110 protein-coding genes, 5 tRNA genes and 7 pseudogenes (2 of these 122 only partly in view) are annotated in these 112,955 nt (G+C 50.4%); 74 read left to right on the top strand and 48 right to left on the bottom strand.

The features are described from left to right. Window positions 1-1,090: the 3' portion of a prolyl oligopeptidase family serine peptidase gene (locus ACTHR2_RS04040; RefSeq protein ID WP_263340004.1), read on the top strand. 926 nt of this gene lie to the left of the window's left edge; the window shows 1,090 of its 2,016 coding nt (coding positions 927-2,016); its start codon lies beyond the left edge, outside the window; it ends in the stop codon at window positions 1,088-1,090. Window positions 1,091-1,338: 248 nt separating this feature from the next. Here the strand turns inward: ACTHR2_RS04040 and ACTHR2_RS04045 are convergent, their stop codons facing one another. After that, window positions 1,339-1,512, bottom strand: a complete 174-nt coding sequence (locus ACTHR2_RS04045) for a DNA topoisomerase (protein ID WP_219089302.1) — start codon at window positions 1,510-1,512, stop codon at window positions 1,339-1,341. Window positions 1,513-1,534: 22 nt separating this feature from the next. Here ACTHR2_RS04045 and ACTHR2_RS04050 point away from each other — a divergent pair. Further along, window positions 1,535-1,726, top strand: a pseudogene (locus tag ACTHR2_RS04050) (aminotransferase class IV); the annotation flags it as partial. 44 nt (window positions 1,727-1,770) lie between these two features. Here the strand turns inward: ACTHR2_RS04050 and ACTHR2_RS04055 are convergent. Both ACTHR2_RS04055 and ACTHR2_RS04060 read right to left on the bottom strand, forming a co-directional pair. Continuing rightward, the gene (locus ACTHR2_RS04055; RefSeq protein ID WP_440375378.1) at window positions 1,771-3,228 is read right to left on the bottom strand and encodes a DUF389 domain-containing protein; all 1,458 of its coding nucleotides are present in this window, start codon (window positions 3,226-3,228) and stop codon (window positions 1,771-1,773) included. 183 nt (window positions 3,229-3,411) lie between these two features. Continuing rightward, window positions 3,412-3,938, bottom strand: a pseudogene (locus ACTHR2_RS04060) (IS1595 family transposase); the annotation flags it as partial. A 254-nt stretch (window positions 3,939-4,192) separates the two neighbouring features. Between ACTHR2_RS04060 and acpP the strand changes: the two are divergent. The 5 genes from acpP to ACTHR2_RS04085 all read left to right on the top strand — a co-directional run bounded on the left by acpP (window position 4,193) and on the right by ACTHR2_RS04085 (window position 9,271). Next, window positions 4,193-4,429, top strand: coding sequence for an acyl carrier protein (acpP, locus tag ACTHR2_RS04065; RefSeq protein ID WP_003679644.1), 237 nt, complete (start codon window positions 4,193-4,195; stop codon window positions 4,427-4,429). A 162-nt stretch (window positions 4,430-4,591) separates the two neighbouring features. Then, window positions 4,592-5,839: a beta-ketoacyl-ACP synthase II gene (gene fabF, locus ACTHR2_RS04070; protein ID WP_440375379.1), complete on the top strand. Its 1,248-nt coding sequence runs from the start codon at window positions 4,592-4,594 to the stop codon at window positions 5,837-5,839. Window positions 5,840-6,020: 181 nt separating this feature from the next. Then, the gene (locus ACTHR2_RS04075) at window positions 6,021-6,713 is read left to right on the top strand and encodes a hypothetical protein (protein WP_440375380.1); all 693 of its coding nucleotides are present in this window, start codon (window positions 6,021-6,023) and stop codon (window positions 6,711-6,713) included. Window positions 6,714-6,854: 141 nt separating this feature from the next. Further along, window positions 6,855-7,742, top strand: coding sequence for a homocysteine S-methyltransferase family protein (locus ACTHR2_RS04080; RefSeq protein ID WP_440375381.1), 888 nt, complete (start codon window positions 6,855-6,857; stop codon window positions 7,740-7,742). A gap of 98 nt (window positions 7,743-7,840) precedes the next feature. Continuing rightward, on the top strand, window positions 7,841-9,271 hold the full coding sequence (locus ACTHR2_RS04085; protein WP_440375382.1) for a basic amino acid/polyamine antiporter: 1,431 nt from the start codon (window positions 7,841-7,843) through the stop codon (window positions 9,269-9,271). Between the two features lie 67 nt (window positions 9,272-9,338). Here ACTHR2_RS04085 and ACTHR2_RS04090 read toward each other — a convergent pair whose 3' ends face one another. After that, the gene (locus ACTHR2_RS04090) at window positions 9,339-9,668 is read right to left on the bottom strand and encodes a rhodanese-like domain-containing protein (RefSeq protein ID WP_003679997.1); all 330 of its coding nucleotides are present in this window, start codon (window positions 9,666-9,668) and stop codon (window positions 9,339-9,341) included. Between the two features lie 52 nt (window positions 9,669-9,720). Continuing rightward, window positions 9,721-10,377, bottom strand: a complete 657-nt coding sequence (locus ACTHR2_RS04095; RefSeq protein WP_440375383.1) for a protein-L-isoaspartate O-methyltransferase family protein — start codon at window positions 10,375-10,377, stop codon at window positions 9,721-9,723. Between the two features lie 182 nt (window positions 10,378-10,559). Between ACTHR2_RS04095 and tpiA the strand changes: the two genes are divergently transcribed. From tpiA to ACTHR2_RS04120, 5 genes are all read left to right on the top strand, one after another. Beyond that, entirely contained in the window at window positions 10,560-11,333 is a 774-nt protein-coding gene (gene tpiA / locus ACTHR2_RS04100) for a triose-phosphate isomerase (RefSeq protein ID WP_049331716.1), read from the top strand. 7 nt (window positions 11,334-11,340) lie between these two features. Continuing rightward, window positions 11,341-11,700 (top strand): preprotein translocase subunit SecG, encoded by a 360-nt coding sequence (gene secG, locus ACTHR2_RS04105; RefSeq protein WP_036492092.1) that lies wholly within the window; start codon window positions 11,341-11,343, stop codon window positions 11,698-11,700. Between the two features lie 15 nt (window positions 11,701-11,715). Next, window positions 11,716-11,801: transfer RNA gene (locus ACTHR2_RS04110), tRNA-Leu, on the top strand. A gap of 90 nt (window positions 11,802-11,891) precedes the next feature. After that, window positions 11,892-12,449, top strand: a complete 558-nt coding sequence (locus tag ACTHR2_RS04115; RefSeq protein ID WP_049331714.1) for a UbiX family flavin prenyltransferase — start codon at window positions 11,892-11,894, stop codon at window positions 12,447-12,449. 54 nt (window positions 12,450-12,503) lie between these two features. Continuing rightward, window positions 12,504-12,938 (top strand): pyridoxamine 5'-phosphate oxidase family protein, encoded by a 435-nt coding sequence (locus tag ACTHR2_RS04120; RefSeq protein ID WP_263340060.1) that lies wholly within the window; start codon window positions 12,504-12,506, stop codon window positions 12,936-12,938. A 53-nt stretch (window positions 12,939-12,991) separates the two neighbouring features. On the opposite strand, the gene ppk2 is transcribed toward ACTHR2_RS04120, so the two are convergent. Then, the gene (gene ppk2, locus ACTHR2_RS04125) at window positions 12,992-13,921 is read right to left on the bottom strand and encodes a polyphosphate kinase 2 (protein ID WP_004519010.1); all 930 of its coding nucleotides are present in this window, start codon (window positions 13,919-13,921) and stop codon (window positions 12,992-12,994) included. A 167-nt stretch (window positions 13,922-14,088) separates the two neighbouring features. On the opposite strand from ppk2, the gene ACTHR2_RS04130 reads away from it, so the two are divergent. The 11 genes from ACTHR2_RS04130 (at window position 14,089) to ACTHR2_RS04180 (ending at window position 24,033) form a co-directional block, all read left to right on the top strand. Then, entirely contained in the window at window positions 14,089-15,873 is a 1,785-nt protein-coding gene (locus ACTHR2_RS04130) for a chorismate-binding protein (protein WP_440375384.1), read from the top strand. Between the two features lie 101 nt (window positions 15,874-15,974). Beyond that, complete coding sequence (locus ACTHR2_RS04135) at window positions 15,975-16,835, top strand: ParB/RepB/Spo0J family partition protein (RefSeq protein ID WP_440375385.1); 861 nt, start codon at window positions 15,975-15,977, stop codon at window positions 16,833-16,835. A 275-nt stretch (window positions 16,836-17,110) separates the two neighbouring features. Beyond that, on the top strand, window positions 17,111-17,464 hold the full coding sequence (locus ACTHR2_RS04140) for an ATP synthase subunit I (protein ID WP_049331704.1): 354 nt from the start codon (window positions 17,111-17,113) through the stop codon (window positions 17,462-17,464). Next, a complete protein-coding gene (gene atpB / locus ACTHR2_RS04145; protein WP_003748099.1) occupies window positions 17,454-18,320 on the top strand; it encodes a F0F1 ATP synthase subunit A in 867 nt (288 codons plus the stop codon). The genes ACTHR2_RS04140 and atpB overlap by 11 nt, the downstream gene beginning before the upstream one ends. Before the next feature lie 64 nt (window positions 18,321-18,384). Beyond that, window positions 18,385-18,621, top strand: a complete 237-nt coding sequence (gene atpE, locus ACTHR2_RS04150; RefSeq protein WP_003748101.1) for a F0F1 ATP synthase subunit C — start codon at window positions 18,385-18,387, stop codon at window positions 18,619-18,621. A gap of 73 nt (window positions 18,622-18,694) precedes the next feature. Further along, window positions 18,695-19,165: a F0F1 ATP synthase subunit B gene (locus tag ACTHR2_RS04155; protein WP_004464459.1), complete on the top strand. Its 471-nt coding sequence runs from the start codon at window positions 18,695-18,697 to the stop codon at window positions 19,163-19,165. A 4-nt stretch (window positions 19,166-19,169) separates the two neighbouring features. Beyond that, window positions 19,170-19,703, top strand: coding sequence for a F0F1 ATP synthase subunit delta (locus ACTHR2_RS04160; RefSeq protein ID WP_049328782.1), 534 nt, complete (start codon window positions 19,170-19,172; stop codon window positions 19,701-19,703). A gap of 10 nt (window positions 19,704-19,713) precedes the next feature. Further along, window positions 19,714-21,261: a F0F1 ATP synthase subunit alpha gene (atpA, locus tag ACTHR2_RS04165; RefSeq protein ID WP_263340097.1), complete on the top strand. Its 1,548-nt coding sequence runs from the start codon at window positions 19,714-19,716 to the stop codon at window positions 21,259-21,261. A 24-nt stretch (window positions 21,262-21,285) separates the two neighbouring features. Continuing rightward, window positions 21,286-22,161 carry a F0F1 ATP synthase subunit gamma gene (gene atpG / locus ACTHR2_RS04170; protein ID WP_263340100.1) on the top strand — a complete coding sequence of 292 codons (876 nt, stop codon included), beginning with the start codon at window positions 21,286-21,288 and terminating at the stop codon, window positions 22,159-22,161. 38 nt (window positions 22,162-22,199) lie between these two features. Next, the gene (gene atpD / locus ACTHR2_RS04175) at window positions 22,200-23,597 is read left to right on the top strand and encodes a F0F1 ATP synthase subunit beta (protein WP_003683789.1); all 1,398 of its coding nucleotides are present in this window, start codon (window positions 22,200-22,202) and stop codon (window positions 23,595-23,597) included. Window positions 23,598-23,607: 10 nt separating this feature from the next. Further along, window positions 23,608-24,033, top strand: a complete 426-nt coding sequence (locus tag ACTHR2_RS04180; RefSeq protein ID WP_049331696.1) for a F0F1 ATP synthase subunit epsilon — start codon at window positions 23,608-23,610, stop codon at window positions 24,031-24,033. A 372-nt stretch (window positions 24,034-24,405) separates the two neighbouring features. Here ACTHR2_RS04180 and ACTHR2_RS04185 read toward each other — a convergent pair whose 3' ends face one another. The 4 genes from ACTHR2_RS04185 to ACTHR2_RS04200 all read right to left on the bottom strand — a co-directional run bounded on the left by ACTHR2_RS04185 (window position 24,406) and on the right by ACTHR2_RS04200 (window position 28,423). Continuing rightward, the gene (locus ACTHR2_RS04185; protein ID WP_263340105.1) at window positions 24,406-26,118 is read right to left on the bottom strand and encodes a flotillin family protein; all 1,713 of its coding nucleotides are present in this window, start codon (window positions 26,116-26,118) and stop codon (window positions 24,406-24,408) included. A 204-nt stretch (window positions 26,119-26,322) separates the two neighbouring features. Further along, entirely contained in the window at window positions 26,323-26,988 is a 666-nt protein-coding gene (locus ACTHR2_RS04190; protein WP_263340108.1) for a YqiJ family protein, read from the bottom strand. A 212-nt stretch (window positions 26,989-27,200) separates the two neighbouring features. Next, the gene (locus tag ACTHR2_RS04195) at window positions 27,201-27,869 is read right to left on the bottom strand and encodes a PspA/IM30 family protein (RefSeq protein WP_263340111.1); all 669 of its coding nucleotides are present in this window, start codon (window positions 27,867-27,869) and stop codon (window positions 27,201-27,203) included. Between the two features lie 53 nt (window positions 27,870-27,922). Continuing rightward, on the bottom strand, window positions 27,923-28,423 hold the full coding sequence (locus ACTHR2_RS04200) for a hypothetical protein (RefSeq protein ID WP_004518995.1): 501 nt from the start codon (window positions 28,421-28,423) through the stop codon (window positions 27,923-27,925). A gap of 181 nt (window positions 28,424-28,604) precedes the next feature. On the opposite strand from ACTHR2_RS04200, the gene polA reads away from it, so the two are divergent. The 5 genes from polA to ACTHR2_RS04225 all read left to right on the top strand — a co-directional run bounded on the left by polA (window position 28,605) and on the right by ACTHR2_RS04225 (window position 36,917). Further along, the gene (gene polA / locus ACTHR2_RS04205) at window positions 28,605-31,400 is read left to right on the top strand and encodes a DNA polymerase I (protein ID WP_440375386.1); all 2,796 of its coding nucleotides are present in this window, start codon (window positions 28,605-28,607) and stop codon (window positions 31,398-31,400) included. Between the two features lie 68 nt (window positions 31,401-31,468). Beyond that, a complete protein-coding gene (locus ACTHR2_RS04210; protein WP_070649826.1) occupies window positions 31,469-31,987 on the top strand; it encodes a hypothetical protein in 519 nt (172 codons plus the stop codon). A gap of 247 nt (window positions 31,988-32,234) precedes the next feature. After that, window positions 32,235-32,729: a GlcG/HbpS family heme-binding protein gene (locus ACTHR2_RS04215; RefSeq protein WP_263340118.1), complete on the top strand. Its 495-nt coding sequence runs from the start codon at window positions 32,235-32,237 to the stop codon at window positions 32,727-32,729. A gap of 187 nt (window positions 32,730-32,916) precedes the next feature. Then, on the top strand, window positions 32,917-36,264 hold the full coding sequence (locus tag ACTHR2_RS04220; protein WP_440375387.1) for a DUF2339 domain-containing protein: 3,348 nt from the start codon (window positions 32,917-32,919) through the stop codon (window positions 36,262-36,264). A 272-nt stretch (window positions 36,265-36,536) separates the two neighbouring features. Then, window positions 36,537-36,917, top strand: a complete 381-nt coding sequence (locus ACTHR2_RS04225) for a putative zinc-binding protein (RefSeq protein ID WP_107860439.1) — start codon at window positions 36,537-36,539, stop codon at window positions 36,915-36,917. 142 nt (window positions 36,918-37,059) lie between these two features. Here ACTHR2_RS04225 and uvrD read toward each other — a convergent pair whose 3' ends face one another. Next, window positions 37,060-39,267, bottom strand: a complete 2,208-nt coding sequence (gene uvrD / locus ACTHR2_RS04230) for a DNA helicase II (protein ID WP_440375388.1) — start codon at window positions 39,265-39,267, stop codon at window positions 37,060-37,062. 100 nt (window positions 39,268-39,367) lie between these two features. Beyond that, on the bottom strand, window positions 39,368-40,396 hold the full coding sequence (gap, locus tag ACTHR2_RS04235; RefSeq protein WP_003748138.1) for a type I glyceraldehyde-3-phosphate dehydrogenase: 1,029 nt from the start codon (window positions 40,394-40,396) through the stop codon (window positions 39,368-39,370). 776 nt (window positions 40,397-41,172) lie between these two features. Between gap and ACTHR2_RS04240 the strand changes: the two genes are divergently transcribed. The 3 genes from ACTHR2_RS04240 to ACTHR2_RS04250 all read left to right on the top strand — a co-directional run bounded on the left by ACTHR2_RS04240 (window position 41,173) and on the right by ACTHR2_RS04250 (window position 43,641). Beyond that, complete coding sequence (locus tag ACTHR2_RS04240; RefSeq protein ID WP_263340132.1) at window positions 41,173-42,708, top strand: sodium-dependent transporter; 1,536 nt, start codon at window positions 41,173-41,175, stop codon at window positions 42,706-42,708. Continuing rightward, window positions 42,708-42,800, top strand: a complete 93-nt coding sequence (locus ACTHR2_RS04245; RefSeq protein WP_036472778.1) for a methionine/alanine import family NSS transporter small subunit — start codon at window positions 42,708-42,710, stop codon at window positions 42,798-42,800. Before ACTHR2_RS04240 ends, ACTHR2_RS04245 begins: the two co-directional genes overlap by 1 nt. Window positions 42,801-43,107: 307 nt before the next feature. Next, on the top strand, window positions 43,108-43,641 hold the full coding sequence (locus ACTHR2_RS04250) for a hypothetical protein (protein WP_263340140.1): 534 nt from the start codon (window positions 43,108-43,110) through the stop codon (window positions 43,639-43,641). An 80-nt stretch (window positions 43,642-43,721) separates the two neighbouring features. Here ACTHR2_RS04250 and ACTHR2_RS04255 read toward each other — a convergent pair whose 3' ends face one another. After that, complete coding sequence (locus tag ACTHR2_RS04255; RefSeq protein WP_039861867.1) at window positions 43,722-44,417, bottom strand: LrgB family protein; 696 nt, start codon at window positions 44,415-44,417, stop codon at window positions 43,722-43,724. A gap of 15 nt (window positions 44,418-44,432) precedes the next feature. Further along, window positions 44,433-44,906 carry a CidA/LrgA family protein gene (locus ACTHR2_RS04260; protein ID WP_003748145.1) on the bottom strand — a complete coding sequence of 158 codons (474 nt, stop codon included), beginning with the start codon at window positions 44,904-44,906 and terminating at the stop codon, window positions 44,433-44,435. Between the two features lie 14 nt (window positions 44,907-44,920). Between ACTHR2_RS04260 and ACTHR2_RS04265 the strand changes: the two genes are divergently transcribed. Next, a complete protein-coding gene (locus ACTHR2_RS04265) occupies window positions 44,921-45,814 on the top strand; it encodes a LysR family transcriptional regulator (RefSeq protein ID WP_263340149.1) in 894 nt (297 codons plus the stop codon). A 242-nt stretch (window positions 45,815-46,056) separates the two neighbouring features. Beyond that, entirely contained in the window at window positions 46,057-47,529 is a 1,473-nt protein-coding gene (gene mgtE, locus ACTHR2_RS04270; RefSeq protein ID WP_440375389.1) for a magnesium transporter, read from the top strand. Between the two features lie 149 nt (window positions 47,530-47,678). Here the strand turns inward: mgtE and ACTHR2_RS04275 are convergent, their stop codons facing one another. Then, a complete protein-coding gene (locus tag ACTHR2_RS04275) occupies window positions 47,679-47,945 on the bottom strand; it encodes a SemiSWEET family transporter (protein ID WP_004518970.1) in 267 nt (88 codons plus the stop codon). 218 nt (window positions 47,946-48,163) lie between these two features. Here ACTHR2_RS04275 and ACTHR2_RS04280 point away from each other — a divergent pair. Further along, window positions 48,164-48,693 (top strand): annotated as a pseudogene (locus ACTHR2_RS04280) (IS1595 family transposase); the annotation flags it as partial. Between the two features lie 20 nt (window positions 48,694-48,713). Here ACTHR2_RS04280 and ACTHR2_RS04285 read toward each other — a convergent pair. After that, window positions 48,714-49,097 carry a hypothetical protein gene (locus ACTHR2_RS04285; protein WP_004518967.1) on the bottom strand — a complete coding sequence of 128 codons (384 nt, stop codon included), beginning with the start codon at window positions 49,095-49,097 and terminating at the stop codon, window positions 48,714-48,716. Window positions 49,098-49,304: 207 nt separating this feature from the next. Here ACTHR2_RS04285 and thiE point away from each other — a divergent pair, with 207 nt between their 5' ends. The 3 genes from thiE to ACTHR2_RS04300 all read left to right on the top strand — a co-directional run bounded on the left by thiE (window position 49,305) and on the right by ACTHR2_RS04300 (window position 51,066). After that, window positions 49,305-49,922 carry a thiamine phosphate synthase gene (thiE, locus tag ACTHR2_RS04290; protein ID WP_440375390.1) on the top strand — a complete coding sequence of 206 codons (618 nt, stop codon included), beginning with the start codon at window positions 49,305-49,307 and terminating at the stop codon, window positions 49,920-49,922. 42 nt (window positions 49,923-49,964) lie between these two features. After that, on the top strand, window positions 49,965-50,159 hold the full coding sequence (gene thiS, locus ACTHR2_RS04295) for a sulfur carrier protein ThiS (protein ID WP_440375391.1): 195 nt from the start codon (window positions 49,965-49,967) through the stop codon (window positions 50,157-50,159). 118 nt (window positions 50,160-50,277) lie between these two features. Then, the gene (locus ACTHR2_RS04300; RefSeq protein ID WP_440375392.1) at window positions 50,278-51,066 is read left to right on the top strand and encodes a thiazole synthase; all 789 of its coding nucleotides are present in this window, start codon (window positions 50,278-50,280) and stop codon (window positions 51,064-51,066) included. A gap of 71 nt (window positions 51,067-51,137) precedes the next feature. Here ACTHR2_RS04300 and ACTHR2_RS04305 read toward each other — a convergent pair whose 3' ends face one another. The 9 genes from ACTHR2_RS04305 to ACTHR2_RS04345 all read right to left on the bottom strand — a co-directional run bounded on the left by ACTHR2_RS04305 (window position 51,138) and on the right by ACTHR2_RS04345 (window position 57,021). Beyond that, the gene (locus ACTHR2_RS04305) at window positions 51,138-51,914 is read right to left on the bottom strand and encodes a uracil-DNA glycosylase family protein (protein WP_440375393.1); all 777 of its coding nucleotides are present in this window, start codon (window positions 51,912-51,914) and stop codon (window positions 51,138-51,140) included. Further along, window positions 51,908-52,351, bottom strand: a complete 444-nt coding sequence (rimI, locus tag ACTHR2_RS04310) for a ribosomal protein S18-alanine N-acetyltransferase (RefSeq protein WP_440375394.1) — start codon at window positions 52,349-52,351, stop codon at window positions 51,908-51,910. The genes ACTHR2_RS04305 and rimI overlap by 7 nt, the downstream gene beginning before the upstream one ends. Further along, window positions 52,348-53,022, bottom strand: coding sequence for a tRNA (adenosine(37)-N6)-threonylcarbamoyltransferase complex dimerization subunit type 1 TsaB (tsaB, locus tag ACTHR2_RS04315; RefSeq protein ID WP_440375395.1), 675 nt, complete (start codon window positions 53,020-53,022; stop codon window positions 52,348-52,350). The genes rimI and tsaB overlap by 4 nt, the downstream gene beginning before the upstream one ends. Before the next feature lie 161 nt (window positions 53,023-53,183). Then, the gene (locus tag ACTHR2_RS04320) at window positions 53,184-53,858 is read right to left on the bottom strand and encodes a glutathione S-transferase family protein (protein WP_440375396.1); all 675 of its coding nucleotides are present in this window, start codon (window positions 53,856-53,858) and stop codon (window positions 53,184-53,186) included. Between the two features lie 8 nt (window positions 53,859-53,866). Continuing rightward, window positions 53,867-54,262, bottom strand: a complete 396-nt coding sequence (locus ACTHR2_RS04325) for a hypothetical protein (RefSeq protein ID WP_440375397.1) — start codon at window positions 54,260-54,262, stop codon at window positions 53,867-53,869. Next, entirely contained in the window at window positions 54,263-55,429 is a 1,167-nt protein-coding gene (locus ACTHR2_RS04330; protein ID WP_440375398.1) for a beta-ketoacyl-ACP synthase III, read from the bottom strand. A gap of 19 nt (window positions 55,430-55,448) precedes the next feature. Further along, entirely contained in the window at window positions 55,449-55,694 is a 246-nt protein-coding gene (locus ACTHR2_RS04335) for a GNAT family N-acetyltransferase (RefSeq protein ID WP_049332250.1), read from the bottom strand. 34 nt (window positions 55,695-55,728) lie between these two features. Further along, a complete protein-coding gene (locus ACTHR2_RS04340; RefSeq protein WP_440375399.1) occupies window positions 55,729-56,637 on the bottom strand; it encodes a dialkylrecorsinol condensing enzyme in 909 nt (302 codons plus the stop codon). A 308-nt stretch (window positions 56,638-56,945) separates the two neighbouring features. After that, a tRNA-Phe gene (locus ACTHR2_RS04345) sits at window positions 56,946-57,021 on the bottom strand. A gap of 204 nt (window positions 57,022-57,225) precedes the next feature. Between ACTHR2_RS04345 and ACTHR2_RS04350 the strand changes: the two genes are divergently transcribed. Next, window positions 57,226-57,786, top strand: coding sequence for a hypothetical protein (locus ACTHR2_RS04350; protein ID WP_070646579.1), 561 nt, complete (start codon window positions 57,226-57,228; stop codon window positions 57,784-57,786). A 47-nt stretch (window positions 57,787-57,833) separates the two neighbouring features. Here ACTHR2_RS04350 and coaD read toward each other — a convergent pair whose 3' ends face one another. From coaD to ACTHR2_RS04365, 3 genes are all read right to left on the bottom strand, one after another. Next, window positions 57,834-58,346: a pantetheine-phosphate adenylyltransferase gene (gene coaD / locus ACTHR2_RS04355; RefSeq protein WP_263340189.1), complete on the bottom strand. Its 513-nt coding sequence runs from the start codon at window positions 58,344-58,346 to the stop codon at window positions 57,834-57,836. A 107-nt stretch (window positions 58,347-58,453) separates the two neighbouring features. After that, window positions 58,454-59,140 (bottom strand): Bax inhibitor-1 family protein, encoded by a 687-nt coding sequence (locus ACTHR2_RS04360; RefSeq protein ID WP_263340192.1) that lies wholly within the window; start codon window positions 59,138-59,140, stop codon window positions 58,454-58,456. A 163-nt stretch (window positions 59,141-59,303) separates the two neighbouring features. Further along, the gene (locus ACTHR2_RS04365) at window positions 59,304-59,579 is read right to left on the bottom strand and encodes an oxidative damage protection protein (RefSeq protein ID WP_003682648.1); all 276 of its coding nucleotides are present in this window, start codon (window positions 59,577-59,579) and stop codon (window positions 59,304-59,306) included. A 127-nt stretch (window positions 59,580-59,706) separates the two neighbouring features. On the opposite strand from ACTHR2_RS04365, the gene glnE reads away from it, so the two are divergent. After that, window positions 59,707-62,391: a bifunctional [glutamate--ammonia ligase]-adenylyl-L-tyrosine phosphorylase/[glutamate--ammonia-ligase] adenylyltransferase gene (gene glnE / locus ACTHR2_RS04370; RefSeq protein WP_440375400.1), complete on the top strand. Its 2,685-nt coding sequence runs from the start codon at window positions 59,707-59,709 to the stop codon at window positions 62,389-62,391. A gap of 161 nt (window positions 62,392-62,552) precedes the next feature. Here glnE and ACTHR2_RS04375 read toward each other — a convergent pair whose 3' ends face one another. After that, on the bottom strand, window positions 62,553-62,783 hold the full coding sequence (locus ACTHR2_RS04375; protein ID WP_263340204.1) for a cell division protein: 231 nt from the start codon (window positions 62,781-62,783) through the stop codon (window positions 62,553-62,555). 309 nt (window positions 62,784-63,092) lie between these two features. Between ACTHR2_RS04375 and ACTHR2_RS04380 the strand changes: the two genes are divergently transcribed. The 4 genes from ACTHR2_RS04380 to ACTHR2_RS04395 all read left to right on the top strand — a co-directional run bounded on the left by ACTHR2_RS04380 (window position 63,093) and on the right by ACTHR2_RS04395 (window position 67,798). Beyond that, window positions 63,093-64,187, top strand: a complete 1,095-nt coding sequence (locus tag ACTHR2_RS04380) for an FAD-binding oxidoreductase (RefSeq protein ID WP_263340207.1) — start codon at window positions 63,093-63,095, stop codon at window positions 64,185-64,187. Window positions 64,188-64,355: 168 nt separating this feature from the next. Further along, a complete protein-coding gene (gene glyS, locus ACTHR2_RS04385; protein ID WP_263340210.1) occupies window positions 64,356-66,419 on the top strand; it encodes a glycine--tRNA ligase subunit beta in 2,064 nt (687 codons plus the stop codon). A 164-nt stretch (window positions 66,420-66,583) separates the two neighbouring features. After that, a complete protein-coding gene (apbC, locus tag ACTHR2_RS04390; RefSeq protein WP_263340213.1) occupies window positions 66,584-67,663 on the top strand; it encodes an iron-sulfur cluster carrier protein ApbC in 1,080 nt (359 codons plus the stop codon). A gap of 59 nt (window positions 67,664-67,722) precedes the next feature. Next, window positions 67,723-67,798 (top strand) — tRNA-Lys (locus ACTHR2_RS04395). A gap of 189 nt (window positions 67,799-67,987) precedes the next feature. On the opposite strand, the gene ACTHR2_RS04400 is transcribed toward ACTHR2_RS04395, so the two are convergent. From ACTHR2_RS04400 to ACTHR2_RS04420, 5 genes are all read right to left on the bottom strand, one after another. Next, complete coding sequence (locus tag ACTHR2_RS04400; RefSeq protein ID WP_263340225.1) at window positions 67,988-69,241, bottom strand: ABC transporter permease; 1,254 nt, start codon at window positions 69,239-69,241, stop codon at window positions 67,988-67,990. Then, complete coding sequence (locus ACTHR2_RS04405; RefSeq protein WP_440375401.1) at window positions 69,238-70,152, bottom strand: ABC transporter ATP-binding protein; 915 nt, start codon at window positions 70,150-70,152, stop codon at window positions 69,238-69,240. The genes ACTHR2_RS04400 and ACTHR2_RS04405 overlap by 4 nt, the downstream gene beginning before the upstream one ends. 27 nt (window positions 70,153-70,179) lie before the next feature. Next, on the bottom strand, window positions 70,180-70,923 hold the full coding sequence (locus tag ACTHR2_RS04410; RefSeq protein ID WP_440375402.1) for an SH3 domain-containing protein: 744 nt from the start codon (window positions 70,921-70,923) through the stop codon (window positions 70,180-70,182). A gap of 80 nt (window positions 70,924-71,003) precedes the next feature. Further along, window positions 71,004-72,002 (bottom strand): BtrH N-terminal domain-containing protein, encoded by a 999-nt coding sequence (locus tag ACTHR2_RS04415; RefSeq protein WP_371460354.1) that lies wholly within the window; start codon window positions 72,000-72,002, stop codon window positions 71,004-71,006. 71 nt (window positions 72,003-72,073) lie between these two features. Further along, window positions 72,074-72,922, bottom strand: a complete 849-nt coding sequence (locus tag ACTHR2_RS04420) for an RnfABCDGE type electron transport complex subunit B (RefSeq protein WP_440375436.1) — start codon at window positions 72,920-72,922, stop codon at window positions 72,074-72,076. Between the two features lie 186 nt (window positions 72,923-73,108). On the opposite strand from ACTHR2_RS04420, the gene ACTHR2_RS04425 reads away from it, so the two are divergent. Then, window positions 73,109-73,576, top strand: coding sequence for a YchJ family protein (locus tag ACTHR2_RS04425; protein WP_440375403.1), 468 nt, complete (start codon window positions 73,109-73,111; stop codon window positions 73,574-73,576). A gap of 264 nt (window positions 73,577-73,840) precedes the next feature. On the opposite strand, the gene ACTHR2_RS04430 is transcribed toward ACTHR2_RS04425, so the two are convergent. Next, window positions 73,841-74,629, bottom strand: a complete 789-nt coding sequence (locus tag ACTHR2_RS04430; protein WP_003684681.1) for an inositol monophosphatase family protein — start codon at window positions 74,627-74,629, stop codon at window positions 73,841-73,843. Between the two features lie 163 nt (window positions 74,630-74,792). On the opposite strand from ACTHR2_RS04430, the gene ACTHR2_RS04435 reads away from it, so the two are divergent. The 4 genes from ACTHR2_RS04435 (at window position 74,793) to ACTHR2_RS04450 (ending at window position 77,636) form a co-directional block, all read left to right on the top strand. Further along, window positions 74,793-75,518, top strand: a complete 726-nt coding sequence (locus ACTHR2_RS04435; RefSeq protein ID WP_263340246.1) for a 16S rRNA (uracil(1498)-N(3))-methyltransferase — start codon at window positions 74,793-74,795, stop codon at window positions 75,516-75,518. A gap of 83 nt (window positions 75,519-75,601) precedes the next feature. Further along, window positions 75,602-75,892 carry a phosphopantetheine-binding protein gene (locus ACTHR2_RS04440; RefSeq protein WP_263340251.1) on the top strand — a complete coding sequence of 97 codons (291 nt, stop codon included), beginning with the start codon at window positions 75,602-75,604 and terminating at the stop codon, window positions 75,890-75,892. After that, on the top strand, window positions 75,889-76,947 hold the full coding sequence (locus tag ACTHR2_RS04445) for a beta-ketoacyl synthase N-terminal-like domain-containing protein (RefSeq protein WP_263341875.1): 1,059 nt from the start codon (window positions 75,889-75,891) through the stop codon (window positions 76,945-76,947). Before ACTHR2_RS04440 ends, ACTHR2_RS04445 begins: the two co-directional genes overlap by 4 nt. Continuing rightward, the gene (locus ACTHR2_RS04450) at window positions 76,929-77,636 is read left to right on the top strand and encodes a hypothetical protein (protein ID WP_440375404.1); all 708 of its coding nucleotides are present in this window, start codon (window positions 76,929-76,931) and stop codon (window positions 77,634-77,636) included. The genes ACTHR2_RS04445 and ACTHR2_RS04450 overlap by 19 nt, the downstream gene beginning before the upstream one ends. Before the next feature lie 110 nt (window positions 77,637-77,746). Here the strand turns inward: ACTHR2_RS04450 and ACTHR2_RS04455 are convergent, their stop codons facing one another. The 3 genes from ACTHR2_RS04455 to cyaY all read right to left on the bottom strand — a co-directional run bounded on the left by ACTHR2_RS04455 (window position 77,747) and on the right by cyaY (window position 80,203). Then, window positions 77,747-79,135 (bottom strand): hypothetical protein, encoded by a 1,389-nt coding sequence (locus ACTHR2_RS04455; protein WP_263340257.1) that lies wholly within the window; start codon window positions 79,133-79,135, stop codon window positions 77,747-77,749. Between the two features lie 184 nt (window positions 79,136-79,319). Then, window positions 79,320-79,826, bottom strand: coding sequence for an S-ribosylhomocysteine lyase (gene luxS / locus ACTHR2_RS04460; protein WP_263340260.1), 507 nt, complete (start codon window positions 79,824-79,826; stop codon window positions 79,320-79,322). Window positions 79,827-79,879: 53 nt separating this feature from the next. Continuing rightward, window positions 79,880-80,203: an iron donor protein CyaY gene (cyaY, locus tag ACTHR2_RS04465; protein ID WP_003748229.1), complete on the bottom strand. Its 324-nt coding sequence runs from the start codon at window positions 80,201-80,203 to the stop codon at window positions 79,880-79,882. Between the two features lie 50 nt (window positions 80,204-80,253). Between cyaY and lptM the strand changes: the two genes are divergently transcribed. Beyond that, complete coding sequence (lptM, locus tag ACTHR2_RS04470; RefSeq protein WP_003684659.1) at window positions 80,254-80,445, top strand: LPS translocon maturation chaperone LptM; 192 nt, start codon at window positions 80,254-80,256, stop codon at window positions 80,443-80,445. A gap of 17 nt (window positions 80,446-80,462) precedes the next feature. Beyond that, window positions 80,463-81,683, top strand: coding sequence for a diaminopimelate decarboxylase (lysA, locus tag ACTHR2_RS04475; RefSeq protein ID WP_263340266.1), 1,221 nt, complete (start codon window positions 80,463-80,465; stop codon window positions 81,681-81,683). 102 nt (window positions 81,684-81,785) lie between these two features. Here lysA and ACTHR2_RS04480 read toward each other — a convergent pair whose 3' ends face one another. Next, window positions 81,786-82,013: a SlyX family protein gene (locus ACTHR2_RS04480; protein WP_049348560.1), complete on the bottom strand. Its 228-nt coding sequence runs from the start codon at window positions 82,011-82,013 to the stop codon at window positions 81,786-81,788. A 1-nt stretch (window position 82,014) separates the two neighbouring features. Then, entirely contained in the window at window positions 82,015-83,388 is a 1,374-nt protein-coding gene (locus tag ACTHR2_RS04485; RefSeq protein WP_440375405.1) for a Na+/H+ antiporter family protein, read from the bottom strand. Between the two features lie 363 nt (window positions 83,389-83,751). Here ACTHR2_RS04485 and ACTHR2_RS04490 point away from each other — a divergent pair, with 363 nt between their 5' ends. From ACTHR2_RS04490 to ACTHR2_RS04500, 3 genes and pseudogenes are all read left to right on the top strand, one after another. Further along, window positions 83,752-85,071 carry an MFS transporter gene (locus ACTHR2_RS04490; protein WP_440375406.1) on the top strand — a complete coding sequence of 440 codons (1,320 nt, stop codon included), beginning with the start codon at window positions 83,752-83,754 and terminating at the stop codon, window positions 85,069-85,071. Window positions 85,072-85,388: 317 nt separating this feature from the next. Beyond that, window positions 85,389-88,004, top strand: a complete 2,616-nt coding sequence (gene adhE, locus ACTHR2_RS04495) for a bifunctional acetaldehyde-CoA/alcohol dehydrogenase (RefSeq protein ID WP_070734898.1) — start codon at window positions 85,389-85,391, stop codon at window positions 88,002-88,004. Window positions 88,005-88,129: 125 nt separating this feature from the next. After that, window positions 88,130-88,720, top strand: a pseudogene (locus tag ACTHR2_RS04500) (helix-turn-helix domain-containing protein); the annotation flags it as partial. Between the two features lie 30 nt (window positions 88,721-88,750). Here the strand turns inward: ACTHR2_RS04500 and ACTHR2_RS04505 are convergent. Then, window positions 88,751-88,840: pseudogene (locus ACTHR2_RS04505) on the bottom strand (DNA adenine methylase); the annotation flags it as partial. After that, window positions 88,813-89,603 (bottom strand): annotated as a pseudogene (locus ACTHR2_RS04510) (DpnI domain-containing protein). The pseudogenes ACTHR2_RS04510 and ACTHR2_RS04505, both read right to left, overlap by 28 nt. Before the next feature lie 23 nt (window positions 89,604-89,626). On the opposite strand from ACTHR2_RS04510, the pseudogene ACTHR2_RS04515 reads away from it, so the two are divergent. Further along, window positions 89,627-89,740 (top strand): annotated as a pseudogene (locus ACTHR2_RS04515) (IS5/IS1182 family transposase); the annotation flags it as partial. Window positions 89,741-89,847: 107 nt separating this feature from the next. Here the strand turns inward: ACTHR2_RS04515 and leuS are convergent. Continuing rightward, on the bottom strand, window positions 89,848-92,478 hold the full coding sequence (leuS, locus tag ACTHR2_RS04520; protein WP_440375407.1) for a leucine--tRNA ligase: 2,631 nt from the start codon (window positions 92,476-92,478) through the stop codon (window positions 89,848-89,850). A gap of 268 nt (window positions 92,479-92,746) precedes the next feature. Between leuS and dnaJ the strand changes: the two genes are divergently transcribed. After that, window positions 92,747-93,916 (top strand): molecular chaperone DnaJ, encoded by a 1,170-nt coding sequence (dnaJ, locus tag ACTHR2_RS04525; protein WP_154953871.1) that lies wholly within the window; start codon window positions 92,747-92,749, stop codon window positions 93,914-93,916. Window positions 93,917-93,981: 65 nt separating this feature from the next. Here dnaJ and ACTHR2_RS04530 read toward each other — a convergent pair whose 3' ends face one another. Further along, the gene (locus ACTHR2_RS04530; protein WP_263341883.1) at window positions 93,982-94,386 is read right to left on the bottom strand and encodes a MarR family winged helix-turn-helix transcriptional regulator; all 405 of its coding nucleotides are present in this window, start codon (window positions 94,384-94,386) and stop codon (window positions 93,982-93,984) included. 188 nt (window positions 94,387-94,574) lie between these two features. Between ACTHR2_RS04530 and ACTHR2_RS04535 the strand changes: the two genes are divergently transcribed. From ACTHR2_RS04535 to ACTHR2_RS04555, 5 genes are all read left to right on the top strand, one after another. Then, window positions 94,575-95,030, top strand: coding sequence for a hypothetical protein (locus ACTHR2_RS04535; protein WP_263340293.1), 456 nt, complete (start codon window positions 94,575-94,577; stop codon window positions 95,028-95,030). A gap of 23 nt (window positions 95,031-95,053) precedes the next feature. Then, window positions 95,054-95,491, top strand: a complete 438-nt coding sequence (locus ACTHR2_RS04540) for a cytochrome b (RefSeq protein ID WP_263340299.1) — start codon at window positions 95,054-95,056, stop codon at window positions 95,489-95,491. Window positions 95,492-95,530: 39 nt separating this feature from the next. Beyond that, entirely contained in the window at window positions 95,531-96,001 is a 471-nt protein-coding gene (locus tag ACTHR2_RS04545; protein ID WP_263340302.1) for an antibiotic biosynthesis monooxygenase family protein, read from the top strand. 289 nt (window positions 96,002-96,290) lie between these two features. Further along, entirely contained in the window at window positions 96,291-96,869 is a 579-nt protein-coding gene (locus ACTHR2_RS04550; protein WP_070645607.1) for a TMEM165/GDT1 family protein, read from the top strand. Window position 96,870: 1 nt separating this feature from the next. After that, complete coding sequence (locus tag ACTHR2_RS04555; protein WP_440375408.1) at window positions 96,871-97,521, top strand: TIGR01621 family pseudouridine synthase; 651 nt, start codon at window positions 96,871-96,873, stop codon at window positions 97,519-97,521. 72 nt (window positions 97,522-97,593) lie between these two features. Here the strand turns inward: ACTHR2_RS04555 and ACTHR2_RS04560 are convergent, their stop codons facing one another. Continuing rightward, window positions 97,594-98,520, bottom strand: coding sequence for a LysR family transcriptional regulator (locus ACTHR2_RS04560; RefSeq protein WP_070504237.1), 927 nt, complete (start codon window positions 98,518-98,520; stop codon window positions 97,594-97,596). Window positions 98,521-98,695: 175 nt separating this feature from the next. On the opposite strand from ACTHR2_RS04560, the gene ACTHR2_RS04565 reads away from it, so the two are divergent. The 6 genes from ACTHR2_RS04565 to ACTHR2_RS04590 all read left to right on the top strand — a co-directional run bounded on the left by ACTHR2_RS04565 (window position 98,696) and on the right by ACTHR2_RS04590 (window position 103,557). Next, entirely contained in the window at window positions 98,696-99,445 is a 750-nt protein-coding gene (locus tag ACTHR2_RS04565) for a Nif3-like dinuclear metal center hexameric protein (protein WP_440375409.1), read from the top strand. A 123-nt stretch (window positions 99,446-99,568) separates the two neighbouring features. Next, window positions 99,569-100,150 (top strand): ubiquinol-cytochrome c reductase iron-sulfur subunit, encoded by a 582-nt coding sequence (gene petA, locus ACTHR2_RS04570; protein WP_440375410.1) that lies wholly within the window; start codon window positions 99,569-99,571, stop codon window positions 100,148-100,150. 18 nt (window positions 100,151-100,168) lie between these two features. Beyond that, window positions 100,169-101,518, top strand: a complete 1,350-nt coding sequence (locus tag ACTHR2_RS04575; protein WP_003681866.1) for a cytochrome b — start codon at window positions 100,169-100,171, stop codon at window positions 101,516-101,518. A gap of 14 nt (window positions 101,519-101,532) precedes the next feature. After that, window positions 101,533-102,321 carry a cytochrome c1 gene (locus ACTHR2_RS04580; protein WP_254345296.1) on the top strand — a complete coding sequence of 263 codons (789 nt, stop codon included), beginning with the start codon at window positions 101,533-101,535 and terminating at the stop codon, window positions 102,319-102,321. 214 nt (window positions 102,322-102,535) lie between these two features. Then, the gene (locus tag ACTHR2_RS04585; RefSeq protein ID WP_039861850.1) at window positions 102,536-103,141 is read left to right on the top strand and encodes a glutathione S-transferase N-terminal domain-containing protein; all 606 of its coding nucleotides are present in this window, start codon (window positions 102,536-102,538) and stop codon (window positions 103,139-103,141) included. Window positions 103,142-103,152: 11 nt separating this feature from the next. Next, window positions 103,153-103,557 (top strand): ClpXP protease specificity-enhancing factor, encoded by a 405-nt coding sequence (locus tag ACTHR2_RS04590; protein WP_440375411.1) that lies wholly within the window; start codon window positions 103,153-103,155, stop codon window positions 103,555-103,557. Window positions 103,558-103,697: 140 nt separating this feature from the next. Here ACTHR2_RS04590 and ACTHR2_RS04595 read toward each other — a convergent pair. From ACTHR2_RS04595 to ACTHR2_RS04605, 3 genes are all read right to left on the bottom strand, one after another. Beyond that, window positions 103,698-103,773 (bottom strand) — tRNA-Ala (locus ACTHR2_RS04595). Between the two features lie 6 nt (window positions 103,774-103,779). Next, window positions 103,780-103,856, bottom strand: a tRNA-Met gene (locus ACTHR2_RS04600). 106 nt (window positions 103,857-103,962) lie between these two features. Next, on the bottom strand, window positions 103,963-105,114 hold the full coding sequence (locus tag ACTHR2_RS04605) for a class I SAM-dependent methyltransferase (protein WP_440375412.1): 1,152 nt from the start codon (window positions 105,112-105,114) through the stop codon (window positions 103,963-103,965). A gap of 401 nt (window positions 105,115-105,515) precedes the next feature. Here ACTHR2_RS04605 and mraZ point away from each other — a divergent pair, with 401 nt between their 5' ends. The 8 genes from mraZ to ACTHR2_RS04645 form a co-directional block, all read left to right on the top strand. Then, window positions 105,516-105,971 (top strand): division/cell wall cluster transcriptional repressor MraZ, encoded by a 456-nt coding sequence (gene mraZ / locus ACTHR2_RS04610; protein WP_003748265.1) that lies wholly within the window; start codon window positions 105,516-105,518, stop codon window positions 105,969-105,971. Further along, complete coding sequence (rsmH, locus tag ACTHR2_RS04615) at window positions 105,968-106,930, top strand: 16S rRNA (cytosine(1402)-N(4))-methyltransferase RsmH (RefSeq protein WP_263340337.1); 963 nt, start codon at window positions 105,968-105,970, stop codon at window positions 106,928-106,930. The genes mraZ and rsmH overlap by 4 nt, the downstream gene beginning before the upstream one ends. Before the next feature lie 62 nt (window positions 106,931-106,992). After that, window positions 106,993-107,256 (top strand): cell division protein FtsL, encoded by a 264-nt coding sequence (gene ftsL / locus ACTHR2_RS04620; RefSeq protein WP_003681879.1) that lies wholly within the window; start codon window positions 106,993-106,995, stop codon window positions 107,254-107,256. 74 nt (window positions 107,257-107,330) lie between these two features. Beyond that, window positions 107,331-109,079, top strand: a complete 1,749-nt coding sequence (locus ACTHR2_RS04625) for a peptidoglycan D,D-transpeptidase FtsI family protein (protein WP_263340349.1) — start codon at window positions 107,331-107,333, stop codon at window positions 109,077-109,079. A gap of 26 nt (window positions 109,080-109,105) precedes the next feature. Next, the gene (locus ACTHR2_RS04630) at window positions 109,106-110,584 is read left to right on the top strand and encodes a UDP-N-acetylmuramoyl-L-alanyl-D-glutamate--2,6-diaminopimelate ligase (RefSeq protein ID WP_263340352.1); all 1,479 of its coding nucleotides are present in this window, start codon (window positions 109,106-109,108) and stop codon (window positions 110,582-110,584) included. 180 nt (window positions 110,585-110,764) lie between these two features. Continuing rightward, complete coding sequence (locus ACTHR2_RS04635) at window positions 110,765-111,286, top strand: M23 family metallopeptidase (protein ID WP_263341885.1); 522 nt, start codon at window positions 110,765-110,767, stop codon at window positions 111,284-111,286. 191 nt (window positions 111,287-111,477) lie between these two features. Next, window positions 111,478-112,209, top strand: a complete 732-nt coding sequence (locus ACTHR2_RS04640; protein ID WP_263340355.1) for a hypothetical protein — start codon at window positions 111,478-111,480, stop codon at window positions 112,207-112,209. Window positions 112,210-112,259: 50 nt separating this feature from the next. Further along, window positions 112,260-112,955, top strand: the 5' portion of a protein-coding gene (locus ACTHR2_RS04645; protein ID WP_263340358.1) for a UDP-N-acetylmuramoyl-tripeptide--D-alanyl-D-alanine ligase. It continues 669 nt past the right edge of the window; 696 of the gene's 1,365 nt are visible here — the first part of the coding sequence; it begins with the start codon at window positions 112,260-112,262; its stop codon lies beyond the right edge, outside the window.

Consider the following 112,955-nt stretch of genomic DNA (forward strand, 5'->3'; position numbering starts at 1 on the left):
TTTGTTTGCGCCCGATGAAACGCAGGCATTGGAAAGCGTGGAAACGACCAAGCATTTTGTCGTGGCGAGCCTGCTGGAAAACGTACAAGGCCGTCTGAAAGCATGGCGCTTTACCGACGGTAAATGGCAGGAAGTCGAACTGCCGCGCCTGCCTTCGGGCGCGTTGGAAATGACCGACCAACCGTGGGGCGGCGACGTGGTTTACCTTGCCGCCAGCGATTTTACCACGCCGCTGACACTGTTTGCATTGGATTTGAATGTGATGGAACTGACCGTCATGCGCCGTCAGCCGCAGCAGTTCGATTCAGACGGCATCAACGTGCAGCAGTTTTGGACGACTTCGGCCGATGGCGAGCGCATTCCTTATTTCCACGTCGGCAAAAACGCCACGCCCGACACGCCGACCTTGGTTTATGCTTACGGCGGTTTCGGCATTCCCGAATTGCCGCATTATCTGGGCAGCGTCGGCAAATATTGGCTGGAAGAGGGCAATGCCTTTGTATTGGCGAACATCCGCGGCGGCGGTGAATTCGGCCCGCGCTGGCATCAGGCGGCGCAGGGAATCAGCAAACATAAAAGCGTCGATGATTTATTGGCAGTCGTGCGCGATTTGTCCGAACGCGGCATGAGTTCGCCCAAACACATCGGTTTGCAGGGCGGCAGCAACGGCGGCCTGATTACCGCCGCCGCCTTCGTGTGCGAACCGCAAAGCATCGGCGCGCTGGTGTGCGAAGTACCGCTGACCGACATGATCCGTTATCCGCTGCTCTCCGCCGGTTCAAGTTGGACGGACGAATACGGCAATCCGCAAAAATACGAAGTCTGCAAACGCTGGCTGGGCGAATTGTCTCCGTATCACAATCTTTCAGACGGCATCAATTATCCGCCTGCGCTCATTACCACCAGTCTCAGCGACGACCGCGTCCATCCCGCCCACGCACTCAAGTTCTACGCCAAACTGCGCGAAACCTCGCCGCAATCTTGGCTCTACTCGCCCGACGGCGGCGGCCATACCGGCAACGGCACGCAACGCGAATCCGCCGACGAACTTACCTGCGTATTGCTGTTTTTGAAAGAGTTTTTGGGGTAGAAGCAAGCAGCAGGATTGACCGTTTTGTAAAGTTGAGAAACAAAATACTCTTGTTTCGGCAAGCGAAAAGAAGGCCGTCTGAAAAACGAATATTAAAGTTTTTCAGACGGCCTTCTTTTCTTTTAACTTTCAACATATCCCGATAAAATGGACACTTTGTAAGTGATCATTGACGGAAGACGCAATTATGGCAACCGAGCCGAGAAATTATACACGATTTAGAAAATAATTTCAAACAAAACAATATATTAAAACTCAAACAAATCTTTCCCGAAGTCTTTTGCAAAGACCAAATCGACTTTGAGAAACTCAAACTCGTCCTTGGTGCAGAAAACCTTGCCGGTGTGGGCGAACGTTATCAACTCGATGCTGTAGAAACTAGTAGCGTTGTTTACAGTATTTCCAGGAGAATACTGAAACATGAACATGCACAAAAACACCCGTCTCACCCCGTCTCTGGATTTGAATATCCTCAACGGCATCATGCGCCAAGCCGTGTTGCAGCAGCTGTAAACCTACTTGGGCGCGGACGCAGTCATCGAAACGCACATCACCCGCGATATGCTCGAACGCGCAGAAAAAATCCGCTTCTCCAACGCCTTGAGAGGCGTGTTTGAGGCGGATTTGGTGTACTAGGAACAATCAATGATTTCTCGGAAATGGATAAAGCCTGAAGGAGATTATTCGTTAGACGGTTTATCTGTCTGAGACTTGTGCGTTAATAATATGCGCACGACCTTACCCTCATAACGCTGGCTTAACCACGCCTGTATCCGCGCGTGATCTTTGGCAGGCAATGGCTGCTCCAATTCGAGAGAGACAACGACGATATCGTCATATGTATCTGTCTTCGGTTCTGCGTTTTTTTGGCTTTCAGACTGTTCGGAAACAGGCGTTATTTGCGCTTTATCCCAAGCCAAGCCACGTCCGACAACGATTTTTTCCGCTTCCGGATATTGGGCTTTTAATTCCTTGAGTACCGCTGCATCGTCGATATCGGAGGCTTTGCCTGCCAGTATGGTATCGATATAGGCCTGCTGCTCTTTCAGCTCATTTTGCTGCTGAACCGGGTTGTTTCGGCTTGCCAGCAATTCTTCGATTTTGGCATCGTTCCCTCCCGCATAGACCACGTTGACCTTCGGCTCTTTCACCCCCGACGCCTCAAGGCTTTTCACCAGCAAGGCGGAAATTTTCTCGGCATTGCCCGTTCCATTGACAATCAGACTGACTTTATTTTCTCTGTGGTTCAACATCTTACGCAGCACGAAAAAACCTTCCTGTTGCTGCGCAGTGGCAATGGCGGCATTGGCTCTGGTGTTGAAGATCTCCTGACGCACCAGTCCTGATGCCATATAGCCGCTCGGAATCATCACAGCCAACACGACGGCAGTAATAATGATGCTTTGCAACCGGCGTTTGGATTCCGTTACCAACCCCCTGCGCGGCAGCTTGAGCAGTTTGGAAAACAACAAGGTCGAAAAAGCGATGAACACGCAGTTGATGGCAAAAAGATATGAAGCACCGAGAAAGTAGTGCCAGTTGCCATGTGCTAGTCCGTAGCCCGCAGTACACAGGGGTGGCATCAATGCGGTAGCAATCGCCACACCCGGTATGGCATTGCCTCCTTCTTTTCGAGTCAGCGCCACAATACCCGCACTACCGCCGAAGAAGGCAATCAACACATCCCAAAGGGTCGGCTGAGTACGCGCCAAAAGCTCGCTTTGCGCCTCTTTAAGCGGGGTTAACAGGAAATACAACGTAGCGGTAATCAAGCTGATGACGACGAATATAATAATATTGCGCACGGCTTGACGGATCAGCGCAGTATCCCCTACCGCCAAACCGTAACCCATACCTACAATCGGCCCCATCAACGGCGAAATCAACATCGCGCCGATCACTACCGCCGTGCTGTTTACATTCAGACCGATACTCGCCACGGCAATGGCAAACATCAATACCCACATATTGGTTCCGGACACCCGAGTATTGGCGCGGATGACGGCATCAATTTTATCGGGATGGGCCTGATCATGCGCAAGATTGAACACATCTTGCAACTTGGTCATGGCACCATTGTCTTCTTTTGGCTGATTTTCTTGTTCTTCTTGGTTTTTAATGTTTTCTTGGTCTTGCATTTTCATCCTTAAATCAATCTTAACGATTGTCTCTGAATATTTAATTAACTGGAATTTCGGATACTGATAATTATGCTTTAATACTGATTTCAAATATGATTAAGCAGATACCTTGCAGAAGGTTAGCATACACATGAAAACGCTGACAACGCTGATCCTGCGTAGGCCTTCACGAAACCAGCAGACACGTTTTGCCTGATTCCAAAAATTCTCAATGCCATTAATGTGGTTCTGACGGTCGGCAAATTCCTTGGAATGGTTGATGCGGTAATGGATGAAACCGCTCACGTCCAACTTGCCGTAGCTGTTCAGGCTATCCGTGTAAACAATGCTGTCCGGCATGATTTTCTTTTTGATGACAGGGAGTAACGTTTCAGACTTGGCATTATCCACCACAACGGTATAGACCCGTCCGTTGCGTTTCAGAATGCCGAAGACAACCACTTTTCCTGCCGCACCGCGACCACGTCTGCCTTTACGCCGTCCGCCGAAATAGCTTTCGTCCAGTTCGACTGAGCCCTCAAAAACCTCATCGGCAGCCAAGGCCAAATGATAGTTGATAACCGTGCGGATTTTACGGTAGAACAGTGCTGCTGAATTGGGATGGATACCCAAAATATCGGCCGCAGAACGGGCGGTAACTTCTAGTACAAAAAACGGAGCAGTTCTTTCTGTACTTTTTTCTTTAATTTGCAGTGCGTTATCTTCATATTTCGAGGGTAACATATCTGCTAATCTAGTATAGCCCCTTGTTTTTAATAATGTTAATGTTAATACGTAACAAAAACAAATTCCTGCTTGTAGGTTAAAATCAGCATATGCTAATATGCGCAACAACAGGTTTTTCCAGAATAATCTGTGCTAAAATGCAGGATTAGATGGAAAACTCTATCCGAATTCGGTACAATACCGACGAATTATTTCCCTTAAACAACCTGCCGCAAGGCGAAAAGGAACGACTGACATGTCAAACATCGAACAACAAGTTAAAAAAATTGTTGCTGAACAACTGGGCGTAAACGAAGCCGAAGTGAAAAACGAATCTTCTTTCCAAGACGATTTGGGTGCTGACTCTCTGGACACCGTAGAACTGGTGATGGCTTTAGAAGAGGCTTTCGGCTGCGAAATCCCTGACGAAGACGCTGAAAAAATCACTACCGTACAATTGGCTATCGACTACATCAACGCCCACCAAGGCTAATCGGTCGCACCAAACATCCAGCCTCTGCTGCGCCATCGCAATAGAGGCTTTTACCTTATTATTAAACCCCTGAAATTTCAGACGGCATGAGTTTTGCCCGTTTTTACGAAGAAAAAGAGCAAGACTGCCGCGAAAATCCCGACAACCAACAGCGAGATTATCATGAGTCAGAGAAGAGTAGTCATCACAGGTCTTGGCCAAGTATCACCGGTCGGCAACGACGTCGCCACCGCATGGAGCAATCTGCTCGCAGGCAAAAGCGGCATCGGACGGATTACCCGCTTTGACGCATCCGACATCAACAGCCAAATCGCCGGCGAAGTGCGCGATTTCGACATCGGCCAATACATCAGCGCGAAAGAAGCGCGCCGTATGGACGTGTTCATCCACTACGGTATTGCCGCCGCCCTGCAAGCCATCAATGATTCAGGCTTGGACGATTTGGAAACCCTCGACAAAGACCGCGTCGGTGTCAACATCGGCTCCGGTATCGGCGGCCTACCCAGCATCGAAGCGACCGGCAAAGCCGTTATCGAAGGCGGAGCGCGCAAAATCAATCCTTTCTTTATTCCAGGCTCGCTGATTAACCTGATCTCCGGCCATGTAACCATCCTCAAAGGCTACCGCGGCCCGAGCTACGGCATGGTGTCTGCCTGTACGACCGGCGCGCATTCTATCGGCGACTCTGCACGACTGATTAAATACGGCGACGCAGACGTGATGATTGCCGGCGGTGCAGAAGGCGCGATCAGCACTTTGGGCGTTGGCGGTTTCGCTGCCATGAAGGCACTTTCCACCCGCAACGATGATCCTGCCACCGCTTCCCGTCCGTGGGACAAAGGCCGTGACGGTTTCGTTATCGGCGAAGGCGCTGGCGTGCTGGTGTTGGAAGAATTGGAACACGCGAAAAAACGCGGTGCGAAAATTTACGCCGAAATCGTCGGCTTCGGTATGAGCTCCGATGCTTACCACATTACCGCGCCTAACGAAGAAGGCCCTGCATTGGCGGTTACCCGTGCGCTGAAAGATGCTGGCCTGAACCCTGAAGACGTTAATTACGTCAATGCACACGGTACATCGACTCCTTTGGGTGATGCCAACGAAACCAAAGCCCTCAAACGCGCTTTGGGCGATCATGCGCGCAAAGTCATCGTCAATTCCACCAAATCCATGACCGGCCACTTGCTCGGCGCGGCCGGCGGCGTGGAAGCGTTGTACAGTGTATTGGCAGTACACGAGCAAAAATCTCCACCAACCATCAACATCTTTGAACAAGACGTTGAAGCCGGTTGCGATTTAGACTACTGTGCCAACGAAGCGCGTGACGCGAAAATCGACGTTGCCATTTCCAATTCCTTCGGCTTTGGCGGTACCAACGGCACATTGGTATTCAAACGCTTCAAAGACTGATAGAAGGTTTTAAGTAGATTAAAAGGCCGTCTGAAACTTGGTTTTCAGACGGCCTTTTTTATTTTAAAATCCAAATATTCTTGATAATCTGTATCATTTGTATAAAAATACCAATTCCTATCAATATCGCCCGGATTTTATCGGGTAATCAACCCAATTACATTTTTATCAGGAGTCTGCAATGAAAACCATCCGTATTCTAGCATTGGCCGCTGCACTGGCCGCCGTGCCTGCATTTGCGTCTGATTTCGGCCATGAACAGGCATTGACCATAGACGGCAAGCCTGCCCATTTGGCAGAAACTTCAGCCCGTATTTTGGCAAACGAAACCCTGACTGCGCCGCAACTGGTCGAAGATATCACTGATGGATTCGGTTCGAAAAAAATTCCAGGTTATAAATTGATGATTATGGGCCGCACTTATTCGGTGGCGGCGGAAACCAAACCGCCGAAAGAGGGCCAAACTCAGTGGCGGGACAATACGTTCATTCATCGCGGCGTAAAACTGTTTGTCGGTATTCCGGTCAAAAACGGCAAGATGGATTTGGCGTCTGCCCGGTTGATTAATATCGGCGTGGTTGACGATAACGGTGGTGTTGCGCCTCATGATGAGGGTGAAAAAATCCGTCCGGTCGGCAAACAGCTGATGTCTCCCGATACCAAAGTGGAAAATGCGAAACTCAATATTGCCAAACTGACGTTGCCAAATATGAAATTGGGTGAAACCAGTGGCGGTGGTGTGAAATTGGAAGCATCAGCAACATTGGATGGTAAGCCGATACAGACCAAAATCGACAGCACTTTCTCCCGCTTCTATTCCGCCAAACCAGCCGCTACACGGCCGTTTATGGCAGATGCACGGTTTGTGAAATAATCGCAAAGGCCGTCTGAAATCCAGTTTCAGACGGCCTTTTATATAACGAAACTGCATAAGTTTAGTTCTGTATAAATTAAAGGTAAGGAGTTAAAAAAGCGTAGAATGGCGATTTTAAAAATTCATCATTGGAGGTTGATCATGACGGTAACGATTTTAGACGGCGGAATGGGGCGTGAACTGCATCGGCGCGGCGCACCGTTTCGTCAGCCGGAATGGTCTGCTTTGGCTTTGATGGAAGCGCCGGATATTGTACGCGAAACGCATTTGGACTTTCTTCGCGCAGGCGCACAGGTGATTACGACCAACAGCTATGCGCTTGTACCGTTTCATATCGGGCAGGAGCGCTTTGATGCTCAAGCTGCCGAATGGGCAAGGCAGGCCGGCCGTTTGGCGCGTGAAGCAGTGGAACAAAGCGGGACTTCTGCAAAAGTGGCCGCAAGCCTGCCGCCGTTATTCGGTTCTTACCGCCCTGACTTGTTTGACAAACAAGTCGCACCTGCTTTGGCTCGCCCTTTAATATCGGGTTTGATGCCGTTTGCTGATATTTGGTTGGCAGAAACCGTATCCAGCTTGGAAGAAGCGCGTTTCTGGCGCAGCAGTCTGCCTGATGACGGTACGCCGTTTTGGGTATCGTTTACTTTGGAAGATACGATGCCGCATGATGTACCGGTGTTGCGTTCGGGGGAAAACGTGCACGAGGCGGCGGATTTCGCGGTAGAAATAGGTGCGGCGGCAATGTTGTTCAATTGCAGTCAGCCTGAAGTAATGGCAGAAGCTTTGAAAGTGGCACATGAAGCTCAAGGCAGTCTGAAACTGGGTGTTTACGCCAATGCATTTGAACCGGTAAAAGGACAGATGAACGAGGCCAACGACGGTTTGGACCCGATTCGCGCCGATGCCACGCCGGAAAATTATTTGGCATGGGCGAGACAATGGGCGGATTTGGGCGCGGAAATCATCGGCGGGTGCTGCGGTATCGCACCTGAACATATCCGTGCGTTGGCGCAAGGATTTAAGGCCGTCTGAAAGCGGCTGCATAATATTTTGATACGGTTAGAACAGGCTAAAAAAGCCGGTAATGCCGTCGCTTCACAAACACATAATGATAAAAATCAGGAATAAACATGTCGCAAAAATCTCAAATCGGCTTGGTTGCACTGACGGCCTTGGTTATCAGTTCCATGATTGGTTCGGGTATTTTCAGCCTGCCGCAGAATATGGCTGCCGTTGCAGGTTCGCAGGCTTTGCTGTTGGGTTGGCTGATTACCGGTGTGGGCATTATCTTTCTCGGCCTGTCATTTTCGGCCTTGTCCAAACTTAAGCCCGAATTGGACGGCGGTATTTATACGTACGCCCGCGACGGCTTCGGCGATTTGATGGGTTTTTTCTCGGCGTGGGGCTATTGGCTTTGCACCACGGTCGGTATTGTCGGCTATTTGGTGGTTGCGTTTGAAGCAGTAGGCGGATTTGTCGATACGCCGGGCAACGTGATTTTCGGTAAAGGCAACACATTTGCTGCTTTTGTTGGAGAATCAGTAATTGTGTGGCTGATTTACTGGTTGGTAGTGCGCGGTATTAAAGAAGCGGCAGGAGTGAACCTGATTGCGACGGCAGTCAAAGTATTTCCGCTGATTTTATTTATCGCTATGGCAGCCTATTTCTTTCAAACCGAAGTGTTTATGTCCGATTGGACAGGGGCGAGCCTTGCTACGCCTGAAAATCCTGATGTCAGCCTGATGACGCAGGTGAAAAACACAATGCTGATTACGTTGTGGGTGTTTACCGGTATTGAGGGTGCGGCGGTTTTGTCTAAGCATGCGCGAAGTCGTGCTGATGTCGGTCGAGCAACCATTATCGGAGTCAGCTTGACGCTGGCAATGTATGTGGCAATTACCGTCTTGGCTCAAGGCATTTTGCCTCGTGCGGATATTGCTGCAATGGCTAATCCGTCTATGGCGGGTGTGTTGGCGCACATGGTCGGCTCTTGGGGTAAAGTGTTGATTTCTTCCTGCCTGATTGTGTCTGTGCTGTCGTCTTATTTAAGCTGGACGCTGTATGCGACCGAGATTCCGCACATGGGTGCGAGAAACGGCGCATTTCCAAAATCGTTTATCCCGTTGAATAAAAACGAAGTGCCGCAGGGTTCGTTGATGTTTACCACCTTGACCGTGCAGTTTTGCCTATTGCTGGTGTGGTTAAAAGGTGAGGATTATTCTGCCTTGCTGATGGTATCGACTTCCATGATTTTGATACCGTATCTGTTAATTGGTGCATATCTGCTCAAATTATCGCTGACACAAAAGGCTGCGGCAAAATACCGCCTTATCGGTGCGGCAGCAACGCTTTATGCGGCTTGGATTGTCTATGCGGCAGGCACGGAATATTTGCTGCTGTCAGTCTTGCTCTATTTGCCTGGCGTATTGCTGTTTCTCTATTCACAAAAGAAACACTACGGAAGTTGTCAGTTCAACCGTATGGAAAAAGCCGTATTGGTATTGCTGTTGATTTTGGCTGTGCCGGCCGTACAGCAGTTTGTCGCTAGCTTGCAAGCGTAAGCAGAAAGGTTTGAAAAAAGGCCGTCTGAAACCCAGTTTCAGACGGCCTTTTATTGATAAAACCGATTCAATACCGCATCATTTTGCTGTCCACCTGCATTGCCCAAGCATCAATACCGCCTTGCAGGTTGTAGAGGTTTTCAAATCCGGCGTCTTCCAAATACATTGCCGTGTGCAGGCTGCGGATGCCGTGGTGGCAATAGACGACGATGGGTAAATCGTCGTCGGGCAGCTCGTTTTGGCGCAGGGGGATGAGGTTCATCGGAATATGAATGGCAGCGGGCAGGGTGCAGATGGCGCGTTCTTCATCAGTGCGGACGTCGAGCAGATGAAATGCGCGGCCTTCGTCCTGCCATTGTTTCAATTCGGTGGGCGAGAGTTGGATGATGTCGGTCATAGGGTCGGGTATAAAAGTATGAGGCCGTCTGAACTTTCAGACGGCCTATTATTTAAAAATCGAAATCGCCGAACGGATTGGCCGATTTGTCTTCCAAGTGTGCCACGACGGTGTCGAACAATACCTTTTCGGAAAACTCATTGCCGTTACGCGTCAGCAAAAGCGCGCGTTGTACCGGTTTGCGGCCGACGATGACCACCATACGGCCGCCGTCTTTCAGTTGCTCTTTCAGAATTTCAGGTACGCTGTCTACTGCGCCGCCTACATAAATCGCATCAAAAGGAGCGCCTTGCGACGCTTCGATCAGGCCGTTGTTTTGCACATAATCGACGTTGGCAAAGCCCAATTCGTCCAAAACTTTTTTGGCGCGTTGCTGCTGCTCGGCGTCGATGTCGTCGGTCACGACTTTGCCGGCCAGTTTGGACAGCAGGGCGGTTGCATAGCCTGAGCCTGTACCGATTTCTAAGACGGTTTCGTCTTTTTTCGGTTTCAAACCTTGAGCCAGGCGGGCAACGACTTTGGGTTCCAACATCTTATGGCCGTTGGCCAGCGGCAGCTCCATATCCGCATAGGCCAAGCCTTGAAAAGCCTCGCCGACGAAATGTTCGCGCCCGATCTCCTCCAAAGCATCCAAAATGTCGAAATCCAAGACATCCCACGGACGAATCTGCTGTTCAACCATATTGAAACGCGCTTTTTCAAAGTCCATATTTGTGCTCCGTTCAATTCTTAATTTTATCGAAACATATATTATAAATCCTTGTCGGAGAGTGTGCCATCTTTCAGACGGCCTCGAGGCTTGTTAATAATTGCCAAGCGCACATATATCCACTAAACTTTCACATTACACCACGCTACAACAAGCAACAACCAACACACGGAGCAATAAAGATGTATCACCAAATCGGAATGTGGGACCAAAAATGGGTTATCGGCAACTGGAAAATGAACGGCCGACTCCAAAACAACAATGCGCTTATGCACCGCTTCCGTGTCATGCCAACCGCAGAACGCGTGTTAATCGGCCTGGCCGCTCCGACCGTTTATCTGTTGCAACTGCACAACGCCATGCAGATTGTTTTGAACAACCGCATCTTGACCTGTGCGCAAGACGTGAGCCGTTTCCCAAATAATGGCGCGTACACCGGCGAAGTGTCCGCCGAAATGCTTGCCGACATCGGTACAGACATCGTCCTCATCGGCCACTCCGAGCGCAGCCTTTATTTCGGCGAGAAAAACGAAATCCAACGCCGCAAAATGGAAAACGTCCTCAACGTCGGCCTGATTCCATTGTTGTGTGTCGGCGAAAGCTTGGAAGAACGCGAAGCCGGTAAAGAACACGAAGTCATTGCCCACCAGCTTTCCATCCTGCAAGGTTTGGACACCAAAAACATCGCCGTTGCCTACGAGCCGGTTTGGGCGATCGGTACAGGCAAAGTCGCTACCGTCGAACAAATCGCCGACATGCACGCATTTATCTACAAAGAAATCTTGTCTTTGTGCGGAAGCGATGTTAAAATCCGCGTTCTTTACGGCGGAAGTGTGAAAGCGGATAACGCAGCCGACATCTTCGCAGTACCTCATGTAGACGGCGCATTGGTTGGTGGCGCGTCATTATCATATGACTCCTTTACCGCCATCATCAACGCAGCACAAGCCTCGTAGAAAACATATGGAAGCCTTTAAAACCCTTATCTGGATTATTAATATTATTTCCGCTCTATTTGTAATCGTGTTAGTATTGCTGCAACACGGTAAAGGTGCGGATGCCGGCGCAACATTCGGTTCCGGCAGCGGTAGCGCGCAAGGTGTATTCGGTTCTGCAGGTAATGCCAACTTCCTCAGCCGCTCGACTGCCGTTGCTGCAACATTTTTCTTTGCGACCTGCATGGCAATGGTGTATATTCACACCCACTCCAATAAGCACGGTTTAGACTTCAGCGATGTGAAGCAGACCCAGCAAGCTCCTAAGCCTGCAACGCCTGCACAAAACAATACAACTCCTGTTGCTCCGAATCCTCAGCAGCAGTAAGACAATTTGATTTATGCCGACATGGTGGAATTGGTAGACACGCTATCTTGAGGGGGTAGTGGCCGTAGGCTGTGCGAGTTCAAATCTCGCTGTCGGCACCACATTAGAAAATCTAACCGCTTTTTAGCGGTTATTTTTTCGTCTTGAGAATCTGCCTTTCATTTATCTTTAGGCCGAGACAGGGAAAAACAATGAAGCGTTTGGTTGTCGGCATCAGCGGTGCCAGCGGTTTTCAGTATGGCGTGAAGGCTTTGCAGCTTTTGCGTGCACATCAGGTAGAAACGCATTTGGTGGTTTCACAAGGGGCGGAGATGACCCGCGCTTTGGAAACGGATTACACTAAAGAAGACGTTTATGCTTTGGCGGATGTCGTGCATTCTATCCGTAATGTCGGGGCAAGTATTGCCAGCGGTTCGTTTTTGACGGATGGAATGTTGATTGCGCCGTGTTCAATGAAGACCTTGGCTTCGGTTGCTCATGGATTTGCCGATAATTTGCTCAGCCGTGCGGCGGATGTAACATTGAAAGAGCGGCGCAAGCTGGTGTTGATGGTGCGTGAAGCGCCGTTAAACTTGGCGCACATTGAAAATATGCGCCGTGTGACAGAGATGGGCGGTATCGTGTTTCCTCCCGTTCCGGCTTTATATCAGAAGCCTGAATCCATCGAAGATATGATTACACACAGCGTCTCTCACGCTTTGGACTTGTTCGGTATTATTCAAAACGATGTGCCGCGCTGGCAGGGCTGATATTTCAGACGGCCTGAAAATAAATTTAATACACTGAGAAAGAGGATAAAAATCATGCAAGCGATTCCTACCAATATCGTTAAATTTTTGAGCAATCATCATGTCGTCAGTATTGCCACTGCGGCAGAGGGCGAAGTTTGGGCGGCTTGTTGTTTTTATGTGTTTGATGAAGCCAATGCCCGCCTAATTGTGCTGACTTCTTTGAAAACAAAGCATGGCGGACTGATGAGCCGTTCTGCCAAAGTAGCCGGCACCATCGCCGGTCAGCCTGACAGTATCACGAAAATCAGCGGTGTTCAGTTTGCGGCGACTGCCGCTTTGATTGAAGATGAAGCGGATTTGAAAGCGGCGCAGTCTTTATTTTACAAAGCACATCCTGCTGCTCGAGTGATGAAAAGTGATGTCTGGGCGTTGAATTTGGATAATGTAAAATTCACTGACAATAAATTGGTATTCGCACAAAAAACGTATTGGAATCGTGAGGATTAAGAAAAGGCCATCTGAAAGATGAAATTTCAGACGGCCTTTGGTAATGTTACAAATTAATCGTGTCCGAGCTCGACAGTTTTGTCTTTGTAACGTGTATCAGGAACCAAAACGATTTTCTCGTCCACTTTGCCGATGGCTTTCACGTCTTTGCCCGGATAGTCCAGCTGATGCAGGAAGTAGCGGATACAGTTCAAACGTGCACGTTTTTTGTCGTCGGAACGGATGATGACCCAAGGCGCGTCGCCGGTGTGGGTGTGGAAGAACATGGCGTTTTTGGCTTCGGTGTAGTCGTCCCAGCGGTCGAGCGACTGGATATCCACAGGAGACAGTTTCCAGTGTTTCAGCGGGTCGTCACGGCGGGAGATGAAGCGACGGAGTTGTTCTTCACGGGATACGGAGAACCAGAATTTGAACAGATGGATGCCGCTGGCAACCAGCATACGTTCCAATTCAGGGGTTTGACGCATGAAGAGCAGGTATTCGTTAGGTTCGCAGAAGCCCATTACGCGTTCTACGCCGGCACGGTTGTACCATGAGCGGTCGAAGAATACCATTTCGCCTGCGGTCGGCAGGTTTTGGATGTAGCGTTGGAAATACCATTGGCCGCGTTCGGTAGTGGTTGGTTTTTCCAAAGCAACCACGCGCGCGCCACGCGGATTCAGGTGTTCCATAAAGCGTTTGATGGTACCGCCTTTACCGGCTGCGTCGCGGCCTTCAAACAGGCTGACGATACGCTGACCGGAATCTTTAACCCAGCTTTGTACTTTCAACAATTCGATTTGCAGCTTCTGTTTTTCTTTTTCGTAAACAGAGCGGCGCATACGTTGTTTGTACGGGTAGTTGGCAGGAAGCGGTGCGCTGCTGGAATCTTCGTCAGTGCCGCGTCCTTCGTGTTCCAAAACAGCCTTTTCGAATACTTGCAGCTGGTCTTGTTTCTCGCCCAGTTCAACATTCTCGAACGGTTCTAATTGGTGGTCTGCCATAAAGTCTCCTTATCGATTAAGTTTTAAATGATATGGTGTGGTATGACTTGATTTTACCTCTTTATGCTGTGTTAGCCTACATAAAATTACACATAAGCGATTTTTTCCGGCTTGTTTGATAATTTTTGTAAAAACAGCGTATAATCAGCCTATTTGTATCATACATCATGCCTTATTTCGCCCTGTTCGACGATGCGTTAAGCGGTCGTGCAAAACTCTATCAAAATCATGTGGAAAGCTGCCTTTTTCATCATAACGAACTGGCGTCGTTGGATGATGTTTTGCATGCAGGTTGGAAAAAAGGCCTGCATGCAGTGTTGTTTGTAGACTACGAATTTGGGTTGCCGCTGATGGATATTCCATCTGGCCGCAGTGGCAGTCTACGTTTGCACTGGTTTGCCGATTGTTCTGAAATCGATGCCGAAAGCTGGTTGGCCAATCATTCAGACGGCCTGGCGGCAGGTATCTCCACTCCCCGATTCTCCGTATCCGAAGCCGATTATCTCGAGCATATCAACCAAATCCACGAGGCCATCCGCCGTGGAGATACCTATCAAATCAATTACACCGAGCGCCTACACCTGCAAGCTTACGGCAATCCGATTCAGCTTTACCGCCGCTTGCGCCAGCCTGTGCCGTATGCCGTTTTGTCTTGTCTGCCCGACGGGGCAGGGCAGGAAGCGTGGACTTTGTGTTTTTCTCCCGAACTTTTCCTCAAAATCGATTCAGACGGCCTGATCACAACCGAGCCGATGAAAGGCACTGCGCCGATTCTTCATGACGGACAAGATGAACGCCGCGCCGTTGAATTGCAAAACGATCCGAAAAACCGCGCCGAAAATGTGATGATTGTCGATTTGTTGCGCAACGACCTCGGCAAAATCGCGCAAACGGGCAAAGTACGCGTGCCTGAACCGTTTAAAGTTTCCCGTTTCGGCAGTGTTTGGCAGATGACCAGTGCCATCGAAGCGCAGGCGCTGCCTGATGTTTCGGTTGCCGATATTCTCCGCGCAGCCTTCCCGTGCGGCAGTATTACTGGTGCGCCCAAACGCATGAGTATGCAGATTATTGAGTCTCTTGAATCCGAACCGCGTGGTTTGTACACAGGCAGCATCGGCTTTTTGCATCCGTGTGAGACGGGTTTGGGGTTTGAAGGTGTATTTAATGTCGTGATTCGCACCTTATCTTTGAAGCCGGTTTCAGACGGCCTTTATCAAGGCGTTTATGGTGTGGGTTCGGGGATTGTGATTGATAGTGATCCTGAAGCCGAATATCGCGAGTGCGGTTGGAAGGCGCGTTTCCTCAATGACTTGCGGCCTGATTTCGGTATTTTTGAAACCATGCGTGCGGAAGACAAACAATGCCGTTTGCTCGATTTGCATTTAGGCCGTCTGAACAGCTCGGCACAAGCGCTCAACCTGCCTTGGCCTCAAAATGCGGCAGAGCAAATTCAACACTATATAGATGCGTTGCCAAGTGGGTTATTTAGAGTCAAAGCCGCTTTGTTTTCAGACGGCCTTGCATTGAGCCATGCGGCTGTTTCCGAATTGGATGGGCAGCAATACGTCATCCTGAGTGAGCACACATTAAACCAACGCGATTATCTGCGCCGTTTCAAAACCACACGCCGTGAAACTTTTGACCAAGCATGGAAAACGGCAGAAGGGCAGGGCGCATTTGACAGCCTGTTTTTCAATTCAGACGGCCTTTTGTTAGAGGGCGGAAGAAGCAATGTGTTCGTCAAATATCAAGGACAATGGCTCACGCCGTCTTTGGATTTGGATATTTTGAACGGAGTAATGCGCCAAGCGGTATTGAAGCAACCGCAGCTATATTTAGGTGCGGATACAATCAAGGAAACCCACATCACGCGCGCTATGTTGGAAAATACGGAAGAAATCCGCTTGAGCAACGCTTTAAGGGGCGTTTTTGCGGTTTCGCTCCGTAAATAAATGGCAATAGTCAAATCATCGTGATTCAAATTGTCGTAAAGCGGCAATATCCGATAGAATACGTCATTTCAACAATGAGGCCGTCTGAAAGGGAAAACAATATGGCAAAAGCAAAAGGTGGATTGGGACGCGGTTTGGATTCGCTGATTTCCAATGCAGTGGACAGCAGCAGTAGCGACCGCCTGACAACGGTTGCCATCGCCGATATTCAGCCCGGCCGCTATCAGGCGCGTGTGCAAATTGATGATGAAGCTTTGCAGGAATTGGCGGATTCCATTAAAGCGCAAGGCATTATTCAGCCGGTTATCGTACGCGAACGTGGTCTGTCTCAATATGAATTGATTGCCGGCGAACGCCGTTGGCGTGCTTCCCAGTTGGCTGGTTTGACCGAAATTCCCGTCGTTATCAAAACCATCAGCGACGAAACCGCGTTGGCCATGGGTTTGATTGAAAACCTGCAACGTGAAAACCTGAATCCGATTGAAGAAGCGCAAGGTTTGAAACGCCTTGCCGACGAATTCGGCCTGACTCATGAAACCATCGCAAAAGCCGTCGGTAAAAGCCGTAGTGCCATCTCCAACAGCCTGCGTCTGTTGAGTTTGCCTGAGCCGGTTCAGGAAATGCTTTATCAACGTCGTCTGGAAATGGGTCATGCCCGTGCATTGCTGACCTTGCATGTGGTTGACCAATTGGAGTTGGCGCAAAAAGCCGTCAAAAACGGTTGGTCGGTGCGCGAGGTAGAGCGGCGCAGCCAGTTGGTTCATCAAAAAGCCAAGCCGGAAGCAGTCAAAACCATCAGCCCGGATATCCGCCGTATCAATGATGCCCTGACTGAGCGTTTGGGTGTTAATGCCGAAGTCAAAACCAGCAATCAGAAAAAAGGCAAAATCGTACTGCATTTTGATACGCCGGAAACATTTGAATATCTGCTGAAGCAGTTGGGTATTAATCAAGAGTTTTAACGGTTTTATAAACAGGCCGTCTGAAAAAAGTTTTTCAGACGGCCTGAATTTTTGAAAAAGCGTAGAGCGTATAAATGTTTACAATACAAATCAAAATCTTCTGTAAAATCTATGTAACAACATGTAATTTGTGTTAAACTCCGTTCCAGCAAAGATTTGTTTTATATGTGTTAATCATTTATTTGTGAAAGGTTCACAAAGATTAACATATTGCTTGACGTTAACAAACTTCTTGATTATATTAGCCTGCCTTGCTTTTTGGGGTACAAAGTACAATGAATCAGATAGTCCCATTGCAAGTGATTGTATTATTAATAATTTCAGTTGTTTGTGCGTTATTTTCCGGATTGCCCGGCTTCCTCTCTGCTTTGGCGGGAGGATTTTCGTACATTTTGCCTACCCTAGTTGCAGTTTTACTTTTAAAGTTTTCCCGACGAAATCCCGATCTGCAAAGTTCGATGTTTATCGGCGGAGAGGTTTTAAAAGTAGTGCTGTCGCTGGTATCTATGTTGGTCGTTTTTGCGATATGGCATCGATCACTGGTATTTTACCCATTTTTATTGGCGTTTCTTGGCGTCAGTCATTTGGTTTTTTTAGTATTGTTGAGAGTAAAACACTATGGCAGGTGAAACTATGACCGCTGCCGACTACATCAAGCACCACTTGCAAAGCTTGACCAGTATGTCGGATGTTACTCAGGGTCAAGGACTGAAAAACATTGCTGATTTTTCGTTCATTAACCTTGATGCAATCTTTTTTGCCGTTCTGTTGGGCGTAATCGGCAGCTTCCTTTTGTGGCGCGGTGCCAAAAAAGCGACGGCCGGTGTTCCCGGTCGTTTCCAAGCGGCTGTTGAAATTCTGTTCGAATTCGTGGATGACATGTGTAAGAGCATTATCCATAACGAACAATCGCGTAAAGCCGTTGCCCCATTGGGTCTGACCTTGTTTGTCTGGATTCTCTTGATGAACGCCATGGATATGCTGCCGGTTGATTTGCTGCCGATGGCATGGCAAGGCATTACCGGTAATCATCATGCCCTGTTGCGCGTCGTGCCGACAGCTGACTTGAATACGACTTTGGCTCTGGCGATTGGCGTATTGCTGATCTGTATTTACTACAATGTCAAAATCAAAGGCCTTGGCGGTTGGATTCACGAGTTGTTCTGCGCACCTTTCGGTCCGTGGCTTGCTCCAGCCAACTTCCTGCTGAACTTGGTAGAGTTTTTGTCCAAAACCGTATCCCACGGTATGCGGTTGTTTGGTAATATGTATGCCGGCGAGCTGGTGTTCCTGTTGATCGCTCTGTTGGGCGGTGCATGGGCGTCAACCGGCAGTGTCGAAACTTTGGATCCGATTTTATTTGTGTTCCACCTGATTGCCGGTTTGGCTTGGGCGATTTTCCACATTTTGGTCATCACCTTGCAGGCATTTATTTTCATGGCGTTGGCGTTCGTATATATCGGACAGGCGCATGATGCACACTAATCAAGTAGTTTTTTTGTAGTTTGTTTTTTGTAGTTTAACCTTTACTATTTTAAGGAGTTTAAAAATGGGTTTGATTGCTATCGCATGTGGTTTGATCGTTGCCTTGGGCGCATTGGGTGCCTCTATCGGTATCGCAATGGTTGGTTCTAAATACTTGGAATCTTCTGCTCGCCAACCTGAGCTGATCGGTCCTCTGCAAACCAAACTGTTCTTGATCGCTGGTCTGATCGACGCGGCTTTCTTGATCGGTGTGGCTATTGCCCTGTTGTTCGCCTTCGTTAACCCGTTTGGTGGTGCGTAATCAAGACGGAGCGATCCGTTCAGATACAGGCTTGCCGTCTGTTTGATTAACCCAGATACGAAGGTTAAGTAACGTGAATATTAATGCAACCTTATTTGCGCAAATCCTAGTTTTCTTTGGCTTGGTTTGGTTTACGATGAAATTCGTATGGCCTCCGATTGCCAAAGCATTGGATGAGCGTGCCGCAAAAATCGCTGAGGGCTTGGCTGCCGCCGAGCGCGGTAAGAGCGATTTTGAGCAGGCAGAGAAAAAAGTTGCAGAACTTATGGCCGAAGGGCGTAATCAGGTAACCGAAATGGTTGCCAACGCCGAAAAACGTGCTGCAAAAATTGTAGAAGAAGCCAAAGAGCAAGCTTCTCATGAAGCAGCACGCATTGCAGCCCAAGCAAAAGCTGACGTGGAGCAAGAAGTTAACCGTGCGCGCGAAGTATTGCGCGAACAGGTTGCTACACTGGCTGTTAAAGGTGCGGAATCTATCTTGCGCAAGGAAGTTGATGCTTCCAAACATGCAGATTTGCTCAGTACCTTAAAACAGGAGCTGTAATCTTATGGCAGAGTTCGCAACGATTGCCAGACCTTATGCGAAAGCATTGTTCAGTCTGGCTCAGGAAAAAAACCAAATCGAGTCTTGGTTGGGCGAACTGAAAGAACTCGCAGCGGTTGTTCAAGATGAGAAAGTCATTGCTCTCATTGAGCAACCGGAAACGGGAGCTTCCGAAAAAGCAGAAACGCTCAAAGGTCTTGTCGGTATCAAAAATGTCGAATTGGCAAATTTCATTACCGTTTTGGCCGAGCAAAAGCGTTTGCTGGTGTTGCCGGAAATTTATGCCCAATATCAAGATTTGACCTTGATACACAACAATACGAAATCGGCAGTAATTTACAGCGCGTATGAACTCAGTTCTCAGCAGCTGGCCGATGTTACCGATATCCTGACAAAACGCTTCAACAGCAAATTGGATGTGGTAGCTAAAGTTGCCCCTGAATTAATCGGCGGCATCAAAGTAGAAGTGGGTGATCAGGTCTTGGATTTGTCCGTACAAGGCAAACTGAATGCTTTGTATGCGACTATGACAAATTAGGAGAGTTTTCATGCAGCTTAATCCTGCTGAAATTAGCGATTTGATTAAAGCCAAAATCGAAAATCTGTCCGTCAATGCAGAAGTGCGTACCCGTGGTACCGTTGTTTCTGTTACAGACGGCATTGTGCGCATTCATGGCTTGTCAGACGCGATGCAAGGTGAGATGCTCGAATTCCCCGGTAACACTTTCGGTCTAGCCATGAACTTGGAGCGTGACTCCGTCGGTGCCGTAGTGTTGGGTGAGTACGAACACATTAAAGAAGGCGATACAGTTACCTGTACCGGCCGTATTTTGGAAGTGCCGATCGGTCGCGAACTGGTTGGCCGCGTGGTTGATGCATTGGGTCGTCCTATCGATGGTAAAGGTCCAATCAACACAACATTGACTGCTCCAATCGAGAAAATTGCACCAGGTGTGATTGCGCGTAAATCGGTTGACCAACCAATGCAAACCGGCCTGAAAGCCATTGACTCTATGGTTCCGGTTGGTCGTGGTCAACGTGAGTTGATCATTGGTGACCGTCAAACCGGTAAAACTGCCGTGGCACTGGATGCCATCGTTAACCAAAAAGGTACAGGCGTAATCTGTATTTATGTGGCTATCGGTCAAAAAGCATCTTCTATTGCCAACGTAGTACGCAAATTGGAAGAGCATGGCGCGATGGAGCACACCATCGTGGTTGCTGCAACTGCTTCTGAAGCTGCTGCACTGCAATACATCGCTCCTTACTCCGGTTGTACCATGGGTGAATTCTTCCGTGACCGTGGTGAAGATGCGTTGATCGTATACGATGACTTGTCTAAACAAGCCGTTGCATACCGTCAAATTTCTCTGCTGTTGCGCCGTCCTCCTGGCCGTGAAGCATATCCTGGCGACGTATTCTATCTGCACTCCCGTCTGTTGGAACGTGCGGCCCGCGTCAGCGAAAACGAAGTTGAAAAACTGACTAATGGCGAAGTAAAAGGCAAAACCGGTTCTCTGACTGCGTTGCCAATTATTGAAACCCAAGCCGGTGACGTATCAGCATTCGTACCAACCAACGTAATCTCGATTACAGACGGCCAAATCTTCTTGGAGACCGACTTGTTCAACGCCGGTATCCGTCCTGCAATCAATGCCGGTATTTCCGTATCGCGCGTAGGTGGTGCAGCACAAACCAAAGTCATCAAAAAACTGGGTGGCGGTATCCGTTTGGCGTTGGCACAGTACCGTGAATTGGCAGCGTTCTCGCAATTTGCTTCCGATTTGGACGAAGCAACACGCAAACAGTTGCAACACGGTGAAGTAGTTACTGAATTGATGAAACAAAAACAATTCAGCACATTGAACACTGCCGAAATGGCATTGACTTTGTGGGCGATCAACAACGGTTCTTACGCAGATGTTCCGGTATCCAAAGCCTTGGCTTTCGAAGCAGAATTCTTGAGTTTCGTACGTACGCAACATCCTGAGGTTCTGGAAGCGATTAATGCATCAGGCGCAATGTCTGACGGAAGCGAAAAAGCATTGACCGAAGCCATGAAATCTTTCAAATCTTCTTACGCTTACCAAGCATAAGTATTGAGATGAAAGGAGTCTGAAATGGCAGTCGGAAAAGAGATTCTCACCAAAATCCGTAGTGTTCAAAATACCCAAAAGATCACTAAAGCGATGCAAATGGTGTCGACCTCTAAAATGCGGAAGACTCAAGACCGGATGCGCTTAGCGCGTCCGTACGCCGAAAAAGTGCGTACAGTGATGAGCCATCTTGCACAGACTAATGCCGATCATGGTATCAAATTGTTGGAGCCGCACCGCGAAGTGCGTCGTGCCGGTTTCATTTTGATTACCTCGGACAAAGGTTTGTGCGGTGGCTTGAACGCAAACGTACTGAAAAAGTTTTTGGCGCAAGTTCAAGAGTATCAGGAACAAGGCATCGAAGTCGAAGTCGTGTGCCTGGGTAGTAAAGGTTTGGCTGCATGCCAAAGTATCGGTTTGAATGTTATTGCCAGTACAACCAATTTGGGCGATACCCCGAAAATGGAAGCGTTGCTTGGCCCTTTGACCGAAATCTTCCAACGTTATGAGAAGCATGAATTAGACCGTATCCATATGGTTTACTCACGTTTTGTCAACACAATGCGCCAAGAGCCGCGTATGGAAGTTTTGCTGCCTATCGGTGAAAACGTTATTGACGACGGAACAGGTCATTCTTCATTTACTTGGGAATACCTCTACGAGCCGAGTCCTATCGCCGTATTGGAATATTTGGTTCGCCGCTATTTAGAGTCTGTGGTTTATCAGGCATTGAGCGACAACATGGCATCTGAACAAGCCGCGCGTATGGTAGCGATGAAAGCCGCAACCGACAACGCAGGCAATGCCATCAAAGAATTGCGCTTGGTGTACAACAAATCGCGTCAAGCCGCGATTACCACAGAATTGTCAGAAATTGTAGCAGGTGCAGCGGCAGTTTAATGCCGTCTGAAGCCTGAACAGGAAATTAGGATACGATAATGAGCCAAGGCAAAATCGTACAAGTTATTGGTGCGGTGGTTGACGTGGAATTTCCACGCGACGCTATCCCGCATGTTTACGATGCCCTGAAATTGGACGAGAACGGTCTGACTCTGGAAGTTCAACAGCTTCTGGGTGACGGCGTTGTCCGTACTATTGCAATGGGTAGTTCAGACGGCCTGAAACGCGGCATGTCTGTAAGCAATACTGGTGCGCCAATCACTGTGCCGGTAGGTAAAGGTACATTGGGTCGTATTGTCGATGTATTGGGTACGCCTGTTGATGAAGCAGGTCCTATCGATACCGACAAGAGCCGTGCCATTCACCAAACTGCTCCGAAATTCGACGAGTTGTCTTCAACTACCGAATTGTTGGAAACCGGTATTAAAGTGATCGACTTGCTGTGTCCGTTTGCTAAAGGCGGTAAAGTAGGTCTGTTCGGTGGTGCCGGTGTGGGCAAAACCGTGAACATGATGGAATTGATCAACAACATCGCCAAAGCGCACAGCGGTCTGTCCGTGTTCGCAGGTGTGGGTGAACGTACCCGTGAAGGTAACGACTTCTACCACGAGATGAAAGATTCCAACGTATTGGATAAAGTAGCCATGGTGTATGGCCAAATGAACGAACCTCCAGGCAACCGTCTGCGCGTTGCTTTGACCGGTTTGACTATGGCCGAATACTTCCGTGACGAAAAAGACGAAAACGGTAAAGGTCGCGACGTATTGTTCTTCGTTGACAACATCTACCGTTACACTCTGGCCGGTACCGAAGTATCTGCACTGTTGGGCCGTATGCCTTCTGCAGTGGGTTACCAACCGACATTGGCTGAAGAAATGGGTCGTTTGCAAGAGCGTATTACCTCTACCCAAACCGGTTCCATTACTTCCATCCAAGCCGTATATGTACCTGCGGATGACTTGACTGACCCATCTCCAGCGACAACTTTCGCCCACTTGGACGCGACCGTCGTATTGAGCCGTGATATTGCATCTTTGGGTATTTACCCGGCAGTTGACCCGCTTGACTCTACTTCACGCCAATTGGATCCGATGGTATTGGGTCAAGAGCACTACGACGTAGCGCGCGGTGTACAGTCTACTCTGCAAAAATACAAAGAATTGCGCGACATTATCGCCATTCTGGGTATGGACGAATTGTCTGACGAAGACAAACTGACTGTGATGCGTGCCCGTAAAATCCAACGCTTCCTGTCTCAACCGTTCCACGTTGCCGAAGTATTTACCGGTTCTCCAGGCAAATACGTTTCATTGCGTGACACCATCGCCGGCTTTAAAGCCATCTTGAACGGCGAATACGACCATCTGCCTGAACAAGCGTTCTACATGGTAGGCGGCATCGAAGAAGCGGCTGAGAAAGCGAAAACCTTAAACTAAGGAGGCCGGCATGAGCACCATGCAAGTTGAAGTGGTTAGTAGCGAGCAAAACATCTATTCGGGCGAGGCCAGCTTTGTGGTGGTTCCGACCGTTCAAGGTGAGCTTGGTATTTATCCACGACACGAGCCGATTATGAGTTTGGTACGCCCCGGCGCATTGCGTTTGACTGTTCCGGGTGAAGCTGAAGAAGTGCTGGTTGCCGTTTCCGGTGGCGTTTTAGAAGTACAGCCTGATAAGATTACCGTATTGGCAGACGTTGCCGTCCGCAGTACAGAAATGGATCAGGCGCGTGCTGAAGCAGCTAAAAAAGCAGCCGAGGCAGGTGTTTCTGCAGCCAAAGATGATAAATCTCTGGCCGAAGCGCACAAAGCATTGGCAGCAGCCATTGCCCAGCTGAAAACTTTGGATTACCTTCGTTCGCAAAAAAACAAGTAATGTGGGTTCATCAAGAAAAAGCACAACGAAATGTTGTGCTTTTTTGTTTGCCTGAAGATAAGCAGCTTGGTATTGAAATGTCGATAGATGAGTAGATGGCAAGCTTGAAATCGAAACGGTAGAATCAGTTTTTATGACTCAATTGTTGGCGGATCATTTTCAAAGCAGTTAGTCTTGTTATTTGGCTAAGAATAGCCTACTCAATCTTTTTTAACCACAAAAAGCAGGGTGGATAATTCCTAATTTATTGCAACCGCAACAGATCTGAATTGATCAGTATTGAACATAATAGAATTTGCGGAAGCTCTTGTATAAACAAAAGGCCGTCTGAAAAGTTTCAGACGGCCTTTAAATCATTATTACGGCATTCGTTTATGATTGGTCGATGGTTTTATCCAGTCCTTGGGTCAGGCCGTTGATGTCGCCACCATTTAGTCCCAACTCTTTCAAGAGACCGTCAACCAATGGGGCTTGGCTGCGGTAGCGCAGGGCACTGTTGACCATTTGATCTGCAAGGCTGGCTTGTGTGGTTTGGCCGTCTGAAACACCTTCTGCACCATTTGTACCACCGGCAAAGCCACCCAGACCATTGACTTGCAAGATTTTGATGTCTTCGATTTTTTCCATTGGGCGGACGGATTCGCGGATGATGTCAGGCAGATGTTTCAAGAGGGCAAGGCGGACTTGCATTTCAACCTGTTCAACGCTCAGGACGTTGGCAGCTTCGTTCACAGCGCGGGTACCTTCTGCATCAACCTTGTATTGTTGCTCTTGCGCTTGTGCCAACAGAATTTTGGCATCGGCCTCACCTTTGGCTTGCAGGCGGTGTTTTTCGGCTTCTGCTTCGGCGGCAATGCGCACTGCTTCAGCGCGGTCTTGTGCAGCTTGTTTTTCAGCTTCAGCGGCAACAGTGAGCGAAATCGCATCTTTTTGCGCGGCTTCTTCTGCGGCAATCAATTCAACCGCTTTGGCACGCTCGGCGCGTTCGGTTTCGCGTACGGTAATCACGCTCTCTTCTTCGCGAACGGCGGCGGCGCGGGCTTTGTCGGCTTCGGCTTTGGCTTCGGATTCGGCACGCGATTTTTCGGCAACGGCGATGGCGCGGTCTTGCTCGGCCAATTCGATGGCTTTGCGGCGCTCAACCTCTGCCTGTTCAACGGCTTGTGCTTTTCTAATGTCTTCGTTTTTAATGTCGCGTTCGGCGGCAATGCGTTTCAAATCCACTTCGCGTTCAGCGGCAATTTTTGCTTCTTCCGCTTCACGTTTTTTCTGAGATTCTTGTTCGGCAATGCTGGCCTCTTGTTCAGCGCGGCGTACGGCAATCTCACGCTCTTGTTCGAGTTTGGCGTATTCTTCTTCGCGCGAGATTTTCAGGCGTTGCTGCTCGGCTTCGAGGTTTTTGGTTTTGATTGCCAAGTCGGTGTCTTGTTCGATTTCGTTACGTTTTTTGCGGCGGCCTTCGATGGTTTCGGTCAGTTTGGTCAAACCTTCCGCGTCAAAGGCGTTTTGCGGGTTGAAGAACTCAAAGCTGGTTTGGTCGAGGCCGGTCAGGGAAACGGTTTCGAGTTCGAGACCGTTTTTAAACAAGTCTTCGCTCACGACTTGTTGTACTTTCTGAACGAAATCAACACGTTTCTCATGCAGCTCTTCCATCGCCATTTCGGCAGCAACGGCGCGCAGGGCGTCAACGAATTTACCTTCGACGAGGTCTTTCAACTCATCGGGAGACATGGTTTTCATACCCAGTGTTTGTGCGGCGGTCGCAATGCTCTCGGCGCTGGGTTTAACGCGGACGTAAAATTCCGCCATCACGTCAACGCGCATACGGTCGCGGGTAATCAGCGCTTGTTGGGCAGCGCGGCGCACTTCAAGGCGCAGTGTATTCATGTTGACGGGGATGATTTCGTGTAACACGGGCAGCACCATCGCACCGCCGTTCATGATGACTTTTTCACCACCAAAACCGGTGCGGACAAATGAGACTTCTTTGCTGGCGCGGCGATACAGACGGGTCAGGATAAGGCCGAGTACAAACAGCGCGACGAGTATGACGCCGGCGATAGTGCCGATGGAGACCAAATTCATGGTTTTTCCTTTCTTCTTGTTAATATGCCTTTGGGGGCGGTGGATTCAGAAGGCTTTGAGAGAAAGAGGCCGTCTGAAAGGGTTAAAAATATGGGTTGAAATAATAGGGGGGGCTAATTGTTATTTCAAATTTCTAGATAATGAGGATAGGGCGGTGAAGTATCTATTTTTCCCGTATCGATAAATCAGCAGTTTCAGACGGCCTTAATCCACCAAGCTTCCGCTCGGATTCAAAATCGCTTTAAATGTATTTCCGTCCAACGACACCAGCAATACCGCATCACCTTGTTTCAATACATCATCAGAGTCAGGTTCTACCATCACATAATGCTGTTGGCCGTAAGCATCTTTCACGCGCACCTGCGCCGCGTTGCCTACCCGAGCTTCACCCAATACCACCGTGCCGACGCGTCCGATCAAACTTTCCTGCGAAACGGCAGTGGTTTCATCTTTCGGCATAATTTTGTACAAACCGCTAGCTGTTACCCGCACTAAGGGCAGGGAAAGAAACCAAACGATGACTGCTGCCAGCGTGCCATTCAGATAACTGCCGAATACAGTGGTAAAGGCCGTCTGAAACAGATAACCCGTCAGTCCGTATACGGCAAGAAACACCACCATCAACATCAATACCGGGATACGTCCGACATACAGCCAGCTCAGGAAACGCACGAATATGCCTGCATCCGCCACATCTAATCCAACTTCGGCGTGCGCGGTTTCGGTCAGACTGTCGGGCAACAGGTTGTCTAACCAATCGCTGATACCGCCTGCCAGCATGGAAATGACTTCCAACACACCGAGCAAAACCATCAGCGCAATGGCAATGCCGAAGATTTCAGTTTCGGGGGCGTTGATTAAATTCCACATATTGCATTTCCTTATTTTTTTAATTTTTAGACGGCATATATTTTATTTTAAAGTTAAGCCGATTGGATATGGTTTTTTTATTAATTTGTCGTAACTGACAGGATTTTTCCCAATCCGTCATCTTTTTGTTATTGAGGTGTGTATGGTTTTCTTTTTTCAGACGGCCCCGTGAAGATAGAGGCCGTCTGAAACCGAGATTTTCTCAATATGGCTTATGATTTCGCTTTCAATGCTGCCAATCTTTCGGCAATGCGGTTGTTGCGGCTTAAGTCTTCCAGTTCTTTCAGCTTGGCTAACTGCGCCGCATCAGTGCTGCTGTGTACCGAGTTTTGGCGACCCATCACACGGTCGAAAGCGTTGCCGCTTTTTTCGGCATCACGGGCGATACGGTTGAGGTCGCTGCCGTTGCCTCCTGCCGCTTTGCCAGCGCCCATGCTTTGCTGTGCGGCACGCCAATCTTGCAACTGCTGCTGCATCTCGCGTTTTTTCGCCTGCAGGGCAGCGATAAAGCCTTCGAGCTCTTTTTCTTGCGCGGCACAGTCGGCAATGGTGTTTTCCAAGATGGGCAGACGCGCTTCGATGTCCATCTGTTCGGCAATACCCGCTTCGGCAAGATCATCGCGACCGGCATCTACGGCGGCTTGCAGATTGGCATCGATGGCTTCGTGGCGGTTGCTTTCGTCGGCCATTTTCTTGGCGGCAAGATGTTTCTGCGCCAACACTTTGCCCAATTCAGCACGCACTTCATCTACTGCACGCTCGATTTCGCGGATGCTTTCGTTCATGACCGCTTCAGGCGCGAGGTTTTCCGCCGCATCAATCAGGGCATGAAAACCGCCGCTCACCAGACGGCCTACTCGGCGGGATAGGGTTTCGCTCATTTGGATTTTCCTTTCACTAAAATGTGTTTGTTTCATTTGGTATGGCGGCAGTCTTAAACTTCATTTGCCTGCTGCACAATCTTCGCCAGTTTCAAAGTGTTTTCAAGCTGTTGCAGAACGCTATCGTCGTATGCCGCGCCTTTGCCGGTTACGGCGAGTTGCAGGATGCTGTCGGTCAGGCGGACGATGCGCCACATCAGTTCACGCTCGTATTTTTTCAAATCGTCGAGGTCAGCTTCTTCGGGCAGGTCGGCAGCGAGTGTTGCGCCTAAGTCGGGCAATTGTTCAAACAACCTCGCCACGATATGCGAATGCACTCCGGCCTGTTTTTCAGCGTGCAAGATTTCGTGTTTCGCCGCTTGGAAAAATTGCTCCTGCGCCGTCAGTGCGGAGCTGTAATCGCGTGTCTGCGTATGCGCCAAGCGCGCCAGCTTGAGCAATTCGCGGATTTTTTCAGATGGCGTATTCGCTCCTTCGATTTTAAGTTCAGCAATAAAATCAGCATCTTCCTGAGTGATGCGCACACTAATTGGGATACGGTTCGTTGCATTCATATTCGTTTGATTTGGTTTGTATTCATTTGAATACAAATATACAAGATGGGATTCTGAGGCGCAATACCTGAAACCGTATATTTATGTAAACATCAGGCCGTCTGAAACTTGATTTTCGGTTTTCAGACGGCCTTTTCCTTTATAATCCGTACATTATTTTCATACACACAGCAGGTTCTCCATGTCCAACAAACCCACACTCCTTCTCGTTGACGGCTCTTCTTATCTTTACCGCGCCTATCATGCCATGGGGCAGAATTTGTCTGCGCCCGACGGTGCGCCGACTGGGGCGATGTATGGCGTGTTGAACATGCTGCGCCGACTGCGGGCGGATTATGTGCACGACTATTGCGCGGTGGTGTTTGATGCGAAGGGCAAAAATTTTCGCCACGAGATGTTCCCCGACTATAAGGCGACGCGTCCGCCGATGCCGGACGATTTGCGCCCGCAGGCGGAAGCCTTGCCGGATTTGGTGCGCTTGATGGGCTGGCCGGTATTGGTGATTCCGCAGGTGGAAGCGGATGACGTTATCGGCACTTTGGCTAAGATGGCTAGCGAAGCAGGGTGGAACGTGGTGGTATCTACCGGCGATAAGGACATGGCGCAGTTGGTGACCGAGCGCGTGACGCTGGTGAATACGATGAGCGGCGAAACGCTGAACATTGAAGGCGTAAAGGAAAAATTCGGCGTGCGCCCCGACCAAATCCGCGATTATCTCGCGCTAATGGGCGACAAGGTGGACAACGTGCCGGGCGTGGAGAAGTGCGGCCCGAAAACGGCGGTGAAGTGGCTGGAGGCTTACGGCTCACTGGCAGGCGTGATGGAACACGCTGGCGAAGTCAAAGGCAAGGTCGGCGAAAACCTGCAAGCCGCTTTGGAACAACTGCCGCTGTCGTATGACTTGGTAACGATTAAAACCGATTTGGATTTGCACACAGAGCTTTCAGACGGCCTTGAAAGCCTGCGCCGTACTACGCCTAAATGGGCGCAGCTGGTTGTCGATTTCAAACGCTGGGGTTTCCGCACTTGGCTGAAAGAGGCGGAAAGCCGTATGCACGAAGCGCAAAACACAGATTTGTTCGGCAGTGAGCATATCGGCGAACAAGCCGCATTGGCGATGGAAACACAGCCTGAAAAACAACCCGAACTCGCCCCAGCCCCCGAAAAGCTGGATTATCAAGCCGTTACCACCGAAGCTCAGTTTGCCGCCTTGTTGGACAAACTAGCGAAGGCGGACAAAATTGGCATTGATACGGAAACCACGTCATTAGACGCGATGAACGCCTCACTGGTCGGCATCAGCATCGCGTTCCAAGCAGGCGAAGCGGTTTACATCCCCGTAGGACACAGCCTGACTGCCGCACCCGAACAGCTTGATTTGCAAGACGTATTAGGCCGTCTGAAACCGCATTTGGAAAATTCCGCCCTGAAAAAAATCGGGCAAAACCTCAAATACGACCAACACGTTTTCGCCAACTACGACATCGCCCTGAAAGGCATTGCCGGCGACTCCATGCTTGCTTCCTACATCATCGAGAGCCATCTCGGACACGGCTTGGACGAGTTATCCGAACGCTGGCTGGGCTTGGAAACCATTACCTACGAATCGCTGTGCGGCAAAGGCGCGAAGCAAATCAGTTTTGCCGATGTTGCCATCGGGCAGGCGACCGAATACGCCGCCCAAGACGCAGATTTCGCCCTGCGCCTCGAAGCGCACCTGCGCGCGCAGATGGACGCCAAACAGCTTGAAATGTATGAAAAAATGGAGCTTCCCGTCGCGCAGGTATTGTTTGAAATGGAACGCAACGGCGTGCAAATCGACCGCGCCGAACTCGCCCGCCAAAGTGCAGAACTCGGCGCCGAGCTGATGAAGCTCGAACAAGAAGCCTACGCCGCCGCAGGCCAGCCGTTCAACCTCAACTCACCGAAACAGCTTCAAGAAATCCTGTTCGACAAAATGGGCATTCCCACCAAAGGCCTGAAAAAAACAGCCAAAGGTGGCATTTCCACCAACGAAGCCGTGCTCGAACAGCTTGCGCCTGACTATCCATTGCCCAAAATCATCCTACAAAACCGCAGCCTAGCGAAACTCAAATCCACCTACACCGACAAACTGCCCGAAATGATTTCCCCCAAAGACGGCCGCGTGCATACCACTTACGCCCAAGCCGTCGCCATTACCGGCCGCCTCGCCAGCAACAACCCCAACCTGCAAAACATCCCTATCCGCACCGCCGAAGGCCGCCGCGTGCGCCGCGCCTTTACCTCACCGCAAGGCAGCGTCATCGTTTCTGCTGACTATTCCCAAATCGAGCTGCGCATCATGGCGCACCTCTCCGGCGACAAAACCCTGATTACCGCGTTCCAAAACGGCGAAGACGTACACCGCCGCACCGCCGCCGAAGTATTCGGCATCGCCCCCGAAAACGTCTCGTCCGAACAACGCCGCTACGCCAAAACCATCAACTTCGGCCTCATTTACGGCATGGGCCAATACGGCCTCGCCAAATCATTGGGCATCGACAACATCTCCGCCAAAAACTTTATCGACCGCTACTTCGCCCGCTACCCCGGCGTCGCCGAATACATGCAGCGCACCAAAGAACAAGCCGCCGCCCAAGGCTTCGTCGAAACCCTGTTCGGCCGCCGCCTCTACCTGCCCGACATCCACAACAAAAACGCCAATGCCCGCGCCGGAGCCGAACGCGCCGCCATCAACGCCCCCATGCAAGGCACCGCGTCCGACCTCATCAAACGCGCCATGATAGACGTATCCCGCTGGCTGGTTTCAGATGACCTGCAAAGCAAACTGATCATGCAGGTGCATGACGAATTGGTGTTGGAAGTCCCCGAAGCCGAACTGGATTTAGTGAAAGAAAAACTGCCGCAGATTATGGCGAAAGTGGATGAAGGGATGTTGAACGTGCCGCTGGTGGCGGAGGTTGGTGTGGGGATGAATTGGGAAGAGGCGCATTGAGAGCCCATAAATAAAGTATCTCTATGCTATTCCTAAGATGGTTTCAAGTCTTAAAAGGAGACTAATAAATGAAGGTATTGGTATATAAACGTACTCATACAGGGGATCCTAGTGAAAATGGAGTATTTGGGGAGAGTGATTGTATGGGGGCTATAAGAAACTGGCACTATGATGCTGTTATCGGTATAGGATCTATACATCCTTGGAAAGGAGATAAAGGAATTTCGGGTAAGGTAACTTGGATTGGTATAAATCCGATCAGAATTGGAAAAAATGGGCGTGGGGATACACTCAAGTTCAAACAATTTGTCCTTTTAGATGAGGATGGTCCTGATTTTAGAAAGTTAGCTCCAAATCTTGCAAATCGTTTTTATATTAGAAATGCCCGTTTTATCCTTAATAGTTATTCAGATGTTGAGAAAAAGGAAGTTGAGAGAGTAATTAAAAATATTATAGATACCTATAATATAGACGGTGTGGCTCACTTTGTTTCTGCTAGAAAGAAAATTAAGACTAAAAATTGTACAAGTTCTAAATGCACAAGCCATAAATTTAATAAACCAACTATTTGCAAATCAAGTTGTTAATGTAGAAATGCTAACCTGAAATAAATATATCAACAGCAATCTACAGACTGAATATTTGTATCTAACAAAAGCCTGCCATCTCAAATAGCCGTCGGATTCGAGAATCTGATCTACTGAAACCCAAAAACCCATCCGAGGCCGTCTGAAAACCTATCTCATGGTTTTCAGACGGCCTTTATTCTTCCCGCCGACAGGCATACAATCAAAAGTGCAGTACCTTTCATTGATTCAATACAAGGAGACAGTTATGCGCGGCATAAAATCAGTTGCATTGTTGTATACTTTGGCATTGGGTGCGCCGGCGTTTTCGGCGGGTTTGACCAAAACGCTGCCGGGCGATTTGACGACGGCTCAGGCGCAGGCGGTGGTGCAGGCTTCGATGAAAAAGGCGCGTGAAATCAAGGTGCCTATGAATATCGCGGTCATGGACGCGGGCGGTAATTTAAAGGCGTTTACGCGTATGGATGACGCGTTTATCGGCAGCATCGATATTGCGCAGAAAAAGGCGAAAACGGCACGCTATTTCAATATGTCCACCCGCGATCTGGGCAAGGCTTCGCAGCCGGGCGGCGAGCTTTACGGTATTGAAGTGACCAACGACGGTTTGGTGATTTTTCCCGGCGGTGTGCTGTTGGTGGATAAAAACGGTGTTATCGTCGGCAGTGTCGGTGTGAGCGGCGGCTCGGTCGATGAAGACGAAAGCGTCGCGAAAGCAGGTGCGGCAGTATTGTCGGGAAGTTAAGCCGTAGTTTGAAACAAGCCCCAATGCGTTTCTTTTCATGATTTGCGTTGGGTTGTTGAAATAGGTAGAGGCCGTCTGAAAATGTGGGTTTAACCCCACACTATTTTCAGACGGCCTTTTTCTATTCCGATTCTCTATATTCTATTTGCCGTATGCTTTTATTCTCGGCCTTTTATCTCTTTTTTTCATGAATAATGTTGCCGGTGTTACAATCGGCATATTCTTATTGTTATCAAACAGGTGTTTCATGCAGTTTTTCGGCCTGCTTATTCCTATTATTATCGGCTATTTTGTTGATGAGATGTTCACCGGCGTCATTATTGGGTCGTTGTTTTGGCTGGTTGCTTGGTCGATTGCGAAACAACGCCAAGAAGAGCGTTTGGCTGAATCTGCTACGGCAGGCGACAGGATGCAAAAGCTGGAGCAGGAAATCGAGCTGCTAAAACAGCGTTTGTCGGTGTTGGAGCATGAGGTTGTCCGTGATGAGGCGAAGGTAGGGCAGGGGCTTGAGGTTCGGCCTGTTGCCGATGTTCAGACGGCCTCTGAGCCGCTTCATGTTCGGGTTGAGCCTGAGGCGGAAGCTGCGCCTGTTAAGCAGAAAATTGAAGAGGTGTTTGCCCCTTCTTTTTCTATACCTATTGATCTTGTACCTACCAAAGCTTCTGCTTCATCTGAGCCTGTTGTGGAAGAAGTTGTCGAGGCGGTTGCTCCGGTTGCTGCTAAACAAGAAGAGCTGCTTAAGGAAGAGGCTGTTGTTGCTTCGATGCCGTCTGAAAGCGAAGAGGCGCCATCGCGTCAATTCGTTATCCATAAAGATAAGGTGGAAGGCGGAGAGTATAAGTTTTCCGACAATCCGATTGTCGCTTGGTTCTTGCGCGGCAATCCGCTGTTAAAAACCGGTATTGTGGTGCTGTTCCTCGGCTTGGCGTTTTTACTGCGCTATGCTTCCGAGCGGGTTCATGTGCCGGTGGAGTTGCGTTATCTGACTGTGGCTGGCGCGGGTTTGGCGGCGGTGGTCGGCGGCTGGAAGCTGCAAAGCCGTAAGCGTGAATATGGCTTGGTGTTGCAGGGTTTCGGCGTGGCGGTGATGTATTTGACGGCGTTGGCGGCGTTGAAACTGCATCCGCTGCTGCCTGTGTCGGTCGTGTTCGGGCTGATGGTGGCGATGGTTGTGCTGATGGCGTGGCTGGCGGTAAGGCAGAATGCGCAGATTATGGCGCAGGTTGCTTTAATCGGCGGTATGGCCGCGCCTTTGCTGACTTCAGACGGCAGCGGCAATTATTTGGTGCTGTTTTCTTATCTTGCCCTGCTCAACGGCGGTGTGGCCGCGATTGCTTGGTTTAAGGCATGGCGTCCGCTGAACCTGACGGGTTTTGTTGCTACTTTTGCCATTGCCGCGCTGTGGGGCATGCGAAGTTATACGCCGCAACATTTCGCCACTACCGAGCCTTTCTTGATTTACCACTGGCTGCTCTATACCTTTATCGCGTATCTGTTCGCACGCCGTAAGCTGACGGAAAACAGCGAAGACGGCGTTACGCCGATTGCCGACAATGCGACTTTGGAAGAAATCGGCAAGAGTATTTATACACACGGCCTGCGCGTGCATGTCCTCGACCATACTTTATTGTTTGGCACGATGGCGGCGGCGTTCGGCCTGCAATACCGCATGGTGGAGCATTGGCCGTCTGCGGATGCGCTTTCCGCATTGGGTTTTGCCGCTGTTTACGGACTGGCCGCGCTGCTGCTGAAACGTCAGCAGGGGCTGTATATTTTGCGTCAGGCATTTTTTGCGTTGGCGGTGTTGTTCCTCACGATTGCCGTTCCGCTTTATTTTGAACCAAGCAATACAGTTATTTTGTGGAGTGCCGAATCCGCACTGGTTTATTTCTTCGGTTTGCGCCAACAGCGTCCGCATATCCGTTTGGGTGCGCTGATGGTTTATCTCTTGGCGGCACTGATTCAGTTGGGCAATTATCAGAACTTCGGCACCGATACCGTTCTGGAAGGGCAGTGGTTTACGACGGTTGTGGTGTTGCTTGGCGGAGCAGCGATTTATTTATTGTGGAATTTCTTGCGGCGCGAAGGTTCGGCGCAATGGGAAAAATCCGTTCAGATGGCCGTGTTGTCTGCCGCCTTGCTGTACATCTCTATTTTGCCTTTGCTCTTCTTGGCCGACCAAGGCAGCATTGTCGCTCTCTCTGCTTTGGCAGCGGCGTGGGCATTCTGCCGGCGCAAACATGAGCCGAATGTGTTTATCACTTTTGTCTTGGGCAATGTATTGTTCGCCCTGTTGCTGCAAAGCAGCATCATTTATGAATCCAAAGGCTTCCTGAGCCATCTGTACCTTATTGCCGCTACGCCTTTGCTTTTTGCAGCTGCCTACGCGCTGCAATATCCGCGTGTACCGGTTGCAAGCGAAAAACCGGAAGGAAACGAGGTTTACTTTGCGCAGGTTTCAGGCTGGATCATCCTGCTTACTGCGTTGGCAACAGGCAGCTACGCCCTTTATATGCAATGGACAGGCGAGGAAACCCTGTTTATCGAGTTGTGGATGTGGCCGATATTTGCCGGCTTGCTGCTGTTTGCAAAACGTTTGAAATGGGAAGAGCTGTTGCAGGCAAACTTGGCATTCCTGCCCGTGTTTGCCATGCATTTCGTCTTCTACCATACCGAACACGCATGGACAGCCGCCGCAGCCTTACCGCTTGCCGCCGCTACCGTGTTGAACTTCATTATTCTGAACAACTATCCGCGCCATGATCTGATTTGGTTGCACAAACTCAATATCACGATACTCGGCGTACTTTGGACGCTTTGGACCGCGCTGTATGTCGGCGGCCTTCTCTCCGGCGTTTGGTCGCAGCTCTCATGGCTGGTTGTGCCTTTAGCAATGTGGATTGTTTTCCATACGCAGCGCCACCGCGAATTTTTCAGACGGCATCAAGCCATTTATCAGCATTTTGCTATGCCGTTGTGCGCCCTTGCCGCTGCCTGTTGGATGCTGTGGACCAACTTCTCCACGCCGTTCCAACCTTTGCCGTTGCCGTATGTTCCCGTGCTTAACCCATTGGAACTCGCCAGCGCCGGCATGCTTTGGTTTGCCCTGAAATCTCTGCCCGAAGCCTTACCGCCCGACCTTCGCCGTACCACGGCAACCGCAGTCGCCGCCTTAGCATTTATGCTGATCAGCGCAGGCGTGATGCGCGTATGGCATTTTTACGACGGCATCACTTGGCGTCTCGACATCATGCTCCAATCCTTCGGCCTGCAAGCCAGCCTCTCCGTCGTTTGGGCAGTAACCGCCATAATCTTGATGGTACTTGGCAACCGCCGCAAACAGCGTTCCTACTGGATGACAGGCGCGACGCTGATGGGCATCGTAGTTGTCAAACTCTTCCTGATCGAGCTTTCCAACAGCGGCGGTATCGAGCGCATTGCCTCCTTCATTATCGTCGGCCTGCTGCTGCTTCTGGTCGGCTGGTTTGCCCCCGTTCCGCCCAAAGCAGAGAATGATGGCGAACACAAAGCCTAATCATTAACTTCAAATAAAAGGCCGTCTGAAAAAAGCAGCATTATCTGTTTTCAGACGGCCTTTATTTTTTAGAAGGTGCCATCTGCTTTGTTCTGGCATGTCTAATTGTATTGGGTTATGATGCCTTTTAATATGTAAATGGATAAGCCGTGGCCGTCTGAAAAAAGAAAACGGGAGCCCCCCGAATATCCGCATACCACGCATGATGCGCCCGACAGACTGGCCATGGATGGACACATAAAGATAAAAACCGCTACCGGAGGAAATAGAAAATGCCTAACCGCAATGAGCTTCCCTTAATTTATTCTTGTTCCGGATGCTCCGATGTGGCGCAGCTGGCCAATAACACTGCCGTAGCGCTCGACCATGCCGGAGAGTTTGAAATGTCGTGCATTTCCGGCGTGGGCGGCAAAGTCGCGCCGTTGGTGCGCAAAGCGCAGTCCGGGCGGCCGATGTTGGTTATTGACGGCTGTCATCTGCATTGTGCCAAATCGTGTTTGGAAAATGTGGGCGTCGAAATCCCTGAAGGGCATCATGTGAAACTATACGAACTGGGCTACAAAAAACGCTTTGGCAAAAGCTATGACGAGGCTACGGTAGAAGAAGTTTATCAATATGTTTTGACGAAGAAGAAAGATACGTTCAACAGTTGAATGCCTTGATTTGCGATTGTTATTTAATATGAAGGTATGATTTAAAAGTGGTTTGAATGTAACAAAGGCCGTCTGAAAACGGATAGCAATTTTGAGCTAAAACGTTTTCAGACGGCCTTTATCATTCCAAGCCTTCTAATTTTTACATCTCTTCCAATTTCGCAAACTTGGTGTCCAACTCTTTTACGCCCTGTTTGCCGAAGTTGATGGTCAGGCGGGCGGATTCGCCTTTGTCCACGGCATCGATGATGACGCCGGTGCCGAATTTGGCGTGGCGGACGTTTTGGCCGATGCGGAAGCCTGCGTAGGTTTGCGGCTGTTTGTAGTCGTCGATGATTTTGTCCCGTTGTACGGCGGTTTGGCGTGTGTTGCCGTAGCTGTCGTAGGCGGGTTTTTTGACGGACAGGTAGTGCAATACTTCGGGCGGGATTTCTTCGACGAAGCGGGAGACGATGCCGAATTGGGTTTGTCCGTGCAGCATGCGTTGCTGGGCCATGGTGATGTAGAGGCGTTTTCGGGCGCGGGTGATGGCGACGTACATGAGGCGGCGTTCTTCTTCGAGGCCGCCTCGTTCGGCAAGGCTCATTTCGCTGGGGAAGCGGCCTTCTTCCATGCCGGTGAGGAAGACGGCGTTGAATTCCAAGCCTTTGGAGGCGTGGACGGTCATGAGTTGGACGGCTTTTTCGCCTGCGCCTGCTTGGTTTTCGCCGGATTCGAGGGCGGCGTTACTCAAGAAAGCGAGGATGGGGAAGGCGGGGTCGTCTGAAATGTTTTCGGGCAGGGTTTCAAAGTTGCTGTCTTCGGGTTTGAATTCGATGGCGGCATTGACGAGTTCGTCGAGGTTGTCGAGGCGGTCTTGGTTGTCGCCTTTTTGGGTTCGGTAGTGTTCGGTCAGGCCGCTGTCTTTGAGGATGCCGACGATGATTTCGGACAGGGGCATTTGTCCGACTTGGTTGCGCAGGGCTTCAATCAGGCGGACGAAGGCGGCGATTTTGGTGGCTTTTGCGCCGGCGTTGCAGGCTGCTTGCCAGAGGGTGATGCCTTGTTCGTTTGAGGCCGTCTGAAGGTTCTCGATGGTGCGTGCGCCGATGCCGCGCGGTGGGAAGTTAATCACGCGCAAGAGGGCGTTGTCGTCGTCGGGATTGACAGCAAGGCGCAGGTAGGCGAGGGCGTGTTTGATTTCTTGGCGTTCGTAAAAGCGCAGGCCGCCGTAGATTTTGTAGGGAATGCCGCTGCGGAACAGGCTTTGTTCGATAACGCGGGATTGGGCGTTGCTGCGGTATAGGACGGCAATTTCGTCCAAATCCCAGCCTTCGCGTTCGAGGGCTTTGGTTTCGTCTACGATGAATTGGGCTTCTTCGAGGTCGGTAAAGGCGGAGTAGTAGCGGATTTTGTCGCCTGCTTCGGCGTCGGTGCGCAGGTTTTTGCCGAGGCGTTCGTCGTTGTTTTCGATAACGGCGTTGGCGGCGGCGAGGATGTTGCCGACGGAGCGGTAGTTTTGTTCGAGTTTGACGGGCGCGTCGATGTGGAACTCTTCCATCAGTGCGGTCATGTTGCCGACGTGCGCGCCGCGAAACCGGTAGATGCTTTGGTCGTCGTCGCCGACGGCAAATACCGCCGCGTTGTTGCCGGCAATCAGTTTCAGCCAGGCGTATTGCAGCTTGTTGGTGTCTTGGAACTCGTCAACGAGAATGTGATTGAAGCGGTTTTGATAGTGTTGGCGCAGGATTTCGTTGTTTTGCAGCATTTCGTAGCTGCGGAGCATGAGTTCGGAGAAATCTACCACGCCTTCGCGTTGGCAGATTTTGTCGTATTCGGCGTAGCACTCAATCATGCGGCGCGTGTGCGGGTCGGGTGCGCTCAACACGGAAGCGCGCAAACCGGATTCTTTTTGCGCGTTGATAAAGCCTTGCAGCGAACGCGGCGCGATGATTTCTTCGGCGATGTTGAGGCTTTTGAGCAGGCGTTTGATCAGGGAAAGCTGGTCGCCGCTGTCGAGGATTTGGAAGGAAGAGGGCAGGCCTGCGTCGCGGTGGTGCAGGCGCAAAAAGCGGTGGCAGAGACCGTGGAACGTGCCGAGCCACATGGCGCGGACGTTGACGGGAATCATCGCGCCCAAACGGGTTTGCATTTCTTTGGCGGCTTTGTTGGTAAACGTTACCGCCATAATGCTGTGTACGCTGGCTTGCCCGCTTTGCAAAAGCCATGCGATGCGCGTGGTCAGCACGCGCGTTTTGCCGCTGCCCGCGCCCGCCAAAACGAGGGCGGATTGCGGCGGCCAGGTTACGGCGGAGAGTTGTTCGGGGTTTAAGCCTTGCAGGAGGTTGGGGGCGGATTCGTTGGGAAACATGAAGAGGCCGTCTGAAAATAAATGGGAATGCGATATTTTAAAGGAAATACAAAAGGCCGTCTGACAAGATGTTTCAGACGGCCTTTGCGTTGGAAGCCGATTAGAACGGACGTACTTCCAAACCGAACATACGGCGCGCGGTGTTCAGCATTTGGCAGCTGAAGCCCCACTCGTTGTCGTACCATGCGAACACTTTAACCATTTTGCCTTCGGTTACTTTGGTCAGCGTAGAGTCGAATGTGCTGGCTTGGGTGGTGTGGTTGAAGTCCATAGAAACCAGCGGCAGGGTGTTGTAACCCAAAACGCCTTTCAGACGGCCTTCTTCGGAAGCGGCTTTCATCAGCGCATTGATTTCTTCGACAGAAGTCTCGCGGCTTGCTTGGAAGCTCAGGTCAACCAGGGAAACGTTGACGGTCGGTACGCGGATGGCGAGGCCGTCGAGTTTGCCTTTCAGGGCAGGCAATACCAAGCCGACGGCTTTTGCCGCGCCGGTTTTGGTCGGAATCATGTTTTCCACGCCGCTACGCGCACGGCGCAGGTCTTTGTGGCGTACGTCGGTGACGGTTTGGTCGTTGGTCAGCGCGTGGATGGTGGTCATCACGCCGTTTACGATGCCGATGTTTTCGTTCAACACTTTGGCTACGGGTGCCAGGCAGTTGGTGGTACAGGAGGCATTGGAGATAACGGTCATGTCGCCGGTAATCACGTCGTCGTTTACGCCGTAAACGATGGTTGCGTCAACGTCATCGCCGCCGGGAGCGGAAATCAGTACTTTTTTCGCGCCGCTTTCCAAGTGGATTTTGGCTTTCTCTTTGCTGGTGAACGCGCCGGTACATTCCATGACCAGGTCAACGCCCAATTCGCCCCATGGCAATTCGGCAGGATTGCGGGTGGAGAAGTAAGGGATTTTTTTACCGTTGATGATGAGGTGTTTTTCATCATGGGAAACATCGGCGTCAAAGCGGCCGTGAACAGTGTCAAATTTGGTCAGGTGGGCGTTGGTCTCGATGCTGCCGCTGGCGTTGATGGCAACGATGTCGAGTTGGTCTTGCAGTTTGTAGTCGAAAATAGCGCGCACTACTTGGCGGCCGATGCGGCCGTAACCGTTGATGGCAACTTTGATACCCATGGCTTTTCCTCTTCTTTTGGGTTTGGGTTGTGGATTGAATGGCGGCAATTATAGCAAAAATGTAGTGCTGTGTAATTAATGTTTTATTGAAATTTTTTGATTCGATTATTTTTGATTGTGGATGATTAGAGTAGAAATACGGGTTTAAAATTAATTTTATTTTGTATTTTTTGTCATTTTATTTTTTATTTATTTTATTTTTGATATTTTATGCTTATTTTAAATGATGGTGATGATGGGTGTAGAAAAAGGCGGATTGTTTTTGTTTATATTAAACAGAATTTGAGAACGGTTTCTTGATTACAACATGCAACAGTGAAATTTTTAGACGGCCCGGATTGGACGGAAGGAAAACAGGCCGTCTGAAACATTTTGATGACGGGGGATTTGAATGCGTTGGGTTGCCGCTTTTCCTTACGGGATAAGGAAAAGGCGGTTTACGGCAAGGGTGGTTGTCAGTGGGAAGGGGAGGAAAAAACGGGGCTTGGGTGTTGCGTTTGGCTTGTATATAAAGAAGTGTATGAAGATTTTAGTCGTAGTGCATGAAGATTTTCCTTGCGATTTTAATGCAATACTGACTTGCCAACAGTGTTAAATTTTTTTACGATAAGGTCAGATTATGTTTGCATGGCCATAAGCGGTGCATTCTTTAAATACCGGATATTATCCTTGTCCGAATATCTATTTTAACCGGCCGCTTTGTCCGGCCTGATTTCTAAATATATACGCGCAAGGCCGGGAGGCCTTGACGACACTCGATTTTTAAGAGGTTCATTGTGTCAAATTCTCAATCCAGCGAACGCGCGACGTTTAGCAGTCGCCGTGCCTTTATGTTTGCCGCCATCGGCTCGGCCGTGGGCTTAGGCAACATTTGGCGTTTCCCTTACATCGCCTTCGACAACGGCGGCGGTGCTTTCGTCCTCCCTTATTTGGTTGCGCTGTTGACGGCAGGTATTCCGCTGTTGCTGCTCGACTATGCCATCGGCCACCGTTACCGCGGTTCGCCTCCTTTGGCCTTCCGCCGCCTCGGCCGTTGGTTTGAGCCGGTGGGTTGGTGGAACTTCCTGACCAACGTCATCATCTGTATCTACTACGCCGTGATTGTCGGCTGGGCGGCAAGCTATGCCTATTATTCGTTTACTTCTGCATGGGGTGCGGATCCGCAGGCATTCTTCTTCAAAGACTTTCTGCAAATGGCCGATGCCAAAGACTTGGGCTTGGACTTTGTCGGCAAAGTGGCCGGCCCGCTGATTGCCGTGTGGGTGTTTACGCTGGCAATTATGGCTTTGGGCGTGCAAAAAGGCGTGGCCGGTGCGTCCACATTCTTCATGCCTTTGTTGGTGGTGATGTTTGTCATCATGGTGGGCATCGCACTGACCCTGCCGGGTGCGGCAAAAGGTTTGGACGCTTTGTTTACGCCTGACTGGAGCCGCTTGGCGGATCCGAAAGTCTGGGTAGCCGCATATGGCCAGATCTTCTTCTCGCTCTCCATCTGCTTCGGCATCATGATTACTTATTCTTCTTACCTGAAGAAAAAAACCGACTTGGGCGGCACAGGCTTGGTTGTCGGCTTTGCCAACAGCAGCTTCGAGTTGCTCGCCGGTATCGGCGTATTCGCAGCATTGGGCTTTATGGCTCAAGCCGCAGGCAAAGAAGTCAGCGAAGTGGCATCCAACGGTATCGGTTTGGCGTTTATCGCGTTCCCGACCATCATCAACCAAGCGCCGATGGGCGCGTTGATCGGCGTGTTGTTCTTCGGCTCGCTGGTGTTTGCGGGTGTAACTTCCATGATTTCCATCGTTGAAGTGATTGTGGCCGCAATTCAAGACAAAATGAACATCGGCCGTGTCAGCGCAACGCTGATTGCAGGCGTGCCAATGGCGATTATTTCTACCTTGCTGTTCGGTACGACCACCGGCCTGCCTGTGTTGGACGTATTGGACAAATTCATCAATACTTACGGCATTGTGGCTTCCGGTTTTGTTTACGTTTTGGCGATTGTCTTGTTGAACAAGCTGCCGGAACTGCGTAATCACTTGAACGCGTTGTCTTCCATCCGTGTCGGCAAAGTGTGGACCGCCAGTGTGGTGGTTACCGTCGCTATGCTCGGCTATATGCTGTATCAAGATACTGACGGCCTCTTAAAAGAGAATTACAGCGGCTATCCTGACAGCTTCCTCAATATCTTCGGTTGGGGTATGGTGGGCGCCATTCTCGTATTGTCGGTCTTGCTGTCATTCTTGCCGTGGAAACATGGTCAGAACTTCAACGTCAAAGACGAACATGAACACGAACGTGAAGGAGACGAATAATGAGTACTTCAGCCATTATTATGATGCTTGTCGCATTGATCGTCATTTGGGGCGGATTCATCGTCTCCGTCCTGCGCCTGCCTAAAGAATAAGGTTTGAGCAAATGAAAGGGCCGTCTGAAACTTAAATTTCAGACGGCCTTTTTGCGACATGACGGGGAACGTGGGAAAGAAGGATTCCCCTGATTGGCGGGGTAGTCTGGAAATTTGATTATGTATTATTGATTATGATGTTTAAATTATATCTATTTGTTTTTAAAAGATTTTAGTCCGATTGTCGTTTTAATGAACCGTTGTTCCTTTTGGCCCCTGCCTGCTGTTTTTTTGTTTTAGAATAAAGGCTCTCATCGACCTGATGGGGCATTGGGTACAGCAACTGTTTATTTTTAAGGAGAGTTCCGTGGATAAAGTATATCAACCAGGTACAGAAATTGATTCTAAAGATTTTGTTTTCGGTCTCGATCCACGCGAGTGGAATGGCTTTTTTTCAAAAGGCATAGGGTCGGATAATGGCCATAATGAGCATGTCTTCCGTCTCGATCCGCGCGAGTGGAACGGCTTTTTTTCAAAAGGAGTAGAGTCCGATCATGGTCATAATGAGCATGTTTTCCGCCTCGATCCGCGCGAGTGGGACGGTACTTTTTCAGGAGAAGGCAAAGGTCCTAATGACGGCTATGATGATGACCATATCATTCGCCTTGATCCGCGCGAGTGGGAAGGTTTTGAGCCTGCACAGCCGGCCGCGAAGCCGATATTGGAATCCAAAGCTTTCGATGGCGATGAACTTTTGAGCCGTGCCTTTGGTGAGGCTGATCCTCTTGATTCTTCTGCCGGTCTTTCCTCAGACAATGCGACCTATTCAAGCAATGGTACAGGTTCATCTGCGTTGGATACCATTCATGATTTAGTAGAGGCTTCTATTTTCAAACTGTAATCGTTTCATAATATAAAAGGCCGTCTGAAACTAATATATGTTTCAGACGGCCTTTTTGTGTATGGTCATTAGGACGAAGCCTAACTCATCATCCAAATTACCAAATGCACCATGGTCGGGCCAAACAATACCATAAATAGTCCGGCCAAAATCATGGTCAGGCTGGCCATGACGCCTTCGGTTTCGTGGCGTTGTCCGGCGCGCGATGTGCCGAAGCCGTGGGCTGCATTGCCGAATGCTACACCGTTGGCGGTACGGAAACGGATGCGGGTAAAGGCCAAAAACAGGTCGCCGAATATCATGCCGACAAAGCCTGTGATGATGGTGAACAGGGAAACGAGCGAGGCGGAGCCGTGGATTTCGCTGGCGAGGACGACGGCAAACGGGGTGGAGATGGAGCGCGCCATCAGGCTGTTGGTTACTTCGTTGTTGAAGTGGAACATATGGCTCATGAGGAATGCGCTGACTACGCCGACAAACATGCCCACCATAATGGCGATGGAGAGGATGGGCAGCTGGCGGCGGATGACTTCGCGGTTTTCATAAATGGGGACGGCAAAGGCAACGGTAACCGGAGTGAGCAGGAAGACGATGCCTTGGGTATATTTATGGTAGGTGTCGTAATTGACGCCGAATGCCAGCAGCAGGAGGATGGTGCTGACGGAGACGGTAACGACGGGGGAGAAAATCATTAAGGGTTTTTTGCGGTGGATTTTTTTGGCAACGACATAGGCAAAGCAAGTCCAGATGAAGCAGGCGAGGGCGGTGTAGTCCATTTTTATTCTCTATTTTTAGGAGTGGAGTTTTTTGTAGAGGCGGCGTTTCCAGCGGTAGCAGAAATCGAGGGTCAGGGCGGTGCTGATCATCACGAGCGCGGTGCCGACGGCGATGGTCAAAATCAGCTGCCAACCTTCGGACATCAGCAGGTCTTGATATTGCAAGACGGAAACCATGATGGGGATGAAGAAAAAGACGAGTTCGCCCAATGCCCATTTTGCGCCGCGGTCAACCATGCCCGGGCGGATGATACCGAGCCCCAAAAGGGCGAGCATGAGGAACAAGCCCAATACGCCTGAAGAAATAGGCAGATGCGTGAAGCGGACGATAAGGTCGGAGACGCCCCATACTGCGCCGATGATGGCAAGCTGCAAGGCCGTCTGAAAAAATCTGGTGAGGGAATCCATGATATGGGTGTGTGTTGAATGAAAGGCTTGATTATAGAAACCTGGTTTCTGCATAATATGAATTATTAAACGAATAATCATGCCTTAGAGGAATAATGGACTTCAAAAGCCTGTATTGTTTTACCGAACTCATCCGCCTGCAAAGTTTTTCGGCCACCGCTTCCGCGTTGAATTTGACGCAGCCGACGGTCAGCAAAATCATCCAGTCTTTGGAAGAAGAATTGGGCGTGCTGCTTTTGTGCAAAGAAAACGGACGCAAAAAGCGGCAGGTGCAGCCGACCGCAATCGGCGAAGAAGTCTATCGCCACGCTTTAAACCTTTTGCACGAACGCGATTTATTGCTTGCGCGCGTTGACGATTATCGCCATGTCAAAAGCGGGACGTTGCGTTTGGGTTTGGCCCTGTTCGGCAGCGATTTGCTCAGTCATGCGCTGTTTGATTTCCACCACAAATGGCCGGACATCGAATTGTCGTTTTTGGAACAAGGCTCGCTCGCCATCGAGCAATCCCTGCGCAACAACGAACTCGATGCCGGGCAGCTGCTCGCGCCGGTTCACGAAGACTTCGACAGCATTACTTTATGCGACTATCCGCTGGTGGTCTTGATGCCGAAAAATCGGGCGAGACACGATGCGCTGACGCTCAAAAGCCTGCAACACGAGCCCTTCATTCTGTTCGGCGCCGGCTTTTCCCTCAACGAAACCATTCAGACGGCCTGCCGCAATCAAGGTTTTACGCCCAATGTTGTCTGCCGTACCGGACAATGGAATTTGGTCGCCGACATGGTGGCGCACAATATGGGCATTGCCTTGTTGCCCGAATACTATGCCCGAAAAATCAATCCCGATGTTTTTGCTGCCATTCCTTTGGTCGAACCTGAAATCCGCTGGCAGCTCACCATGGCATGGAAAAAACACCAACGCCCGACGCCGGCCTTAAGGGCTTGGTTGGACGTGGTCAGGGAAGCGTTCGGCAGGCGAAACAAATAAAATCAAATCATCAGGCCGTCTGAAAAAAGGGATCGATATCACCCGATTTCAGACGGCCTTCCTCGTTAAAAATGGTAAAACGGCCTAAAAAAGAGTAGAATATGCACCGTTTACAACTCTGCGCCTCTCAGCAGGCTCGAATTATGGACCTTCCCAGTTCGCCTTTGAACTTCCCATCAGACACACAACAACAATAATCATCCCGCCGAAATGCCTTCCCGCGTCCGGCGGGCGGAGCATTTATGAGCATCGAACAAACCCCTCCGAATCTCGACAATACCCCCGACAATGATGTGGTAGAAGACCGCATTTCTGACGATCGCATCTCTGACGATATCGACCGCATCCACGCCTTATGCGAAATCCTCGAGCCGTCCTTTGAACAAATCGAAGCAGGCGTGCCGATTGAAGACGAAAGCCTGCGCGACAAGTTCACCGAACTGACCGTCCTCTTGGCCGAGCTACACCCTGCCGACGTGGCCGCCGTCTTGGAATCCCTGCCGCCGCGCGAGCGTAACATCGTCTGGCTTTTGGTCGCCCCGGAAGACGACGGCGAAGTATTGCTGGAAGTATCCGACGCCGTACGCGAAACGCTGATCGAGTCCATGGACAAAGACGAGCTGTTGGCAGCCGTCGATGATTTGGATGCAGACGAATTGGCAGAACTGGCAGACGACTTGCCGCACCAAGTGGTGTACGAAGCGCTGCAAACGCGTGATGAAGAAGAGCGCGAGCAGGTCAAAGCGGCGATGTCTTACGAAGACAACCAAGTCGGCGCGATTATGGACTTTGAATTGGTCAGTATCCGCGCCGATGTAACGTGTGAGGTCGTGTTGCGCTACTTGCGCCGTTTCGACAGCCTGCCCGACCATACCGACAAGATTTTCGTGGTCGATGAAAACGACGTGTTGCAAGGCGTTCTGCCCATCCGCAAACTCTTGGTCGCCGACCCTGAAGACATGGTGGCGGATGTGATGGCCACCGATGTCGTGCGCTTCCGTCCCGAAGACGACGTGGAAGAAGCGGCACAGGCGTTTGAACGTTATGACTTGGTCACCGCGCCGGTTGTCGATGAAAACAAAAAGCTGATCGGCAGGATCACCATTGACGAAATGGTGGACGTGATCCGTGAAGAATCCGAAGCCGACATGTTTAACATGGCCGGTTTGCAAGAAGAAGAGGACTTGTTCGCCCCGATTTTAGACTCGGTAAAAAACCGCTGGATGTGGCTTGCCATCAACCTGTGTACCGCCTTTATCGCCAGCCGCGTAATTGGCGCATTTGAAGGCAGTATCGAGAAAATCGTCGCACTGGCTGCGCTGATGCCCATCGTCGCCGGCATCGGCGGCAACTCCGGCAACCAAACCATCACCATGATCGTCCGCGCCATGGCAATGGGACAAATGACCAGTACGCAGGCAGGCCGCCTGCTGAAAAAAGAAGTCGGCGTCGCCCTCGTCAACGGCATTATTTGGGGCACGGTAATGGGCGTGATTTCATGGCTGCTCTACGGCAACATCGGCATCGGTTTGGTCATGGTGGCCGCGATGACCTTGAACCTTTTGCTGGCCGCGACCGTCGGCGTCCTCATTCCCGTCATGATGGACAAAGCCGGACGCGACCCGGCATTGGGCAGCTCGGTGCTGATTACCGCGGTTACCGACTCCGGCGGCTTCCTGATTTTCTTGGGATTAGCAACCATGTTCCTGTTGTAATAGGAAAAAAAAGACGTGTTCGATACGTCCTTTTCAAACCGTTTAAAAGGCCGTCTGAAATTTCAATTTTCAGACGGCCTTTGCTGTTTTTTAAAGCTTTACATCATGAGGGCGTTTAGTTTTGGGGCTGACGTAGATTAGCCCCTTGTTTAAAGCGAAGTCAGAAAAGTCAGAAATCCCAATATCACGCCGACTGCGTTGGGTATAATCAGAATCCAGTCTTTCCGGGGTTCTTTGCTCCAACCGTACAAAACCCAAATCAGACAGGATACTGCTGCAAACAGGGGTTGCCACGGCTGCGCCTTTGCCCCTTGCATATTGGCGATAATTTGGGGGATATAGGCGACAAATACGAAAATACCTATTGCCGCTCCTATGCTGCCGACAACGGTATTGAATTTTGCTTTGCTTATCATGCTGGTAAGTCTCCTTTTAATATGAAAATCGAGGCGGTAGATAATATGGGCAGGCTGACTCAGCCGAGGGAACAGCCGCAGCCGCAATGATGTTCGTGGCCTTGGCCATGTTCGTCCGAATCTTCGGCAAGCAGGGCTTCGTAGTCGCCGCTTTCAATCAGGCTGACCAGTTCTGCCGGACTTTCCGCGCCTTCTACCTAGTCGCAGGATAAATAACTCTATTCTACCACAAAATATGTATGTCATCATCCATCATTTGGCCTTGGCTGCCGATGAGGTTTTCGAGGGCTCTGTCGAGCTGGACGAAAGCTATTTCGGCGGACAGCGTAAAGGCAGACGTGGTCGAGGTGCGGCAGGAAAAGTGGTTGTCTTCGGCATTCTGAAACGCAACGGACGGGTCTATACCGTTGTGGTGGATAATGCCAAGTCTGAAACGTTATTCCCTGTCATCAAAAAGAAAATCATGCCGGACAGCATTGTTTACACGGATAGCCTGAGCAGCTATGATAAGTTGGACGTGAGCGGTTTTATCCATTACCGCATCAACCATTCCAAGGAATTTGTCGACCGTCAGAACCACATTAACGGCATTGAGAATTTTTGGAATCAGGCAAAACGTTTCTTGCGAAAATACAACGGAATCGATCGCAAATCTTTCCCGCTGTTCTTGAAAGAATGCGAATTTCGATTTAACTTCGGCACACCGTCTCAACAGCTTAAAATCCTGCGAGATTGGTGTGGAATTTAGGGCTAATCTACGTCAGCCCCTTAGTTTTTGATGACGTTTACGGCGTAATGGGCAGTAGTGTTACGGCGGGCTTGGGCGCGCATCATATAGACCTGCACTTTATATTTGCCCGATTGGGTAGCGATACCGTCAAATTTATCGCCTTGTGCCGAACCGTTAAATACGGCTTCATCGTCTTTGGGTGCCCATACGTTGAAATAGGCGTTAGGGCTGCCGGTTTTACTGATGCGCAGGCGGTCGCCCTTGCGTACGGAGAACAAATGCTCGGCGGTTTGATAGCCGGTGATTTTGCCGGAAAAACGCTGCTTGGTTTGTTTGTGTGCCGAAGCTGGTTTTGAAGCTTCCGCTTTAGGCGTGGCGGCATTTGAATAAGTGGTAAACAGTAAGGGAAGGGCGGCTAACAAGAGAAATTTTTTTCATGGGTTGGGTCTCCGAATGTGGGGCGCCAATATGGCACTCATTTTGATAACCCATCAGTATGTTCATATTTTTATAAAGCCAAAGCCGAATAGGGCAATATTCATTTTTTCAATCAGGCCGTCTGAAAACAAATATTATTCAGACGGCCTTTTCTGATAATATAACAACGAATTATTCCTTTCGGAGCCGTTATGACCTTCCCGCCACTCAAATCTCCCTTGAAATTTTACGCCGTTGTTCCCACTGCTGACTGGGTCGAGCGCATGGTCAAAGCAGGTGCCGACACGGTGCAACTGCGCTGTAAAATCCTGCATGGCGACGAGTTGAAACGCGAAATCGAACGTTGCGTCGTAGCCTGTCAAAACAGTGCAACCCAGCTTTTCATCAACGACCACTGGCGCGAAGCGATTGCCGCAGGTGCATACGGCGTGCATCTCGGGCAGGAAGACATGGACACTGCCGACCTCGCCGCTATTGCCGCCGCTGGTTTGCGCTTGGGTTTGAGTACGCACTCCGTCACCGAACTCGACCGCGCCCTATCCGTACACCCCAGCTATGTCGCCAGCGGCGCGATTTTCCCGACCACGACCAAACAAATGCCCACCGCCCCGCAAGGCTTGGAGAAACTGCGCGAATATGTGAAACAGGCTCGCGGCACGCCCGTCGTCGCCATCGGCGGCATCGATTTGAACAATGCCGAAGATGTGCTGGCAACCGGCGTTTCCTCACTCGCCGTCGTCCGCGCCGTGACCGAAGCGGAAAATCCCGAAGCCGTGGTTAAAGCGTTTCAGACTTTGTGGAATGAATAAGGCCGTCTGAAAATAAGAAGTCTGACAAGAGGAGCAAACATCATGAAGATCATATTAAACAATGAAACCATCACATTAAACGGCACAACCGTTGCCGACCTTATCGCACAAACCACGCCGCAAAAACCGTTTGCTGTTGCCGTCAATACCCATTTTGTCGCCAAAGGCGCGTATGCGGAAACGGTTTTGAACGAAAACGACAAAGTCGATATCGTGCGGCCGGTAGTCGGTGGATAAGCGGTTTGCAATCAACAGGTCGGGTATTTGCGCCCGACTTTTGCCTAGTTGAATATCGGGCAGGGTTGTCCGATTGCCTTATGCTTAAAATCTAAAAAACAATACAAAGGAATCCATCATGTTTACCCTATACGGAGAAACTTTCCCTTCACGGCTGCTGCTTGGTACGGCTGCTTATCCGACGCCGGAAATCCTCAAGCAGTCTGTTCAAATCGCGCAACCGGCGATGATTACCGTTTCGTTGCGCCGTGCCGGCAGCGGCGGCGAAGCGCACGGGCAGGGCTTTTGGTCGTTGTTGGAAGAAATGGGCGTGCCTGTGTTGCCCAATACCGCAGGCTGTCAAAGCGTTCAGGAAGCTGTAACCACTGCGCAAATGGCGCGTGAGGTGTTTGATACCGATTGGATCAAGCTCGAACTTATCGGCGATGATGACACGTTGCAGCCGGATGTGTTCCAACTGGTCGAAGCGGCGGAAATCCTGATTAAAGACGGCTTCAAAGTGCTGCCTTATTGCACCGAAGACCTGATTGCCTGCCGCCGACTGCTTGATGCAGGCTGTCAGGCGTTGATGCCGTGGGCGGCGCCGATTGGCACGGGTCTGGGCGCGGTTCATGCTTATGCGCTGAAAGTCCTGCGCGAACGCCTGCCCGACACGCCGTTGATTATCGACGCGGGCTTGGGTTTGCCTTCGCAGGCGGCGCAAGTGATGGAATGGGGCTTTGACGGCGTGTTGCTGAATACTGCCGTTTCCCGCAGCGGCGATCCGGTCAAGATGGCACGCGCTTTTGCGCTTGCGGTCGAGTCGGGCCGTCTGGCTTATGAGGCGGAACCTGTAGAGGCGCGTGAGAAAGCGCGCGCCAGTACGCCGACGGTGGGCCAGCCTTTCTGGCATTCGGCGGAATATTGATAAATGTTAGGGCGTGTCGAACACGCCCTTTTTTGTTGGTGAAAAACCTGATTTCAGGTTGAACAGAATGTTCAGACGGCCTTGGCCAAAAGCTGTTTCAATGGCTTTAAGATTTGCCATGCCTGCGCTTTGAGTTGCGGCTGCATCAGCAGGCGGGCGGGGTGGGGAATGACGAAATGCGGCCGCTCTGCGCACAATTCGTTCATCAGTCCGATCATGTCGGGGCTGTCGAAGATTTTGCCGAGGAACAATACTGCGCGCGCTTGTGAAGCAGTCAGCTCGTTTTGCATTTCAGCAAGCTCGGAGCGGATGTGTTCGGCATCGGGTAGGGCGGTGAATACTGGAGCAGTTTTGACCCACGCGGTTTTGTGCGCCTGCTCGGGCTTGAGGCCGATGGCGGCGAGGATGTTGTCGAGAAGCGTGCCGACGTCGCCGCTAAACAGTGTACCGTGCAGGCTGTCTTCGGTGGACGGGCAAATGCTGACCACCATGATTTCAGACGGCCTGATGGTTACGTCAAGACGGGGCAGATTGTCTGAATGCGCGGCTTTTTCTGTTTTTGCCGGTGTTTCGACAATGGCTTTGGGTGCCGCTTCAGGAGCGCGGACAGCAGGTTTGGCCGTTTGCGCAGTGGCGATGGCGGCAGTGCGTGCCTGATGGGCGCTTGCGGATAAAGTACGCACGGCTTGCGCGGTATCGGCGGCAATGGTTTTGGGGCGGACGGGTGCGGCTGATGCTGCTGATGCTGCGGCTTGAGGCGCGGCATGGATGATTTTGGCGTTTTGGTTCAGCCACATCGGGCCCAAGCCCAAGGCTTCGTGCAGGTGCAGATAGCGGCTGCTTAACATGATTTCTCCATCAATACGGCATCTTCGCTGCCACCGTCGGGCAGGGCGTAGTAGTTTTTGCGGCGGCCGCAGGTTTGGAAGCCGTGTTTGCGGTAGAGCTGTTGCGCGGTTTCATTGCTTGCACGGACTTCCAATAATAATCGGGTTGCGCCTTGCTGTTGTACTGCATTTTGCCAGTGTTGCAGCAGTGCAGACGCAATACCTTGGCGGCGGTACTCGGGCGCGACGGCAATCAGGTGCAGCTCGGATTCGTCAAACACGGTTTGCCATACGATAAATCCGGTAATTTGGTGGTCTGCCTGGCTGAGCCAAACGCTGTCGGGATGGTGTTGAACCGCTGATTCAAACTGCTGCGCCGTCCACGACGAGGGATTGCCTTGTGCGTCGATGGCGGCAAGGGTGGGGCAGTCGGCAATTACGGCTGGGCGCAGGTTCATGGTTTGGCCTTTTGTTGGACTTGCTCTTGCGCGGTCAGGGCAATTTTGTTGCGGACGTAGAGCAGCTCGGCGTGCGCCGCGTCAGTAGCAAGATAGCGGCCGCTGCGGGCAAGTTTGAGATAGTCGGCGGCGGTCGGCATATCGGCTTGACCGTCAAAAGGCGGTTTGTCGGCGAGGGCAAAGGCATTGCCGATGCCGCCGGTGGGCGTTTTGCCTTCGGGTGCGGTAATAGAGGCGGCTTTGCCAACCGTGTAATCGCTCAAGCGGACGTGGTTTTGCGTATCAAACCATGCGTAGAACACTTCACCCATACGTGCATCGGTGGCCGCCAGTACACAGCTTGATGGCGGCAGCAGCGAAGCTGCGGCATCGAGGCAGGGAATGCCGATCATGGGCGTGTCAAACGGCGTGGCCAAACCTTGTGCAACCGCCGCGCCGATACGCAGGCCGGTAAATGCGCCGGGGCCTTGTGCATAGACGATGCAGCCCAAATCGGCGGCCGTGATGCCTGCTTCTTTAAAGAGGCATTCGATTTGCGGCAGGATTTGTTCGGATTGCTTGGTGCCGACGTTTTCATGAAACAGGCGGACTTCGCCTTGATGTTCCAATGCGATGGACAGAAAGGATGTGCTGGTGTCGATGGCAAGAGTCGGGCGGTTGTCGGTTGGCATGGTGTTATTTTTTAGAAGGATATGGATTGCCATTATAGTGGAACGGCGAGGGGGAACAAAGCATTCGGGCGGCGTGTTGGTAAAAACACCGTTTACCGCAAAGTGATTTGATAAGTGAATAAGGTTTCAGGCCGTCTGAAAATGTTTCAGACGGCCTTGTTTTATTTGTCGAGTTTCAATAAAGGCGAACCTGCTTTTTCAACGGCGCGGCGGTAGGCTTCATGCGCTTCGATGCGTTGCAAATAAGCGCGGATATTGGGGTAGTCGGTAAAATCGAAGCGGTCGGTTGCGGCTTGCAGCGGATAGCTCATCATGATGTCGGCACCGCTGAGGCTGTTGCCGACCAACCATTCGCGGTTTTCCAACTCGCTGTCGATGTGGGCAAGATGCAGGGCGGCTTGCGGATGGATAAAGCTGCTTTTGACGCTGCCGCTGATTTTGCGGGCAATCGGTTTGATGAAAAACGGCATGGGCGCGCTTTCAATCCGGCGGAACACCAGTCCGAGCAACAATAACGGCATCAGCGAACCTTCGGCATAATGCAGCCAGCGTTGATATTGCCAGTATTCGCGGCTGCCGCGTTCGGGCATCAGACGGCCGTTGCCGTAGTTTTGAATCAGATAGTCGGTAATCGCGCCGCTTTCCGCCAAGATAAAGCCGTCATCATCCAATAAAGGCGATTTGCCCAAGGGATGGATGGCTTTGAGTTCGTCAGGAGCGAGCAAAGTGTCGGGATGACGACGGTAGGTTTGCAGGCGGTAGGGCGTACCGAGGATTTCAAGCAGCCAAACAATGCGCAGGGCGCGGGATTGGTCGAGCGAATGCAGGGTAATCATGAGGGACTTTAAATATCGGTTTGTTTGAGGCCGTCTATGCTGATTTGGCAGGCATTGGCGTATTTTTGCAGGGTTTTGGCCGGTAGTTTGACGAACACTTCGGGACGGAAATGCCGACGAAGCTGCCATTTCCATACGCCTGCCGCCATGGCTAAGCCGGTTTCATCATAACGGCAGCGGAACATATGGTAGTACAGCGGCGAATATTCGCCTTTTTCGACGGCTTCGCGCGCGGCCTGCGTTTGGGCATCGAGTTCGCACACCGCCATTTCGGTGGCGTAGGCTTCGTCCTGCCAACCGTTGCTGGTAGCCGCTTCGTAGTGGCCGTCGCGGGTGCCGTAGATGACTTTGCGGTGGCCGTGGTAGCTGGCGCTGTTGTCTTGAGGGATGTCGTCAATCTTCATTCAGACGGCCTTTACTGCTTCCAAAAGCATGAAACATGTTGAAAAGCGTCCGCTTTCCGGAACGTAACACAGGATTTTTTGGCCGTGTTCGATGGGAAAGGTGCGCAGAAATTCTTCAAGGATGATGTAAATCGAGGCAGAACCCGTGTTGCCCTTGCTGTGCAGATTGGTAAACCATTTTTCCTGCGGAATGTCGAAGCCGATGTTTTTCAGGCCGTCTGAAAGGCGGTCACGGAAAAAGCCGGAAGAGTAGTGTGGCAGGAACCAATCGATTTCTTCGGCGCGGATGCCGTGTTTGGCGGCGATTTGGGAGAGGGGTTTTTCCACCGTATAGAGGACGATGTTTTCGTTCAGCAGTTTGACGTCCTGCTTGACCGCCATCAGGCTGTGGCGGCGGCCGTAATCGGCATCGGTATGTTTCCAGCCTTCAAAGACGCCGTCGCGGAATTCTGCGCCGGCATACATGCAGGGCGGCATTTCGTTGGCGTAGGAAAGCAGGTCTATCCAATGAATTTTCAGGCTGAGGCCGTCTGAATTGGGACGGTCGGACAGATATACCGCTCCTGCGCCGTCAGACAGCATCCAGCGCAAAAAGTCTTTTTCAAACCCGATTTCGGGGGACGCGTTTTCCAGTTTTTTATGGTCGGTTTCACTTTGGAACACTTCGCCGCGCATGACTGCCGAGGCGTTTTCGGAAGCAACGGAAACCGCTTGTGCGTGTTCGCCGGTACGCACGGCGTTGTAGGCGTGTTTCATCGCCGCCATACCTGCCGCGCATACGCCTGCCATGCTGAACACTTCGCAAGGCGGCATATCCAGCAAACCATGCACCATCACGCCGTGTCCGGGCATGGTTTGGTCGGGATAGGAAGTGGCGCAGGCCAGGCTGCCGATGGCTTCTGCAGGAACGCCTTGGGCAAACAGGCCGTTGACCGCTTCGGCGGCTAATTCGGCATTGGTGTGCGTCGTGCGGCGGCTTTCGGGATCGATGGCGTAATGGCGTGACAAAATGCCGTTGGAACGCAAGATCATACGGCGCACGCGTGACGGCACATCGCCTGCCATGCCGAGGACGGCTTCCATTTCGTCATTGCCGACAGGGGCATTGGGCAAAAAGGCAGAAACGCGGTTGAGATAAACGTCTTTGAGTGTGTTATTCGATGTCATGATGTGGTTGTCAAAATAATCAACCGATAAACCGCGCCGCGTAGTCGCAGCTTGCAGTTAACGGGATGTTGTGTGTTTCGGCGTATTCCATCAGCGCGCTCACCAGCAGTTTGGCAATGCCGCGATGACGGAAGTTGGGCGAGACCACGGTATGGTTTACGTCCCAGCCGCCGTTGTGTTCGGTATAGCTGATATAGCCTGCTTCCAAACCGTCAATATCGATTTGAAAGCGACGGCGTTCGGGGTAGTGGATAACTTCGGGCATGATGGATTCCTGGTTTGAGGCCGTCTGAAACAGATTATCTGCCTGACGGTTGTTCATAATAATCCGCCAGCTTTTTCAGACGGCCTTTGAGCAGCGGATGCAGCAGTTTTTTCAAAATTACACTGATGGGTAAAACCACCAAAATCATCGCCAATAAAAAGACGATGTAGAAGCACAACAAGGCACGGCGCAAGAGCGGAGAAATACGGCCTGCCGCCATCAAAAGCTTGCCCCAGACGAAGAAGCTGCGGCCGGCGGTACGTTCGCTGAAAATCAGTTTTTCATTCACTTTCGCCGCACCCATATTTTGAAACAGGGTTTCGTCCAAAGGCTGTTGGTTCAATAGTGTATCGCGCAATTTCGTCCCAAACCGCGCCGCATCCGCCAATTCTTCTTCAGCAATGCCGGCGGAGGGCAGGGAGCGGAAATAGCGTTTGTCGCCGGTCAGCATCCATGCGGGCGTGGTAATGAAACTTGCCGCGCTGTTGCAGTCATCGATTTTTACGATGTTGCCGATAAGTTTGGCGCCGTTTTGTTTCAGCAAAGATTTCATTTTTTCCTGCGCGCCCAGCCACATATTGCGGCAGCCGATAAGCGTGATGACCGGTTTGCCGTCTAACAGGCGGCGCGTTTCTTCGCGTTGCAAAAAGGCGGTAATCGGTTGCGAAGGAGAGAGGAACCAAACGGTGTAGGCAATGACCACTACATCGTAATCTTCGGATGGAATTTGCGGCGGCAGAATTGGGGCGGGTTTTAAATGGACGGTTTCAGGAAAGGTATCGAAAAAACACCAAAACGGCCACGGAAACGGAAACGCCTGCTCCGGTACGATATTGACACAATCGACCTGTACGCCGGCTGTTTGCAACGGCGCGGCAAAATTTCGAGCCAGGCTGGAGAGCTGCCCCGTTTGCGAGTAATGCACAATCAGCACCTTTTTCATTATCTTCCCTGCAATGAGTAAGTTATGGTTGGTTTGGACGGTATTATATAGTAAACCGACCTGCCTTGAACTTTATTCATATTCAGTATGTTCGCGAAAGTTTCAGCCGGTTTGGATGGAAGCGCCGTATTCTGTCGGAATAGGGCGGTGAAGCAGATTTTTATGCCATGCCAACATGAACAACGGCCGTCTGAAATTTTTCAGACGGCCTTGTGTGGAAAACGGGACGCATGGTCTGGAACGGGATTTGCGCTAAGTATAGTGTGCAAATCGTATAGATAAAAAAATAACCGCTTCAAGGCGGTTGGTGGTGGCCAGAGGCGGAATCGAACCGCCGACACACGGATTTTCAATCCGTTGCTCTACCAACTGAGCTATCTGGCCTTCGCGTGTTTCGTTGCGAGATGTGAATTAAACCAAATTTCGTTGCCTTGTGCAAGCGTTTGCAGGCTTTATTTTTGAGGTGGTAAATTAAGATTTTGTTTTGTATTGAATTATTTTTCGTTTTAATTAGCGGTTTTTAGGTTTGCCGGTTTGATTTTCAGACGGCCTAAGATACAATCGGCTTTTTTGCTTTGGATTTATGCCATGCTTTATGTGTTTGTTCGTGATATGTGGGATGTTTTGCGTTTGCGCTATCGTTCGCCGGAGACGTATTTGTATTCGCCTTTGGTGATGGCGGCGGTGTTGCTGCTGTTGGGTGTGGTGAACGCGGCCAGCATGTCGCCTTTGTTTGGCAGTGGTGCGGCGGCGGTGTGCCTGTCAGTGATTTTGGTGATTGTGAAATGGTTGGTGTTGAGCCGCTCAATGCGCAAGGTGCTGCATTATTACGGTGCGCCCCGGCTGCCTTTGTGGGGCTTTATTTTGGTGTCTGAGGCTTTGCTGCTGCCGCTGTTGCTGGTGTTGTATGTGCCGGCGTTGGCTGCGTTTGCGCTGTTGTGGCAGGCTTGGGTTTTTGTGGTGCAGGTACGCGGTTTGATGTGGATGGGGAATGCGACGGTAGGCCGTGTTTTGGTGGGCTATGTGTTGTATGGTATCGGGGTGCTGTGTGTGGGTACGGTGATTCTGATGCTGTTTATTGCCGCCGGTTGGTTGGACATGGAAACGTTGAATCAAAACCTGCAGGCGTTGATGTCTGCCCGTCAATAATTAATGAAAATTGAAAGGCCGTCTGAAATGTTCGGACGGCCTTTGTTTTATGTGTTTGTTTCGTGGTCTTGCAGGATTTTTTGATAGACTGGGTCGGGGAGATAGCGGCCTATCATGTCGCGCCAGCCTTGTGGGCCGACCAAGCCTTTGACCATGGTGGAGGACACTTCGGCGATTTCGCGCGGCGGCATTAGGAAGACGGTGGAAATTTCGGGGGCGATGTCGCTGTTGATGTAGCGCATTGAGCGTTCGTATTCGTAGTCGGCGGCGGAACGGATGCCACGGACGATGAAATTGGCGTTGGCTTCGCGGGCATAATCGACCAAAAAACGGTTTTCAAACACGCTGATGCGGACGTTGGGGAAGGGGTGGGTAATGGCATTGAGCATGGCGCGGCGTTCTTCTATGGTGTAGGTGCTGCGCTTTTCGGGATTGGTGCCGATGGCGACGATGAGTTCGTCAAAGAGGGATTGGGCTTCCTGTATCATCCACAGGTGGCCGAGGGTGGGAGGGTCGAAGCTGCCTGCGTACACGGCACGGCGCGGAGTGGTCGTGGTCATTTTGAGTTGGGAATGGGGTTTGTGTGGCGTTCAGGATAGGGGAGTTTGCCGGTGATGTCAAAAATCAAAAAGGCCGTCTGAAATTTCAGACGGCCTTTGCGGCTTTATCAGTCGTCACCACTAATAGAGATGAGGATTCTCAAGAGACTGCTGAAAATGTTGTAGATGGAGATGAAGATGGTCAGCGCTGCGCTGATGTGGCTGTCTTCACCGCCGTCGATAACGGCACGTACCTGCCACATAATCATCAGGGAGCTGAAGACAACGAAGCCGGCTGCGATGGTCAGGCTCAGGGCAGGGATGTTGAGGAAGATGTTGGCCACAACGGCAATCATGAGCACGATCGCACCGGCACCGAGGAAGCTGCCGAGTTTGTTCATGTTCATTGTGGTGCGGCGTGCCATGGCGGACATGGTGAAGAATACACCGGCGGTCATGGCGGCGGCCGTACCGACGATTTGCGCGCCGTTGTTAATAGACAGGGTGTATTGCAACATAGGGCTGATGGCAAGGCCCATGCCGAAAGTGAAGATCATCAACAGGGCTACGCCGACGTTGTTGTAACGGTTTTTCTCAATCAGGAAGGTCATGCCGTAGAAAAAGCCGAAGAAGGCGGCCAGGGCAACATAGTATGAACCGAACATGGCGAAAATGTTAAAGCCTGTTTTGGCGGAAAAGAACGCGCCGGCAATGGCAGGAATGAAAGACAGGCCGAGCAGGCGGTAGGTTTTTTGCAGGACGGTATTTTTGGCAACCGAGCCTTGCGAGGTATAGTCGTAAACGTCGTTTTGCATGGCGTTTGCTCCAGTGTGGATTGAAATGAATGAAATTTGGATTCTAACAGAGAATCATGGGTTTGTATGATTTATCTGTTCTATTTGTCTAATATGCGGGGCAATCGGGAATTTTAAAGGCCGTCTGAAAATTGGGTTTCAGACGGCCTTGGCTTTTCAATGCTTATTTAGGCTCTTGCGGAACATAGCCTTGTACGGCATCTGCTCCGTCGCCGAAGAAGTATTGTTCCATCTGCTGGGCGAGGTATTCGCGTGCGCGCGGATCGGCAAGGCTTAGGCGGTTTTCGTTGATCAGCATGGTTTGGTGGCGGGTCCAAGCCATCCATGCTTCTTGGGAAACGTTTTCGAAGATGCGTTTGCCCAGTTCGTTGGGCAGCGGCGGAAATTTCATGCCTTCGGCTTCTTTGCCGAGTTTGACGCAGTGAACCATACGGGTCATGGCGGTTTCCTTATGATGGGTTGCAAAGTTGGTATTTTAGCCGATTGCACGGATAGGGGAAAGCGTGGGTTTCAGACGGCCTGAAACCTTGCTATGATGGTCTTTTCTGTTTATTCAGGCAAAGATTATGAACCGCCTCGATACTGCCCGCCGTTATTCCCTTTTTCTCGCCCGCAATCTTGATTCCGGCAAACTCAAGCCCGAAATTTTCCTGCCCATGCTGGACAAGGTTTTGACCGAAGCTGATTTTCAAGCTTTTGCGGATTGGGGCAAAATCCGCGCGGAAGAAAATGAGGAAGAGTTGGCGCGGCAGTTGCGCGAGTTACGCCGTTATGTGGTGTCGCAGATTATCGTGCGCGATATCAACCGCATCAGCGATTTGAACGAAGTAACCCGCACGATTACGCTGTTTGCCGATTTTGCCGTCAATACCGCGCTGGATTTCGCCTACGCCTATTATCAGGATATGTACGGTACGCCGATCGGGCGTTATACGAAATCGCCGCAGCATTTGAGCGTGGTGGCGATGGGCAAGGCGGGCGGCTATGAGTTGAACGTGTCTTCCGACATCGATTTGATTTTCATTTATCCCGAATCGGGCGACACCGACGGCAGGCGCGAACGGGGCAATCAGGAGTTTTTCACCAAAGTCGGACAGAAACTGATTGCGCTGCTGAACGACATTACTGCCGACGGGCAGGTGTTCCGCGTCGATATGCGGCTGCGTCCGGACGGCGACTCCGGCGCGCTGGTATTGAGTGAAACCGCGCTGGAGCAATACCTGATTACGCAAGGGCGAGAATGGGAACGCTATGCGTGGTGCAAAGGCCGCGTGGTTACGCCGCATCCGAACGACATCAAAGCGCTGGTGCGTCCCTTTGTGTTTCGCAAATATCTGGATTACAGCGCATATGAAGCAATGCGCAACCTGCACCGCCAAATCCGTAGCGAAGTCAGCAAAAAAGGCATGGCGGACAACATCAAACTCGGCGCGGGCGGCATCCGCGAAGTCGAATTTATCGCCCAGATTTTCCAAATGATACGCGGCGGCCAAATGCGCGCGCTGCAACTGAAAGGCACGCAAGAAACGCTGAAGAAACTTGCCGAGCTGGGCATTATGCCGTCTGAAAACGTCGAAACCCTGCTGGCCGCCTACCGATTCCTGCGCGACGTCGAACACCGCCTGCAATACTGGGACGACCAGCAAACCCAAACCCTGCCCACCTCGCCCGAACAGCAACAACTGCTCGCCGAAAGCATGGGCTTCGACAGCTACGCCGCTTTTTCAGACGGCCTCAATGTTCATCGGAACAAAGTCAATCAGTTGTTTAACGAAATCTTGAGCGAACCCGAAGAACAAACGCAAGACAACAGCGAATGGCAATGGGCATGGCAGGAAAAACCCGACGAAGAAGAACGGCTAGGCCGTCTGAAAGAATATGGGTTTGATGCCGAAACCATCGCCACACGGCTCGACCAAATCCGCAACGGCCATAAATACCGCCACCTTTCTGCACACGCCCAGCCGCGTTTTGACGCCATTGTGCCGTTGTTGGTACAAGCGGCGGCCGAGCAACCCAACCCGACCGATACGCTGATGCGGCTGTTTGACTTCCTCGAAAACATTAGCCGCCGCTCCGCCTATCTCGCCTTCCTCAACGAACATCCGCAAACCTTGGCGCACCTAGCACAAATCATGAGCCAAAGCTCATGGGTGGCGGCGTATCTGAGCAAATACCCGATTCTGCTGGACGAACTCATCAGCGCCCAGCTTTTGGATACCACGTTTGACTGGCCGGCACTTGCCGTCTCGCTTTCAAACGACCTCAAAGCCTGCGGCGGCGATACTGAAGCGCAAATGGACACATTGCGCCATTTCCAACACGCCCAAGTCTTCCGCCTCGCCGTTCAAGACCTTGCCGAATTGTGGACGGTAGAATCACTTTCCGATCAACTCTCCGCACTTGCCGACACCATCCTCGCCGCCGCTGTGCCATGCGCGTGGGCGGATATGCCCAAAAAACACCGCGACACGCCGCAATTTGCCATCATCGGCTACGGCAAACTGGGCGGTAAAGAGCTCAGCTATTCCTCCGACCTTGACTTGGTCTATCTTTACGACGATCCGCATCCCGATGCAGGAGACGTGTACAGCCGCCTTGCCCGCCGCCTGACCAACTGGCTTTCCGCCGCCACCGGCGCAGGCAGCCTCTACGAAACCGACCTGCGCCTGCGCCCCAACGGCGATGCAGGTTTCCTCGCCCACAGCATCGCCGCCTTTGAAAAATACCAGCGCGAAAACGCCTGGACATGGGAACACCAATCCCTTACCCGTGCCCGTTTTATCTGCGGTACGCCTGATGTTCAGACGGCCTTCGACCGCATTCGCACCGAAATGCTGACCGCTGAACGCGACCAAACCATTTTAGCAGGCGAAATCATCGAAATGCGCGAAAAAATGTTCCCCACCCACCCGCCGGTTGACAGCAACGTCAAATACGCGCGCGGCGGCGTGGTCGATGTTGAATTTATCGTCCAATATCTGATACTTGCCCATGCCCGCCAGTATCCGCAACTCTTGGATAACTACGGCAACATCGCCCTATTGAACATCGCCGCCGACTGCGGCCTCATCGACAAAACCCTCGCCGAACAAAGCCGCACCGCCTACCGCTTCTACCGCCAGCAGCAACACAACACCAAACTGCGCGACGCCAAAAAAACCGAAGTGACGGACGAATTGCTGACCCACTACGGCAACGTGCGAAAACTGTGGCAGGAAGTATTCGGGGCAGAAGTGAAGTTCGGATAAACAGGCGGGCGTATTCAGCGTCAAAAGCCCTGTACAGCAACACAATTTACCGCCACAACAAACGAGCTTTAAAAGGCAAACTTTCGAACATAAAGAAAGCGCTGTTTTGTGAACCTATAAAAAAGGCCGTCTGAAATTTTTCAGACGGCCTTTTATGGTATTTATTCTTCTTCCTCTTCCGGTTCAGCCTCTGCCTCTGCAGGTTTTTCAAGGAAGTTGCCTGCCAACCACAGTAAAGCGCCACTACCTGTAATGCCTGCTTTAATCCATAGGGCGGTATCTTCGCCCCATTCGTAAATCCAGGCCAAAACTTTGGGGACGGCGTTCATATAATTCAAACCGAATGCCAATACGCCGAGGATAAATAAAGTACTGCCCAAGCTTTTCATCATTATTCCTTATAAAATCAAATGGGTGCATCAAAGCCAATCAGTAGGTGCAATGATGCTGAGTGAATGTAAATATGTCAAAAGATGGCATTATAGTAGGTTTTATGTAAGGAAGATATTTTTATAAAAGCTGATTGGCAGCTTGAAGCGGTTAACTGCCGGGTATAGAGGGAAGATTTTTGTTTACGTATTACTGATTTAGCTTGAGCATAATCTGTAAAAGCAGTTCTCATTTTGTGTCGATATTGTGATAAAGCAAAACAAGTTCTAAAATATGCAGTTCATTTTCATATTAAAAACAAGGAGAAACTAATGTCTAAGGTTGCGGTACTCGGTGGCGGTCTGTCGGGCCGTCTGATGGCGTTCCAACTGGCAGAGCAGGGCATTTCGGTCGAGTTGTTTGAGAAAGGCGAACGCAACGGCGCGCAAGCCGCCGCTTATGTTGCCGCGGCCATGTTGGCGCCGTCTGCCGAGGCGGTGGAGGCAACGCCCGAAGTCATCCGTTTGGGCAAACAAAGCATCGCGCTTTGGCGTGCGATTGTCGGCCGTCTGAATACGCCGGTGATGATGCAGGAAAACGGCAGCCTGATTGTCTGGCACACGCAGGACAAGCCGCTTTCTGCCGAGTTTGCCCGTCATTTGAAGCGCGGCGGCGTGGCGGAACATGAAACCATACGCTGGAATGCCGATGAAATCGCAGCCAACGAACCACAACTGGCAGGGCGGTTTTCAGACGGCCTGTATCTGCCGACAGAAGGGCAGTTGGACGGACGGCAGGTCTTGAATGCGCTTGTCGATGCTTTGAAATCAATGAATGTAGCGTGTCATTGGTCGTGCGAACGCGAAGTCGAAGATTTGGCGGTGCAATACGATTGGGTCATCGACTGCCGTGGTTATGGCGCAAAGAGCGCGTGGAACAGGCCGTCTGAAAGCGTTTTGCGCGGCGTTCGTGGCGAAGTGGCGCGCGTTTATGCCCCCGAAATCGAGCTGTCCCGCCCCGTGCGCCTGCTGCATCCGCGCTATCCTTTGTATATCGCGCCGAAGGAAAACCATATTTTTGTGATTGGTGCGACCCAAATCGAAAGTGAAAGCCAAGCGCCGGTCAGCGTGCGTTCCGGTTTGGAACTTTTGTCCGCGCTGTACGCCGTGCATCCGGCATTTGGCGAGGCAAACCTTTTGGAACTGGCCACCGGCCTGCGCCCGACTTTAAACCACCACAATCCCGAAATCCGCTTCAACCGCGAACGCCGCCTGATTGAAGTCAACGGCCTGTTCCGCCACGGCTTTATGATTTCTCCGGCCGTGACCGGTGCGGCCGTGCGTTTGGCCGGCGCGCTGTTTGCCGGAAGCGACATTCCCGAATACGACGAAACCAGCGGTTTGCCGTATATCCGCGCCGCAAATTGAAGCCGTTGCGGACGAAGTTGCTTGAAAATCGGGCAAATTGTTTGTGAAAGACAGCCACAGGCCGTCTGAAAATGATAAAATCGCCGTCAATTCAATTAACCTTGCGTCTGAAAATCGCATGATGTCGTATTCAGACGCCAAACCAATTTCCTATTTAACGATAAGCACATGACAACCCAAACCCTCTTAATCGAACTTCTCACTGAAGAACTCCCGCCAAAAGCCCTCAATAATCTGGGCAACCATTTTGCCGCTTCCGTTGCCGAAGGCTTGGAAAAGGCGCAACTGATTGACGGCGCAGCCGAATACACTGCCTACGCTTCTCCGCGCCGTTTGGCCGTTCAAGTCAAAAACGTGAAAGCCGTTCAAGCCGACCAAAAAATCGTGAAAAAAGGCCCGGCCGTGGCAAATGCCATGAAAGACGGTGCGCCGACTAAGGCTTTGGAAGGTTTTGCGCGCGGTGCGGGTGCGAAAATCGAAGACTTGACCGTCATCAACGACGGCAAGCAAGACGTGTATGCCTACGAATACGTCCAAACCGGCAAACCGCTGGGCGAGCTTTTGGAAGACATCATCAATGCCGCAGTGAAAAAACTGCCAATTCCTAAAGTCATGCGTTGGGGCAGCAGTACATTTACCTTCGTGCGCCCTGTACACAGCCTGATCGTGCTGCACGGCGGCGACATCGTAAACGTCAGCGTTTTGGGCTTGCAAAGTGGCAACAAAACATTGGGTCACCGCTTCCTTTCCAGCGGCGAAATCGCCATCGAAAATGCCGACAGCTACGCCGCACAAATGCGCGAGCAAGGCAAAGTGGAAGCATCATTTGCCGAACGCAAAGCCGCCATTCAGACGGCCTTGAACGAGCAGGCAGGCCGTCTGAACGCGACTGTTGCCGCCGATGAAGCATTGTTGGACGAAGTGACCGCATTGGTCGAATGGCCTGTGGTATTGGAAGCCGGTTTTGAAGAACACTTCCTCGCCGTACCGCAAGAATGCCTGATTCTGACCATGCAGCAAAACCAAAAATACTTCCCGCTGCTCGATCAAAACGGCAAGCTGATGAACCGCTTCCTGCTGGTGTCCAACCTACAAACCGAAGACCCGTCACACATCATCCAAGGCAACGAACGCGTCTTGCGCGCGCGCCTGTCTGATGCCGAGTTCTTCTACAAACAAGACCAAAAAGCGACTTTGGAAAGCCGCCTGCCGAAATTGTCCAGCGTGGTTTACCACAACAAAATTGGTTCGCAGGCCGAACGCATCGAACGCCTGCAAAGCATCGCCGCCCATATCGCCAAAGCATTGGGTGCGGATGCCGCCGCAGCCGAGCGCGCCGCACGTTTGGCCAAAGCCGACTTGGTCACCGAAATGGTCGGCGAGTTCCCCGAATTGCAAGGCACGATGGGCAAATACTACGCCCGTTTGGACGGTGAAACCGAAGAAATCGCCGAAGCCATCGAGCAACACTACCAACCGCGTTTTGCCGGCGACAACCTGCCAGAGGGCAAAGTGGCCACCGCCGTTGCTTTGGCCGACAAACTGGAAACCTTGGTCGGCATTTGGGGCATCGGCCTGATTCCAACCGGCGACAAAGACCCATACGCCCTGCGCCGCGCCGCCTTGGGTATTTTGCGTATGCTGATGCAGTACGGTTTGGATGTAAACGAACTGATTCAGACGGCCTTCGACAGCTTCCCCAAAGGTTTGCTCAACGAAAAAACGCCGTCTGAAACCGCCGACTTCATGCAGGCGCGTTTGGCCGTGTTGTTGCAAAATGATTATCCGCAAGACATCGTCGCCGCCGTATTGGCGAAACAGCCGCGCCGTTTGGACGACGTAGTGGCCAAACTGCAGGCCGTTGCCGCGTTCAAACAGCTGCCCGAAGCCGCAGCATTGGCCGCAGCCAACAAACGCGTGCAAAACCTGCTGAAAAAAGCCGATGCCGAGTTGGGCGCGGTTAACGAAAGCCTGCTGCAACAAGACGAAGAAAAAGCCTTGTATGCCGCCGCTCAAGGTTTGCAGCCGAAAATCTCCGCTGCCGTTGCCGAAGGCAATTTCCAAACTGCTTTGTCCGAGCTTGCTTCCGTCAAGCCGCAAGTCGATGCCTTCTTCGACAGCGTGATGGTAATGGCTGAAGATGCCGCCGTAAAACAAAACCGTTTGAACCTGCTGAACCGCTTGGCAGAACAAATGAACGCAGTTGCCGACATTGCGCTCTTGAGCGAATAAGGCCGCGTTTCAGTTGACCCGCTTTTCAGGCTGCCCGATGATTCAGGCAGCCTGAAGTTTTTCGGGCGTATCCCTTGCATGGCGTTCAAGGGTATAATTCAGCAGATTTGTCAGGCAGGCAAATCGCGCACATCAAACAATTTCCCACATTCAAGAGGCAGATTATGAATATTCCAGCCATCCGAACCGCACTCGATGCCGTGTTGATTCCCACCACAATACGCACTTTGGGCAGCGAAAAAGCCGTTTTGCTTCTGGAAGAGCATTCAGACGGCCTGCATATCGGCCTGAAATTCGCGTTCCCAGTTGTCCATATTGCCGCAGACATTGCCAACGCCGTTCAAGAAGCCGTCATTTCGCATATCGGCGATACCCACATTCACTTGAGTATCGATACCGAAATCGGTACGCATAAAGTTCAACCCGGCGTAGCAACCATCAAAGGCGTGAAAAACATCATCGCCGTTGCATCGGGCAAAGGCGGCGTCGGCAAATCAACGACCACTGCCAACCTTGCCACCGCAATGGCCAGAATGGGTGCGCGTGTCGGCGTACTCGATGCCGACCTGTACGGCCCAAGCCAGCCCACCATGCTCGGCGTACAAGACCGCAAACCCGACCAACAAAACAAAAAACTCATTCCCGTTGAAGCCGAAAGCGGCATTCAAGTGATGTCCATCGGTTTCCTGGTCGATACCGACCAAGCCGTCGTTTGGCGCGGCCCGATGGTCAGCCAAGCCTTGCAACAGCTTATGTTCCAAAGCGAATGGGACAATGTCGATTATCTCTTCATCGACCTGCCGCCCGGTACCGGCGATATCCAATTGACCCTGTCGCAAAAAATCCCCGTAACCGGCTCCGTTGTCGTCACCACGCCGCAAGACATCGCCCTGATTGATGCACGCAAAGCCGTGGATATGTTCAACAAAGTCAATATCCCGATTTTGGGCGTTTTGGAAAACATGTCTGTCCATATTTGCACCAACTGCGGCCATGCCGAAGCAATTTTTGGCGCAGAAGGCGGTAAAAACCTGGCAGAGCGTTTGAATGTACCGTTGCTCGGCCAGCTTCCGTTGAGCTTGCCTGTACGCGAAGCCATGGACAACGGCACATCTTCAGCCTTGTTTGAAAACAACCAAACCATCGCCGACATCTACACCGAAGCCGCATTCCAAATTGCGCTGGCCATTGCCGATAAAGGCAAAGACTTCAGCAGCCGCTTCCCGAAAATCGTTGTCGAATAAAAAAATTTAAAAAAGGTGTTGACAGCTGTGTGACCCGTCTCTATAATGCACAGCTTATCGGGTCGTTAGCTCAGTCGGTAGAGCAGCGGACTTTTAATCCGTTGGTCGAGCGTTCGAATCGCTCACGACCCACCAAATATGAAAACCTGCTTTGAAAAAAGCAGGTTTTTTTACGTTTGGATTTTAGGATTTTGTTGAACATATTTTGTTATTGAAACAATTCATAGCATATCAAGCATCAGGCCGTCTGAAAGTATTTTCAGACGGCCTGGAGTTTTATAGGAATGGTTTTGAGAAATAAGTCTACCTAGGGCAGACAAACGTTTAAAACCTAACCTGCGTCTGCAACTGTTTACGATAAACCAATACGGCAGCAGTCAACGAGGCAAAAGAGAATGCTGACAGTAGAAGCAGATAACGGCCAATTCCGTCCAGTCCGCTGCGGTTGAGCAGTAATTCCTGAAAAGCCTTCAAGCCCCAAGCCATCGGGGAAATCCAAGTGAGTTGCTGCATGGTTTCGGGCATGACGTGGGCGGGCACCATAATGCCGCCGATTGCCGCCATTAGGATGATGCCGCCGCCGCCGAGGACGACGGCGTGTTCGGTGGATTTGGCGCAGACGCTGATTAGAAGCGCGTAGCCGAGTGCGGCAGCGCTGACGGCGGCGGACAGCGGCGCGTAGGGAACAAGGCTGCCGTTGAGTATGAGGGCGGGCACGCCGATTTCGGGCAGCAGGTAGCGGCCGAGCAGCAGCATTCCGACAAACTGAAGCTGGTTAATCAGGAAATAGGGGACAAGTTTCGCTACAATCAGGCCGGATGCGGAAGCGCGGGCGAGGCGCAGGCGAGTAATGGTGTTGGTCTGGCGTTCCAGCGCCATAACGTTCGACAGCGGTATCATGATGAAAAACATACCGAAAATCAGCCATGCGGGAACGCTGTGTTGTACGGCGTTGGGTTTTTCCACCGTGCCGCTGCCTGCACTCAGATAGTGTTCTTCCAGCATTTTTTTATCTAAAAAGCTGCGCACGGCGGCGAATTGTTCGTCGTTTTTTTCATCGACTTTTTTCTGGATGTCTTTGCGGATGGAGCGGGGCAGTTTTTTATTGTCGATTTTGATGCCGTCGTTGTTGTCGAAATAGGCGTCTAGCCGCGTTTCGGTGTAGTGCTGCTGCAAAACGCCTTTGACAGCCGCCAGCCATGAAGGCTCGGTATCGGGCGGTACATAGATTTGCAGGGCTTTGTCGTCGGCGATTTTGCCGGAAGCGGGGTTCGGGTTGTGCAGCACCAGTTGGAAACGCTTGTCGTGTAGGCCGTTTTGCGCGTCGGTCAGTTTTTCAGACGGCATCCGCGTAACATGAATCTGCTCTTTTTCCAGAGCGGCGGCCAGCGCGGTATTGATATTGTCGTTTGTTGCACCAACCAGCGCGATACGGCTGTCAGTGTGCGGATCTTGGTCGCGGCTTAGCGCCAACGACATAATCAGCATGAAGGCGATGGGCATCACAAACAACACGGCCAAACCGTGCAGGTCGCGGCAGAGCAGTTTGAGTTCTTTGAGGAGGGAGGAAATCGTCATTGTGGATTTTGCTTATCTGTTGCCGGTTTGTCTTTGCGCAGGAAATCAAGGTAAAACGTTTCCAGCGAACCGTGTCCCTGCTGGAAGTAGCGGATTTGTGCGCCGCTTTGTTGCAGGGCGGCGTAAACGGCGGCGGCATCGTGCGTCGTTTCCATCATGCCGCGGCTGTCCACTTGCTTGGCACCCAAAGCAGTCAGCGTTTGAGGCGGCAGTGGCGGTTCGACGGTAAAGAGCACGACACCTGTTTGCGTACTTAAAAGCTCGTCCAAACCGCCGTGGTACACCAGCTTGCCGTGCTGCAGCAGCGCGATTTTGTCGCAAAGCTGCTCAATTTCCGACAGATAGTGTGAGGTATAAACCACGGTTACTCCCTGCCGTGTCAAATCCGCCACGCTGTCGAGGATAAAGCGGCGCGACTGCGGGTCGATGCCGACCGTGATTTCGTCGAGGAACACCAGTTGTGGAGAGTTAATCAGGCCGATGGCAAAATTCAGACGGCGTTTAAGCCCGCCCGAAAGATGCTTTGCCGCTTTGTTTTTGTGGGCGGTCAGGTCGGTCTGCTCCAACAGCGCGTTCAGACGGCCTTTGTCGCGCACTTTGTAAAGTGAGGCGAAAAACAGCAGGTTGTCCCACACCGAAAGCTGCGGATAAAACGCGAAATCCTGCGGCACCAAACCGATTTTTTGCCGCTCGTTGCGGCTTAACAGGCGCAACGGCTTGCCGTCAAACAAAATTTCGCCCTGCCGTACTTCCTGCAAGCCGGCCAAAAGCGACATCAGCGTCGTTTTCCCCGCACCGTTGTGGCCGAGCAGCCCCAAACATTCGCCGTCGGCAATATCGAACGACACATTGTCCAGCGCGGCAGTTTCGGCTTTGGGATAATGGTGGGAGAGGGATTGGATTTGAATCATGGTTTCAGACGGCCTTTCGAGCGATATTTAAATCGCAGCACCCCATAAATAACGGTGCTGGAATTTGCTGTCCTTAAATATAAAGCAGACGCCGAAAGGATCACCGTCCGAACCTTGTCTGCCAAACAGATAAAGCGTTTTATCGCTGCGGCGGTAATAAGCTTCCCAGCCTTGATATACATTGCTGTCGCGTGCGGTGGCGGCAAAATCGGGCGAGAACAGTCCTTGCAGTTCGGCAGCGGGAACCGCTTGACCGTTTAGCGTGATACGTTCAAGCGCAAATACGCTTTTGGGAATGTCGTTCTCTGTACCATAGAAAGGTTTGCCTCGATAGAGCCGCGCGGTGTATTTGTCTTTGTTGATGCCCGAGAAGTCGCTGAGTTTTGGATGGATGCGGCGGGCAACGATGTGTACCTTTTGTCCGCTACCGGACAAAGTCAGCGTATCGTCGCGACCGGATTGTTCGCGCAGGCGGACGAAGCTTTTGTCGGAGGCGGGAAATATCAGACGGCTGTAATGGATGAAACCGTAGTCTTCTGCGGCAGGTTGTTGAAGCTGGGCAGTACAGAAACTCAAACTGCCTTCGCCACCATCACCCAAACATTTCAACGGTGTGCCGTTGGGGATTTTTGCCAAGACTCTGGCATTCAAATCGGGGCTTTCGCGTAAGTTGGTATGTCCGTCGGCATCATGAACCAAGGCAAAGCCGTCCGGCGGCGCGGCATGGGTTAGGGCGGAACACAATAATAAGACAGTAGCTAGGTAACGCATTTTAAATTTCTTTTAGTTTTCAGATGGCCTGAATGTCAAAATAATTCACGGTAGATTAATCGGGATCGAATAAATCCTGATTATTTCAATAATCCCCGCCATAACGCTTCTTCATCATCCGCAATTTTGCGCAGAAATTCGGCAATGTTGCGGCAGCCGTTTTCGGACGGTTTTTTGCACTGTTTCACGCACATTGCTGCGAATTGGCGCCATTGGTCGCCGATGGCGGTCATTTGTTCTGAGGCCGTCTGAAATGTAGGTTCGTTGCAGATATGGGCGGCTTGTTCGAGGAAGTAGGCGTAGATATAGCGGAAACCTGCTCCGCCGGTACCGATTTCTTCCTGCATCCGCACCAAATGGCCGAGGAACAGTTTTTGGTATTTGTCGTTTTGTTTGGCAGGCAGGGACTCGATTTTTTTGGCCAGCGTGCGGATGCCTTTTACACCGATGAAAAAGACCGGCGCGAGCATATGTTTGGCGTTTTTGCGTATGGCTTTGCGGATAATAGCGGGCAAGTCTGCCATGATTTTTTCAGACGGCCTGTTGTCTTCTAATGTGTACATCATGCCTTTTGCCGCCAATACGCCTTTGGCAAAGCGCGCCCGTTGCAAATCTTCGGCGGCGCAGCGTTGTACGGTTTCAAATACGGGGTCGCTGATCAGGTAGTCGTTGCCGTCTTTGCCGTACACCAAGAGATTGTGTGCGTTGAAATGGAAACGCATTTGCGGCGGGAAGTAGGGCAGCCAAAAGACGGAGGTTTGCAAACCAGCCAGTTTGCCTGAGGACAGCGCGGCATCCAATGCGGCTTGTCCGCTTTGTGCGTCGGAAAATTTGCGGACGGATAATTTCAGCCCCAATGCTTTGCAGGTGTTTTTGATGATGCTGCGCGGCGCGGTGCGGTAGGAAACCAGCGGCATGCCGTTTAATTTGATCAGCGGCATCCAGACAAATGTCAGCGCGTGGGCAATGCCGAAAATCATGGCTTCGTCTAAATTGTGGCCATGGTATTTGAGCAGGGTGGACATCACACCGCTTTCGCAATGGGCGGTATGCTGGTGTGGAAATTCTTGTGTGGTCATAAAGTTATTGGTTTTCGTACAATGTTTTCAGACGGCCTGATGCAGTCGGAATGGGTTTGTTGTTTTGGAAATCAGCGGGCTTCTTTGGCCGCTTCCTGCTCGGCTTTGTAGCGGCGCAGAAATTCGATGGCGGCGGCTTTTTCAGCCTCGTTGCCGTATTTGGCATCACGTTGGGCGCGGCGCAGTTCAGCGCGTTCTTTGGCTTCTTCGATTTGGCGCGCTTTGAAGTCTTCTCGGTTGTCGGAGGAGACGAGTTTGTCCTGCTGCGATTGCGCTTTGGCCATGGCTTTGGCAATCAAATCCATGGGGTTGAATGCGGCGCTTGGCGCGGCTGTTTGGGTTTGTGCCTGTGCGGCCTGTTTGACTTTGACGGCGGCTTCGCGTTGCGCCAGCAGGGCTTTGCGTTCGGCATCGTCGCGCTGTTTGCGTGCGGTATGGCGTTCAAAACGGCTTTGAGCATGTTCGGCGGCAGCAAAGCGCGGTTCGGTAGAGGTGCTGAAACGGCGTGCGGACGGCAGGAAGGGCTGCGATAAGGGAACCATGTCGATGCAGTCGACGGGACAGGGGGTAACGCACAAGCCGCAGCCGGTGCATTCGTCGCTGATGACGGTGTGCATCAGTTTGGATGCGCCCATAATGGCATCGACAGGGCAGGCGCGGATGCAGGCGGTACAGCCGATGCAGACGGCTTCGTCAATCAGGGCTACGGCTTTGATTTGTGTTTTTGCAGGCGCGAGGTATGGCTTGCCCAATAGGTCGGCAATGTCTTTCATGACGGTTTCCCCACCCGGCGCGCACAGGTTTACCGGCGCTTCTCCTGCCGACAGGGCGCGCGCATAGGGTAAGCAGCCTTCATAGCCGCACTCACGGCATTGGGTTTGCGGCAACAGGCGGCTGATGCTTTGGATGGGAATGGTCATCATGGATAGTCAAAATCGAAAAGGCGCATTATATCAGATTGTTGCGTTTATTTTGGCGAAACCCGCTTTGCTTATTTTAGTGAAACTCTTTACGCACGTTTTAGCGAAACCCGCTACACTCGTTTTCAGACGGCCTGAGTCGGGTTTGCGTTATAATTTTGAAATGGATTTATCGGATGATTAGAAATGACGGCTATACTTTGCCCCTGTCAGTCGGGGCGTGTTTATGCGGAATGTTGCGCACCGTTTCATGCGCGTGAGGCGGCGGCCTCGACGGCGGAAGAGTTGATGCGTTCGCGTTACAGCGCGTATGTTTTGCAGGAAATCGACTATATCGTGGACACGACTGTTCCTGCGCAACAGAATTTGTTGGACAAGCAGGATTTGGCGGCATGGAGTAGGCAGACGCAGTGGTCGGGATTGAAGGTTGTCCGTCATGTACCGTTTGGCAAGCTGCATGCTTTGGTCGAGTTTGAGGCGTATTTTGAAGAGAACGGGCAAACTGAGTGCCATCATGAATTGTCGGCGTTTGTGAAAATAGACGGGCGTTGGTACTTTATTGATCCGACTGTTGCTTTGCCGACGATGAAACAGCCTTGTTTGTGCGGTTCGGGCAAAAAGTTTAAGGCGTGTTGTGGACAGTTTTTCAAATAGTAATGTAAATAGGCCGTCTGAATGTTCAGACGGCCTGAGCTGTTTTTGCAGATAAAAAAAACCATTCATACTAAGGGAGAAGTATGAATGGCCAATACATTGCGGGAAAACGTCTTACTTGCTGCACCGCCCAAAAGGGATGAAAGAGCGGTGTTGTGTCAGCGATTAGTATTCTACCGTTTTTAGTATTAAATGCTGTTAAGAAGTGAAATAATTTCAATAAGTTGCGAGATAATCGTGATTTTTTGAAGATAAACGGTATTTTTACTGATTTTCTCGAATCCATTTCACCCATTGTTGAAACAGCTCGGGTTGCAATGCGGCGATGACGGAACGCTTGAATACATGTTCGCCGCTCCAAAAATCGTCGCCTTCCAAAGTGGTCAGGCAGCCGCCGGCTTCTTCAAAAATCAATGCGCCGGCAGCGTAGTCCCACAGCTTTTGTCCGCCGTGGATGTAAATATCGTAGCGGCCGCTGGCAAGGTAGCACCAGTCGAGCGTGCTGCTGCCCATGCTGCGGATTGTGCCGAATGGGGCAAGGGTATTCATGCGGCTGGCGAGTTTGCCCGAACGCAGGTATTTGATTTCCACGCCGGCAATGGATTCGTTGAGTTTTTTGTTTTCGGAACGCAGCGGCAGCGGCGTACCGTTGAGAAATGCGCCTTTGCCGCGTTCGGCGTAGAAACATTCGCCGCTGACCGGATTGTAAATCACGCCCAATTCGGCGTGGCCGTTTTTAACCAGCGCGACGGATACGGCAAAATGCGGCAAACCGTTGACGAAGTTGTTTGTGCCATCGATAGGGTCGACAATCCACAGGCCGTCTGAATGTTCGTTCCACAAACGGGTTTGCTCCTGAACGCTCATCTCCTCGCCCAACATCGGACAATCCTCCAATAAGGGCAGGGCGGCGGCAAAAGCGGTTTGTGCGGCCAAATCTGCTTCACTCAAAACCGAACCGTCTTCCTTGCGTCGTGACGGCGTGTTCAGAAAACGCGGCATGACTTCGGTTTGGGCGATGTGGCGGACGACTTTCTGTAAACGGTATAGCACGGCGTATCCTTGTTTTTTGCAGTTTTGCGTGACAGTGGATTAAAATTCAGGAAGTTTTAAATTATAGTGGATGAAATCGAAATCAGGCGAGTATGTCGCCGTGTTTCAACTTCATTCATGAAATTTTAAATTTAAATTATATACATGAATAAAGCAGGAAACCATGCCCCGATTTTATGTTGATTTTGCCTTAAGCCCCGACAGCGTGGTCGAATTACCCGATAATGTGGTGCGCCATCTGAATGTATTGCGCGTGAAAAATACGGAAGAAATCGTGTTGTTCAACGGCAATGGTAAGTCATATCCGGCTTTGCCCGAAGTTTTGGAAAAACGCCGCGCCAGCGTGCGGATTCTGCGTGAAGAGGCAACGGACAACGAATCTCCGCTGAACATTACATTGGTACAGGCGGTATCCGCCGCCGAGCGCATGGATTTCACTTTGCAGAAAAGCGTGGAATTGGGCGTGGCAGAAATTCGCCCGGTCATCAGCGAACGCTGTGTCGTCCGCTTGAGCGGCGAACGCGCTGAAAAGCGGGTGGCGCGTTGGCAGGAAATCGTCGTTTCGGCGTGTGAACAAAGCGGCCGCAATATTGTGCCGAAGGTTTTGCCGCTGACGACTTATGCACAGGCTCTGCAACAGTTGCCGCAGGAAACGACCAAACTGTTAATGAGCTTGAACCGCGCACAAAAACTGAGCGATGTTCAGCCGCAGTCCGGTAAGGTTGTGTTTATGGTCGGCCCGGAAGGCGGCTGGACGGAGAAGGAAGAGCAGCAGGCATTTGATGCCGGTTTTCAATCCGTTACGCTTGGCAAACGGGTGTTGCGTACCGAAACCGCCTCACTTGCAGCCATCGCCGCCATGCAGACGCTTTGGGGCGATTTTGCATAAAGTTCGGGCCGTCTGAAAACGAGCGTAGCGAGTTTCGCTCAAACAAGCTGTTGCTTCATAAGATAAAAATGGGAGTTTAAAAAATGTCTTACACCTTTACGCTGGCCGAGCACGAGCTGGAAGCGGAATTGAAAAAGTTAATCGTGCAAGAAGCCGACAAGGCCGACGATGTGGATATGGATGATTTCACCGACGATGCGCTTTTGTTTGGTGATGACAGTCCGGTCGGTTTGGATTCGCTTGATGCGCTGCAAATCAGCGTTACCTTGCAACAGTATTTCCAAGTGCGCCTGCAGGGCGACCGGATGGTGCGCAAACATATGATGTGCGTACGCGATTTGGCGGCGTTTATCCGTGCGGAGCATGGCGCGTGAGTTGGGTTTGCGGTACGGCGGCCACTTCTGCCTTGAATCCGCAAACGGATTTCAGACGGCCTGATGCGGTGTCTTATACGTTTTTAAACCAGCCGCAGCAGGCTGCTTATTTTCGTGCATTCGCCGGCGACAGCTTGGGGCGGAAGGAATTTGCGGATATTGCCGAACAACATTTGCGCCGAGCCGCCGAAAATGCAGGCTGGCCGTCTGAAAGCTGGCACGATGCGCCGGTGTTTATCGGGTCTAGTTCCTATTCCATCTCCGAATATGAAAACCGCCATTTTGTGGGCAATAGGGCGGAAGAAGAACACAATCTGCTTTATCTCGCCGAAGATTTGCGCCGGCGCAGCGGCAATCGGCAGATTTTCAGTTTCGCTACTGCCTGCACTTCATCCGCCCATGCGCTCATTCAGGCGGATAACTGCTTGCGCGGCGAGGCGGAGCGTGCCTTTGTGCTTGGGATTGAAAACCTCAACCGACTGACTTTGCTGCATTTTCACAGCTTGGGTTTGCTGACCGAACAGTATCAGCCTTTTGGCGGAAACGGTTTGATTTTAGGCGAAGGTGTTGCCGCGCTTGCCTTATCTTCCGCTGCTCCTGAATCTTCTTCAGCCCGTCTGAAACTTATCGGACACGCCGCCAATACAGGCAATGACCTGATTCAAAGCGATGGCCAAGCGCAGGAGCAAGTGATGCGACGCGCTTTGGATGTTGCAGGCATCGCTCCTGAAAACATTGCAGCCATTAAAACACACGGCATCGGCACGGCTGACAGCGATGCCGCCGAATTGGCCGCACTGGAAAATATATTCGGTACACTGCCGCCCTTGATGGCGTTCAAACCGCAAATCGGACACACGCTTGGCGCAACGGCAGCCCTTGAAACAGCCTTGCTTTTATCCGCTTTAAAACAAGGCGGAAGCAACGATTATCAGGGGCGGGAAATTCGTTTTTCCGAGTGCGCGGCTTCACAAAAAGGCGGCTTTTTCTGTTTGGCCAATCAGTTTGGTTTTGGCGGCAGCAACACATCTTTGGTATGGCAATGGCAACCGTAAATCCTAATATCCGTATTACCGCCGCCGTGCGTTTTGATACTGACGCCGGTACCGGCGGTAAAATCCTCAAACAAACCTTAAAGCAGCAAAGCGGTATAGATACCCGCCGCCTCAGCCGCTTGAGTTTGATTGCCGCGCTTGGTGCATGGCAATTGAAGGAACAAAGCGAAATCCGTTCTGATTGCGCCGTTTTTCTCGGTACGCCGTTTTCTTCGCCATCCGTATTTGAAAAAATGGCAGACAATGTGCTGAACCATCACGCCGCGATGCCGTTTGACTTTATTGCCAACCTGCACAACTCTCCCGTTTTTCACGCCTCTCCCGTTTTTCACGCCGCGCAAGCGTTAGGCACGCATGGTGCAACTTTGGTCGTAGCTGTCGACAACAATGTAGATACTTGCTTTCAGCCATTATTGCTGGCGATACAGTCTTTGCAAAATGGCAGACAAGCTGCGGTTGGTTGGGCATATGAACATCAAGCAGCTCATGCCGATACTCATGAAGGCAGTATCTGGATTGTGCTTGAAGCCGGTGCAGAGCAGGGGGTTTCCGTTGTGTTGAATGATGAAGGTACTCAGACTGATAGGCCGTCTGAAAAGCCGCAATATTATTGGCAAAATATCGCCGATTGGATAGAAGAAGTAATGGCGTACGAGGATAGGGATGTGAAGAAATGTACTTTGGCGTGATTAGCAAATGATTTTAGAGAAAGTATTTGTCTTTTGAATAAATAAGGTTTGCACCATTAAAAAGGCCGTCTGAAAATATTTTCAGACGGCCTTTTTGTATCAAAAACCAATCAACGAGACATCTCACCTTGAATAGCGCGGATATTCGCTTTACGGGCGTTGATGGTACGGGTCAGCTGTTGGATTTTAATCTGATCGCCTTTTTGTTTGGCCGCATTCAGCTGGGTTTGAAGGCGGGTAATGGCAGCCTGTTCATTGCGTACTTCGGTCTGCAATATCTGTTTGCGGGTTTCTTTAGGGCTTGGCTTAGGAACCGGCGTAACCACAGGGGCAGTACGGATAACAGGGGCTTTGTATTTGCTGTATGAAGAACTGCGTGATTTGTTCTGCCGGTTGCGCAGGGTAATATTGATGCGCGGATTGGCAGCTTCGGCTGTGTTGGTCACGCTGGTAATCGGTACATTTGGCAGGATTTTGATATCGCTGTCGCTATTTCCTTTATCCAGCAAAATATCGGCTGCCGGTTTGTATGCTTGTGGGAAAGGTGTTGGGACAGTGGTTTTGCCATGCTCTACCGGAGTGGCAGTTGCCGGCATGCTTGGTTCGGTTGAAGCGGTGGCAATAGGTTTGGCTGCTTGTTCTTCGGATGCGCGGACAACGGCTGTTTTGGTACGGCTGACCTTGGCTTTGCGTCGAGAGGAGGTTTTGGTATAAGTTTTGCCTTTACGCTTAGTCTCGACTTTGGCAGGTGTTTTATCGAGCGCTTCATCCTGAGCTGCTACCGCTTGGTTATTTAGGGTAGTTGAAGTTTGCGGTTGAGCAGTTGAATTTTGAATAATCTCTTGTGGGATTTGGATTGCAGGTACAACAGGTTGAGCAACTGGTGTTTTATTAAGAATAGCAAGGCCGTCTGAAACTGTTTTCGTGGTAGAAGCAGTAGGTTGGGCTTGTGCGGCGAGCATTGGAGGAACAATAGTGTTGTCCTCTTGAACGGCAGTCGTCTGCGTTTGTACGACAGGAGTTGTGTTGTGGACAGCAGCATCGACAACATAGTTTTCAGGTTTTGCAACGGCTGGTGTTTCCAAAACAGGCGTATTGTTGGAAACAATTACGCTGTCTGCAATGGTTTTATTCGCAGGCACAGCTTGTCGAGTTTGTGCCATCGGAATGGAAATAGGTGCGGGAATACCGTATTCATTTCGAGCAACAACGACTGGGGTTTGTACTGCAGGCATTGCATGAGAAGCATGAACGTAGTCAGCGGCAGATGCTTTAAATTCTGTTGTTTGTACCGTTTTTAAAACTGGAGTGTCGCCTGGAATTGCAACGACGCTGTTTTCTGTTACATTGTTTGTTTCAACTATGCGACAGGCGTCATTGATCTGGTATGAAGCATAAACAGTAATGCCTTCAACATTGCAGACATATTCGGCAGCATTAGCGGCGGCGGGGAGGGTCAGACTGAGGGCAATGGCGGTTTTGCAGAAAAACGGTTTCATAAAGGCAATAGAATCAGGTTGTTTGTTCAAAGTGTAATTATACTATGTACACTGTCAGCATCCGCCAACTTATTTTTAGGCGGTGTAAAACTGTGGCTGGAAGGTTGAAAATTGGAATAAAAGGTTTTAGGCCGTCTGAAATTTGTCATATAAAGTTTCAGACGGCCTTTGCTGTCATGGCGGATTAAGCGTTCAACAGACTTTCGTCCAATGTCAGCTCTTCGTTTTTATTGACGGCGACTTTGCGTGCCAAAACGTTTTGGGCGATTTCGTGCGCTTCGGCAAGCGAGTGCATCAGATAAGTACCGCATTGGTATTCGTTCAGCTCGGGGATTTTGCTTTGGTCTTGAACGGTCAAAACATCCTGCATTGAAGCGAGCCATGCATCGGCTACTTTTTGCTCATCGGGCGTACCGATGAGGCTCATGTAGAAACCGGTGCGGCAGCCCATCGGGGAAATGTCGATGATTTCGATGCCGTTGCCGTTTAAGTGGTCGCGCATAAAGCCGGCGAACAAATGCTCCAGCGTGTGAATGCCTTTTTCGGGCAGGATTTCTTTGTTGGGAATGCAGAAGCGCAGGTCAAATACGGTAATGGTGTCGCCTTTGGGCGTCGTCATGGTTTTGGCCACGCGTACGGCAGGGGCGTGCATACGGGTGTGGTCGACTTTGAAACTGTCTAGTAGGGGCATTTGGTGTCCTTTGAGGTAAATAGATTTTTAGCTAGGGATGTTTGGAGACTGAATCACAATTCGGCAATATTGACTGCTTCGCCCGAAGCCGCACTCAGTGCTTCGTTCAAAACATCGTAGAAATCTCGTCCGTCGCGTGTTGCCAGCCATTTGCCGTTTTGCTCGGCGAAATGGTAGCCGCCGCTTTTGGCGGCAATCCACAATTCTTGGTTGGGCGTGTGGCGGTTAACGATGATTTGCGTGCCGTCTTCGGCTTCGATGGTCAGTACGTTTCCGGCAAACTGGCAGTCGAAATCCCAGCCGTTTTCATCGATTTGGTCTTCAATATGTTCAAACAATTCTTCGCTCATGCGGATGAATTCGCTTTCGGTCATCATGGCTTTTTGTGTGGTTTTTGTTTAAGATATCGAATCTTGCCACATTCGTAATGATGAAGAAAGTTTTACTGATGAAATACGGCGTATTTTTTGCAGCGGCAACGGCTCTGCTGCTCTCTGCCTGCGGCTACAAAGGCGACCTCTACCTGCCCAAAGAAGGCGACAAGGCGCGCTTCGGCGTGATTCAAACCGGCTTGAAATTCGATACGGCAAAAGAGCCGACCACTCAAACCAACGATTAAAAAAAGACTTCACAAACATGACCTTATCCTGCGAACAAATCCCTTATTCCCACCTTGCCGAGGAATTCGGCACGCCGCTTTATGTGTACAGCAAATCTGCGCTGACCGAGGCGTTTGAAAACTACCAAACTGCGTTTGCCGCTTTAAATCCGCTTGTCTGCTACGCAGTGAAAGCCAATGGCAACCTGAGCATCATCAAACACTTTGCTTCTTTGGGGAGCGGGTTTGACATTGTGTCCGGCGGCGAGTTGGCGCGCGTTTTGGCGGCCGGCGGCGATGCGGCGAAAACGATTTTTTCTGGTGTGGGCAAGAGTGAGGCAGAAATTGAATTTGCGCTGAATGCAGGCGTGAAATGCTTCAATATGGAAAGCATTCCCGAAATCGACCGTATTCAAAAGGTTGCCGCGCGTTTGGGTAAGGTCGCTCCGGTTTCCCTGCGCGTCAATCCTGATGTCGATGCCAAAACTCATCCTTATATCTCCACCGGTTTGAAAGCCAATAAATTCGGTATTGCCTATGCCGATGCGCTTGAGGCCTATCGTCATGCTTCCCGACAAAGCCATTTGAAAATCGTTGGTATCGACTGCCATATCGGCTCGCAACTGACCGACCTCAGCCCGCTTGTTGAAGCCTGCGAACGTATTTTGGCCTTGGTTGACCAACTGGCAGGCGAAGGCATTGTGTTGGAACACTTGGACTTGGGCGGCGGTGTCGGCATTGTTTATCAAGACGAAAATGTGCCTGATTTGGGCGCGTATGCCCAAGCCGTTCAAAAACTAATCGGCACACGCCGTCTGAAACTGGTCCTCGAGCCAGGCCGTAGTTTGGTTGGCAATGCAGGTGCGTTGTTGACGCGAGTCGAATTCGTAAAACATGGCGAAGAGAAAAACTTTGTGATGGTCGATGCGGCGATGAACGATTTGATGCGTCCGGCGCTTTATGATGCCTATCATCACATCGAAGCGGTCGAAACCAAAGACATTGAGCCTCTGACGGCCAATATCGTCGGCCCGATTTGCGAAACCGGCGACTTCCTCGGCAAAGACCGCACCATCGCCTGCGAAGAAGGGGATTTGCTGCTTATCCGAAGCGCCGGTGCGTATGGTTCAAGCATGGCGAGCAACTACAACACGCGCAACCGTGCGGCGGAAGTATTGGTTGACGGCAACGAATGCAAACTTATCCGCCAACGTGAAACCGTTGAGCAGCAAATGGCTAACGAATTGGCTTGTTTATAAGGTTTGATTGTTTAAAAGGCCGTCTGAAAGCTTGATTGACTTTCAGACGGCCTTTGTTATGAAAGAAAAGGGCATGTATCAAACACGCCCTTTTTTAGTTTATCAATAATGCGGCGGAATCTCGTCGCGCAGGCTGTACGGTTCGCGTTCGCCGTTTGCGCCTTTGTCCTGCATCCGTTGATACAGCAGCCGCAACTGGCCTTGCTGCAAATCCAAAGCCTGCTGCATCTTGGCGATGGTGTCGTTCAGGCTGCCGATTAAATCTTCCTGCAAGGCCGTCTGAATTTCCAGCTCGGTGATGCGGTGTTCCAATTCCTGAATATCGCTCATATTACAGCACCATCGCGGCAATCCAGCCGGCAGCCATCAGCGGGATATTGTAGTGGATAAAGGTCGGGATAACCGAATCGCGGATGTGGTCGTGTTGACCGTCGGCGTTCAGACCCATGGTCGGGCCGAGTGTCGAGTCGGAAGCGGGGGAACCCGCATCTCCCAGCGCGCCTGCTGTGCCGACAATGGCCACGGTAGCCATTGGGGAGAAGCCCAAGCTGATGCACAAAGGCACATAAATCGCAGTAATAATCGGCAAAGTCGAGAAGGACGAACCGATGCCCATGGTCACCAGCAAGCCGACGCACAACATGGTCAATGCGGCCATGCCTTTATTGCCGCCGAACAAAGCCATGCTGCGTTCGACCAAAGGCTGAATGTCGCCGGTCGCGTTCATTACGGCGGCGAAACCTTGTGCCGCAATCATAATAAAGCCGACCATCGCCATCATTTTGATGCCTTCGCCGAAGACATCGCTGGCGGCGGAGCGGTTCATCACGCCTAACATCATAAATACGGCAAAGCCCAACATAGCGCCCAATACCAGAGAACCATCGTACGAAAGCTGAATGGCAAAACACACGGCAATCGCCACGGCCGCCACCAAGCTGCGATAGGTTGAAGGCTCTTGTTGTTGCACTGCCGCACGGTTGTCTTCCGTGTCAGTGGTATTGTTTTGATAAATGCGCGGCTTGCGGTAGTGCAAAAAGGCCAGCAGCAAGCCGGACACCATGCCCAAAGCCGGAATCGCCATTGCGTGCATCACATTGATGCCGCTGGTGTCCATGCCTGCCGAGCGGATATTGCCCAACATGATGTCGTTCAAGAAGATAGCGCCGAAACCGTAAGGCAGGAACATATAAGTCGTTACCAAGCCAAACGTAATCACGCAGGCCACCAAGCGGCGGTCGAGTTTCAAACGGTTGAACACCAACAGCAGCGGCGGAATAATCATCGGGATAAACGCAATATGAATCGGCACAACGTTTTGGCTCATCACGCCCATGCACAAAATAATCGCCAGCAGCAGCCATTTGACCGCACCTTCGCCTTTCTCATTGCCTTCGCCGCCGTTGAGCTTGCGGATAATCACACCGGCGAGCTGTTGCGGCAGGCCGGAATGCGTGATGGCCATGGCAAACGCGCCGAGCATGGCATAAGACAGCGCAATTTGCGCCCCGCCTTTCAGGCCTTCGTTAAAAACAGGAATAATCCCTTGCTGCACCACATCGCCGGCCGTGTTGGTTACATTCTCCAAAGGCATACCGGCCACCAAGCCGCCGACAAACGCGCCGACAGCCAAGCTGAGCACCACATGCACGCGCGATAAAGACAGCACAAGCATAATGATGACCGCAATTACAACCGCATTCATATCGTTCTCCGTTGTTCAGACGGCCTGTTATGTAAAAACAGGCAATCATCTGTTTACATATTACAAATAAACATCATAACCCAAGCATGAAGCCTTTGCAAAAAACGGCAGGCCGTCTGAAAACCAAACCATCGACTTTCAGACGGCCTGAAGAGATTTCTTGTTTCATGTTCCAATAGGGTATGCGGTTTATCACCGAAATTAAGATATTCAAAAATAGTCAAAAATCGCGTGCTTCCTATTCTTTGCATATTGTATAAATGTTAAAATCGACACAATGTCTCGGTTTCAGGTTTGTCACTGAAATTAAAGCATTTATTGCTAAAACCCAATTCAATCATACACAAACAAAGGAAAGAAGTGATGGATATTCTGACGCGGCTGCACAATCTGCCGCCTTCCCGATTTCATTACAAACTTCTGGTTTTGGTCGGCATAGGTTGGCTGTTTGATGCCATGGATACAGGCTTGGTGTCGTTTGTATTGCCGGCTTTGGGCAAAGATTGGGCGCTGGCTCCGGCGCAGTTGGGCTGGATTGTCAGTATTGCCTTTGTCGGCATGGCTCTGGGTGCGGTATTCAGCGGCTGGCTGGCAGACAGGTTCGGACGGAAAACCGTTTTTGCCGGCACGATGGTGGTGTACAGCATTGCCACAGGTTTGTGCGCGCTTGCGCCTGATTTGACGGTTTTGCTGGTGTGCCGCTTTTTTGTCGGCGTCGGTTTGGGCGGCCAACTGCCCGTCGCCGTGTCGCTGGTCAGCGAATATGCGCCGCCGAAAGTACGCGGCCGTTTTATTGTGTTGCTGGAAAGCTTTTGGGGCTTGGGCTGGCTCTCGGCCGCGCTGGTGTCTTATTTCTTTATTCCGCAAACCGGCTGGCACAGCGCGTTTTTATTCGGCGCCTTGCCTCTGTTTTATGTGCCGTTGGTGTTGAAGTTTGTTCCAGAATCCGTGCCTTACCTGCTTTCTCGCGGCAAAACCAACGAGGCGCACCATTTGGTATCCGCGTTGGAAATACAATCGGGCATCACGCCGCCGACAGAAGCCGTTGCCGCACCGGCCGTCCCGCGCGAACGCATCCGCTTCGTCCAACTTTGGCAACATCCGTTTGCACGGCGCACGCTGATGTTGTGGCTGGTTTGGTTCGGCATCGTGTTTTCGTATTACGGCATTTTTACTTGGTTGCCCAAACTGCTGGTCGAGCAGGGCAATACCGTGGTCAAAACCTTTGAATATGTGCTGGTGATGATTGTTGCGCAACTTCCCGGCTATATAGCCGCCGCGGCTTTGGTGGAAAGAGTCGGCCGCAAAGCAACGCTGGCAGGCTTTTTGGCCGCGTGTGCCGTGTGCGCATGGTTTTTCGGACAAAGCACCACTGCGGCCGAAGTCATGGTCTGGGGCAGCCTGATGTCCTTCTTCAACTTGGGCGCATGGGGCGTTTTGTACACCTACACCCCCGAACTTTACCCCTTGCGCTTCCGTGCTTTCGCATCCGGCTGGGCAGGCGCCATCGGCCGCGTCGGCGGCATACTCGCCCCCATGGTAGTAGCGGCGATGGTGGGCAACAGCGGCGGCTTCGGCAATATCTTTATGATGTTTGCGCTGGTTATGCTGCTGATTGTGGCGGTAATCTTGGTATTGGGTGAGGAAACCAAAGGCCGTACGCTGGAAGACATCAGCCAATAAAAGATAGATATGAAAAGGCCGTCTGAAAAATATTTTCAGACGGCCTTTGTTTATTTGAGCTTGTAATTTTAATACATCTTTTTTCTGTTTTTATCTTAATTATTGAGGAAAGCGACCAAAAAAGACCATCTTTGGCTATATAAGGATAAAATCATTATACTTCAATAAATTAAAATGAATAAGTGGTAGAGAGGTCGTCTGAAAAGTTCAATCATGGTTTGTGATGTAGGTCAAAGCAAAATGTAACTAAATTACTTATAGTTATTGTAGTGAAAATTTATTGACTTTATTGCCACCTTTTATTAAGGAGATACACCATGAACGCATCAGCCGACAACGTCGTCAGCCCAGCCGTAGCCGAGGTAAACAGCCTGGTTGACAAGGGTTTACGGGCATTGGACGAGTTTCTTAAGCTCGATCAGGAGCAGATTGACTTCATTGTTGCCAAAGCCTCCATTGCCGCGCTGGACAAACATGGTGTGCTCGCCATGCACGCGGTGGAAGAAACGGGACGCGGCGTGTTTGAAGATAAGGCGACGAAAAACCTGTTTGCCTGCGAAAACGTCGTGCGCCGCCTGCGCGATTTGAAAACCGTGGGTGTCATCAGCGAAAACGATGTAACCGGTATTACTGAAATTGCCGATCCGGTCGGCGTGGTTTGCGGTATTGTGCCGACAACCAATCCGACTTCCACCACCATTTTCAAATCCTTGATTGCGCTGAAAACCCGCAATCCGATTATTTTCTCGTTCCATCCGTCCGCCCAGCAGTGTTCCGCCCATGCCGCGCGTATCGTGCGCGATGCGGCGATTGCGGCCGGTGCGCCGGAAAACTGTATCCAGTGGATTGAAAAGCCGTCTATGGAAGGCACTTCCGCGCTGATGAAGCATCCGGGCGTGGCAACGATTTTGGCGACCGGCGGCAATGCGATGGTAGAAGCCGCGTATTCTTGCGGCAAACCTGCACTCGGTGTCGGAGCGGGCAACGTACCTGCTTATGTTGAAAAAACGGCGGACATCAAACAGGTGGCACACGATATTGTGATGTCGAAATCTTTCGACAACGGCATGGTGTGCGCCAGCGAGCAAGCGGTGATTGCCGATAAAGAGATTTACAAAGAGTTGGCCGAAGAATTCAAATCTTACGGCGTGTACTTTGCCAACAAAAAAGAAAAAGCCATGCTCGAAGAGTTTATCTTCGGCGTAACGGCGAATTGCGCCAGCTGCGGCGGGGCGAAACTCAATTCTGCGGTAGTGGGCAAACCGGCAACATGGATTGCCGAACAGGCCGGGTTTAAAGTGCCTGAGAAAACCAACATCATCATCGCCGAATGCCGCGAAGTCGGCCCGAACGAGCCGCTGACTCGCGAAAAACTTTCACCTGTTTTGGCCATGATTAAGGCGGATTCGACCGAACAAGGTTTGAAGTTCGCCGAAGAAATGGTTGCCTTTGACGGCTTGGGACACTCCGCCGCCATCCATACCGCCGATGAAGAATTGGTCAAAACGTTCGGCTCCCGCGTCAAAGCGCTGCGCGTGATTTGGAATTCGCCTTCCACCTTCGGCGGCATCGGCGATGTGTACAACGCCTTCCTGCCTTCTCTGACCCTCGGTTGCGGCTCTTACGGTAAAAACGCCGTCGGCGGCAACGTCAGCGCAGTCAATCTGTTAAACATCAAAAAAGTAGGCCGTCGGAGAAACAACATGCAATGGTTCAAAGTGCCCGCCAAAATCTATTTTGAACGCGATTCCATCCAATATCTGCAAGACATGAAAGACTGCGAAAAAGTCATGATTGTGACCGACCGTTCGATGGTTGATCTGGGCTTTGTCGATAAAATCACCCACCAACTGCATCAACGCAAAAACAAAGTGACCATCCAGCTGTTTACCGACGTCGAAGCCGATCCGAGCGTCCAAACCGTCTATAAAGGCACGGATTTGATGCGCAGCTTCCAGCCCGACACAATCATCGCACTGGGCGGCGGTTCGCCAATGGACGCGGCCAAAGCCATGTGGCTCTTCTACGAGCAGCCGCAAGTCGATTTTGAAGACTTGGTGCAAAAATTCATGGACATCCGCAAACGCGCCTTCCGCTTCCCTGAATTGGGCCGCAAAGCCAAATTTATCGGCATCCCTACCACATCAGGCACAGGCTCCGAAGTAACACCGTTTACCGTCATCAGCGACGGCGACAAAAAATATCCGATTGCCGACTACTCGCTGACACCGACCATTTCGATTGTCGATCCTGCGTTTACCATGACCGTACCGGCAGGTGTAACCGCCGATACCGGTTTGGACGTACTGACCCACGCCGTAGAAGCATACGTTTCCGTACTGGCGAACGACTTTACAGACGGCCTCGCCCTGCAAGCCATTAAGCTCGTGTTCCAATATCTCGAACGCTCCTACAAACACGGTGCGGCCGATCCTGAAGCGCGCGAGCATATGCACAATGCCTCCACCATCGCAGGCATGGCGTTTGCCAATGCGTTCTTAGGCATCAACCACTCGATGGCACACAAAATCGGCGGCAAATATCACGTTCCGCACGGTCGTGCCAACGCCATCCTGCTGCCGCACGTCATCCGCTACAACGGCACGCGTCCGCAGAAAACCGCCACCTGGCCGAAGTACAACTACTACAAAGCCGATCTGAAATATCAGGAAATCGCCCGTACCTTAGGCCTGCCATGCAGCACACCGGCAGAAGGCGTCGAATCCTTCGCCCGCGCCTGCCATGAGCTGGCAGTCAACGTCGGCATCAAAATGTCGTTGAAAGAGCAGGGCATCGATGAGAAAACCTTCCTCGACGGCAGAAAAGAGCTGGCCATGATGTCTTTTGAAGACCAATGCACCCCGGCCAACCCACGCCTCGCCATGGTGGCCGATATGGAAGAAATCCTGACCAAAGCCTATTACGGCGAATAAAATCGGGCAGATAAAAAGGCCGTCTGAAACCTGAATATAGGGTTTCAGACGGCCTTTTGTATTAGAACTAAAGTTGATACTTATTGTATGTGGAATTTAATTTGCAAACATTAAGAATAGTCATCATGAAATCAGAAATTTTAAAACAATTTGGCAAACATGTTCGTCATTTAAGACAACTACAGGATTTAAGTCAGGAGGCATTGGCTGAAAAAGCGAATATGCACCGGACTTATATCGGAATGATAGAACGTGGAGAGCGTAACCCCGCCCTATTAAATCTTATTCGTTTGACTAGCGCATTAGATATTTCTTTACCTGAACTTTTAAGGATTATGTTAATGACGGAAACTGTGATAATGAATCTAACTGATTCGTATGGTTTTTTTAGAAAAAACGCCGGAAGAACGCTAGGAGATCTAAAACTTGAATATCAAACCAGATTTCCCAAGTTCACCTCTGAAATGAAGATAAATAAAGGCGGAGTAGGGCAGTTTATCGAGAAATTGATAGGACTTAAGAATACAAATGCTTTGACAGATTTTGCTGATGGTGAGCTGAAAACCAATAAAGCAGATAAAGATGGTGCGCCACTAGAGACTATGTTTATCTCGCAGATTTCCAGTAACTTTGATCAGTTAATCAGCGATCAGATAAGCTTTGAAGATAGTTGGATATACCAAAAAATTAAGAATTTGCTATATGTTCCTATCTGTAAAGTCGACAACAATCCTGACCAATGGTACAACCGTTTTCAGAATGGCAGAAGAATAAATATCCCTTGTGAATTCAGTATCATGATTTGAAATCAAAACGCCTTGGGAGTTAGGCGCAATTTATTGATTTTTTGTAAAGTCCGCGACCAATGAATTCGATCATATTTTGATCACGCAAAATTTGCAATTGTTGGCGGATTTTGTCTTTGATATGGTTGTTTTGGGGAAATTGGATGGATAGTTTGTTTTCAAATTCATACATTTGTGACAATGTGAATTCTTCGGGGAGTTGATCGATACATTTCATAATAGCTAAAAGCCAGCCTTTGCGTTCCGTATTTTGGTTGCGTAAAAATAGATTGGATTGCCATTTTTTCAGAACGATTTCGGGTTCGATAATGCGGGAATTGTCTATTAAGAATATTTTGCCGCTTTCAGGTAAAGGTACAAGATTAATGGAACACATGATGTGGTGCGGTCGGTTTTTAATACCTTTATTTCTGGGAATAATCATGTCCGGTGTTATGAAATGTTTAGGTACAAGCACCAATTGCTGTATGGAGTAATCCGCTTTTTTATATGCAAGAAAGAAAAAGTTGGGGTTGGTATCTGACTGGATGCGCTCCAACATGGTGTGATATGCACCGTCAGGTACACTGTTACCTATAGTTTTTTGATTTTTACTCTTTAATTCATATTGCTCGTGACAGTTTGGACAAAAGAGGTCTGCAACAGGTTTGTTATTGGTAAATCTCTGCATTGGCCTGCTTCCGCAACAGGGGCAGTAGCCGTTTTTTTCTAGCCAAGCCTCGCTCATTACACGGATTTTGTGGGTTGCTTTATTTTGTTGCTTTCCCAATTCGGTATCGAAAAATAAATTCATGTTTTGGATTTTGAGATTTAAGTTATAGTGGATTAAATTTAAATCAGGACAAGGCGACGAAGCTGCAGACAGTACAGATAGTACGGCAAGGCGAGGCAAAGCCGTACTGGTTTAAAGTTAATCCACTATATTTGATGTCTGTAATGTAGACAACCCAATCTACCTTAAAAAGGTCGTCTAAAAACCCTGTTTCCAAGTTTTCAGACGACCTTTCCTAATTACAGCAATTAATGCCGAATCAGCTTTACACCACGATGTTCACCAGTCTGCCCGGAACGACGATGATTTTCTTGGCAGGCTTGCCTTCCATGAATTTCACTGCGCCTTCGTTGGCAAGGGCGGCGGCTTCGAGGTCGGCTTTGGATGCGTCGGCGGCGACGGTGATTTTGCCGCGCAGTTTGCCGTTGACTTGAACCATCACTTCGATTTCGGATTTAACCAAGGCGGCTTCATCGACTGTCGGCCAGCCTGCTTCCCACAGTTTCGCGCTATTCAATTCGCTCCACAGGGTTTCGCAGATGTGCGGCACGATGGGCCACAAAAGGCGTACGGCGGTTTCCAATACTTCTTGGGCGACGGCGCGGCCTTGTTCGCCGCCGGTGTCGGTTTTGTCGTATTGGTTGAGCAGTTCCATCACGGCGGCGATGGCGGTGTTGAACTGCTGGCGGCGGCCGTAGTCGTCGCTGACTTTGGTGATGGTGGAATGCAGTTTGTGGCGCAGGTCTTTGAGTTCTTTAGACAAACCGTCTTGGCTGCCTGCGAACGCTTTGACCGCTTCGCCTTGTTTCAGGTATTCGTAAACGGTACGCCACAGACGACGCAGGAAGCGGTGTGCGCCTTCGACGCCGCTGTCGCTCCATTCGAGGGACTGTTCGGGCGGTGCGGCAAACATCATGAACAGGCGGGCGGTGTCCGCGCCGTAGGCGTTAATCAGTTCTTGCGGATCGACGCCGTTGTTTTTGGACTTGGACATTTTTTCCGTGCCGCTGATGACGACTGGCAGTCCGTCTGCTTTCAGAACGGCGGAAACAGGGCGGCCTTTGTCGTCGAAGGTCAGCTCGACATCGGCAGGGTTGATCCAGTCTTTGCCGCCTTTGTCATTTTCTCGGTAGTAAGTTTCGCAGACGACCATGCCTTGCGTGAGCAGGCGTTCGAACGGTTCGTCCACGCTGACCAAACCTTCGTCGCGCATCAGTTTGGTGAAGAAGCGCGCGTACAAGAGGTGCAAAATCGCGTGTTCGATGCCGCCGATGTATTGGTCGACCGCGCCCCAGTATTTCGTGGCTTCTGCCGATACCATGCCTTCTGCGAACTTGGGCGACATGTAGCGGAAGAAATACCAGCTTGATTCCATGAAGGTGTCCATGGTGTCGGTTTCGCGTTTTGCCGCGCCGCCGCAGCATGGGCAGGTGGTTTCGTAAAACTTTGGCATTTTTGCCAGCGGCGAACCCATGCCGTCGGGTACGACGTTTTCAGGCAGGACGACGGGCAGTTGGTCGGCAGGGACGGGAACATCGCCGCATTTTTCGCAATGGATGATAGGAATAGGGCAGCCCCAGTAGCGTTGGCGCGAAATACCCCAGTCGCGCAGGCGGTATTGGGTTTTCGGTTCGCCTGCGTCTTGGCTTTGCAGCTTGGCGGCGATGGCGTCGAAGGCCGTCTGAAAATTCATGCCGTCCAAGTCGCCGCTGTTGACCAATATTCCGTTTTCTTTGTCGCCGTACCATTCTTGCCATTGGTTTGCGTCGAATGCGTTGTCGCCGACGGCAATGACTTGTTTTTTCGGCAGATTGTATTTGGTGGCGAACTCAAAATCGCGTTCGTCGTGCGCCGGAACAGCCATCACTGCGCCGTCGCCGTAGCCCCACAATACATAGTTGGCAATCCACACTTCCAGCCTGTCGCCGTTGAGCGGGTTGACGACGTAGCGGCCGGTCGGCACGCCTTTTTTCTCCATCGTCGCCATATCGGCTTCGGCAACCGAGCCGGCTTTGCATTCGGCGATAAATGCCTGCAATTCAGGTTTGTCGGCGGCTGCGGCGGTTGCCAGCGGATGCTCGGCGGCAACGGCAACATAAGTTGCGCCCATCAGCGTGTCGGGACGGGTGGTATAAACTTGCAGGAATTTCGCGTAATCGCCTTCCAAACCGTGTTTGCTGTCGTCTGAAACGGCGAAGCGCACGGTCATACCGCGAGATTTGCCGATCCAGTTGCGCTGCATGGTTTTGACTTGTTCCGGCCAGTGTTCCAGCTTGTCCAAGTCGTTGAGCAGTTCTTCGGCGTAATCCGTGATTTTGAAGTAATACATCGGGATTTCGCGTTTTTCGATCAACGCGCCCGAACGCCAGCCGCGCCCGTCGATGACTTGCTCGTTGGCAAGCACGGTTTGGTCGACGGGGTCCCAGTTTACCGTGCCGTTTTTGCGGTAGACGATGCCTTTTTCAAACAGCTTGGTAAACAGCCATTGTTCCCAGCGGTAGTATTCGGGTTTGCAGGTGGCGACTTCGCGCTCCCAGTCAATCGCAAAACCCAGGCTTTTGAGCTGGGTTTTCATGTATTCGATGTTGTCGTAAGTCCATGCGGCAGGGGCGACGTTGTTTTTCATCGCCGCATTTTCCGCCGGCATACCGAACGCGTCCCAACCCATAGGCTGCATGACGTTGAAGCCGTTTAAGAGTTTGAAGCGGCTCAATACGTCGCCGATGGTGTAGTTGCGTACATGCCCCATGTGCAGCTTGCCGCTGGGGTAGGGGAACATGGAGAGGCAGTAGTATTTGGGTTTGGAAGCGTCTTCGGAGACGTTGAAAATACGGGCGTCATCCCATTTTTTCTGCGCCGCAGGCTCAATGGCGGCGGGTTGATATTGTTCTTGCATGATGTTTCGCTTTGTACAAAAGGCGTTGGAAAATAAAATCAAACGCAGATTATAGCGGATTCAGAAGCGGATTGCTTGTATCGTAACATCATGTCAAACCGCTTTGGCATTGTTGTTTCCCGTTTGTTTTTATATGGAGGAATGCAAACAATCAAAAGGCCGTCTGAAAACAGGGTTTCAGACGGCCTTAAAAATATCGACTTGAGTTTTTTACCTTCCGCCCACATATTCCACCCAGTTTGAATTCATTCTTAACACTATCAAAATTATGAGCAATAAAGATTATTACGAAACCCTTGGTGTTGCCCGCAGCGCTAGCGACGATGAAATCAAAAAAGCCTACCGCAAGCTGGCAATGAAATACCATCCCGACCGCAACCCTGACAACAAAGAAGCGGAAGAAAAATTTAAAGAAGTCCAAAAAGCTTACGACACCTTGTCTGACAAGGAAAAACGTACCATGTACGACCAATACGGCCATGCTGCGTTCGAACAGGGCGCAGGTGCGGGCGGATTCGGTGGCTTTGGCGGTTTTGGCGGCCAAGGCGGATTCGGTGGTGCGCAAGGCTTCGATTTTTCCGATATTTTCAGCCAAATGTTCGGCGGTGGCGGCAGCGCAGGCGGCCGTCAGCCGGATTACAGCGGTGCGGACTTGCAGGTCGGCATAGAGATTTCGCTTGAAGAAGCCGCCAAAGGCGTGAAAAAACGCATCAACATTCCGACTTACGAAGAATGTGATGTCTGCCACGGCTCAGGTGCCAAACCGGGCACATCCGCATCGACTTGTTCGACCTGTCACGGCTCAGGTACGGTGCACGTCCGCCAAGCCATTTTCCAAATGCAGCAGACTTGTCCGACTTGTCACGGTACAGGCAAAGAAATCAAAGATCCTTGCGTCAAATGCCGTGGCGAAGGCCGCACCAAAACCAGCAAAACGGTTGAAGTCAACATTCCGGCAGGCATCGACGACGGTCAACGTATCCGCTTGAGTGGTGAGGGCGAGCCGGGTCAACACGGCGCACCGGCAGGCGATTTGTACGTCAATGTCCGCGTAAGACAGCACAAAATCTTCGAGCGCAACGGCTTGGACCTGCATTGCGAACTGCCGATCAGCTTTGCCATTGCCGCATTGGGTGGCGAAGTCGAAGTGCCGACTTTGGACGGTAAAGTCAAACTGCACATTCCGAAAGAAACGCAAACCGGCCGCCGCATGCGCGTGAAAGGCAAAGGCATCAAGTCTCTGCGTTCCAGCTCGACCGGCGATTTGTACTGCCACATTTTGGTTGAAACTCCGGTCAACCTGACCGATCGTCAGAAAGAGCTGTTGGAAGAATTTGAAAAAATCTCCTCCGGCCTCAATCTCAGCCAAACCCCGCGCAAAAAATCGTTTTGGGAAAAAGTAGGCGAAAAAGTAGGCGATTTGTTCTCCGATAATTAATCGCTGTGAAAAAGGCCGTCTGAAACCTGTTTACATTGGGTTTCAGACGGCCTTTTTTATATTTTTCAGACTTTTATCATCTTTTGTTGCTTCAATATAATTTTCTGTGCCATTTCCAAAAACAGTTTCTGCTCGTCTGCCGACAGATCCGCCAAGGATTCTTGGTTGATGGCTTTGGCAATTTCGGTGGAGCTTGATTGTAAAGTACGCGCGTGTTCTGTCAGCATAATCAAACGGCTGCGTGCATCTTCAGGATTAGGCTCCCGTGTAATCAATCCGTCTCGCTCCATCCGTGCCAGAGTGTTGGCAATCGTTGCCTGCTTCAAATCGGCACGCTCAACTAATTCCTGTTGGCTCAAGCCGTCTTTATTCCATAGCTCGATCAAAATTGGAAATTGTGCAGGCGCAATCCCCAGTGGTTTTAAGCCTTCGCTCAATAAAATGGCAAATTGGCGGGCAATATGGTTCATCAAATAGCCGGCTGATTGGTCTTTGAATGAGTCGTTCACTTTGTTTCCTTTAAAATCAGATTGTTGCGGATTATATCACAAATATAGCTTGCTATCTTAATCCATAGCACGCTATACTTATTTCAACTAGATAGCTTGCTATTTAAATGCTTTCAGACGACCTCTCTTAAATGTTCAAGGAAACCATAATGAACCGCAATACTTTACGCAAAATCCACGCCGCCGCAGGGGTGGGCGCATTTTTATTCATCGCTTCGTTTTGGAGCAGCACCGTGTTCAGCGAACTCTTCGGCTCGCACGAAACCGTCGCCACCGTGAAGCAAATCATTGTTTATGCGCTGTTCGGGTTGATTGCCTGCATGGCAACCGCAGGCGCAACAGGCATGAAAATGGGCGGCAAAAGCAAACACGCCGCGATTGCCGCCAAACGCCACCGTATGCCCTTTATCGCCGCCAACGGAGTATTGATTTTGCTGCCTTGCGCGTTTTTCTTAAACAGCCGCGCCGCCGCAGGACAGTTTGACAGCGTGTTTTACATCGTCCAAAGCATAGAACTGATTGCAGGCACGGCGAATCTGACGCTGTTGGGACTGAGCATGAAAGACGGATTTTCTATCCGTAAACCCAAATTGAAATCCATTTAATTGTTAATTTAAGAGAAAACATCATGAAACCTGATACTCCGCAACGTTACGGCATTACAACCCGCTTTCTGCATTGGACTATGGCGGCCTGCTATCTGTTTATGTTTGCAACCGCCATTGCTTGGAATATGGATGAAAGTCTGAAGTTTTTGACTAATCCTCATAAGGCGGTTGGCTTTCTTCTGCTGATATTGTCTGCTTGGCGTGTGATGCGGGCAATCCGCCAGTCCAGCAATCGACCGGTTGGCAGTATGGCTGCCAAATTTGGACATTGGGCAATGTATCTCCTGATGCTTGCCGTTCCAGTCACAGGTGTTATGAGACAAATTACTCAGGAAGGACAGATTCACGGAGCACTGGCATTTTCGTTGCTGTTCTTGTCTCTGGGACATATCGGTATGGTCGTTTACCACTACATCAAAGGCGAATCCGTAATGCCCCGAATGTTCGGAAGAGCTTAAATATCTCACATCAATTTAAACCTATAAGGAGCTATCCATATGAATATCCGTAAAAAAACAGCTCTGATTGCCGCTGCCGCCACTGCCTTTGTCGCTGTCGGTTGTACTGCAAATGCCAAACAGTGGCAGGAAAAATGTGAAGCCTTTCAAAACAGTGTTGTCCTCATTAATACTTTTGAAGTGCCGCAGGGTAAAGAAGCCGAAGCTTTGGCTTCTTGGCAAAAAGCGCGTGATTTTTTGAAAACCCAGCCGGGCTATATAGCTACGCGCCTGCACCAAAATATAGATCCAAACGGTAAATATCATTTGGTCAACGTAGCCCGTTGGCGCAATATGGAAGATTTTAAAGCCGCTACTGCCAAGATGCGTCAGGCCCTGCCGGATAATATGCCTGAAGGGGTTACAGCCAGCCCGGGTTTGTTTAAAGTGATTGAAAACGATATGCCGCATGGTTTTGGCGGATATAATGGCAAAGGATTCGGCCGTAAATTTGAAGTATGCGGCAAGTAATCGCAGGCCGTCTGAAACCTGCTTGAATGAGGTTTCAGATGGCCTTTTGTTTTTCTTTTTGTTGCTTCAGGCTATGGTTTGCCTTACAATTCGCGCTTCACTCTTACGGGAGTAGCCATTCGGCGCAATGCCGAAACCGTTGTCAACATAATCGGCTTGTGCGGCCGTGGCAGCGGTATCTTCTCTGCTTTATCGGAAGACAGGCAAGACGTAAGCGTTGTCCATACCCTTGCGGGCGGTATGCACAGCGCTTTTTGTTTGCCCGCTTGTCGGTTGAGTATCTTAAATCATGGAAGCTTTTTTCTCCTCGACGCTGGGCGTTGCCATTGCCGAAATCGGCGATAAAACGCAATTACTGGCGCTCTTTTTGGCAGCACGTTTTGCCCACAAAAACGCGATTGTTGCCGGTATCTTTATTGCAACCCTGTTGAATCATCTTGTTTCAGCCGCACTCGGTGTCTGGCTGGCATCCGCTATTTCGCCCGAAGTCATGAAATGGGTGGTCGGCGGCAGCTTTATTGCGGTCGGATTGTGGCTGCTGTTGCCGGACAAAGACGAAGACCCTGACGGCAAGTGGCTGAAATACGGCGCATTTACGGCGACGGTCGTCCTGTTTTTCTTGGCTGAAATCGGCGATAAAACGCAGATTGCAACAGTTCTTTTGGCGGCAAAATACCAATCTATCCTGCTGGTCGTGGTCGGCAGTATTGCCGGTTTGATGATTGCTTCTGTGCCTGCCGTGTATTTGGGCGAAATGCTGATGCGCAAGATTCCGGCCAAAGCAGTGCGCATTGTTGCGTGTATCTTGTTCTGCTTACTGGGTATTTTGACTCTGCTTGGCGACGGTATTGTGTTGAAGGCCGTCTGAAATGTGGGACATTGTTTTTGAACACAAAGACTTTGTGGTCATCAATAAGCCTTGCGGCGTATCGGTGCACAGCGAATCGGAAGGGGATGTTTGTCTGACCGCATCGCTGGCGCAGCAGCTCGGCGTTGAACGCGTGTGGCTGCTTCACCGATTGGACAAGGCCACCAGCGGCCTGTTGCTGTTTGCGCTCAACCGCGACAGCGCGGCCGCTTTGTCGGCACAGTTTGCCGAGAAAACCATGCGTAAAACTTATTTGGCACTCGGTACGCACAAGCCGGCGAAAAAGCAGGGCTGGGTGAAAGGCGGTATGGCGCGTTCGCGGCTCGGTACATGGAAGCTGACGCGTGATGAGGATAATTTTGCCGTTACCCGTTTCAGCAGCCAAAGCCTGAAGCCCGGTTTGCGCCTGTTTGTGTTGCAACCGTTTACCGGCAAAACCCATCAGCTGCGCGTGGCCATGAAAAGCATAGGCAGTCCGATTTTGGGCGATACGCTGTATGGCGGCGATGAGGCGGGACATCTGTTTCTGCACGCTTGGCGTTTGGTTTTCGACTATCGCGGCGAGCATTTCGATATTCGGGTTGCACCTGATAAAACATGGCCGTCTGAAATCGATTTGTCGGCGTGTTTGAACTCGGATGAGTTCGAATAGAAGCAGTGAAATTTTTATATATTGAAAAGGCCGTCTGAAAATTGTTCAGACGGCCTTTTGATTGTTTCAAGTTTACATTTCCAATTCGCTCAAACCCGGCAAGTCGGCAAAACAGCGGTCATGCGTGATTTGGCAGAAGTTGTCCAGATAACCTTTGTTGGCATCTTCCGTACGAATGGCGGCATAAAGTTTGCTTTGCAGGCCGTCTGAAGTGATTTTGCGATGGACGACGTAGCCTTTTTCCAAATACGGCATGACCGTCCAATAGGGTAGGGCGGCGATGCCGCGTTTGCTGGCAACCAGCTGAATAATGGCGATGGTCAGCTCGCTGTGGCGGCGCGGCGGATTAATGCCTTTGGGCAGCAGCACTTTTTTAGGCAAATCCAGCATTTCGTCGGGGACGGGATAAGTGATCAAGGTTTCGTCGATAAAGTCTTCCGCTTCCCAAATGTCTTTGTCGGCAAGCGGATGGTCTTCTGCGCAGATGCCGACCATTTCATAGGCAAACAGAGGGCGGTAGCTGATGCCGTTGAGCGGCTCGGCTTCGGAAACGATGGCAAGGTCGGCGCGGTGTTGCAGCAGCAGGCCAACCGGATCGGCTTGGAAGCCGGAAACGATGTCCAATTCAACTTGCGGCCATAAGGGGCGGAATTCACCCATGGCAGGCATCAGCCAGTCGAAGCAGGTGTGGCATTCGACGGCAAGCCTGAGTTCGCCGGCTTCGCCTTCAATAATCCGCACCAGATCACGTTCGGCTGCGGCAACCTGCGGCAACAGCTCGCGCGCCAGTTGCAACAGGCGCATACCGGCCGGAGTGAAGCGCAAAGGTGTGGATTTACGTTCAAACAACGGCGTTTCGTAATAATTTTCTAAGGCGCGGATTTGGTGCGACAGGGCGGATTGGGTCAGGAAAACCCGTTTGGCGGCAAGGGAAACGCTGCCGGTTTCTTCTAAAGCCAGCAAGGTTTTGAGATGACGCAATTCGATAATAGAGTCCATATGTTTTCAGACGGCCTGTGGGTAAGGTGGTGTATATTAAAATAATTCATGATGATGTGCAAATGATTAATGTTGGGAATGATTGCTGAAATCGGAATGTAAGAATTTGAGGCATAAACAGATTTTGCGGTTAGAATGCGAAACTGTTTTTGAAGATAGATATAAGGAGCGGAATATGGCTTTACGCCGCGAAATTCTGGCTTGGTGTGATGAGACATTGCAGGTCGGGCTGTTTAAGGACTATGCGCCCAACGGTTTGCAGGTCGAAGGCAAAGAAGAAATTGCCAAAATCGCCACTTCGGTTACCGCCAGCAAAGCTGCAATCGATTTTGCCGTAGAGCAGGGGGCGGATATGCTTTTGGTCCACCACGGCATGTTTTGGAAAAGCGAGCCTGTCACGATTACCGGTTGGAAAAAAACACGCATTGAAACCTTGCTGCAACACCAAATCAATATGGCGGGCTACCACCTGCCGCTGGACGCGCACCCGCAACTAGGCAATAACGCACAGTTGGCCGAGAAACTCGATTGGGTGCTCGAAAAACAATTCGGCGAGCAAAACCTGTTGAATACAGGCCGTCTGAAAACCACACAAACATTGGCGCAGTTGTCTGAACGCATTGAGGCGGTATTCGGCCGCAAGCCGACCGTTATCGGCGATCTTGAACGCGAAATCAAACGCATTGCCTGGTGTAGCGGCGGTGCGCAGGGATTTTTTCAGACAGCCGTAGACGAAGGTGTCGATGCGTATCTGACCGGTGAGATTTCGGAAGCGCAATATCATCTTGCCAATGAAACGGGTGTGGCATTTATCAGTGCCGGCCACCACGCGACAGAACGTTACGGCGTCCGCGCCTTAGGCGATGCCGTGGCAGAAAAATTCGGTATCAAAGTGGTTCACTTTGATGAAAACAACCCTGCCTGAGTATTGAGCAATATCATAAAAACTTTACCTTATTTTAAATAATGCTTTGAGTATTACAACAAACTAGGTAGAATTACGCTGTTTAATGGCTCGGTATTCCCAAAATTTTAGGACGACTGAATAATGGATAATCAAGAAATCAACAACGGTCGCCGCCGTTTCCTGACACTGGCTACATGCGGTGCAGGCGGTGTGGCGGCTCTGGGCGTAGCTACGCCTTTCGTGGCCAGCTTCTTTCCATCGGAGAAAGCTAAGGCTGCCGGTGCTGCTGTCGAAGTAGATGTCAGCAAAATCGAAGCAGGCCAAATGCTGACTGCCGAATGGCAGGGTAAACCGATTTGGCTGGTCAACCGCACAGATCAACAGCTCAAAGACTTGAAAAGTTTGGATGGCGCAGTTACGGACCCTAATTCCGAAGTGGATCATCAGCCCGAAAACTGTAAAAACGAGCACCGTTCGATCAAGCCGAACCTCCTCGTCGCTATCGGTATCTGTACCCACCTGGGTTGCTCTCCGACTTACCGTCCCGACATTGCTCCCGCTGACTTGGGTGCAGACTGGAAAGGCGGTTTCTTCTGCCCTTGCCACGGTTCGAAATTCGACATTGCAGGCCGAGTATACAAAGGTGTTCCTGCACCGACCAACTTGGTTGTACCGCCTTACAAATATCTGAGCGATACAACTGTTTTGGTGGGCGAAGACTAAAAATAAGGAACGATAATTATGGCAAACCAAACCAATAGCAAAGCAAAAGCATTGTTAGGCTGGATGGACGCTCGCTTCCCTCTGTCTAAAATGTGGAATGAGCATTTGGCTCAATACTATGCGCCGAAGAACTTCAACTTTTGGTATTACTTCGGCTCTTTGGCTCTGCTCGTCCTTGTAATTCAAATCGTCAGCGGTATTTTCCTGACCATGAACTACAAACCGGACGGCAACCTTAACGCCTACCATCTGCCTGCTGCCTTTACCGCAGTAGAGTACATCATGCGCGACGTGTCCGGCGGCTGGATTATCCGCTACATGCACTCTACCGGCGCATCTTTCTTCTTCATCGTCGTTTATCTACACATGTTCCGTGGTCTGATTTACGGATCGTACAAAAAACCTCGTGAATTGGTGTGGATTTTCGGTTCCCTGATTTTCTTGGCATTGATGGCAGAAGCCTTTATGGGTTACCTGTTGCCTTGGGGTCAAATGTCCTTCTGGGGTGCGCAGGTAATTATTAACCTGTTCTCTGCCATCCCTGTTATCGGTCCTGATTTGTCCACTTGGATCCGCGGTGACTTCAACGTTTCCGACGTTACTTTGAACCGCTTCTTCGCACTGCACGTTATCGCAGTACCTCTGGTATTGCTCGGCTTGGTTGTGGCTCACATCATCGCCCTGCACGAAGTGGGTTCTAACAACCCTGATGGCGTTGAAATCAAGAAAAACAAAGACGAAAACGGTATTCCACGCGATGGTATCCCATTCCATCCTTACTACACCGTTAAAGACATCTTGGGTGTTGTTGTATTCCTGATTGTCTTCTGTTCTGTGTTGTTCTTTGCACCTGAAGGCGGCGGCTACTTCTTGGAAGCGCCAAACTTCGATGCAGCAAATGCGCTGAAAACACCTCCTCACATTGCGCCGGTATGGTACTTCACTCCGTTCTACGCAATTTTGCGTGCGATTCCTTCCTTTGCCGGTACTCAGGTATGGGGTGTAATCGGTATGGGTGCAGCAGTTGTCCTGATCGCCTTGTTGCCTTGGTTGGATAAAGGCGAGGTTAAATCTGTCCGCTATCGCGGCCCAATCTTCAAAACTGCGTTGGTTCTGTTCATCATTGCCTTCATCGGTTTGGGTATTTTGGGTGCAATGGTAGCAACTGATACTCGTACTTTGGTTGCACGTATCCTGTCTTTCGTCTACTTTGCATTCTTCCTGGGTATGCCGTTCTATACCAAACTGGATACCAACAAACCAGTTCCTGAACGCGTAACCATGAGCACTACTAAACAAAAAATTATGTTCTTTGTTTACGTCGGTATTACCGTTGTTGGTGCTTACTTGTTTGCAACCAATATCTGATGAGGGCAGCGAAAATGAAACAAACTCTGAAAAACTGGTTTGCTGCCTTATTGCTGGCAGTGCCTATGAGTGCAGCCGTCGCCAGCGGCGGCCATGCAAACTATGAAAAAGTCGATATCGACCTGCGTGACCAAGTCAGCCTGCAGCACGGTGCGCAAATCTTTACAAACTACTGTTTGTCTTGCCACTCTGCAAGCGGTATGCGCTTCAACCGTCTGAAAGACATCGGTTTGACTGAAGATGAAATCAAGAAAAACCTGATGTTCACAACAGACAACGTTGGTGACGTGATGGTAGCGGCCATGGATCCGAAAGATGCTTCCAAATGGTTGGGCGCGCCTCCGCCGGATTTGACCTTGATTGCTCGTTCTAAAGGTGCAGACTACCTGTACGCTTATATGCGCGGCTTCTATAAAGACCCAACTCGTCCGACCGGTTGGAATAATACCGTTTTGGCCGGCGCGAGTATGCCTCACCCATTGTGGGAGCAACAAGGTATTCAAGCCGTTGAGTTGGATGCCAAAGGTCAGCCCGTTATGATTAAAGACGAGCACGGCAACCTGACTCCTAAACTGTATTGGGAATCTACCGGTCTGCACAGCCGTCGTCTGCCTAACGGTAAAGTAATCCAAAAAGAGTACGATGCTTATGTGCGTGATTTGGTGAACTACTTGGTATACATGGGTGAGCCTGCTCAATTGCAACGCCACCGTATCGGTTACATGGTTTTGACATTCCTGTTTGCCGTAATGTTGCCGTTGGCGTACTTCCTGAAAAAAGAATTCTGGAAAGACGTTCATTAATTCTTTTGAATCAAAAAGGCAAACCTGTTTCAGGTTTGCCTTTTTTGTTTGCTTAATCAATTTATGTCGGATTAATGCAAATCTAAAAATTGCTTAATGTAAACAGTGTGTTATTTTAAATTTCTGGATTAAGTATTTGAAATTATGTATAATTCTTTCTGAATTTTTATAAGGCTTAAGGCCGTCTGAAAAGATTGATCAGGAGTAGAAGATTATGATGACTTTGTATTCGGGCATTACTTGTCCATTCAGCCAACGTTGCCGTTTTGTGTTGTATGAAAAAGGCATGGATTTTGAAATCAAAGATGTGGACGTGTTCAATAAACCTGAAGACTTGGCTTTGATGAATCCGTATAACCAAGTACCGGTCTTGGTTGAGCGTGATCTGATTTTGCACGAATCAAACATTATCAACGAATACATTGACGAGCGTTTCCCTCATCCTCAATTGATGCCGGGTGACCCTGTTATGCGCGGTCGCGGCCGTTTGGTGCTGTACCGTATGGAAAAAGAACTGTTCAGCTTGGTGCAAGTGTTAGAAAACCCTGAGTCCACCAATAAAGAACAGGCTAAAGCGCGTGAAGCCATTGGCAATGGATTGACCCTGCTGGCACCGTCTTTTACTAAAAACAAATACATCTTGGGCGATGACTTCTCCATGATCGATGTTGCCTTGTCTCCGCTGTTGTGGCGTTTGGATTATTACGACATCAAACTGGGCAAATCTGCTGCGCCTTTGCTGAAGTACGCGGAACGTATTTTCCAACGCGAAGCCTTTATTGAAGCATTGACGCCGGCTGAAAAAGCCATGCGCCGCTAAAGGACGGATCTATGGCAACTTCAACCAAACCGTATTTATTGCGTGCTTTGTATGAATGGTGCTTGGATAATAACCAAACACCGCATATCGTAGCTTGGGTAAATGAACATACCCGTGTGCCGATGCAGTATGTACGCGACAATGAGATTGTTTTAAATATTGGCCCTACTGCCAGCCATAACTTGAATATCGACAACGAGTGGGTCAATTTTTCTGCACGCTTTTCCGGCGTAGTGCACGAGATTTGGATTCCGGTCGGTCATATTGTCAGTATATTTGGCCGCGAAAGTGGAGAGGGTATGGGGTTTGAGGTAGAACCATATCAGCCTGCTTCTATCGAAACTGCAGCGGCCGAAGATAAAAAAGCTGAATCTACGGAAGAAAAACCGAAAAAAGTATTGAAGCTTGTGAAGTAATTAAAAGATAAAAGGCCATCTGAAATGTTTCAGACGGCCTTTATTGGTTGGGTATTGAAATGGCAAAATTAATGAGCAATTAGTTATTAATTAAGCCAAACAAAAAAGCTCTTGCGTTTAACAAGAGCTTTTTTGTTTAGTGGTGGAGGTAAGCGGGATCGAACCGCTGACCTCTTGCATGCCATGCAAGCGCTCTACCAACTGAGCTATACCCCCGAAATTTGGTGGCGAATCAGGGATTCGAACCCCGGACACAAGGATTATGATTCCTCTGCTCTAACCGACTGAGCTAATTCGCCGTTTCGTGAAGTCGCTATTATAGTTTTTTTTGAATATTTGGCAAGCGCTAATTTTAGTTTTTTTTATTTCTTATTGTTTTTAAAAAATAAAAAGTAGGTTGTCAGGCTATAGCTTATGGCAAATATCTCCATGGCTGAAGCCTGTCCAGTCGATATCGATGTTTTTGCCAAAAGCGATCACTTTAAAAAGTTCGCCCATTTCGTGCTGATGTATCAGTTTCTGTACTGCGGCGGCTGCTTGGATGTATTCAACTGAATCTGGGCTGCCGATTTGTACCAGCAAATCGGTGATGCCGAGATTGAGCAGGAAATAGGATTGGGGCAGGTAGCCGATTAAGTCCAAACCTGCTTCCGTGCCGGCGCGTGCAATATCGGTGAAATTGACGTGCGCAGTCAAATCGGTCAGGCCGATATTGAAAAATGGGTCGTGGATAGTGTGGTGGCGATAGTGGCCGATAAATGTGCCTTCTTTACGTTGCGGGTGGTAATACTGAGCGGCATCGAAGCCGTAATCGATAAATATCATGCCGCCGCGCTGTAATTTGGCGGCCAGGGTTTGGATAAAGGCATATTGTGCCGGATGCAGCTCGCTTGTGTATGAAGGAAGGGGAGGGAAGTACAAGGCGGCTGTTTGTGTAAGTTCGGCTTGGGTCAATGGTTTGATGGCTTCGATTAGCTTGTCATTCTCCAAGCTGACGCCGATTTGTTGAAACCCTTCATCTTGATAAATCAAGCGTTCAACCGGCATGGCATCCAATACTTCGTTGCCGATGATGATGCCGTCAAAGTGTTCGGGCAATGTGGTGAGGTGGATGATTTTGGCGACTGCTTCGGGAGATGTGTGCTCAAGAATATGTTGACGTTGTCTCTCTGCAAGCTCTGCCGATAGCTCAATAATGTAGTAATGATTCAAGCCGTCTGAAAGATTTTGTAACAAAGTAGCGGCAAGATGGCCTGTGCCTGCACCAAATTCGTAGATATTGCCTGCTGTTTGCGGCAGTAATTCGGCAAGTTGTTTAGCAAGGGTTTGCCCGAATAGGGGGGAAAGGGTGGGAGCAGTAATGAAGTCGCCGTCTGCGCCGATTTTATGGCTGCCTCCGCTGTAATAACCGTATTGAGGTGTATAAAGGGCAAGCTCCATAAAACGGGAGAAGGGTATCCAGTTTTGATGTTGTTCAATTTCGTTTTTTATGAGCTTCGTCAGGTGTGCTGAAGAGGCTTGTGCATCAGGGGAAGGAAGGGGGAGTTGTGGCTTCATGACTGTTAGATAATGTAAAAAATTTGAATTTGTTTGTATATTATAGCCCCTTGTGAGAGAGGTGGTAATCGGGTGTAAAAATACTATATGTAGTATTTTAAAAACATAAATAATACTAGATATGGTGTTTTATGCCATATAAAATGGCTAGTATATTAATTTGTCATGCATTTTTATATATATAAGCTATTGAATTTTAAGTGTTTAGTGTTTCATTTCAGATAAAGGGTTGATTTGACCTGATTGCCAAAATTTCTTATAGTGTCGGTTAGTGGGGCATAGTGGGTGAGAGTGGTTACTTTTTCCTAAAAAGTGTTCCGTGGAAGTGAAAACGAAATATTTTAGGAAGGTGGGATTTTTAATCCCACTCTGTTTTATTTTAATCGAATTTGGGGTGTGATGTGTTTGGCGGTGCTCATGAATTGAGTATGGACAGTAAAGGGCGGTTGGCGATTCCTGCCAAATTCCGCGATATTTTGCTGCGCCGTTATACGCCTGCAATTGTGGTCACTCTGGATTCCCGAAAAAAATTATTGATGTACCCCGAGCCCGTTTGGGAAGAAAAAGCCGAGCAGATTTTGAAGTTGAAAGTGGCCGGCAATGAGTCTTTGCAACGGTATCAAAATCTGCTGCTGCACAATGCGGAGATTTTGGAGTGGGACAGCGCCGGACGTGTTTTGATTCCGGCGAATCTGCGCAAACGCGTGGATTTTGAAAAAGAAGTTACTTTGGTTGGCCGTGCAAACCGTATGGAGTTGTGGGGTCGCGAACATTGGGAAGAGGAAATGAATCAGGCTTTGGATATCGATCCTGATGAATTGGCTTTCCAATTGAGTCAAACGGATTTGCAATTGTGAGTAAAGTTGAAAATTATCAGCATGTTACTGTCTTGTTGAATGAGGCGGTGGATGCGTTGGCAATCCGTGAAGACGGGATTTATGTGGACGGTACGTTCGGTAGGGGAGGTCATTCCCGGCTGATTTTGTCGCGTTTGGGTGAGCAGGGGCGTTTGGTTGTTTTTGACAAAGACCCCGAGGCGATTGCGGTAGCCAATGAATTGGCGGCGCAAGATAAACGTGTCAGTGTCGTACACAATGGTTTTGAAACATTTCAGACGGCATTGGATGAATTAGGCATCGATAAGATTGACGGTGCGCTTTTTGATTTGGGGATTTCGTCGCCGCAAATTGACGATGGCAGCCGCGGATTCAGTTTCCGCTTTGATGCGCCGTTGGATATGCGGATGGATCCGACTCGCGGGATGTCTGCGGCAGAATGGATTGCAACCGCATCCGAACAGGATTTACACGAGGTAATTAAGAATTATGGTGAAGAGCGGTTTAGTCGCCAGATTGCGCGCGCCATTGTTGCGCAACGCGAGGAGAGTCCCATCGATACAACCCGCAAGTTGGCGCAGCTTGTGGCGCAAAACGTCCGTACTCGTGAGCGCGGACAAGACCCTGCAACGCGCACCTTCCAAGCAGTTCGCATCTTTATTAACCGCGAGCTCGAAGAGGTAGAGGCAGTTTTGCCGCAGGTTGCAGGCCGTCTGAAAGAGGGTGGACGCTTGGCTGTCATTGCGTTCCATTCTTTGGAAGACAGAATTGTGAAGCAGTTTATTAAAAAATATTCGCAACATGCGCCTTTGCCCCGTTGGGCAGTGGTCAAGGAAGCGGATTTGCCTCAGCCGCCTTTGAAGGCTGTGGGTAAAGCAATCAAACCGGGTTCGGCAGAGACTGAAGCCAATCCGCGTGCGCGCAGTGCGGTTTTGCGGGTGGCGGAGCGCAGCAGCGGCGAATTTTCGGTTGTTGACTAGGGAAAGCGTTTCGGCATTGTCGCAAGGGATGTTTCTGTTGACAGGCCGTCTGAAAGTTTGAAATGGGTAAGTTGAATATTTTATTACTGGTTTTGGTGACGGTTTCGGCCTTTGCTGTAGTGTTTAAGCAAAACCAGTCGCGCTTGCATTTTATCGAGTTGGATAAGGCGCAAAAGCGGGAAATTCAGTTGGAACAGGATTACGCGCGCTTGAAGCTGGAGCAGGCAAGATTGGCAAACCACAAACTGATTAAAGTGGCGGCCGAAAAGCAACATCTGCTCCCGCCGGGTGCGCATAATACGGCTATGCTGGAACGCAAAAAATAAGAATATAGCCTTGTTTTCAAGGTGTTTACGGGAATTAATAGCTCACTGAGCAGCTAAGTCATGAGAAGTCCAACATGTTAATTAAGAACGAATATAAACCTCAAATGCTGTCTGGAACAACAAAAACGAAAAAGCCGCTGACAAGTAACGGGCGAATCGGTTTGGTGCTGGGCGCTGTTGTGCTGGCGTTTACCGGTCTGTTGGTGCGCGGGGTTTATCTACAAACCAGTCAGCATGAATTTTTGAAAAATCAGGGCGACCAACGTTTTGTGCGTACGCTTCCGCTGCCGGCATCACGCGGTATGATTACCGACCGCAATGGTGCCACATTGGCTTTGAGTGCGCCTACTGAATCATTGTATGCCATGCCTTCCGGTATGGAGGAAATGCCGACTGACGAGCAGTTGGAAAAATTGTCGGCCATTGCCGATGTGCCTGTTGAAGTTTTGAAAAATAAATTGTCTAAAAAAGACAAAGGCTTTATCTACCTGAAACGTCAACTCAGCTACGAGAAAGCAGAAGAAATCAAGGCATTGGGCATTAAAGGCATCGCATTCCAAAAAGAATTGAAACGCCATTACCCGATGGGTAATCTGTTTGCGCACGTTATCGGTTTTACCAATATCGACGGCAAAGGTCAGGAGGGCTTGGAGCTTTCCCGTGAAGACAGCCTGCGCGGTGAAGATGGTGCGAAAGTTGTATTGCGTGACAACAAAGGCAATATCGTAGACAGCCTCGACTCTCCACGCAACAGCGTGCCTAAAAACGGCCAAGACATGATTTTGTCTTTGGATCAGCGTATTCAAACGCTGGCTTATGACGAGTTAAACAAAGCGGTGGCTTATCACAAAGCCAAAGCGGGTACAGTTGTGGTATTGGATGCGCAAACCGGCGAAATTTTGGCTTTGGTCAACAGCCCGGCTTACGATCCGAATCAACCGGGTCAAGCCAATAGCGAACAGCGCCGTAACCGCGCCGTAACCGACATGATTGAACCCGGTTCTGCCATGAAGCCGTTTACTATTGCCAAAGCATTGGATTCCGGCAAAGTGGATGCAACCGATACGTTCAACACCCTGCCTTACAAAATCGGTCCGGCTACCGTACAAGATACCCACGTTTATCCTACTTTGGATGTGCGCGGCATTATGCAAAAATCTTCCAACGTCGGTACCAGTAAACTTTCTGCCATGTTTACGCCTAAAGAAATGTACGATTTCTATCACGATTTAGGTGTAGGCGTGCGCATGCATTCAGGCTTTCCTGGTGAGACTGCAGGTTTGTTGAGAAGCTGGCGCAGATGGCAAAAAATCGAACAGGCAACCATGTCTTTCGGTTATGGCCTGCAATTAAGCTTATTGCAATTGGCGCGAGCCTATACTGTCTTGACCCATGACGGTGAATTGTTGCCGGTCAGCTTTGAAAAACAAGCGGTTGCTCCTAAAGGCAAGCGCGTCATCAAAGCCTCTACTGCGAAAAAAGTGCGCGAGTTGATGGTTTCCGTTACTGAAGCCGGCGGTACCGGTACTGCCGGTGCTGTCGATGGTTTCGACGTAGGTGCGAAAACCGGTACGGCGCGTAAACTGGTCAATGGCCGCTATGTGGACAACAAACACGTCGGTACGTTCATCGGTTTTGCCCCGGCTAAAAATCCACGCGTGATTGTGGCCGTTACCATCGACGAACCGACTGCCAACGGCTATTACGGCGGCGTGGTTGCCGGTCCCGTATTCAAAGAAGTCATGAGCGGAAGCTTGAACATCTTGGGCGTTTCCCCAACCAAGCCTTTAAGTAATACCGCTACTGTCAAAGTACCGTCATAATCCAAACAATCAAAGAGATATTGTTTATGTTCAGCAAGTTAACCCCCTTGGCTGAAACCAACTTTCCGCCTCTGCTGTGTGAAAACGCAGCAGGGCGTTTGTTGCATTCAGACAGCCGACAAATTAAACAGGGTGACATTTTCGTTGCCTGTCAGGGCGAATATACAGACGGCCGCAGCTATATTCCTGCCGCCATCGCCAACGGTGCAACCTTTGTTTTTTGGGATGATGACGGCAAATTTACATGGAATCCCGAATGGAACGTTCCTAATCAAGGCATTAAAGATCTGAAACATCGCGCCGGTATGTTGGCAGCACAGGTTTACGGCAATGTTTCAGACGGCCTTAAAGTCTGGGGTGTAACCGGTACCAACGGCAAAACCTCTATCACACAATGGCTGGCGCAAGCTGCCGATCTTCTGGGCGAAAAAACCACCATTATCGGCACAGTCGGTAACGGCTTTTGGGGTGCATTGGAAGAGACCACGCATACCACGCCTGCCCCTGTCGATGTCCAAACCCTGCTCTACCGCTTCCGCCAGCAAGGCGCAACAGCCGCCGCGATGGAAGTTTCCAGCCACGGTCTTGACCAATCGCGCGTCAACGGCGTGCCGTTTCGCAGTGCAATCTTCACCAATCTCACCCGAGACCACCTCGATTACCACGGCACCATGGAAGCCTATGGTGCCATCAAATCGCGCCTGTTCTACTGGCATGGTCTGCAACACGCCATCATCAATGTTGATGACGAATACGGTGCGGAACTCGTAGGCCGTCTGAAAAAAGACTGTCCCGATTTAGCCGTTTACGGCTATGGTTTCAGCGAGCAAGCCGATATCCACATTACCGATTTCACCGCTTCTTCAGATGGCATGGAAGCCGTATTCCAAACCCCGTGGGGTGAAGGAAAATGCCGCACCCGTCTGCTCGGACGGTTCAACGCGCAAAACCTCGCCGCCTGCGTTGCCTTGCTGTGTGCCAACGGTTATCCACTAAATAACGTTTTGGAAGTACTGGCAAAAATCCGTCCTGCTTCAGGCCGCATGGATTGCATTATGAACAGCGGCAAACCTTTAGTCGTTGTCGATTATGCCCACACGCCGGATGCACTGGAAAAAGCACTCTCCACTTTGCAGGAAATCAAACCACAGGGCGCGGCTTTGTGGTGCGTATTTGGCTGCGGAGGTAACCGAGACAGCGGCAAACGCCCATTGATGGGTGCGGCAGCAGTTCAGGGTGCCGATAAAGTGGTGGTTACCAGCGACAACCCACGCTTGGAAAGTCCGCAAGACATCATCAACGACATCCTGCCTGCCGTGCCTAATCCTGAACGCGTCGAAGTTGATCGTGCCGTTGCCATCCGTTATGCGGTTGAGCAGGCTGCCACGAACGATATCATTCTGATTGCCGGTAAAGGGCATGAAAACTATCAGGATGTACAAGGCGTGAAGCACCATTTCTCCGATTTTGAAATCGCAGAAAAATCATTAGCAGAGCGCGGTTAAGCCATATCGCAAATTTTCAGACGGCCCGAAACCTTAAGGCCGTCTGAAAAAGATTTAAACATATACAATAAAAGCAATACGACACACGCATTACGGCACGTCAGCCATTAAACCCATCACAGTTGTTTGTTTCGGAGGACTTTTTAACAAGGCCGTCTGAACAACAAGGAGACCGATTTGATGCTGAAAATGCCGACAAAAACCTTATTAATCAGTGCAGCCGTAGTTTTATTCGCAGGCTGTACAACCAAACAACTTCCGCGTCCTACTGCCGAAATCGAGCAGTTGAGGGCGCAACAGCCTCCTACCGAGCAAAGCCTGCCGAATCCTGTTAAAGGCAAGCGTTTTGACGACACTTGGGGCGCAGCGCGCAGTCAGGGGCGCAGGCATGAAGGTGTGGATATTTTTGCTAAGAAAAACACGCCGATACGCAGTACCACGCCCGGCATCGTGACCAAAATCGGACGCAACCGATTGGGCGGTAAAGTTATCGGTATTCAAGGGCCGGGTGCTTGGCATTACTATGCCCACCTCAATAAATTTGCCCGTATCCGTCTGTATGAACGAGTAAAAGAAGGACAGGTCATCGGCTATGTCGGTAAAACCGGCAACGCTAGAACCACACCGGCCCACCTGCATTACGGCGTGTATCTGCCAAGCGGTGCGATTAATCCGTATCCGTTAATTAATCAGGACAAATAGGTCGTCTGATAAATAAGGTGCGCAATATAAGGGAGGCGCTTTTGGGTATTTTCAAAGGTTGATGTGTTTTTTCAGACGACTTCTTGCTCGTTATGCTGTTCTCCGACTGTTATACGCAGGTTCAATCTCGGTATCTCATGAGTAAAACTGTGGTATGACAAGGCTTTTTTAATATTACAGAAATAAATTAAATGATTGATTTGCAAGAAGCTTTGCTGAAGAAATATGTGGAGGTTTTAAACAAGCCGGAGTATCAGGATTTGTTGCATGCAATTAACAATAAGGACAATAAATTGTCCAATATCCATTTGGGCTTTGTCCCTGAACATTATGAAAGCGCAGAACACAAAATTTTGATTGTCGGCAGAGAAACACGCAGTTGGTACGATAGTAAGAAATTTGATGAATATCATGCCGAAAATGTAAGGCAACTGATGTCGTTAAGCAAAGATTTTATTTGGCGGAATTTGACTGGAGATTTAAAAAGAAACACAAGAGGGGCTACATTTTTCAATTTCGTCCGCAGGGTTGCCAAGCGAAGTGGGAACGAAGGCATCTTATGGGCTAATATTTTTGCGGTGGACTATAAAACTAAACATCCTAAGCATTCGGATTGGTTCGAAGATATAAAAACACTTTCCTGTAAATTACTGCGTGCCCAAATTGAAATTTTAAAGCCACAGATTATTCTTTTCGTAAGCGGAGACGGCGGCGTAGCGGCGCGGAGGGAGTGCTTTCCTGATTTGTCCGGCTCGGGTCAAGGCATAAACGGCTTGAATAAGGGAAAACTGGAAAAATTTTCTTTTGAAGGTGATAAGGAAATAATATGTTACCGAGCACCTCATCCCAGTACCAGAAATCGAGAAGGAAGGCACGCTTTAAAGGTGCTTGTCGAAGAGTTGCTGCCTTCTGCCAAAATGTAAAATGCCTTTACAATAAAATGCCTGTTTGAAAAAAACAAACGAAAGAAACCATGAAACCACTAGACCTAAATTTCATCTGCCAAACCCTCAACCTTCCGATGCCGTCTGAAAATCAACCTGTTTCGCGTATCGTTACAGATAGCCGCGATATTCAGGACGGCGACGTATTTTTTGCGCTTGCCGGAGAGCGCTTTGATGCACATGACTTTGTTGAAGATGTGTTGGCAGCGGGAGCAACGGCAGTTGTGGTTTCGCGCGAAGATTGTGCGGCTTTGAAAGGCGCGTTGAAGGTTGACGATACGCTTGCGGCTTTGCAAAAACTGGCGAAGGCGTGGCGTGAAAATGTGAATCCGTTTGTCTTTGGTATTACCGGCTCTTCCGGTAAAACGACGGTTAAAGAGATGTTGGCCGGCGTATTGCGTCATCGATTCGGTGATGAAGCTGTGTTGGCGACAGCCGGCAATTTCAACAATCATATCGGCTTGCCACTGACTTTGTTGAGGTTGAACGAAAAACACCGCTATGCCGTCATTGAAATGGGCATGAACCATTTTGGCGAATTGTCTTTGCTGACCCGAATCGCCGGTCCGAATGTTGCTCTGGTCAATAACGCCTTGCGCGCGCATGTCGGTTGCGGTTTTGATGGTGTTGGTGATATTGCCAAAGCCAAAAGTGAAATCTACGAAGGTTTGCTTTCAGACGGCATTGCGCTGATTCCGTGCGAAGATGCCAATATCGCTACATTT

It is taken from the genome of Neisseria sp. P0006.S004, assembly GCF_051963015.1.
GTDB lineage: Bacteria > Pseudomonadota > Gammaproteobacteria > Burkholderiales > Neisseriaceae > Neisseria.

Coding starts and splice junctions, on each gene's coding strand:
- ACTHR2_RS04480 (WP_049348560.1), bottom strand. CDS start 82,013: ATGAGCGATATTCAGGAATTGGAACACCGCATCACCGAGCTGGAAATT.
- ACTHR2_RS04410 (WP_440375402.1), bottom strand. CDS start 70,923: ATGCGTTACCTAGCTACTGTCTTATTATTGTGTTCCGCCCTAACCCAT.
- ACTHR2_RS04275 (WP_004518970.1), bottom strand. CDS start 47,945: ATGATAAGCAAAGCAAAATTCAATACCGTTGTCGGCAGCATAGGAGCG.
- polA (WP_440375386.1), top strand. CDS start 28,605: ATGTCCAACAAACCCACACTCCTTCTCGTTGACGGCTCTTCTTATCTT.
- ACTHR2_RS04400 (WP_263340225.1), bottom strand. CDS start 69,241: ATGACGATTTCCTCCCTCCTCAAAGAACTCAAACTGCTCTGCCGCGAC.
- ACTHR2_RS04140 (WP_049331704.1), top strand. CDS start 17,111: ATGAATCAGATAGTCCCATTGCAAGTGATTGTATTATTAATAATTTCA.
- mgtE (WP_440375389.1), top strand. CDS start 46,057: ATGAGCATCGAACAAACCCCTCCGAATCTCGACAATACCCCCGACAAT.
- ACTHR2_RS04335 (WP_049332250.1), bottom strand. CDS start 55,694: ATGCCCGAAGTTATCCACTACCCCGAACGCCGTCGCTTTCAAATCGAT.
- ACTHR2_RS04450 (WP_440375404.1), top strand. CDS start 76,929: ATGGCAATGGCAACCGTAAATCCTAATATCCGTATTACCGCCGCCGTG.
- ftsL (WP_003681879.1), top strand. CDS start 106,993: ATGGGTAAGTTGAATATTTTATTACTGGTTTTGGTGACGGTTTCGGCC.
- ACTHR2_RS04090 (WP_003679997.1), bottom strand. CDS start 9,668: ATGACCGACATCATCCAACTCTCGCCCACCGAATTGAAACAATGGCAG.
- coaD (WP_263340189.1), bottom strand. CDS start 58,346: ATGACCACGACCACTCCGCGCCGTGCCGTGTACGCAGGCAGCTTCGAC.
- ACTHR2_RS04540 (WP_263340299.1), top strand. CDS start 95,054: ATGAAACCTGATACTCCGCAACGTTACGGCATTACAACCCGCTTTCTG.
- ACTHR2_RS04455 (WP_263340257.1), bottom strand. CDS start 79,135: ATGAAACCGTTTTTCTGCAAAACCGCCATTGCCCTCAGTCTGACCCTC.
- ACTHR2_RS04135 (WP_440375385.1), top strand. CDS start 15,975: ATGGCAAAAGCAAAAGGTGGATTGGGACGCGGTTTGGATTCGCTGATT.
- dnaJ (WP_154953871.1), top strand. CDS start 92,747: ATGAGCAATAAAGATTATTACGAAACCCTTGGTGTTGCCCGCAGCGCT.
- ACTHR2_RS04160 (WP_049328782.1), top strand. CDS start 19,170: ATGGCAGAGTTCGCAACGATTGCCAGACCTTATGCGAAAGCATTGTTC.
- ACTHR2_RS04590 (WP_440375411.1), top strand. CDS start 103,153: ATGGCAACTTCAACCAAACCGTATTTATTGCGTGCTTTGTATGAATGG.
- ACTHR2_RS04380 (WP_263340207.1), top strand. CDS start 63,093: ATGTCTAAGGTTGCGGTACTCGGTGGCGGTCTGTCGGGCCGTCTGATG.
- ACTHR2_RS04440 (WP_263340251.1), top strand. CDS start 75,602: ATGTCTTACACCTTTACGCTGGCCGAGCACGAGCTGGAAGCGGAATTG.
- petA (WP_440375410.1), top strand. CDS start 99,569: ATGGATAATCAAGAAATCAACAACGGTCGCCGCCGTTTCCTGACACTG.
- atpA (WP_263340097.1), top strand. CDS start 19,714: ATGCAGCTTAATCCTGCTGAAATTAGCGATTTGATTAAAGCCAAAATC.
- ACTHR2_RS04330 (WP_440375398.1), bottom strand. CDS start 55,429: ATGACATCGAATAACACACTCAAAGACGTTTATCTCAACCGCGTTTCT.
- ACTHR2_RS04045 (WP_219089302.1), bottom strand. CDS start 1,512: ATGTTTCAGTATTCTCCTGGAAATACTGTAAACAACGCTACTAGTTTC.
- ACTHR2_RS04120 (WP_263340060.1), top strand. CDS start 12,504: ATGCAAGCGATTCCTACCAATATCGTTAAATTTTTGAGCAATCATCAT.
- lptM (WP_003684659.1), top strand. CDS start 80,254: ATGATGAAGAAAGTTTTACTGATGAAATACGGCGTATTTTTTGCAGCG.
- ACTHR2_RS04255 (WP_039861867.1), bottom strand. CDS start 44,417: ATGGACTACACCGCCCTCGCCTGCTTCATCTGGACTTGCTTTGCCTAT.
- glnE (WP_440375400.1), top strand. CDS start 59,707: ATGAACCGCCTCGATACTGCCCGCCGTTATTCCCTTTTTCTCGCCCGC.
- luxS (WP_263340260.1), bottom strand. CDS start 79,826: ATGCCCCTACTAGACAGTTTCAAAGTCGACCACACCCGTATGCACGCC.
- ACTHR2_RS04210 (WP_070649826.1), top strand. CDS start 31,469: ATGAAGGTATTGGTATATAAACGTACTCATACAGGGGATCCTAGTGAA.
- ACTHR2_RS04630 (WP_263340352.1), top strand. CDS start 109,106: ATGTTCAGCAAGTTAACCCCCTTGGCTGAAACCAACTTTCCGCCTCTG.
- ACTHR2_RS04605 (WP_440375412.1), bottom strand. CDS start 105,114: ATGAAGCCACAACTCCCCCTTCCTTCCCCTGATGCACAAGCCTCTTCA.
- ACTHR2_RS04375 (WP_263340204.1), bottom strand. CDS start 62,783: ATGATGAAAAGCTTGGGCAGTACTTTATTTATCCTCGGCGTATTGGCA.
- ACTHR2_RS04580 (WP_254345296.1), top strand. CDS start 101,533: ATGAAACAAACTCTGAAAAACTGGTTTGCTGCCTTATTGCTGGCAGTG.
- ACTHR2_RS04640 (WP_263340355.1), top strand. CDS start 111,478: ATGATTGATTTGCAAGAAGCTTTGCTGAAGAAATATGTGGAGGTTTTA.
- ACTHR2_RS04075 (WP_440375380.1), top strand. CDS start 6,021: ATGAAAACCATCCGTATTCTAGCATTGGCCGCTGCACTGGCCGCCGTG.
- tsaB (WP_440375395.1), bottom strand. CDS start 53,022: ATGCCAACCGACAACCGCCCGACTCTTGCCATCGACACCAGCACATCC.
- lysA (WP_263340266.1), top strand. CDS start 80,463: ATGACCTTATCCTGCGAACAAATCCCTTATTCCCACCTTGCCGAGGAA.
- thiE (WP_440375390.1), top strand. CDS start 49,305: ATGACCTTCCCGCCACTCAAATCTCCCTTGAAATTTTACGCCGTTGTT.
- atpG (WP_263340100.1), top strand. CDS start 21,286: ATGGCAGTCGGAAAAGAGATTCTCACCAAAATCCGTAGTGTTCAAAAT.
- ACTHR2_RS04420 (WP_440375436.1), bottom strand. CDS start 72,922: ATGACCATTCCCATCCAAAGCATCAGCCGCCTGTTGCCGCAAACCCAA.
- ACTHR2_RS04320 (WP_440375396.1), bottom strand. CDS start 53,858: ATGATTACCCTGCATTCGCTCGACCAATCCCGCGCCCTGCGCATTGTT.
- ACTHR2_RS04405 (WP_440375401.1), bottom strand. CDS start 70,152: ATGATTCAAATCCAATCCCTCTCCCACCATTATCCCAAAGCCGAAACT.
- ACTHR2_RS04585 (WP_039861850.1), top strand. CDS start 102,536: ATGATGACTTTGTATTCGGGCATTACTTGTCCATTCAGCCAACGTTGC.
- ACTHR2_RS04095 (WP_440375383.1), bottom strand. CDS start 10,377: ATGGACTTTGAAAAAGCGCGTTTCAATATGGTTGAACAGCAGATTCGT.
- ACTHR2_RS04635 (WP_263341885.1), top strand. CDS start 110,765: ATGCTGAAAATGCCGACAAAAACCTTATTAATCAGTGCAGCCGTAGTT.
- apbC (WP_263340213.1), top strand. CDS start 66,584: ATGAATATTCCAGCCATCCGAACCGCACTCGATGCCGTGTTGATTCCC.
- ACTHR2_RS04185 (WP_263340105.1), bottom strand. CDS start 26,118: ATGAATTTGGTCTCCATCGGCACTATCGCCGGCGTCATACTCGTCGCG.
- ACTHR2_RS04545 (WP_263340302.1), top strand. CDS start 95,531: ATGAATATCCGTAAAAAAACAGCTCTGATTGCCGCTGCCGCCACTGCC.
- ACTHR2_RS04130 (WP_440375384.1), top strand. CDS start 14,089: ATGCCTTATTTCGCCCTGTTCGACGATGCGTTAAGCGGTCGTGCAAAA.
- ACTHR2_RS04535 (WP_263340293.1), top strand. CDS start 94,575: ATGAACCGCAATACTTTACGCAAAATCCACGCCGCCGCAGGGGTGGGC.
- ACTHR2_RS04325 (WP_440375397.1), bottom strand. CDS start 54,262: ATGAAGATTGACGACATCCCTCAAGACAACAGCGCCAGCTACCACGGC.
- secG (WP_036492092.1), top strand. CDS start 11,341: ATGGAAGCCTTTAAAACCCTTATCTGGATTATTAATATTATTTCCGCT.
- ACTHR2_RS04305 (WP_440375393.1), bottom strand. CDS start 51,914: ATGTTAAGCAGCCGCTATCTGCACCTGCACGAAGCCTTGGGCTTGGGC.
- ACTHR2_RS04490 (WP_440375406.1), top strand. CDS start 83,752: ATGGATATTCTGACGCGGCTGCACAATCTGCCGCCTTCCCGATTTCAT.
- ACTHR2_RS04365 (WP_003682648.1), bottom strand. CDS start 59,579: ATGACCCGTATGGTTCACTGCGTCAAACTCGGCAAAGAAGCCGAAGGC.
- adhE (WP_070734898.1), top strand. CDS start 85,389: ATGAACGCATCAGCCGACAACGTCGTCAGCCCAGCCGTAGCCGAGGTA.
- uvrD (WP_440375388.1), bottom strand. CDS start 39,267: ATGTTTCCCAACGAATCCGCCCCCAACCTCCTGCAAGGCTTAAACCCC.
- tpiA (WP_049331716.1), top strand. CDS start 10,560: ATGTATCACCAAATCGGAATGTGGGACCAAAAATGGGTTATCGGCAAC.
- ACTHR2_RS04555 (WP_440375408.1), top strand. CDS start 96,871: ATGTGGGACATTGTTTTTGAACACAAAGACTTTGTGGTCATCAATAAG.
- ACTHR2_RS04085 (WP_440375382.1), top strand. CDS start 7,841: ATGTCGCAAAAATCTCAAATCGGCTTGGTTGCACTGACGGCCTTGGTT.
- ACTHR2_RS04565 (WP_440375409.1), top strand. CDS start 98,696: ATGGCTTTACGCCGCGAAATTCTGGCTTGGTGTGATGAGACATTGCAG.
- thiS (WP_440375391.1), top strand. CDS start 49,965: ATGAAGATCATATTAAACAATGAAACCATCACATTAAACGGCACAACC.
- ACTHR2_RS04265 (WP_263340149.1), top strand. CDS start 44,921: ATGGACTTCAAAAGCCTGTATTGTTTTACCGAACTCATCCGCCTGCAA.
- ACTHR2_RS04195 (WP_263340111.1), bottom strand. CDS start 27,869: ATGAGCGAAACCCTATCCCGCCGAGTAGGCCGTCTGGTGAGCGGCGGT.
- ACTHR2_RS04245 (WP_036472778.1), top strand. CDS start 42,708: ATGAGTACTTCAGCCATTATTATGATGCTTGTCGCATTGATCGTCATT.
- ACTHR2_RS04350 (WP_070646579.1), top strand. CDS start 57,226: ATGCTTTATGTGTTTGTTCGTGATATGTGGGATGTTTTGCGTTTGCGC.
- ACTHR2_RS04575 (WP_003681866.1), top strand. CDS start 100,169: ATGGCAAACCAAACCAATAGCAAAGCAAAAGCATTGTTAGGCTGGATG.
- ACTHR2_RS04340 (WP_440375399.1), bottom strand. CDS start 56,637: ATGAAAAAGGTGCTGATTGTGCATTACTCGCAAACGGGGCAGCTCTCC.
- ACTHR2_RS04550 (WP_070645607.1), top strand. CDS start 96,291: ATGGAAGCTTTTTTCTCCTCGACGCTGGGCGTTGCCATTGCCGAAATC.
- leuS (WP_440375407.1), bottom strand. CDS start 92,478: ATGCAAGAACAATATCAACCCGCCGCCATTGAGCCTGCGGCGCAGAAA.
- gap (WP_003748138.1), bottom strand. CDS start 40,396: ATGGGTATCAAAGTTGCCATCAACGGTTACGGCCGCATCGGCCGCCAA.
- atpE (WP_003748101.1), top strand. CDS start 18,385: ATGGGTTTGATTGCTATCGCATGTGGTTTGATCGTTGCCTTGGGCGCA.
- ACTHR2_RS04485 (WP_440375405.1), bottom strand. CDS start 83,388: ATGAATGCGGTTGTAATTGCGGTCATCATTATGCTTGTGCTGTCTTTA.
- ACTHR2_RS04625 (WP_263340349.1), top strand. CDS start 107,331: ATGTTAATTAAGAACGAATATAAACCTCAAATGCTGTCTGGAACAACA.
- ACTHR2_RS04560 (WP_070504237.1), bottom strand. CDS start 98,520: ATGGACTCTATTATCGAATTGCGTCATCTCAAAACCTTGCTGGCTTTA.
- ACTHR2_RS04260 (WP_003748145.1), bottom strand. CDS start 44,906: ATGATTATTCGTTTAATAATTCATATTATGCAGAAACCAGGTTTCTAT.
- ACTHR2_RS04300 (WP_440375392.1), top strand. CDS start 50,278: ATGTTTACCCTATACGGAGAAACTTTCCCTTCACGGCTGCTGCTTGGT.
- glyS (WP_263340210.1), top strand. CDS start 64,356: ATGACAACCCAAACCCTCTTAATCGAACTTCTCACTGAAGAACTCCCG.
- fabF (WP_440375379.1), top strand. CDS start 4,592: ATGAGTCAGAGAAGAGTAGTCATCACAGGTCTTGGCCAAGTATCACCG.
- ACTHR2_RS04530 (WP_263341883.1), bottom strand. CDS start 94,386: ATGAACCATATTGCCCGCCAATTTGCCATTTTATTGAGCGAAGGCTTA.
- ACTHR2_RS04435 (WP_263340246.1), top strand. CDS start 74,793: ATGCCCCGATTTTATGTTGATTTTGCCTTAAGCCCCGACAGCGTGGTC.
- ACTHR2_RS04415 (WP_371460354.1), bottom strand. CDS start 72,002: ATGACCACACAAGAATTTCCACACCAGCATACCGCCCATTGCGAAAGC.
- acpP (WP_003679644.1), top strand. CDS start 4,193: ATGTCAAACATCGAACAACAAGTTAAAAAAATTGTTGCTGAACAACTG.
- ACTHR2_RS04180 (WP_049331696.1), top strand. CDS start 23,608: ATGAGCACCATGCAAGTTGAAGTGGTTAGTAGCGAGCAAAACATCTAT.
- ACTHR2_RS04200 (WP_004518995.1), bottom strand. CDS start 28,423: ATGAATGCAACGAACCGTATCCCAATTAGTGTGCGCATCACTCAGGAA.
- ACTHR2_RS04190 (WP_263340108.1), bottom strand. CDS start 26,988: ATGTGGAATTTAATCAACGCCCCCGAAACTGAAATCTTCGGCATTGCC.
- ACTHR2_RS04080 (WP_440375381.1), top strand. CDS start 6,855: ATGACGGTAACGATTTTAGACGGCGGAATGGGGCGTGAACTGCATCGG.
- ACTHR2_RS04055 (WP_440375378.1), bottom strand. CDS start 3,228: ATGCAAGACCAAGAAAACATTAAAAACCAAGAAGAACAAGAAAATCAG.
- ACTHR2_RS04360 (WP_263340192.1), bottom strand. CDS start 59,140: ATGCAAAACGACGTTTACGACTATACCTCGCAAGGCTCGGTTGCCAAA.
- ACTHR2_RS04115 (WP_049331714.1), top strand. CDS start 11,892: ATGAAGCGTTTGGTTGTCGGCATCAGCGGTGCCAGCGGTTTTCAGTAT.
- atpB (WP_003748099.1), top strand. CDS start 17,454: ATGGCAGGTGAAACTATGACCGCTGCCGACTACATCAAGCACCACTTG.
- atpD (WP_003683789.1), top strand. CDS start 22,200: ATGAGCCAAGGCAAAATCGTACAAGTTATTGGTGCGGTGGTTGACGTG.
- ACTHR2_RS04215 (WP_263340118.1), top strand. CDS start 32,235: ATGCGCGGCATAAAATCAGTTGCATTGTTGTATACTTTGGCATTGGGT.
- ACTHR2_RS04425 (WP_440375403.1), top strand. CDS start 73,109: ATGACGGCTATACTTTGCCCCTGTCAGTCGGGGCGTGTTTATGCGGAA.
- cyaY (WP_003748229.1), bottom strand. CDS start 80,203: ATGATGACCGAAAGCGAATTCATCCGCATGAGCGAAGAATTGTTTGAA.
- ACTHR2_RS04220 (WP_440375387.1), top strand. CDS start 32,917: ATGAATAATGTTGCCGGTGTTACAATCGGCATATTCTTATTGTTATCA.
- ACTHR2_RS04225 (WP_107860439.1), top strand. CDS start 36,537: ATGCCTAACCGCAATGAGCTTCCCTTAATTTATTCTTGTTCCGGATGC.
- rimI (WP_440375394.1), bottom strand. CDS start 52,351: ATGAACCTGCGCCCAGCCGTAATTGCCGACTGCCCCACCCTTGCCGCC.
- ppk2 (WP_004519010.1), bottom strand. CDS start 13,921: ATGGCAGACCACCAATTAGAACCGTTCGAGAATGTTGAACTGGGCGAG.